The sequence below is a fragment of the Comamonas sp. UBA7840 genome (assembly GCF_002501455.1).
In the GTDB taxonomy this organism is placed as follows: domain Bacteria; phylum Pseudomonadota; class Gammaproteobacteria; order Burkholderiales; family Burkholderiaceae_C; genus Comamonas; species Comamonas jiangduensis.
In genome coordinates this window covers 22844-112481 of record NZ_DLTI01000013.1, presented here as the reverse complement: position 1 = coordinate 112481, position 89638 = coordinate 22844, and the positions used below count along the sequence as shown (strand labels likewise).

At 58.6% G+C, this 89638-nt stretch carries 100 protein-coding genes, 1 tRNA gene and 1 pseudogene; 42 read left to right on the top strand and 60 right to left on the bottom strand.

The features are described 5' to 3' along the window. The 6 genes from B3R00_RS03740 to B3R00_RS03715 all read left to right on the top strand — a co-directional run. Positions 1-1347: TolC family protein (locus tag B3R00_RS03740; RefSeq protein WP_286997521.1), on the top strand; the 1347-nt coding region annotated here is incomplete at its 5' end. Between the two features lie 2 nt (positions 1348-1349). After that, the gene (locus B3R00_RS03735) at positions 1350-2735 is read left to right on the top strand and encodes a multicopper oxidase family protein (RefSeq protein WP_286997520.1); all 1386 of its coding nucleotides are present in this window, start codon (positions 1350-1352) and stop codon (positions 2733-2735) included. Between the two features lie 14 nt (positions 2736-2749). Further along, positions 2750-3244, top strand: a complete 495-nt coding sequence (locus B3R00_RS03730) for a cupredoxin domain-containing protein (protein ID WP_286997519.1) — start codon at positions 2750-2752, stop codon at positions 3242-3244. A 32-nt stretch (positions 3245-3276) separates the two neighbouring features. After that, positions 3277-3768 carry a DUF411 domain-containing protein gene (locus B3R00_RS03725; protein ID WP_376747668.1) on the top strand — a complete coding sequence of 164 codons (492 nt, stop codon included), beginning with the start codon at positions 3277-3279 and terminating at the stop codon, positions 3766-3768. A gap of 18 nt (positions 3769-3786) precedes the next feature. After that, complete coding sequence (locus B3R00_RS03720) at positions 3787-4155, top strand: copper-binding protein (protein WP_286997517.1); 369 nt, start codon at positions 3787-3789, stop codon at positions 4153-4155. A gap of 69 nt (positions 4156-4224) precedes the next feature. After that, positions 4225-5451, top strand: coding sequence for a leucine-rich repeat-containing protein kinase family protein (locus B3R00_RS03715; RefSeq protein WP_286997516.1), 1227 nt, complete (start codon positions 4225-4227; stop codon positions 5449-5451). A gap of 141 nt (positions 5452-5592) precedes the next feature. On the opposite strand, the gene B3R00_RS03710 is transcribed toward B3R00_RS03715, so the two are convergent. After that, entirely contained in the window at positions 5593-6417 is an 825-nt protein-coding gene (locus B3R00_RS03710; RefSeq protein ID WP_286997515.1) for a MetQ/NlpA family ABC transporter substrate-binding protein, read from the bottom strand. 306 nt (positions 6418-6723) lie between these two features. Continuing rightward, a complete protein-coding gene (locus B3R00_RS03705; RefSeq protein WP_376747669.1) occupies positions 6724-7566 on the bottom strand; it encodes a MetQ/NlpA family ABC transporter substrate-binding protein in 843 nt (280 codons plus the stop codon). 201 nt (positions 7567-7767) lie between these two features. Here B3R00_RS03705 and B3R00_RS03700 point away from each other — a divergent pair, with 201 nt between their 5' ends. After that, entirely contained in the window at positions 7768-8784 is a 1017-nt protein-coding gene (locus B3R00_RS03700; RefSeq protein WP_376747670.1) for a P1 family peptidase, read from the top strand. A gap of 145 nt (positions 8785-8929) precedes the next feature. Here B3R00_RS03700 and B3R00_RS03695 read toward each other — a convergent pair whose 3' ends face one another. After that, positions 8930-9856, bottom strand: coding sequence for a Bug family tripartite tricarboxylate transporter substrate binding protein (locus tag B3R00_RS03695; RefSeq protein ID WP_286997528.1), 927 nt, complete (start codon positions 9854-9856; stop codon positions 8930-8932). Between the two features lie 303 nt (positions 9857-10159). Then, positions 10160-11821, bottom strand: a complete 1662-nt coding sequence (ettA, locus tag B3R00_RS03690) for an energy-dependent translational throttle protein EttA (RefSeq protein WP_286997512.1) — start codon at positions 11819-11821, stop codon at positions 10160-10162. A gap of 277 nt (positions 11822-12098) precedes the next feature. Here ettA and B3R00_RS03685 point away from each other — a divergent pair, with 277 nt between their 5' ends. Both B3R00_RS03685 and B3R00_RS03680 read left to right on the top strand, forming a co-directional pair. Next, positions 12099-14063: a DEAD/DEAH box helicase gene (locus B3R00_RS03685; RefSeq protein ID WP_286997510.1), complete on the top strand. Its 1965-nt coding sequence runs from the start codon at positions 12099-12101 to the stop codon at positions 14061-14063. A 179-nt stretch (positions 14064-14242) separates the two neighbouring features. Next, positions 14243-16006 carry a M14 family zinc carboxypeptidase gene (locus B3R00_RS03680; RefSeq protein WP_286997509.1) on the top strand — a complete coding sequence of 588 codons (1764 nt, stop codon included), beginning with the start codon at positions 14243-14245 and terminating at the stop codon, positions 16004-16006. Between the two features lie 437 nt (positions 16007-16443). Here B3R00_RS03680 and B3R00_RS03675 read toward each other — a convergent pair whose 3' ends face one another. Both B3R00_RS03675 and B3R00_RS16340 read right to left on the bottom strand, forming a co-directional pair. Then, positions 16444-17949: an autotransporter outer membrane beta-barrel domain-containing protein gene (locus tag B3R00_RS03675; RefSeq protein ID WP_286997507.1), complete on the bottom strand. Its 1506-nt coding sequence runs from the start codon at positions 17947-17949 to the stop codon at positions 16444-16446. A gap of 636 nt (positions 17950-18585) precedes the next feature. Continuing rightward, positions 18586-18699 (bottom strand): annotated as a pseudogene (locus B3R00_RS16340) (ESPR domain-containing protein); the annotation flags it as partial. A gap of 540 nt (positions 18700-19239) precedes the next feature. On the opposite strand from B3R00_RS16340, the gene B3R00_RS03670 reads away from it, so the two are divergent. Together B3R00_RS03670 and B3R00_RS03665 are read left to right on the top strand one after the other, a co-directional pair. Continuing rightward, positions 19240-20037, top strand: a complete 798-nt coding sequence (locus B3R00_RS03670; RefSeq protein ID WP_286997505.1) for a Rha family transcriptional regulator — start codon at positions 19240-19242, stop codon at positions 20035-20037. Between the two features lie 197 nt (positions 20038-20234). Beyond that, entirely contained in the window at positions 20235-20687 is a 453-nt protein-coding gene (locus B3R00_RS03665) for an HNH endonuclease (protein ID WP_286997504.1), read from the top strand. Positions 20688-20795: 108 nt separating this feature from the next. Here the strand turns inward: B3R00_RS03665 and B3R00_RS03660 are convergent, their stop codons facing one another. The 23 genes from B3R00_RS03660 to B3R00_RS03550 all read right to left on the bottom strand — a co-directional run bounded on the left by B3R00_RS03660 (position 20796) and on the right by B3R00_RS03550 (position 43506). Beyond that, positions 20796-21293, bottom strand: coding sequence for a hypothetical protein (locus B3R00_RS03660; RefSeq protein WP_286997502.1), 498 nt, complete (start codon positions 21291-21293; stop codon positions 20796-20798). 7 nt (positions 21294-21300) lie between these two features. Next, positions 21301-21939, bottom strand: coding sequence for a lysozyme (locus B3R00_RS03655; protein ID WP_286997500.1), 639 nt, complete (start codon positions 21937-21939; stop codon positions 21301-21303). After that, entirely contained in the window at positions 21936-22229 is a 294-nt protein-coding gene (locus B3R00_RS03650; RefSeq protein ID WP_286997499.1) for a hypothetical protein, read from the bottom strand. Before B3R00_RS03650 ends, B3R00_RS03655 begins: the two co-directional genes overlap by 4 nt. Positions 22230-22248: 19 nt before the next feature. After that, positions 22249-22485: a hypothetical protein gene (locus B3R00_RS03645; protein ID WP_286997498.1), complete on the bottom strand. Its 237-nt coding sequence runs from the start codon at positions 22483-22485 to the stop codon at positions 22249-22251. Then, a complete protein-coding gene (locus B3R00_RS03640) occupies positions 22482-24383 on the bottom strand; it encodes a hypothetical protein (RefSeq protein WP_286997496.1) in 1902 nt (633 codons plus the stop codon). The genes B3R00_RS03645 and B3R00_RS03640 overlap by 4 nt, the downstream gene beginning before the upstream one ends. Before the next feature lie 8 nt (positions 24384-24391). Further along, positions 24392-24832, bottom strand: a complete 441-nt coding sequence (locus B3R00_RS03635) for a hypothetical protein (RefSeq protein WP_286997495.1) — start codon at positions 24830-24832, stop codon at positions 24392-24394. Next, the gene (locus B3R00_RS03630) at positions 24829-25140 is read right to left on the bottom strand and encodes a hypothetical protein (RefSeq protein WP_286997493.1); all 312 of its coding nucleotides are present in this window, start codon (positions 25138-25140) and stop codon (positions 24829-24831) included. The genes B3R00_RS03635 and B3R00_RS03630 overlap by 4 nt, the downstream gene beginning before the upstream one ends. Before the next feature lie 102 nt (positions 25141-25242). After that, positions 25243-26334 carry a hypothetical protein gene (locus B3R00_RS03625; protein ID WP_286997491.1) on the bottom strand — a complete coding sequence of 364 codons (1092 nt, stop codon included), beginning with the start codon at positions 26332-26334 and terminating at the stop codon, positions 25243-25245. Between the two features lie 14 nt (positions 26335-26348). After that, entirely contained in the window at positions 26349-29882 is a 3534-nt protein-coding gene (locus tag B3R00_RS03620) for a hypothetical protein (RefSeq protein ID WP_286997489.1), read from the bottom strand. Positions 29883-29901: 19 nt separating this feature from the next. Next, complete coding sequence (locus B3R00_RS03615) at positions 29902-30285, bottom strand: hypothetical protein (protein WP_286997488.1); 384 nt, start codon at positions 30283-30285, stop codon at positions 29902-29904. Further along, positions 30285-32975, bottom strand: coding sequence for a phage tail tape measure protein (locus tag B3R00_RS03610; RefSeq protein WP_286997487.1), 2691 nt, complete (start codon positions 32973-32975; stop codon positions 30285-30287). Before B3R00_RS03610 ends, B3R00_RS03615 begins: the two co-directional genes overlap by 1 nt. A gap of 100 nt (positions 32976-33075) precedes the next feature. After that, a complete protein-coding gene (locus B3R00_RS03605) occupies positions 33076-33867 on the bottom strand; it encodes a hypothetical protein (protein WP_286997486.1) in 792 nt (263 codons plus the stop codon). Positions 33868-33889: 22 nt separating this feature from the next. Further along, positions 33890-34297: a hypothetical protein gene (locus tag B3R00_RS03600; protein WP_286997485.1), complete on the bottom strand. Its 408-nt coding sequence runs from the start codon at positions 34295-34297 to the stop codon at positions 33890-33892. After that, positions 34284-34625: a hypothetical protein gene (locus B3R00_RS03595; RefSeq protein ID WP_286997484.1), complete on the bottom strand. Its 342-nt coding sequence runs from the start codon at positions 34623-34625 to the stop codon at positions 34284-34286. Before B3R00_RS03595 ends, B3R00_RS03600 begins: the two co-directional genes overlap by 14 nt. Before the next feature lie 15 nt (positions 34626-34640). Next, a complete protein-coding gene (locus tag B3R00_RS03590) occupies positions 34641-35687 on the bottom strand; it encodes a major capsid protein (protein WP_286997483.1) in 1047 nt (348 codons plus the stop codon). 29 nt (positions 35688-35716) lie between these two features. After that, positions 35717-36097, bottom strand: coding sequence for a head decoration protein (locus tag B3R00_RS03585; RefSeq protein WP_286997481.1), 381 nt, complete (start codon positions 36095-36097; stop codon positions 35717-35719). Positions 36098-36127: 30 nt separating this feature from the next. Continuing rightward, entirely contained in the window at positions 36128-37492 is a 1365-nt protein-coding gene (locus tag B3R00_RS03580) for a S49 family peptidase (protein WP_286997479.1), read from the bottom strand. Further along, the gene (locus B3R00_RS03575; RefSeq protein WP_286997477.1) at positions 37489-39171 is read right to left on the bottom strand and encodes a phage portal protein; all 1683 of its coding nucleotides are present in this window, start codon (positions 39169-39171) and stop codon (positions 37489-37491) included. Before B3R00_RS03575 ends, B3R00_RS03580 begins: the two co-directional genes overlap by 4 nt. Further along, positions 39113-39340, bottom strand: a complete 228-nt coding sequence (locus B3R00_RS03570; protein WP_286997476.1) for a hypothetical protein — start codon at positions 39338-39340, stop codon at positions 39113-39115. Before B3R00_RS03570 ends, B3R00_RS03575 begins: the two co-directional genes overlap by 59 nt. Before the next feature lie 130 nt (positions 39341-39470). After that, positions 39471-40898, bottom strand: coding sequence for a type II restriction endonuclease (locus B3R00_RS03565; RefSeq protein ID WP_286997474.1), 1428 nt, complete (start codon positions 40896-40898; stop codon positions 39471-39473). Beyond that, positions 40879-41331, bottom strand: a complete 453-nt coding sequence (locus B3R00_RS03560) for a very short patch repair endonuclease (protein WP_286997473.1) — start codon at positions 41329-41331, stop codon at positions 40879-40881. Before B3R00_RS03560 ends, B3R00_RS03565 begins: the two co-directional genes overlap by 20 nt. A 35-nt stretch (positions 41332-41366) precedes the next feature. Then, entirely contained in the window at positions 41367-42416 is a 1050-nt protein-coding gene (dcm, locus tag B3R00_RS03555; protein ID WP_286997472.1) for a DNA (cytosine-5-)-methyltransferase, read from the bottom strand. 265 nt (positions 42417-42681) lie between these two features. Continuing rightward, positions 42682-43506 carry a Rha family transcriptional regulator gene (locus B3R00_RS03550; protein ID WP_286997471.1) on the bottom strand — a complete coding sequence of 275 codons (825 nt, stop codon included), beginning with the start codon at positions 43504-43506 and terminating at the stop codon, positions 42682-42684. A gap of 391 nt (positions 43507-43897) precedes the next feature. Here B3R00_RS03550 and B3R00_RS03545 point away from each other — a divergent pair, with 391 nt between their 5' ends. Beyond that, positions 43898-44911 (top strand): hypothetical protein, encoded by a 1014-nt coding sequence (locus B3R00_RS03545; RefSeq protein ID WP_286997470.1) that lies wholly within the window; start codon positions 43898-43900, stop codon positions 44909-44911. Next, positions 44883-45554 (top strand): hypothetical protein, encoded by a 672-nt coding sequence (locus B3R00_RS03540; RefSeq protein ID WP_286997469.1) that lies wholly within the window; start codon positions 44883-44885, stop codon positions 45552-45554. Before B3R00_RS03545 ends, B3R00_RS03540 begins: the two co-directional genes overlap by 29 nt. Positions 45555-45655: 101 nt before the next feature. Here B3R00_RS03540 and B3R00_RS03535 read toward each other — a convergent pair whose 3' ends face one another. The 8 genes from B3R00_RS03535 to B3R00_RS03500 all read right to left on the bottom strand — a co-directional run bounded on the left by B3R00_RS03535 (position 45656) and on the right by B3R00_RS03500 (position 51832). After that, complete coding sequence (locus B3R00_RS03535; RefSeq protein WP_286997467.1) at positions 45656-45967, bottom strand: Mor transcription activator family protein; 312 nt, start codon at positions 45965-45967, stop codon at positions 45656-45658. 53 nt (positions 45968-46020) lie between these two features. Beyond that, complete coding sequence (locus B3R00_RS03530) at positions 46021-48030, bottom strand: phage terminase large subunit family protein (protein WP_286997466.1); 2010 nt, start codon at positions 48028-48030, stop codon at positions 46021-46023. A 23-nt stretch (positions 48031-48053) separates the two neighbouring features. Beyond that, positions 48054-48602 carry a hypothetical protein gene (locus B3R00_RS03525; protein ID WP_286997465.1) on the bottom strand — a complete coding sequence of 183 codons (549 nt, stop codon included), beginning with the start codon at positions 48600-48602 and terminating at the stop codon, positions 48054-48056. A 115-nt stretch (positions 48603-48717) separates the two neighbouring features. Next, positions 48718-49179: a hypothetical protein gene (locus tag B3R00_RS03520; protein ID WP_286997463.1), complete on the bottom strand. Its 462-nt coding sequence runs from the start codon at positions 49177-49179 to the stop codon at positions 48718-48720. A gap of 2 nt (positions 49180-49181) precedes the next feature. Further along, the gene (locus tag B3R00_RS03515; RefSeq protein WP_286997462.1) at positions 49182-50138 is read right to left on the bottom strand and encodes a helix-turn-helix domain-containing protein; all 957 of its coding nucleotides are present in this window, start codon (positions 50136-50138) and stop codon (positions 49182-49184) included. Positions 50139-50155: 17 nt separating this feature from the next. Then, positions 50156-50491, bottom strand: coding sequence for a hypothetical protein (locus B3R00_RS03510; protein WP_286997461.1), 336 nt, complete (start codon positions 50489-50491; stop codon positions 50156-50158). A 35-nt stretch (positions 50492-50526) separates the two neighbouring features. Continuing rightward, positions 50527-51357: a hypothetical protein gene (locus B3R00_RS03505; RefSeq protein ID WP_286997460.1), complete on the bottom strand. Its 831-nt coding sequence runs from the start codon at positions 51355-51357 to the stop codon at positions 50527-50529. 1 nt (position 51358) lies between these two features. Then, positions 51359-51832: a phage regulatory CII family protein gene (locus B3R00_RS03500; protein WP_286997459.1), complete on the bottom strand. Its 474-nt coding sequence runs from the start codon at positions 51830-51832 to the stop codon at positions 51359-51361. Positions 51833-51913: 81 nt separating this feature from the next. On the opposite strand from B3R00_RS03500, the gene B3R00_RS03495 reads away from it, so the two are divergent. After that, on the top strand, positions 51914-52162 hold the full coding sequence (locus B3R00_RS03495) for a hypothetical protein (protein WP_286997458.1): 249 nt from the start codon (positions 51914-51916) through the stop codon (positions 52160-52162). A gap of 96 nt (positions 52163-52258) precedes the next feature. Continuing rightward, positions 52259-52459, top strand: a complete 201-nt coding sequence (locus B3R00_RS03490) for a hypothetical protein (protein WP_286997456.1) — start codon at positions 52259-52261, stop codon at positions 52457-52459. On the opposite strand, the gene B3R00_RS03485 is transcribed toward B3R00_RS03490, so the two are convergent. Together B3R00_RS03485 and B3R00_RS03480 are read right to left on the bottom strand one after the other, a co-directional pair. Further along, entirely contained in the window at positions 52449-52742 is a 294-nt protein-coding gene (locus B3R00_RS03485; RefSeq protein ID WP_286997454.1) for a hypothetical protein, read from the bottom strand. The genes B3R00_RS03490 and B3R00_RS03485 overlap by 11 nt on opposite strands. Further along, positions 52735-52992: a hypothetical protein gene (locus B3R00_RS03480; protein WP_286997453.1), complete on the bottom strand. Its 258-nt coding sequence runs from the start codon at positions 52990-52992 to the stop codon at positions 52735-52737. Before B3R00_RS03480 ends, B3R00_RS03485 begins: the two co-directional genes overlap by 8 nt. A gap of 67 nt (positions 52993-53059) precedes the next feature. On the opposite strand from B3R00_RS03480, the gene B3R00_RS03475 reads away from it, so the two are divergent. From B3R00_RS03475 to B3R00_RS03460, 4 genes are all read left to right on the top strand, one after another. Further along, entirely contained in the window at positions 53060-53755 is a 696-nt protein-coding gene (locus tag B3R00_RS03475; protein ID WP_286997451.1) for a LexA family transcriptional regulator, read from the top strand. A 75-nt stretch (positions 53756-53830) separates the two neighbouring features. Then, on the top strand, positions 53831-54274 hold the full coding sequence (locus tag B3R00_RS03470) for a hypothetical protein (RefSeq protein WP_286997449.1): 444 nt from the start codon (positions 53831-53833) through the stop codon (positions 54272-54274). Then, positions 54261-54827 carry a helix-turn-helix domain-containing protein gene (locus B3R00_RS03465; protein ID WP_286997448.1) on the top strand — a complete coding sequence of 189 codons (567 nt, stop codon included), beginning with the start codon at positions 54261-54263 and terminating at the stop codon, positions 54825-54827. The genes B3R00_RS03470 and B3R00_RS03465 overlap by 14 nt, the downstream gene beginning before the upstream one ends. Next, a complete protein-coding gene (locus tag B3R00_RS03460; RefSeq protein ID WP_286997447.1) occupies positions 54772-55149 on the top strand; it encodes a hypothetical protein in 378 nt (125 codons plus the stop codon). Before B3R00_RS03465 ends, B3R00_RS03460 begins: the two co-directional genes overlap by 56 nt. A 51-nt stretch (positions 55150-55200) precedes the next feature. On the opposite strand, the gene B3R00_RS03455 is transcribed toward B3R00_RS03460, so the two are convergent. Beyond that, the gene (locus B3R00_RS03455; RefSeq protein WP_286997445.1) at positions 55201-55323 is read right to left on the bottom strand and encodes a hypothetical protein; all 123 of its coding nucleotides are present in this window, start codon (positions 55321-55323) and stop codon (positions 55201-55203) included. A gap of 752 nt (positions 55324-56075) precedes the next feature. Here B3R00_RS03455 and B3R00_RS03450 point away from each other — a divergent pair. After that, entirely contained in the window at positions 56076-56402 is a 327-nt protein-coding gene (locus B3R00_RS03450; RefSeq protein WP_219164451.1) for a hypothetical protein, read from the top strand. A gap of 127 nt (positions 56403-56529) precedes the next feature. Here the strand turns inward: B3R00_RS03450 and B3R00_RS03445 are convergent, their stop codons facing one another. Then, positions 56530-56859: a cupin domain-containing protein gene (locus B3R00_RS03445; RefSeq protein ID WP_286997444.1), complete on the bottom strand. Its 330-nt coding sequence runs from the start codon at positions 56857-56859 to the stop codon at positions 56530-56532. Positions 56860-57349: 490 nt separating this feature from the next. Between B3R00_RS03445 and B3R00_RS03440 the strand changes: the two genes are divergently transcribed. From B3R00_RS03440 to B3R00_RS03410, 7 genes are all read left to right on the top strand, one after another. After that, entirely contained in the window at positions 57350-57616 is a 267-nt protein-coding gene (locus B3R00_RS03440; RefSeq protein WP_286997442.1) for a hypothetical protein, read from the top strand. Between the two features lie 34 nt (positions 57617-57650). Further along, complete coding sequence (locus B3R00_RS03435; protein ID WP_286997441.1) at positions 57651-57818, top strand: hypothetical protein; 168 nt, start codon at positions 57651-57653, stop codon at positions 57816-57818. A 164-nt stretch (positions 57819-57982) separates the two neighbouring features. Then, the gene (locus B3R00_RS03430) at positions 57983-58210 is read left to right on the top strand and encodes a hypothetical protein (protein ID WP_286997439.1); all 228 of its coding nucleotides are present in this window, start codon (positions 57983-57985) and stop codon (positions 58208-58210) included. Between the two features lie 9 nt (positions 58211-58219). Further along, positions 58220-58870, top strand: a complete 651-nt coding sequence (locus tag B3R00_RS03425) for a hypothetical protein (protein WP_286997437.1) — start codon at positions 58220-58222, stop codon at positions 58868-58870. Then, positions 58867-59130, top strand: coding sequence for a hypothetical protein (locus B3R00_RS03420; RefSeq protein ID WP_286997436.1), 264 nt, complete (start codon positions 58867-58869; stop codon positions 59128-59130). The genes B3R00_RS03425 and B3R00_RS03420 overlap by 4 nt, the downstream gene beginning before the upstream one ends. Beyond that, the gene (locus B3R00_RS03415; protein ID WP_286997435.1) at positions 59127-59330 is read left to right on the top strand and encodes a hypothetical protein; all 204 of its coding nucleotides are present in this window, start codon (positions 59127-59129) and stop codon (positions 59328-59330) included. Before B3R00_RS03420 ends, B3R00_RS03415 begins: the two co-directional genes overlap by 4 nt. A 37-nt stretch (positions 59331-59367) precedes the next feature. Further along, the gene (locus tag B3R00_RS03410) at positions 59368-59871 is read left to right on the top strand and encodes a hypothetical protein (RefSeq protein ID WP_286997434.1); all 504 of its coding nucleotides are present in this window, start codon (positions 59368-59370) and stop codon (positions 59869-59871) included. Between the two features lie 45 nt (positions 59872-59916). On the opposite strand, the gene B3R00_RS03405 is transcribed toward B3R00_RS03410, so the two are convergent. After that, a complete protein-coding gene (locus B3R00_RS03405) occupies positions 59917-60174 on the bottom strand; it encodes a hypothetical protein (RefSeq protein ID WP_286997433.1) in 258 nt (85 codons plus the stop codon). A 56-nt stretch (positions 60175-60230) separates the two neighbouring features. After that, entirely contained in the window at positions 60231-60902 is a 672-nt protein-coding gene (locus tag B3R00_RS03400; RefSeq protein WP_286997432.1) for a hypothetical protein, read from the bottom strand. A 364-nt stretch (positions 60903-61266) separates the two neighbouring features. Here B3R00_RS03400 and B3R00_RS03395 point away from each other — a divergent pair, with 364 nt between their 5' ends. Beyond that, positions 61267-62013 (top strand): BRO-N domain-containing protein, encoded by a 747-nt coding sequence (locus B3R00_RS03395; protein ID WP_286997431.1) that lies wholly within the window; start codon positions 61267-61269, stop codon positions 62011-62013. Between the two features lie 117 nt (positions 62014-62130). Here B3R00_RS03395 and B3R00_RS03390 read toward each other — a convergent pair whose 3' ends face one another. Further along, on the bottom strand, positions 62131-62283 hold the full coding sequence (locus B3R00_RS03390; protein ID WP_174864122.1) for a hypothetical protein: 153 nt from the start codon (positions 62281-62283) through the stop codon (positions 62131-62133). A gap of 189 nt (positions 62284-62472) precedes the next feature. Here B3R00_RS03390 and B3R00_RS03385 point away from each other — a divergent pair, with 189 nt between their 5' ends. From B3R00_RS03385 to B3R00_RS03375, 3 genes are all read left to right on the top strand, one after another. Continuing rightward, positions 62473-62703: a DUF4224 domain-containing protein gene (locus B3R00_RS03385; RefSeq protein WP_286997429.1), complete on the top strand. Its 231-nt coding sequence runs from the start codon at positions 62473-62475 to the stop codon at positions 62701-62703. Further along, complete coding sequence (locus tag B3R00_RS03380; protein WP_286997428.1) at positions 62696-63730, top strand: tyrosine-type recombinase/integrase; 1035 nt, start codon at positions 62696-62698, stop codon at positions 63728-63730. The genes B3R00_RS03385 and B3R00_RS03380 overlap by 8 nt, the downstream gene beginning before the upstream one ends. A gap of 126 nt (positions 63731-63856) precedes the next feature. Then, positions 63857-63933, top strand: a tRNA-Arg gene (locus B3R00_RS03375). Between the two features lie 214 nt (positions 63934-64147). Here B3R00_RS03375 and pbpG read toward each other — a convergent pair. The 6 genes from pbpG to B3R00_RS03345 all read right to left on the bottom strand — a co-directional run bounded on the left by pbpG (position 64148) and on the right by B3R00_RS03345 (position 72064). Beyond that, positions 64148-65299 carry a D-alanyl-D-alanine endopeptidase gene (gene pbpG, locus B3R00_RS03370; RefSeq protein ID WP_286997427.1) on the bottom strand — a complete coding sequence of 384 codons (1152 nt, stop codon included), beginning with the start codon at positions 65297-65299 and terminating at the stop codon, positions 64148-64150. 291 nt (positions 65300-65590) lie between these two features. Beyond that, positions 65591-67258, bottom strand: coding sequence for a 2-isopropylmalate synthase (gene leuA, locus B3R00_RS03365; protein ID WP_286997527.1), 1668 nt, complete (start codon positions 67256-67258; stop codon positions 65591-65593). Between the two features lie 230 nt (positions 67259-67488). After that, on the bottom strand, positions 67489-68325 hold the full coding sequence (pssA, locus tag B3R00_RS03360; protein WP_286997425.1) for a CDP-diacylglycerol--serine O-phosphatidyltransferase: 837 nt from the start codon (positions 68323-68325) through the stop codon (positions 67489-67491). Positions 68326-68515: 190 nt separating this feature from the next. Continuing rightward, a complete protein-coding gene (gene ilvC / locus B3R00_RS03355; RefSeq protein ID WP_174863355.1) occupies positions 68516-69532 on the bottom strand; it encodes a ketol-acid reductoisomerase in 1017 nt (338 codons plus the stop codon). 89 nt (positions 69533-69621) lie between these two features. After that, the gene (gene ilvN, locus B3R00_RS03350; protein WP_169167787.1) at positions 69622-70113 is read right to left on the bottom strand and encodes an acetolactate synthase small subunit; all 492 of its coding nucleotides are present in this window, start codon (positions 70111-70113) and stop codon (positions 69622-69624) included. 163 nt (positions 70114-70276) lie between these two features. Beyond that, positions 70277-72064, bottom strand: coding sequence for an acetolactate synthase 3 catalytic subunit (locus B3R00_RS03345; RefSeq protein WP_286997424.1), 1788 nt, complete (start codon positions 72062-72064; stop codon positions 70277-70279). Positions 72065-72362: 298 nt separating this feature from the next. Between B3R00_RS03345 and B3R00_RS03340 the strand changes: the two genes are divergently transcribed. From B3R00_RS03340 to B3R00_RS03320, 5 genes are all read left to right on the top strand, one after another. Beyond that, a complete protein-coding gene (locus tag B3R00_RS03340) occupies positions 72363-72935 on the top strand; it encodes an RNA polymerase sigma factor (protein ID WP_174863354.1) in 573 nt (190 codons plus the stop codon). Continuing rightward, complete coding sequence (locus B3R00_RS03335) at positions 72932-73405, top strand: DUF3619 family protein (protein WP_286997422.1); 474 nt, start codon at positions 72932-72934, stop codon at positions 73403-73405. The genes B3R00_RS03340 and B3R00_RS03335 overlap by 4 nt, the downstream gene beginning before the upstream one ends. Positions 73406-73566: 161 nt before the next feature. Then, positions 73567-74268: a DUF3106 domain-containing protein gene (locus B3R00_RS03330; RefSeq protein ID WP_286997420.1), complete on the top strand. Its 702-nt coding sequence runs from the start codon at positions 73567-73569 to the stop codon at positions 74266-74268. 104 nt (positions 74269-74372) lie between these two features. Then, entirely contained in the window at positions 74373-74891 is a 519-nt protein-coding gene (locus tag B3R00_RS03325; RefSeq protein WP_286997418.1) for an RDD family protein, read from the top strand. Positions 74892-74927: 36 nt separating this feature from the next. Then, on the top strand, positions 74928-75524 hold the full coding sequence (locus B3R00_RS03320) for a TIGR00730 family Rossman fold protein (protein ID WP_286997416.1): 597 nt from the start codon (positions 74928-74930) through the stop codon (positions 75522-75524). A 62-nt stretch (positions 75525-75586) separates the two neighbouring features. On the opposite strand, the gene B3R00_RS03315 is transcribed toward B3R00_RS03320, so the two are convergent. From B3R00_RS03315 to B3R00_RS03295, 5 genes are all read right to left on the bottom strand, one after another. After that, positions 75587-75925 (bottom strand): P-II family nitrogen regulator, encoded by a 339-nt coding sequence (locus B3R00_RS03315; protein WP_219164224.1) that lies wholly within the window; start codon positions 75923-75925, stop codon positions 75587-75589. A gap of 53 nt (positions 75926-75978) precedes the next feature. Beyond that, a complete protein-coding gene (locus tag B3R00_RS03310) occupies positions 75979-77625 on the bottom strand; it encodes an NAD+ synthase (protein WP_286997415.1) in 1647 nt (548 codons plus the stop codon). 179 nt (positions 77626-77804) lie between these two features. Continuing rightward, positions 77805-79559, bottom strand: coding sequence for a methyl-accepting chemotaxis protein (locus B3R00_RS03305; RefSeq protein WP_286997526.1), 1755 nt, complete (start codon positions 79557-79559; stop codon positions 77805-77807). Between the two features lie 147 nt (positions 79560-79706). Further along, positions 79707-80237 carry an inorganic diphosphatase gene (gene ppa, locus B3R00_RS03300; protein WP_219164221.1) on the bottom strand — a complete coding sequence of 177 codons (531 nt, stop codon included), beginning with the start codon at positions 80235-80237 and terminating at the stop codon, positions 79707-79709. 116 nt (positions 80238-80353) lie between these two features. Further along, on the bottom strand, positions 80354-80881 hold the full coding sequence (locus tag B3R00_RS03295; RefSeq protein WP_286997413.1) for a DUF962 domain-containing protein: 528 nt from the start codon (positions 80879-80881) through the stop codon (positions 80354-80356). Positions 80882-81155: 274 nt separating this feature from the next. Here B3R00_RS03295 and B3R00_RS03290 point away from each other — a divergent pair, with 274 nt between their 5' ends. From B3R00_RS03290 to B3R00_RS03275, 4 genes are all read left to right on the top strand, one after another. After that, complete coding sequence (locus B3R00_RS03290; RefSeq protein ID WP_286997411.1) at positions 81156-81746, top strand: DUF2889 domain-containing protein; 591 nt, start codon at positions 81156-81158, stop codon at positions 81744-81746. Between the two features lie 57 nt (positions 81747-81803). Next, positions 81804-82940, top strand: coding sequence for a GTP 3',8-cyclase MoaA (gene moaA, locus B3R00_RS03285; protein ID WP_286997410.1), 1137 nt, complete (start codon positions 81804-81806; stop codon positions 82938-82940). A 58-nt stretch (positions 82941-82998) separates the two neighbouring features. After that, positions 82999-83622, top strand: a complete 624-nt coding sequence (gene mobA / locus B3R00_RS03280) for a molybdenum cofactor guanylyltransferase MobA (RefSeq protein WP_286997409.1) — start codon at positions 82999-83001, stop codon at positions 83620-83622. 78 nt (positions 83623-83700) lie between these two features. Beyond that, the gene (locus tag B3R00_RS03275) at positions 83701-84024 is read left to right on the top strand and encodes a thioredoxin family protein (protein ID WP_174863344.1); all 324 of its coding nucleotides are present in this window, start codon (positions 83701-83703) and stop codon (positions 84022-84024) included. Positions 84025-84319: 295 nt separating this feature from the next. On the opposite strand, the gene rnhA is transcribed toward B3R00_RS03275, so the two are convergent. Both rnhA and B3R00_RS03265 read right to left on the bottom strand, forming a co-directional pair. After that, positions 84320-84769: a ribonuclease HI gene (rnhA, locus tag B3R00_RS03270; protein WP_174863340.1), complete on the bottom strand. Its 450-nt coding sequence runs from the start codon at positions 84767-84769 to the stop codon at positions 84320-84322. Then, entirely contained in the window at positions 84766-85506 is a 741-nt protein-coding gene (locus tag B3R00_RS03265) for a methyltransferase domain-containing protein (RefSeq protein WP_286997408.1), read from the bottom strand. Before B3R00_RS03265 ends, rnhA begins: the two co-directional genes overlap by 4 nt. Positions 85507-85537: 31 nt before the next feature. Between B3R00_RS03265 and gloB the strand changes: the two genes are divergently transcribed. After that, positions 85538-86311, top strand: coding sequence for a hydroxyacylglutathione hydrolase (gloB, locus tag B3R00_RS03260; protein ID WP_286997406.1), 774 nt, complete (start codon positions 85538-85540; stop codon positions 86309-86311). Then, on the top strand, positions 86311-87792 hold the full coding sequence (locus B3R00_RS03255; RefSeq protein ID WP_286997525.1) for a transglycosylase SLT domain-containing protein: 1482 nt from the start codon (positions 86311-86313) through the stop codon (positions 87790-87792). Before gloB ends, B3R00_RS03255 begins: the two co-directional genes overlap by 1 nt. An 83-nt stretch (positions 87793-87875) precedes the next feature. On the opposite strand, the gene recR is transcribed toward B3R00_RS03255, so the two are convergent. From recR to B3R00_RS03240, 3 genes are all read right to left on the bottom strand, one after another. After that, complete coding sequence (recR, locus tag B3R00_RS03250) at positions 87876-88466, bottom strand: recombination mediator RecR (RefSeq protein ID WP_174863338.1); 591 nt, start codon at positions 88464-88466, stop codon at positions 87876-87878. A gap of 73 nt (positions 88467-88539) precedes the next feature. Continuing rightward, positions 88540-88872, bottom strand: coding sequence for a YbaB/EbfC family nucleoid-associated protein (locus B3R00_RS03245; protein WP_174863337.1), 333 nt, complete (start codon positions 88870-88872; stop codon positions 88540-88542). 82 nt (positions 88873-88954) lie between these two features. After that, the coding region (locus tag B3R00_RS03240) for a DNA polymerase III subunit gamma/tau C-terminal domain-containing protein (RefSeq protein WP_286997402.1) at positions 88955-89638 on the bottom strand (684 nt) is incomplete at its 5' end.

Genomic DNA, 89638 nt, shown 5'->3' with positions numbered 1-89638 from the left:
CGCCAGGCCCAGGCCCAGGCGGGCGTCGCCCGCGCCGACCGCCTGCCCAGCCTGTCCGTGTCCGGTGGCTACACCGGCGTGCGCCTGCCCGAATCGATGGTCGGCGAGGAGCTCGGCGGCCGCTACATGGGCAGCGGCCAGGTCGCATTCGATTTCAGCTACGGGGTCGACCTGTGGGGCGGCAAGCGCGCCAGCTGGGAAGCGGCGGTGGACACGGTGCATGCCGCGGCCGTCGATGCCCAGGCCGCGCGCCTGAAGCTGGTCTCGGGCATCGTCCAGGCCTATGTCGAACTGGACCGGGCCTGGCGTGCCAACGACATCGCCGAGCAGGAACTGGAGCGTGCGCGCAAGACCGTGCAGCTGGTGCGCCAGCGCCGCGCCGCCGGCATCGACAGCGACCTGCAGGTGCGCCAGGCCGAAGCCCGCATTCCCACTGCGCAGCAGCAGCTGCAGGCCGCTGAGCGCATGCACGAAGCCGCCGCAGCCGGCGGCGAGCTGGCCCGGCGCATGGCACTGGTGGGCAACTTCAGCAAGCGCGAGCAGGCCCAGGAGCTGCGGGTGCAGCACGACGCCGCCGCCCAGCTGGCCCGCGCCCGCCTGAACGCGGCCCTGGAGCGCGAGCAACTGGCCCGCCTGATGGGCCTGTGGGGCCCGCAGGCCGACTTTGCCCTGCCGGACAGCCTGCCACCCCTGCCCAAGGCCGAGGCCCTGCACACCGGGGCCGATGCCGAGGCCACCGCCCTGCGCGAGCGCCTGGACGTGCGCGCCCTGCGCCGTGAGCTGGACACCACAGCCGATCGCCACGGCTTCGCCCGCGTGGGCGCGCTGTTTGGCGACATCGGCGCCAGCTACAGCCGCAACACCACCACCGACCGCGCCACACGCCACGACGAGGTCACGCGCGGCTGGGAGCTGGAGCTGCCCCTGCCCCTGTTCGACTGGGGCGGTGTGGCCGCAGCCGGCGCACGCGCACAGTTGCAGCACAGCAGTGCCCAGCTGCGCAACGCGGCCTTGCAGGCGCGCAGCGAGACGCGCACCAGCTGGCTGCGCTACCGCACGGCCTGGGACCTAGCCCAGCAGCAGCGCAGCGAGGTGTTGCCCCTGGCCCAGCAGATGCAGGAGGAGGCCGTGTACCGCTACAACGGCATGTTCATCAGCACCTGGCAGCTGCTGGCCCAGGCCCGCGCCACCACCCAGGCCGTGGCCACCGCCACCGAGGCCCAGCGCGACTTCTGGCTGGCCGATGTGGACCTGCAACTGGCGCTGTACAGCACCTCGCCCGGCGCAGGGGCTGCCAGCCTCTCGAGCCCGGCCACACCGTCCGACTCCCCTGCACAAGGCCACTGAGCATGAACCGCCGCAACTTCTTCACCGGCGCCGCCACCGCAATGGCCGCTGCCTCCGTCAGCCGGGTCGCCATGGCGGCCCTGCCCGAACCCGTCCTGCAAAGCAACGCCGACACGGCCGCGCCGCTGACGCCGCCCAATGGCAGGCCCTACCATCCTGTGGTCACCTTGAACGGCTGGACCACGCCCTGGCGCATGAACGCCGGCGTCAAGGAGTTCCACCTGGTGGCCGAGCCCGTGGTGCGCGAGGTCGCGCCCGGCTTTTTCGTCAACATGTGGGGCTACAACGGCCAGTCGCCAGGACCGACCATCGAGGTGGTCGAGGGCGACCAGGTGCGCATCTTCGTCACCAACCGCCTGCCCGAGGCCACCACCATCCACTGGCACGGCCAGCGCCTGCCCAATGGCATGGACGGTGTGGGCGGCCTGAACCAGCCGCACATCCCGCCGGGCAAGACCTTTGTCTACGAGTTCACGGCGCGCCGCCCCGGCACCTTCATGTACCACCCGCATTCGGACGAGATGGTGCAGATGGCCATGGGCATGATGGGCCTGTGGATCACCCACCCCAAGGGCCGCCACCCGCTGATTGCCGACGTGCAGCGCGACTACGCCTTCCTGCTGGCCGCCTATGCCGTGGAGCCCGGGGCCATGACGCCGCGCATCAACGAGATGACGGACTTCAACATCTGGACCTTCAACAGCCGGGCCTTTCCGTCCATCACGCCGCTGGTGGCCAAGCAAGGCGACAGGGTGCGCATCCGCGTGGGCAATCTGACCATGACCAACCACCCCATCCACCTGCACGGCCACGAGTTCGAGGTCACCGGCACCGACGGCGGCCCCGTGCCAAAGTCCGCCCGCTGGCCCGAGGTGACCACCGACGTGGCCGTGGGCCAGATGCGCCAGGTGGAATTCATCGCCGACGAACCCGGCGACTGGGCCCTGCACTGCCACAAGAGCCACCACACCATGGGCGCCATGGGACACAACGTGCCCACCATGATTGGCGTGGACCACCGCGGCCTGGTGGGCAAGATCCAGAAGATCGTGCCCGACTACATGCTGATGGGCGAGCGGGGCATGGGCGACATGGGGGCCATGGAAATGCCCCTGCCCGACAACACCTTCCCGATGATGACGGGCCAAGGGCCGTACGGGAACATCGAGATGGGCGGCATGTTCACCAGCTTCAAGGTGCGCAAGGGCCTGGGCGCCCACGACTACGGCGACCCCGGCTGGTTCGCGCAACCCCGGGGCACCCAAGCCTATGCCTGGCAGGGCGCCCCGCTGGAGGCGCAGGCACCGCGCCCCACCTCGCCCGGCCAGGCTCCAGGCGCCCCGAGCGTACGCAAACCCGCGGCCGGCCACGGCCCGGCCCACCATTGATGCCGGAGCTAATCATGCAAACTCTGAAATACATAGCTGCCAGCGCTTTACTGACGATCGCTCCGACTGTTTTTGCCCACAGCAATCAAATCCATGAGCCAGCAGGCCCCATGACCCAGGAGACCCAGGAGCAACAAGCCTGGGGCGTGGCAGGCGATGCCCGCAGCGCCCTGCGCACCATCACCTTGAACATGACCGACGACATGCGCTTTAGCCCCAACCACTTCAGCGTGAAGCGCGGTGAAACCGTGCGTTTGCATGTGGTCAACCAAGGGCAAATCATGCATGAGGTGGTGCTGGGCACGCAGGCCAGCCTGCATGAACATGCGCAGATGATGCTGAAGTTTCCCGGCATGCAGCATGCCGAGCCCTATATGGCTCACGTGGCCCCCGGCACCAGCGAAGACCTGGTGTGGCACTTCAACCGCGCCGGCAGTTTTGACTTTGCCTGCCTGATCGCGGGCCACTACCAGGCTGGCATGACCGGCACCTTCACCGTTACGGAATAACGAAATCACCTCCAGAGAGAAAGGAACTCCCCATGTCCACCCAGAAAACCACCCGTCGCCACGCCCTGCACCTGCTGGCGGCTGCCGCAGGCATGGCAGCCCTGCCTGCGCTGGCAGCATCGCCCGCCAAAATCCCCATGGAAGTCTGGAAAGACCCCAACTGCGGCTGCTGCAAGGACTGGATCGTGCTGATGGAGCAAGCCGGCTTCAGCGTGAAAGTGCATGACACGGGCAACACCGCCGTGCGCGCCAAGCTGGGCTTGCCCGCGCAATACGGCTCTTGCCACACCGCCCTGGTGGGCGGCTACCTGGTCGAAGGCCATGTGCCCGCCGCCGACGTGCACAAGCTGCTCAAGGACAAGCCCAAGGCGCTGGGCATTACCGTGCCCGGCATGCCGATTGGCAGCCCCGGCATGGATGGCCCCGAATACGGCGGCCGCAAAGATCCGTACGACGTGCTGCTGGTGAGCAAAAACCTGATGGGCAATAACGTCAACGCCCGTGTCTTCACCAGCTACCGCTAAACACCAGGAGTGCACACCATGACCATTGGGTTCACTTTGCGCGCTGCCACCAGCGCCAGCGCTTTGGGGCTGCTGCTGGCGACCCACCCCGCAGCCGCACAAAACCATGAGGATCACAGCAGCCATGCGGCCCCAATTGCCAGCGTTGCTGCGGACGCCGCCCTGACCGAAGGTGTCATCACCCGCGTGGATGCACGCAGCGGCAAGCTCACCATCCGCCACGGTGAAATTGCCAATCTGGGCATGCCACCCATGACCATGGTGTTCGGTCTGAAAGACCCCGCCCAGGCCCAGACACTAAAGCCCGGCACCAAGGTGGTTTTCCGTGTGGAAGACACGGGCGGCGGCAACTTGCTGATTACGCATATTGAAGCCGTAACCCAGTAAACCCCGCCAGCAACCGCCAGCACCACACTGCGGCCCCGTGCATGCAGCTGCGCCTACACTGGCGCCTGCATGCATACCCTTGACGATTTACATAACGGCGCACTGGCTGGCGCGCGCCACGTGCGGCTCACCCACCTGGGCCTCACTGAATTTCCCCGCCAACTATTCCATCTGGCCGACACGCTAGAGCTGCTGGATCTGTCCGGCAACCAGCTCACCAGCTTGCCGGACGACTTCTCGCGCTTTACGCAGTTGCGTGTGCTGTTTGCCTCCAACAATCCCTTCACCACCCTGCCTGCCGTGCTGGGCCTGTGCCCGCAATTGGAAATGGTGGGCTTCAAAGCCTGCCAGCTTGCCCACATCCCCGAAAGCAGCCTGCCCGCACGCCTGCGCTGGCTGATCCTGACCGACAACCAGCTCACCGCCCTGCCCGCCAGCCTGGGCCAGCGCCCCCGGCTGCAAAAGCTGATGCTCTCGTGCAACCAGCTCACGGCCTTGCCTGACCTGCTTGACTGCACCCAGCTGGAATTGCTGCGCCTGGCCAGCAACCAGTTCACCTGCATTCCGAGCCAGCTCTTGGAATTGCCCGCCTTGGCCTGGCCTGCAGTCGCCGGCAACCCGGCCACCCAAAAAAGTGAGCTGCAAGCGCTTTTTGCATCTGCGCAAAAGACCATTTTTTATCAAAATCTGCAAGTGCATGAACTGCTGGGCGAAGGTGCCAGCGGCCACATTTACCGCGCCCTACGTACCGACGCAGGGCAGGCCATTGCGCTCAAAGTGTTCAAAGCGGCATGGACCAGTGACGGCACACCGCAGTCTGAGCTGGCTGCCGGTATGGCCGCAGGCCAACACCCCCATCTGCTCACGCCGCTGGCACAGGTGCACGGTCACCCGCAAGGCCAGTTGGCCATGGCACTGCCGCTGCTGCCAACGGGCTACACCAACCTGGCCGGCCCGCCCAGCCTGCAAAGCTGTACGCGCGATGTGTATGCGCCGGGCACCCACTTCACCCCTGCCACCGCCCAGCGCCTACTGGCCTGCGGGCGCAGCGCGGTGGAGCATTTGCACGCACGGGGCGTGCTGCACGGTGACCTGTATGCGCACAACATTCTGTGGCAGCCCACCACGGGCGAAGCCATCTTGAGTGACCTGGGCGCCGCCGCCCTCACGCACGCGCTGCCCGCGCAGCAGGTGGCACAGCTACAAGCCATGGAATGGCGCGCTTTTGCCCATCTGCACGCCGAAGTGATGGCGCGCTGCCATGTTGAGAGGCCGCCTCAGTTTTCACGGTTTTGATAGCTGCCAGCGCTTACTCAGCAAGCGCTAGCAGCTTTTTTCCTTCAAATCCAGCCAGGACACCCTCCTGACCTCTGCCTCACAAAAAAAGGGCAGCCTCCCAGGCTGCCCCCAACGCGCTCCCTCTACACACCCACTGGTTTATTGCAAAAAATCAGGCTTGGCGTAACCCGCAAACTTGGTATCCACCACCTGCTTGAACGCGGCAGAGCGGAAAGCCGCTTCCAAGTCCTTGGCCCATGCGGCGCCCTGGTCCTTGGTTTTCACGGCCACCACGTTCAGGTAGTGCTCCGGGGTTTTCTCCAGCAACACGGCATCCGTGAGCTTCAAGCCCGAAGAGATCGCAAAGTTGCCGTTGATGATGGCGTACTGCGCGTCATCCAGAGAGCGCGGCAGGTGCGCTGCATCCAGCGGCAGCAGCTTGATCTTTTTGGGGTTGGCGGCCAAATCCAGTTCTGACACCCGCAGCGGGTTCACGCCTTCCTTGAGCTTGACCAGCCCCGCTTGCTGCAGCAACAGCAGCCCACGTGCCAGATTGCTGGGGTCGTTGGGCAACGCCACCTTGTCGCCTTCCTTCAAATCCGCCAGGCTTTTGCGCTGCTTGGAATACACGCCCATGGGCGCAATCGGCCCTTGCACCAGCGCCTTCAGATCCAGCTTGCGGTCGCCCTTAAACTGGTTGAAATACACCTCGTGCTGAAAAAAGTTGGCGTCCAGCGAACCATCGGCCAGCGCCAAATTGGGCTGCACGTAGTCGTTGAACTCCACCAGCTTGACCTTGTAGCCCTTGGCGGTCAGCAGCGGCACGATGCCGGCCTGCAACTGGTCAATGTTGGAGCCCGCTGTGCCGCCAATCACCAGCTGCTTTTTGCTGGCGTCTTGCGCCATGGCAGGGGCTGCGGCCCAGGTGGCCAGGGCCAAAGTGGTGGCCAGCAGTACGCGGCGCTGGGGTTGAAAAATAAACATGGTGTCTTGCCTCCGGTCGGTTGTGCATCGCGCGATGTGGGCGAACCTGCCGTACGCCGCGCTGATGAAGTGCAGTATCGGCAAACATCTTTCAAACCCAAACCAATAAAAAATAGATCACATATTTCAAATTTATATATAAAGAGGCATTGAATGGCTGCTTCATTGCAGGCCATGGCAGCATGGGCAGAGCTACAGCGCTTTGGGATGCGGAGTGGCATGAGGCCTTTGGATACCCCCGCGCACAAAAAAAGGCTGCCTCACGGCAGCCTTTGGGGGATGGGGCAAACGCTGAAGCGGCGCTGCTTACTGCAAGAAAGCAGGCTTCATATAGCCCACAAACTTGGTGTCCACCACCTGCTTGAAGGCGGGTGAGCGGTAAGCCTCGGCCAGGTCCTTGGCCCACTGGGTGTTCTCGTTACCGGCTTTCACGGCCACCACGTTCAGGTACTGGTCTGGCGTTTTCTCCAGCACCACGGCTTCGCTCAGCTTCAGGCCCGAAGACATGGCGAAGTTGCCGTTGACCACCACAAAGTCCGCGTCTTCCATTGCACGGGGCAGGTGGGCCGCATCCAGGGGCAGGAACTTGAGTTTGTGTTTGTTCTCGGCCAAGTCCAGCTCGGACACGCGGGCGGGGTTCACACCGTCCTTGATTTTGATCAGGCCGGCATTCTGCAGCACCAGCAGCGCACGCGCCAGGTTGCTGGGGTCGTTGGGCAGGGCCACGCGGGCGCCGGCCTTCAGCTCGTTGATGCTCTTGAACTTCTTGGAGTACACGCCCATCGGCGCCACAGGGCCCTGCACGATGGCGCTCAGCGCCAGCTTGCGGTCTTTGGTGAACTGGTCAAAATAAGCGCGGTGCTGGAAAAAGTTGGCGTCCAGCGAGCCATCGTCCAGCGCCAGATTGGGCTGCACGTAGTCGTTGAACTCAATCAGCTTGACGCTGTAGCCCTTGGCCTTGAGCTGGGGCACGATGCCTTCTTGCAACAGGTCGTAGTTGGAGCCAGCGGTGGCGCCAATGCGCAACTGCTTTTTGGCCGCGTCTTGGGCCATGGCAGGCACGGTGAAGGCACCGGCCATCGCCAGCACAGCAGCAGTCAGTACAGCGCGGCGGCCAGCGCCAGCCTTGGAAGAAAAGCGATCAGACATGGTGACTCCCTAACAATGTGTGGTGAAGCGGCCTTGGGCAAGAATGGCTGTGCACATGCCCTGCTGGCAGGGCTGGCACCGATTCCAGCGACCGTTTATCGTTCTGCCAGTATGCCCGCACCAAGGGCAAACCCTAAAGACAAAATCGCCATCTGTTTATCTAAAAATCGAATAAGCACCCACCAAAAAAGAATGTCTGCCATGCATCAACCATTGCTCGCCCACAGCGGCCACATCGCCCAAGTGCAAGGAATTCAAGTGGGGCATCACACCGACCCGCGCCGCCCCACGGGCTGCAGCGTGGTGCTGTGCCCCGCAGGGGCTGTGGGCGGAGTAGATGTGCGCGGCGCAGCGCCGGGCACCCGGGAGACCGATTTGCTGCACCCCAGCAATTTGGTGCAAGAGGTACACGGCATCGTGCTGGCGGGCGGCAGCGCCTGGGGATTGGACAGCGCCACCGGCGCCGTACGCTGGCTGGAAGCGCACGGCGCTGGCCTGCCGATTGGCGTGGGCCGCATTCCGCTGGTGCCCGCCGCCGTGCTGTTCGATGTGATGCTGGGGGATATGACGGTGCGCCCCGACGCGGCAGCCGGCTACGCCGCCTGCCAGGCCGCCAGCAGTGATCGCCCCGCCGAGGGCAGCGTGGGCGCCGGTGCCGGCGCGGTGGTGGGCAAGGTATTTGGCTGGCAGCGCGCCATGAAGGGCGGCATTGGCACGGCCAGCGTCACCGTGCATGGCGTGACCGTGGGTGCGCTGGTGGCCTGCAATGCGCTGGGTGATGTGTACAACCCATTCAACGGCGCACTGATTGCGGGCGCACGCACGGCCGATGGCACCGCACTGCTGAACACGCGCGACGCCTTGCTGCGTGGCGAAGAAGCGCAGCCTATTTTGGCGGGCAGCAACACCACCATCGGCGTGGTGGCTACCGACGCCATCCTCACCAAAGCCCAGGCCCACCGTTTAGCCGCCACCGCACACGATGGGCTGGCCCGCACCATCAACCCCGTGCACACCATGAGTGATGGCGACACCCTGTTTGCACTGGGCACCGGCCACACCGGAAAAACGCTGGGCATGATGACACTGAGCACCATGGCCGCCGAGGCCGTGGCGATTGCCACCGCGCGTGCGGTGCTGCTGGCGCAGTCGGTCAGCGTGCCGGGCCAAGCGCCCTTGCCCAGCTGGCAAGACTGGCAGCGCCACACTCCTGCCTGAGCCAGCGCCTGCCCGCATCGCTCCCGACTACAGATAAAAAAATAGCTGCCTGCGCTCGATAAACATTGGTTTCCAATAAGAAACTATCAGAAACCCTTGATACACCTGCGCTGGCAGCTATGTTTTTTAAGTTTCAAGAAACGTCTCAGTCCACCGTCGCGCCCGAGGCCTTGACCACCGGCGCCCAGGTTTGCACCTCCTGGCGGATGAAGTTGCTGAAGTCCTGCGGCGTGTTCTTTTGCGACACGGCCCCCAGCTTGGCATAGGCCTGCTGCACCTCGGGCTTGTCAAAGGCCGCGTTCATGGCCTTGTTCAGCTTGTCGACCACCTCTTTGGGAGTGCCTTTGGGCGCGATCAGGCCAAACCACGAGGTCACATCAAACGGTGCCACACCGCTTTCTTCCAGCGTGGGTACATCGGGGGCCGAGGGCGAACGCGTTTTGGTGGTCACCGCCAGGGCCTTGAGCTTGCCGGACTGCACATGCGGCCACGAGGCGGGCATGTTGTCGAACATGAACTGCACCTGCCCGCCAATCAAATCCGTCACCGCAGGCGCGCTGCCTTTGTACGGAATGTGCTGGGTTTTCAGGCCCGTGCGCACCTTGAACATTTCACCCGCCATGTGGATGGAGGTGCCACTGCCCGATGAGGCGTAGGAAATTTTGTCGTTGTTGGAGCGCGCCCAGTCAATGAATTCTTTGACGTTGTTGGCCGGCACGCTGGGGTGCACCACCAAAATATTGGGCACCTTGGCGCCCAGCGCCACCGCCTCAAAATCGCGGTTCAAATCGAACTTCACGTTGGGGTACAGGGTCTGGTTGATGGCACTGGTCACCGCCACAAACAGCAGGGTGTAGCCATCGGGGGCCGCGGCCTTGACAGCCTCGGTGGCGATGTTGCTGCCACCACCGGGGCGGTTTTCCACCACGAAGGACTGGCCCAGGGATTCAGTCAACTCCTTGGCCATGATGCGCGCCACCACGTCCGTGGTGCCGCCTGCCGAAAAGCCCACCACAATGCGCACCGGCTTGCTGGGGTAGTCACTAGCCGCCCAGCCAGTTCCCAAGGCCATGCAGGCCAGCGCCCCTACGCCCCACTGGGCATACCACCGACGAGAAGGCGAAAAAGCAAAGCGCATGCGGAAAGTCTCCTGAAGATTGGTGGAATCACGTCACCCGCCAAGGCTGCAGCCTTGACTGGCATCAAGCAGACTTTTATACAAACTCCTGGTCGGTTTGCCCGAGGGGGTTAACCCCGCTCTGACGCACACGGAATGCGATGCCCTGCTTCGCAGGCACCCCAATTTGCGAGAAAACTTGCTCAACCGACGCAAAAAAGGCTCCCGAAGGAGCCTCTTGCTGCATCAAACGCCCAATTACTTGAGAGCCTTGTAGCGGAAGCGCTTGGGGGCTGCGCCCTCTTCGCCCAGGCGCTTCTTCTTGTCGGCTTCGTACTCTTGGTAGTTGCCGTCAAAGAACACCCACTGCGAATCGCCTTCGGCGGCCAGGATGTGCGTGGCGATACGGTCGAGGAACCAGCGATCGTGCGAGATCACCATCACGGTACCCGCGTATTCCAGCAGCGCATCTTCCAGCGCACGCAGTGTTTCCACGTCCAAGTCGTTCGAGGGTTCGTCCAGCATCAACACGTTGCCGCCCTGGATCAGGGTCTTGGCCAGGTGCAGACGGCCGCGCTCACCGCCGGAGAGCATGCCGACCTTCTTTTGCTGGTCTTGGCCGTTGAAGTTAAAGCGGCCGGCATAGGCGCGCGAAGCCATCTGGAACTTGCCCACGTTGATGATGTCCAGACCGCCGGAGATGTCTTCCCACACGGTCTTTTCATCGGCCAGCGCATCACGGTGCTGGTCCACAAAGGCCATCTTCACGGTTTGACCGATCTCGACTTCACCGGAATCGGGCTGTTCCTTGCCAGCAATCAGCTTGAACAAAGTCGATTTACCGGCCCCGTTCGGGCCGATGATGCCGACGATCGCGCCTGCGGGAATGTTCATCGACAGGTTGTCGATCAGCAAACGATCTCCAAACGCCTTCGAGACATTCTTGAACTCAATGACCTTGGAGCCCAGACGTTCCGCCACAGGAATGAAGATTTCCTGGGTTTCGTTGCGGCGCTGGTATTCGTAATCGCTCAATTCCTCAAAGCGTGCAATACGCGCCTTGGACTTAGCTTGGCGACCCTTGGAGTTCTGGCGCACCCATTCCAATTCCTTCTTCAAGGCCTTGGCGCGGGCTTCCTCGCCCTTTTGCTCGGCTTCCAGGCGGTTGCCCTTCTGGATCAGCCAGTCGGAGTAGTTGCCCTTGTAGGGAATGCCGTGACCACGGTCCAGTTCCAAAATCCACTCGGCCGCGTTGTCCAGGAAGTAACGGTCGTGGGTAATCGCCACTACAGTGCCGGAGAAACGGTGCAGGAACTGCTCCAGCCAGTCCACAGACTCCGCGTCCAAGTGGTTGGTAGGTTCATCCAGCAGCAGCATGTCGGGCTTGGACAGCAGCAGCTTGCACAGCGCCACGCGGCGCTTTTCACCACCGGAGAGTTGGCCCACGATGGCATCCCAGGCGGGCAAACGCAGCGCATCGGCCGCGATTTCCAACTGGTGCTCGGAGTCAGTACCTGCGGCGGCAATGATGGCTTCCAGCTCACCTTGCTCAGCGGCCAGGGCGTCAAAGTCTGCGTCTTCTTCGGCGTACGCAGCGTATACCTCTTCCAGACGGGCCTTGGCCTTGTTCACTTCGGCCATGGCTTCTTCCACAGCCTGGCGCACGGTGTGCTCAGGGTTCAGTTGGGGTTCTTGGGGCAGGTAGCCAATCGAGAGCCCCGGCATAGGGATCGCTTCGCCTTCAAATTCCTTATCGACCCCGGCCATGATCTTCAGCAGCGAAGACTTGCCCGAGCCGTTCAGACCCAGCACACCAATCTTGGCGCCGGGGAAAAACGACAGCGAAATGTCCTTCAAGATCTGGCGCTTGGGAGGCACCGTCTTGGTCAGGTGGTTCATCGAAAAGACGTATTGAGCCATGTGTTTGTCAACAAATTCTTGTAGAAAAATAAAAATTTGGCGCACAGATCAAGGGCGCCCCAACCATTGATTATCTCCTCATGCGACAATACGTACCGTCAGGGGCTCCAGTTTCCCCTTGGCATCAGCATTCAGCTGGGGACAAAGGCTCGCCAACCCAAGCGAATCCAGCTCCCAAATCCTGTGAATCTCATCTGCCTACGACTGGCACTGCAACCTGCCTTTTGGTTGCTGCGACAGGCTGATACCCCGCGCCCGGATGGGCGTATCGACAACAATGACATTTCAAGAATTGAACTTGGCACCCGCCATCGTGAAAGCGGTGCTGGAGCAGGGCTACGAAACCCCCACTCCCATTCAGGCACAGGCGATCCCCGCCGTGCTGACAGGCAAAGACCTGCTGGCTGGCGCCCAAACCGGCACTGGCAAGACGGCCGCGTTCTCGCTGCCCATGCTGCACCGCCTGACACAAGGCGGCACGCAAGCCCCTGCGGGCGGCATCCGTGCACTGATCCTCACGCCCACCCGTGAGCTGGCTGCGCAAATTGAAGAAAACATTCGCTCCTATGCCAAATACCTGGATGTGACCACTGCGGTCATCTTCGGTGGCGTCGGCATGAAGCCCCAGATTGACCGCATCCGCAAGGGTGTGGACGTGCTGGTCGCCACGCCTGGCCGCCTGCTCGACTTGCAACAGCAAGGCTTCATGGATCTGTCCAACGTTGAAGTGCTGGTGCTGGACGAAGCCGACCGCATGCTGGACATGGGCTTTATCCACGACGTCAAAAAAATTCTGGCGCTGGTGCCTGCCAACAAGCAAAGCCTGCTGTTCTCCGCCACCTTCAGCGATGACATCCGTTCCTTGGCCAACAACCTGCTCAAAAACCCCGAGAGCATTCAGGTCACGCCCAGCAACACGACGGTGCAGCGCATCAAGCAGGTGATTCACCCTGTGGGCCGCACCAAGAAAAAAGAAGTGCTGCTGCACATCATCAATGAGAACAACTGGAGCCAGGTGCTGGTGTTCACGCGCACCAAATTTGGCGCCAACCATGTGGCCGAGTACCTGACCAAGCACGGCGTAACCGCCATGGCGCTGCATGGCAACAAGAGCCAAAGCGCACGAACGCAAGCCTTGGCGGGTTTCAAGACAGGCGAGTTGCGAGCCCTGGTGGCCACCGACATTGCAGCCCGAGGCATCGACATTGATGAGCTGCCCCACGTCGTCAACTACGAAATTCCCAACGTCCCAGAAGACTACGTGCACCGCATCGGCCGTACAGGCCGTGCGGGCCGTGAAGGCCACGCTGTCAGCTTGGTCTGCATGGACGAAGAAGGCTTCATGATGGAAATTGAACGCTTTACCAAACAGGAAATTCCCGTCGTGCCTATGCCTGAGTTTGGCCCTGAAGCCGGTGAAAAGGCAGAGCCGATTGCCATGGGGCGCCAAACCATCTGGGGCGGTGCAGGCAAACCGCCAAGCCGTGACGTCATGCAAGCGGCTGCACGTGCTGCACGCCAAGAGATGATGGAGCGCATTCGCACCACCAAGACCGGACAAGGTGAACGCGGTGGCCGCGGTCAACGTGCACCGCGTGCAGCAGCACCTGCTGGTGAGCTGGGGGAAGGTGCACCACAAGGCCAGGCCCCTCGACGTGGCCCACGCCGCAGCCCACGCCCAGGCATTGCCCCACGGGACAATGCCCCAGCCATGGAGTCGCGTGACTTTGGCCAAGGCGAAGGTGGCCAGCGTCCTGAACGTCAAGAGCGCGCAGACGCAGACAGCCAAGCCCGCCGCAGCGGCCAAGGGTTTAACCGTTCGCGCCAACGCCCTTCGCGCGATAACCCACGTGGCCCCAACGCCCCAATCAGCAGCCACGGTGAGCGTGACCAAGCACCACGTGAGCCACGCCAACCACGTGAGCCACGCGAATTGCGTGAACCCCGTCAGCAGCGTGAGCCCCGCGCACCGCGCCAGTCGTTCGACCATGACTACAACCGCTTTGACGACAGTCAGCCACGCGCCAACGCGCACTTGGGCACCCAGCTGGATCGCCCCTCTTCGCGCCCACCTCGTAGCACCAGCGGCGGTCAACCTGACCCTACACGCACCAGCATCGACCTGATGGTGGAGCGTCCACGCCGCAGCGGCGGTGGCGGCTTCCGCGGTGGCAACACTGGCGGTAGCGGCGGCGGATTTGGCGGTGGCAACCGCCGTGGCGGCGGCGGCTTCAACCGTTAAAGCCCTCCTCAGCGCACAGGTCGCAGCCTTCACAACCTTTCAGAAGGCTAGCGCCTTGCGCTGACAGCATCGAGCCGCTGCGCGACCTACCATGCGCGCACTTTGCTCGATCGCTTCCAGCGATATGCCTCTAGCGTTGCTCGGCATCATCTCCCTTGGTATCTACGGTTTACAGCACTATGACAAAGCCCATCGCCCCTGTCTTCGCGCCGTATCTGGAACGCCCAGGTCACGCTTTTTCCTCACACGCTTCGCGCTGGATGCTGCTGGCTTCTGCGCTGACTCTGGCTGCGTGCTCCAGCACACCGCTGCCTGAATGGCCCGCATCCACAGCACCACGCACGCAAGCGGCCTCCACACCCGCCTCTGCAGCTGCAAGCAGCACATCTGCACCCAGCGCAGCCAGTGTGACACCCGTGGCTCCTAACACCCGGTTGGAAGTGTTGCCTTACAGCGCCGCTATCGCCGCGCTTTTTCCAGACCCCAGCGAACGCTACAGCACACCCGGCTTATCCGAAGGCCGCCACAGTGCCACCACCAACAGCGAGTTGGCCGAGTTGCTGCGCGAGATCAGCCAGCAAAGTCTGAACCAGTCACCCCGTATTGGCCTGCTCAACAGCGGCAGCGCGCAAAGCGGCACCCCGATTTATGCACTGGTCGCCACCAAGGCACCAGCCATCTCCCCCCTGGCTTTGGATGAAAGTGGCCGCCCCACCGTCATGATCGTGGCCGGTCAGCAAGGCACGGACACTGCAGCCACCGAAGCCGTGCTGGTGCTCTCTAAGGAACTCGGCGCTGGCGGCTTGCTCGCCCCCTTGCTCGACAAAATCAACATTATTTTTGTGCCTCGCGCCAATCCCGACGGGTTTGCGCAAGGCACTGCAACCACCGCCGACGGCACAGATTTGCGGCTAGACCACCTGCTCCTCCAGACCCCTGAAGCACGCTTTTTGGCCAAACTGGCACGCGACTACCGCCCCAGCGTGTTGCTTGATGCTGGCGAGTTCAACGCAGTCCAGCCTACGCTGCAACGCTTTAACGCCGTGCGTGCCAACGACATGGGTCTGCAATACGCCGTCACCCCCAACGGCCACGAGTTTGTCACCAAAGCCGCCCGCGAATGGCTGCACCAACCCGTCAGCCAGACACTGAGCCAAGCAGGCATGCGCGTGGATTGGTCGTTTGAAGCCACAGGCCCCAGCGCCGCAACCGGCTTTGCCATGGGCACGACGGAACCCACCACCTTGCGCAACGTCTCCAGCCTGAAGAACGTGGTGAGCATGGAAGCCAGCAGCCGCGGCAGCGATTTGGGACGCACCCACCTGCAGCGGCGCGTACACAGCCACGTCAAAGCCATGACCACGGTGCTGGAGAGTGCAGCACAGCGCGCAGCAGAACTACGCCAAGTCAACTCCTTTGTGACCCGCGATGTGGCTTCTCAAGCCTGCCGCAGCAGTTTGACGGTACAGGCACAGCCCCGAATGGAGCAGCGCGACGTCACCTTGATTGATGCCGCCAGCGCCCACATCGTGCAAAAGCCTGCGGCCTGGACCAGTGGTTTGGCACTGGGCACACCACGCACCCGCAGCCATGCATGCGGCTACTGGCTGTCCGCCAATGCCGTGCAAGCAACTGAGCGCCTGGGCATGATGGGCGTCTATGTGCAGCGTGTGGCGGAGCTGTCTTCGCTGGACGTGGAAACCTACCAAAGCAGCGCAGCCGCAACAGGCAATGGCACCACCAGTATCAGCTTGGCACGCAGCCACATGGAAGCCGCACCCGGCAGTTACTACGTCAGCATGAACCAACCCCTGGCATTTTTGGCAGCGGCTGCCCTCGAGCCCGACACCCCCTACAGCTTCTACAGCCACGGCATCCTGAGTCAGTTGAACGAAACCGCGCGCGTTGTCGCCCTGCCCCAGATCGTGTTTGAAGAAGAGTAAGAATCAACAAGCCGTCAAGCCACTTCAATGCACGGTATGATTGAGGGCTTGCGCTTTTACAAAGCGAAAAGTGGTGGCGTTAGCTCAGTTGGATAGAGCAACAGCCTTCTAAGCTCATTAAAGAATCTAGGCTTCATGCGGTCTACGGCCTAGATTCTGCTCCGCTAGCATGTACATTTGCACAGTGCTTTAAGCCGCATGCCTTCGTTTTTACTCTGCACAATGCGGAGTGATAAAGGCGCATAAGAACAAGAAAAAGCCCCGGTACTTAAGTGCACCGGGGCTTTTTTATTTGGGCTTTATGGCTAGGCTTTTGGGCATGCTCTCTGCCGCCCTTCTCTGCCTCGTCGTCGGCATCTCAGACGGCGGCACCCTCTACTAAAAAACCCCTGCCAGTTTGCACCAGCAGGGGTTTGTTCTTTGCGCAGACTGCGCGCTTAGAAAGCCCAGCGCACCTTCACGCTGGCAGACTGGTCACGGCTACCGCTACCGTATTCACCGTTGTAGCCCAGCACCAAGGCCGAGTAACGGCTCAGCGCCATCTCGGCCTGCAAACCCACCAGCGCTGTGTTGCGCGCCAGTGGGGCACCAGCCACAGTAAAACTGCTGGAGCCTTCAAACGCCATGGTGCGGTTTTGGCTCAAATTGCCCCAGGCATGGCGCACGCCCAGCGATGCACGCACGCGGGTGTCTTTGCCTGCCAGCACAAAGTCACTGTGCGCACGCACACCCAGCGTTGTGCTAGCCAGCGTGTCACGGCTGGATTCGCTGCTCAGCGCTGCAAAGCCGCCACTTTCCTTGAAGCTGTTCGTGCGCTGCTCGCCCAGGGTGATGCCCACAAACGGCTCAAACCCTTGTTTGTCGTACTGGCCCATGGCGTAGCCCACTTCGGCAAACAACTGCGCCGTGTGAGCGCTGTAGTCGGCCTTGAGGTTTTGCCCCAGCGAAGCAACAGTGCGCTCCGACTCAATGCTGTGGTGCGTGTAGGCAAGGCCGCCCAGCACGTTCACGCGGTTGGCCCCGTGGGCAAAGCTCTTGCCCGTATACACGGCAGCACTGTAGCTGCTGATGTCGGCAGAGGCATCACGGCTGTTGACCTTGGCATCCGACTGTGTGTAGCCCACCGAGCCACCGACTCGCCAACCACTATTGCCCACCTCTTCGTCACCCCCCAAGAACAGACCCGAGGTGTTTTGCTTGAGACCAGGCGCATTCCCATTGCCGTTAAAGCGTTGCCAGTTGCCAACCACCTCCACCCATGCAGGCAAAGCCTTGGACGATGGCAGTGCGGATGCAGGCAACGGCCCATCCGATTGGGCAATCGGTGCACCCGCGCGCAGACCTGCGGTTAGATTGCTGCGCAGGTGGTTTTGGCTGATAGCTGGTGCTTGCGCTCCCAACATGCCCATCGCGCTGTTCACACTCGCGTGCGTGTCACCCGACAGGCTGGCAAACACTGCAGCAGGCGCTCCCACTGGCAGCGTCTGCACAAACTGGTACAGCGGGTGAGTGCTCGGCAAGCTCTCAATACCGCGGGCAGCAGCACCCTGATTGGGAGTATTGGAAAGATCTGCAAAATCTACGTTGGGCTTACGCTGCAAAGCCAGCGTAACATCTGTGGGTGTGTAGCCCAAACTCGCGTCCAAGTACGCAAAATTAGACGAAGCACCGTCAAAAGTGCCACTGATCGCGCCAGCAGTCAGAATGGTATAGGTCTTGCCCACCTGAAAGTCGGTGGCTGCATTCGACTGATTGCCCACATGCACCACACTGCCTGCCAAATTGGCGGTGCCCATAACCCTTACTAAATTGGCTTCGTTGCTGATTGGGTTCACTCTCACCTGCAACTTTGCACCGGGGTTGAACACCAGATTGCCATTAATCGTCAGCGTGCCATACGGCACATCAGCATTGCCTGCCAGCAGGGCAGAGCCTGCAGCCATATCGACACTGCCCTGAATTACTCCAACCCCCTCCAGTGATCCATTATTGGTAAACGCAGCCAAAGGACCTAGCAGGATGGAACCATTGTTGATCAACCGGCCAGTGTTGGTAAGTGTTCCGGTTCCATTTAACAGGTCGCCATTATTGATCAATGTACCGATATTGTTCAACAATCCATCATTTATCAGATTGACATTATTGACCAGCACACTTCCTGCTTGATTCACCAACAAGCCATTGGGGCCGTTAACCAGAAACAACGAATTTGTCAGTGTGCCGCCGTTGTTCTCCAGCGTACCTTGATTAAGTATGACAGCGCTGTTGTTCAGCGTTCCAGTGTTGTGGAGCGAGGCAGTCAATTCAACTCCCAACTCACCTGAATTAGTGACGTTCAATGTGCCAGCGTTGGTCAACATCGAGGTGATGCCAAAGTTCAATCGGTTTACCGCCAATGAACCGCCTTGATCAATCAATACACTGTCATAGAAAGGGAACGGATAGTCTGTTTGAGTATCTTTACTTTCCCCTGTAAGCACATGAATGCTGTTAGGGATTGCAGCGGCAGGCAAAGTCCCCCCCAACCAAACGGCAAGAGAAGCAGCCACGATTGTCATCAGGGGCGTGGAAGAACGAACTTGCGACTTATTACAGCTTGAGCCGCCAGCCTTGCTGCCTGCGCCAGCAGTTTCAGGTGCAGCAACCCATGCGCCCAGCGTTGCATTCCATAGGGTTCGGTAAATATGGTTCATGAAATTGTTTGTGTTTTGTTTGTGTTGTTGTGGCCCTGCCCCGCGTGTGCACCGCAGATACGTTGCCGCAGATGAATGAAAAATCTCGGCACAAATATTAAACAAATTTACCAAAGTTACTCAACGATAATTTTTAACAATTAGGCTCTGCCGCACGCATGATGTAGCTATAGCGCTACAAACTTTGAAATTGACTGCTCGCACATCGCAATTCTTCATAAGCGCGAGCGGATCAATCGCCGACCACAGGCAAGTACCTGCTGCGCTATACTGGCAGCGTCTCGAAAGAGATGGAGCGTAAGAACTCCTTCAAACAGCGGAAGAACCGCACCCGATAGCTTGGCGGTTTTTTTGCGTCCGGACATTGCACGCCTGCACACTTTGCAAGCGCTTGATTTATGGCCGGGAGGGCGACGGATACAACACCCGCAAGGGGAAGAAGTCCGCCTGTCTGTTTGCAGGTTCTTAACCTCCCGGCCGCCTCATTGAAGTGCGTAAGAACGCTTCGATGAGGCTTTAAGTCTCAAACAGGAGCCTGTCATGTCCCAGCCAGCTTTGGCTTTCTCTCCCACCGTCATCGTCATTGATGGCAAGCCCAGCACTACCAGCAACGAAGTTGCAGCCCATTTCGGCAAACAACATTTGCACGTGATGGAACGCATCAGAAGCCTGCTTCCAAACTTGCCTGCAGAGCACCAATCGGATTTTCGATTGGTTGAATTTACGGATGCAAAAGGAGAAAAGCGCCCCGCCTACCGCCTCACCCGCGACGGCTTCACGCTGCTGGCCATGGGCTTCACCGGCAAGAAGGCGCTGGCATTCAAGCTGGCCTACATCGACGCCTTCAACCGCATGGAGGCAGAGTTAAGTCAACCCGCCCAAGACGCGCAGCGCCTGCAACTGGCCCAAACGCTGGCCAGCCAAGCCGGCGCGCAGGTGATGCAAACGGTGTTTGATGCCGTCATGTCTGGCCGCAACGCCGACTGGCGCCGCGCCCGCTACCTGCTCAGCTTTGGCTACGACCAAAGCGGCCAGCCCAGCTTGCCTATGACCAAAGAGGTGGCAGACGGGCAAATCATTGCCAGCCTGCCTGAGCTGACCCAGCACATTGCCAAGGCCGACATCATGCCCAGCGACACGCAACTGGCCGCCCTGGCCTCTGCCTGCACCCAACGCCTGACCGAGCGGGCCCAGATCCGCGAGCGCAGAACAGAAGTGGCAGCGCCCGCCCCTGCCACTAGCACCTTGCCAGCGCACGCATCACCCCACACATCACCGCGCATCGGCCACGATGGCAAGCCCCTGCCACCCGACACTTTCCGTGCTGTGTTTGTTTGATGAATGATTAATTTGATAGCTGCTAGCGCTTTCTGCGTAAGCGCCAGCAGCACTTTTCATCAAATTTCCAACGAATCTTGCGGCCATCAGCGCGATATATGAGAATTCGCCTGTTCGGCTTGCGAAACCGACCGCATTGGAAGCATTTCCATGCATAACCGTACTACCCCAAGGGGCGGTGCCTTGTAGTCTCCCCAATGGAGCTCCTGGAACAGCACAACCAACCTGCTACGGCAGGTTCATTTGTGTTTTTTCAGATGACCAAACTACAGACCCTACGCAAATCCGCATTCAAAGCCCAAAACGGTTGCTGCTTTTACTGCAGCCTGCCTATGTGGGAAAACAGCGATAAAGCTGCTTTTGCCTCTCGATTCAATATTCCAAAGAAATTGATTCCGCTGTGTCAAAGCACTGCGGAGCATTTGCGCGCGCAGCAAGACGGCGGCAAGGACGTGCGCGAGAATATTGCCGCAGCGTGCAAATTCTGTAATGCGACGCGTCATAAAGGTCGTGCCGCCAATGCGCCAAGCCCCGAACTGTACAAGGCGCGCATTCAGCGTCGCGTTGCACAGGGCAAGTGGCACCCTGCACTGGTAGCACTTACTACCAGCGGATGGCCATCACCAATGCGCCTAACCCACCAGCGGTAATGCCCAACGCTGTCAGCACATGCGCCAAGACAAGGCGGCGGACCAAGCGGTCTGCACCTGCAGTGTCTAGCTGCTTTGCTATGTTGATTTTGGTAAACAGCATTTCGTTCAGTCCAGCAGTTGCCTGTCTGTGCGCACCTGCCCCATCAGGGCGTTGACTTGGGCGTCACGCTGCTCGACCAAATAGACAAGTTCTCCAACCACGCCCGCGCCTTGTGCAGCGTGGGCTGCGAGTTGCTGGTGTTGATCTGCGAGATCTCGGCAGGCAGCGGCGTCACTGGCAGCCTGGGCGTGCTGGGTGGCGGTGGTGCGCAGGTTGTGCTGCAGGCTTGCAATGCGGGCAGCGTCAGTAGTGCGGCCAGCTTCCAGCCGCTGGATTTCTTGGGTGTATGCATGGGTGTTGTCCTGTTGGTTGCCTGCGTGCTGCAGCAAAGTGCTTGCATCTTTTTTAATAGCTGCCTGCGCCTGCTGCGCTTGCTCTTGGCCTGCTTTTGCATGTGATGCCTCCAGCGTGGCCACATCCACCTGCAGCCCCGCCACGCGCAGCTGCTGCAGCAAGACCAAAACAGCCAGCCCCAAGGCCAGCCACAACCAAACCTTTGGCATAAAACTATCAATCAGCTTGAGCATTTCCGCCCTCCAAGCCACGGATGGCAATCACGCTGAAATGCCCGTCGCGCCCCCAGTCGCGGCACAGCTCAGCCGTGGTGGTGCGGCGGCCCACCAAGCCCGGCAGCTGCACGCTTTGGCCGTTGACGGTGCCGCGCACCCAGCGGGGCATCTGCGCACAGGCGGCCTCTAACTTGCCTGCATTGGCCAAGCCCAGCATGGTGCTGCCGCGCACGGCGCCTTCGCCCAGGTTGTAGAGCATGTCGATAAAACTGGCTTGCACCCAGACGTTGTAGGTGGCCCAGTGGTTGAACAAGCGCTTGGCTGCAAGCTCGGCCTGCAGGTACTTGGGCAGCTCCAGCCGGTAGCAGTCGTCTTTGCTGTAGTAGCGCCCTGCCACCACTTCGGGCCCGGTGACGCCGTTGCACACGGTCAGAGGCTGGCCTTTGCCCAACTTGTCAACATAGGGCACACCGATGTGCCGACCGCTGCTTTCATAGTGAGCGCCCAACTCCATGGCCAGCTGCACGGCCTGGCTGGGCTTGGCAGGTTGGTCGACCGCCACATAGGTGGTCGCGCCCACAGCAAAACCCAAGGCCAGCTGTAGCAGCTTGTTGCGCAATACGGCAGGGACTTTGCTCATCGCACACCTCGCCATGCTGCGTAAGCCGCCATCACCGACGCACCCAAGCCCACAATGGCAGCCGCTGGCTTGGCCAGCTTACCCAGCCAGTTGAGCACTTTGAATGCACCACGCATGGCCTCAAAAAACTCCAGCAAGTCAGTAAGCTGCTGCTTGAGTTCATGCAGCTCTTTGCGCGTGGCCGTCAGCTCGCGCTCAATGCCGGCCATGCGCACGCTGCCGTTGTCAAACTTCTGGTTAATCTGCTGCAGCGTGGTTGCGGGCAGCTCGTTGCCGTGATCGTCCACCATGTTCCCCCTCCTTTTTTAATCAGACTTCAATCAATACGTAGGGCAAGTCAGGCGCTGGGCCGGTGATGACCCCGCCCTGCACGTACACCCGTGCACCGCTGGGCTGTAGCAGAGGGTTGCGCACACGCAGCTGGCCTGCGCCGCCGTCTTGGGCCACCTCGGCCATGCCATCGGCATGCAGCACGGTGACAGTGCCCGTGAGCAAAGGTGCTTCGGGCATCAGTGCCTTGAGGCGTTTGTAAAGATTGGTGCTCACGCCGCCACCCTTTCAACGGTGAGTTGCTGGCGCACTTTGGGCAGTGCGGCGCTGACGTTGACGCCGCGCACCAGACCACGCCAAGTGCCATCGGTGTCGGCCACCTCCAGCAACTGGCCGGGGCGCACGATGCCGGGATTGGTGCCGCCCGTGAGCACGGGCATGCTGATGGTTTGCAGCAGCTTGTTGCCACTGGCAGCCAGGGCCCACTGGCCGCGCAGGCGGGCGGCATCGGCATGGGTAATCAGGTCATCCTGCACGGCAGGCGCCAGCTTGTCGCGGGCGCTCAGGCTGCGCACGACGTGGCCCTGCACGCCACCTACGCTGCCGCCGGTCAGATAGATGGCGTTGTAGTCGGCCCGTGGCTCCGGGCGCAGCTCATCGGTGACGATGACGGCCGCGGGCATTTGCACGTCAGGCACAGCGTCTGCCCAGTGCCACGGCAGCACGGGGTAGCGCGGCGCAATGATGAGCTGCTCTGCCGTGGGGTGACTGCGTACCACCGCGCCCACGCTTTCTGCCACGCGCAGCACGGCCTGCAGGGGCGTGCCCTGAAAACTCCATGCGCCTGCGGGCACCAGCCAATCGGCAATCTGCCAATCCAGCCCCACGCCAGTAAATTCCAGTGCCTGCACGGCCAGCTGCTGCGCTGTAGCTGCCGCGCTGCTGAGCCAGCTTTGCTGCGGCATATAAGGCGCACCCAGCATGGCAGTGACGCTGACACCCTGCACCGCTACGCGCTTGCGCTCAAAACTGCGGCTGCGGGCAGTGCTGGTGATGGCAAATACAAAAGCAATCCCGTTGATATCTACCCGCACGCGGGTAGGCAAGCCTGCCACGGGAGCGAGCTGCTCCATCAGGTGCTCCGGGCCATTGGCCGTGAGGCTCCAGCCGTAGCCATCATCGTCGGCAGACAGCGTCAGGTCGGTGAGCGGCACAGGCTCCATGCCAGGCAGCAGGTGTGCGGTGAGGTGGTGGACTTGCATATAGGCAGGCAGTAAGGGAATGACGTAGTGCGGCGTGGGCTGCGGATCTGGAGCTTTGCGCTTACAGCGAAACACCAGCGCAGCAGGCAATCCACTGGCATTGGCCTGGTCAAACACCAAGGCTGCTGGCAGGCCGGGCACGTAGCATGGCTTGGGCTGCGGATTTGGCGGCAGGGGCCACACCCACTGTCCGGGGCCTGGTTTGGCAGCCTCTTGGTAGCGGCCACCCACACCCACCCGTACAGGCAGCCCATGGGCAAAGCTGGTGAGCCAGCGGCCGCTTGCGGGCAGGGCTTGTTGCATGCTGCCTTGCAGGGCGTTGCGCAGACGCACTGCCTGCTCAAACGCCACCAACGTGGCAACACGCAGGGCCTGCGCGTCTTGCACCACATCAAGCGCAGCGCTGTAACGACGCAAGGATTGCTCAAACCCACTGCGCATGCCGTGGCGCACGGATGCTGCGTCTTGCATCACATCAACACCCGCACCTCGCAAAGGCTTGGCTTGTTGCCACAGTGCGCGCACTTGCTCTGACACATGGCGCGCGTCTTGCCAGATCTGGGTGATGGCAGTTTGTGTGCGCATTGACTGCTGCCACACACCTTGCACGGCCGCACGCAATGACTGCGCCGGCTGGGCAGCATCGGTGACCATGGCCACACTGGGGCGAGAAACATTCACATACCAGCCCACAGCAACGGGGCCGCGCAGACCAGCAGTGATACGCCCCACGGCGGTAACACGCTGCACAGCTGCCACACGCACCGCACCACGCATACCCAGCGAAAGGCGGCCAACAGCTGCCAGCATGTACTTTGGCTGGGGCGCGCCTTCATCCGCCCCCAGCACCAGTTGCACGGGGTTGCCAGCGCCCTGATGCTGCTGTTTAAAGACAAGTGGGGTAGCGGCCATGTGCTGCCCTAGCCCAGCGCCGTTGCAGCCAGCGTGATCAGGCCACCTGCATAGAACACTGGAGCATCATCGCCCTCAGGCGTTTGCCCGCCGCTGACCTTAAAGCAACCGCCGTGTGCAGCATCGGTCACATTCCCATCGGCCAGCACCGTACCATCTGCGGCCACCAACTCGCCCCAGCGCGGTGTGCCGGATTCCAGCACCATACTGCCCGCTGGGTCTGCTGGTGTGAGCTGCAGCAGGCCTGCTGCAGTTATCACGCCCGCAGGCCGTGCCAGTTGCACCTGCGCCATGGGCGTGCCGCCTTGCCCCATATCACTTGGGCGCGCTGTGCTGTAAAGACGGATGCTGGCATTCCCCTCTTGGGCATCCAACCGCGCCAGCGTGGCTTGCAGCTGGGCCAGCAGCAAGGCAGGGGCTACACGCCAGATGGGCTCTGCGGCGCTCATGCCTGCACCTCTGGCACCAAGTCATTGGCAGCCACTGCACGGTGCATGCCAGTGTGGTCAAACGCAATCACGAAGTAGGTTTCTGCCGCATCCAGGCGCTCAAAGCGGTAAGCGCCCGTGACTTTGTCACTCCACGTTTGCGCAACAAACACCCCATCACGCTGAATAAACAGGCATACGCGCCGCCATACGTGTTGCAGCAACTCGCCTTGTTGGGCTTGTACGGCGCCGTAAATCACGCCATAGGGCATGCCTAGCAGATCACGGCCACCCCGCAGATCCTGGCTGAAGATGGGCTGCCAGATCATGACCAGGGGCCTTCTACATCGATAGCACAAATCCGCCGCCATTCTGCATTGGTGCCATAGGCAGACGACCCCGCAAACAGCCAATGCAGACGCCCACCGATGTCAACTACCGCAGGTCCTGGAGTCAACACCTCCACGCCGGTATGCATCAAATGCATGATCGCTGGCATTGGCGCGCGGGTAGCTTCCAACCGCTACGCGCAAAAATTTCTGCGCGCCCACCAAATTTCCAACCCCCACCCCTGTGGCTGAACCACAGTAACCATCTTCACCGCTTGCCGCCGCATAAGGCGCAAGCAACGAAACAAACGCCCCCTGCGACATGATGGCGCCATCCAATGAGCGCGCCACCCAGATATTCTTACTCACAGCCGCCGTGCACAGTGAGGCCGCACCACTGTGCCAAGACTCACTAGCAAACGACAGGGTATCAAGCTGGACAGACACAGAGACGGCGTGCATGTCCGAAGCGTTCAACGCATCAAACCGACCAAACCAGCGCATAGGAGATGCCACACGACTCTCGGTACTAGAAACTACAGGCATCAACCCTACATACATCAATCGCTCATCAGCAACAACCAACCACCGAGCGGGCCGTGCGGTACCAGAAGCTTTTGACCATGCCGAAGTCGCCACTTGCGCAGTCGTTGGAAACATGCCAAGCCCAGTGTCCACGTCTGACATCGACTCGTAGCCCCGGACAAAGCTGTGCGTTCCCTGCGGGTCTTGCACCCTCAAACAATGCCCCGCCCACTGCGGGGTGCCCGGCATGTACACCGCCTTATTGGTTGCGGGATCTGCAAAACGCAGCAGCCATCCCGCCGGTGCCAGCTTGACCGTAATTGCCGCGCCAAGCACCGTGCCATCTGGCGCATCAATCGGAAAGCTCACGCGCAGCCCATCTGCAGAAACTTGCGTGAGCTTGTATTCGCCGTTGTAGCTGGCGTCGGTGCAGCCTGCTACATCAATGACACACATGCGCTTCCACCCAGTGGCAACAGGCACTGTGATCTGCCCCAAGCCTTGCGTCACTACAAAGCTGCTGACTTGCTGCATGCCAAAGCCGTTGACCAGACAAGCTGAGAGCACTCCAATCAAAGTGCCTGCTGCCTCGCTCAAGCTGGGCGCCCCCACCATCTCGCTGGTGAAAAACTTGACACTGGTGTCTTTAGGGCTGCGTGAAGATTGCATACTTACTTCTCCAATCAAGGCTGCGCAGCGCGATCAACGTCGCCGCGCACCGTCAGTCCAAAGGTGTAGTCAGTGCCCACCGCCTCGCTGGGCTGCACAGTGCGAATGCAGGCAAACGGCTGCATGGCGCCCACTGTGTTGATACGCAGACCGTTACCTATAGCCCAGCCCGCACCCCAGCCGCCAGCTTTAACAGTGAAATAAGGCACACCCGCGAAGCTCTCCGTCTTGGTGTTGGGGTTGATGGGCGCAATGTCAGCTGCGATGGGGAAAGTGCCCAGGTTGCCCACATGCTCACCAACAACCTCCACCGTGGTGGCGTTGGTGAACTTGAGCAACCAGCGCTCAGACAATGCCCCGGCATTGGTCACCACGATAGGGAAAGCCGTGTCGTTGTATTGCGCAGGGGCCTGATTACCCACCACGGTGTCAGACCAACTGACCGCATCAATGGTGGCTTGGTCAAACAGATGGCTCACACGTGCACGGATGGTGCCGGTGTACAGGGCACTGCTGACCACGCTGCCTGCGGGAAAGTGGTGGCTGAGCGCCTTGGTCAGCGTGAGCGTGCCGTTGATTTGCACATCAGACACTCGCGCCATTTCTTCGATGCGGTGGTGCACGCGCACGGGCTGGGCCCAGCCGGTCACGTCTGCAATGCTGACCAGACCAGCATCCAGGTCCACGCTCCAGCCGCTCTGGATTTTGTGACCATCCGCCCCTACGATCCACACCCGGCTCAAGCGTGTGCGTGCGCAGTCAATGGTCTGGCCGTTGCTTAAACTGGCTGCAGGCAACACTGCGGTGTGGCCTACCACCACGTAGTAGCCGTTGCGAAACACCGGCACACGCCCATCGCTGGGCAGGCGCACGGGGTCCATGCCAATGATGTCGGCATCCAGTGGCAGGTACACATAAGTCACGCTGTTAAAGCGCAGCGTGGTCGGGTCTACGGGCAGCGGCTTCCAGATCTTGCCCGCCTGCACAGCGCCCACATCCGCCGCGTCATACCACCACTCGGCACGCTCGGCATCAGTGAGCGTGGCGGCATCCACAAAAGCACCGAACTGGATTTCTGCCAGGCCAGCCTGGTAGTCAATACGGCCACGACTTTGCGCGGTGTTGAAGTAGCCCTCCAGATCCGGCGTTAGCGTGATGGCGTTGCCATTGGCGTCTGACAGGTTCAGGGTAATGCCTTGGACGGCCACGGGCGCAGCCGGTGTGCGAAAGAACACACTGCCTGCCGTCCAGTCCTTGCGGCTGGTCCACAGACTCTCCAGCACCAGCGGGGATGCCGTGGTCACCACATAGTCATTCAGATAGGCAATGCCTGCGGCATAGTCCATACGCCCCGCCACAGTGCCGGGGTTGCTGGAGGTGCGGTCGCGGATGATGTCTCCATCCACATCGATGTAGACATGCCCCAACCAGGTGAACTGCACGCTGCCGGGCACCACGTATTGGCTGGTGTAGGGACACAGGTCAATACTCAGCGCAGGCGGCTGCCACGACTGCACGGCAGTCAGCGGACTGGCAAAACTTTCTGCATACGTCACCTGCACCGTGCTGGCTGCCAGAATCTGCTCAGACACGGCCACGGTGCTGCTTTGCCCACCCTTTTGTGCGGCGCTGTTGCTGACACTGCCGCCGTTCATGGTGGCATTTTCAAAGGCTGTGCTGTTTTCGTAGCTGCTTTGATAGCCCTCGGTGCTGGCATCTAGGTCCACCAGTTTCACGGTCAAGCTCTTGCCCGCGTAGTTGATGGTGCCGCGCGCGCCAAAGCTGCCTGCGGCATCGTCGGTCAGCACGTGCGTCTGCAGCTCTTGCGTTTTGCTGCTGGCCACCGTGCTGGTGCTGTAGGTGGCCTGCTGGCTGACACCGTTTGGAATGCCATACTGGCGCACCAAAGGCTTAAAGCCACCACTGCCCTGTGCCAGCGCACCAATGTGCTTGCCGCTGCCTTTACCTGCAGAGGCCCCCGTGCTGCTGCCGCCACTGCTGGCGGTGACGTTGCGTGCTGTCACCCACTGCACCTGCACACTACCAGCGGCAGGCACGCTGTCTAGTGCGATGGTCGCGAAGCCTGCCGCATCGGTGCTGGCCGCCACATCCTTGGTGATGATGGTGGCGTACTGGTAGCTGATGCTGAATTCACCTTGCGCATCGATCCAGGCCGCCAGGGCGGGCTTGATCAGCAGCTCGCCGCTGGCGTAGTTGATCTCGCCAACTGCATCACCAACCAACACGCCCATAGTGTCAGTCGCGGTTTTAAGCTGACCAGCGCTTTCCCACTGAATCTGCAGCGTGCCGGGTTTGATACCCGCATGATCCAACTTCAGCATGTACTCAGGCTGGCGCACTTGCAGCAAGGTGCTGCTGCGATTAACAAAGCCTGTGGTCTCGCCCCACTGAAACAAGATGGCAGAACCCACATCAGGCAACGCAGGCAGTGTGATAGCAATAGAGCCATTGGTGTAGTTGATGGTGCCCACGGCATCCCCCACCAACTCACCCGCGCCATTGTCTTGGCAGGTGTACCAGGTACCCAGCACCATGAAGCTCACCACCACCGTGCCAGGGCTGGGGAAGGGGCGCAAGATGGCCGTCCAGCTATAACCCCGGTTTTCTTGGCCCACCTTGAAACGGTACGTATGTGGCGTGATGGGCACCGTCACCTCACGCGGCCCTGTAGCCAGCGTGATGCTGCGCATGGCAGCGGGACGCTGGTCCAGGTTGACACGTTCGGTGCGGCTGCTAGGCACCAGCTGGGTGTAGATGCTGGCCACCTTCACTTGCCGCGCCGGGTCGCCCAGGGTGTACGCTGCCGTCATGGGCGATGCACCGTAAAACTGCATGGCATCAGCCACGGTGGTGTCACGGATCATGGTGGCACCTGCAGTGCGCGTAAACATGCGGTTGGGTTCACTACCGACAAACGCCTGGTTCAGGCGACCGCCAATCTCACAGGTAGTCACAAGAGCCTGATAGTCCACCACGCTGCTACCGTTCGAGTAGGAAAAGGTGCGCTCTACCGTGTCGGTGCGGATGATGCGCACAAACTGGCGCTTTTCTGCTGGCTTGCCTTCGTCTTGCACCAGCACCAGCGTGCGGCCGATGGGCGGCGCAGCAGTGCCTATGCGATGGAAGATCTGCACATTGCCCTGCCCCTGCACGTGGTTACCCAGCAAGATGCCGTTCCACTCGGTGCCTGCAATCAGGTAGTTAGCAATGGCTGTTGCAATCTCGCTGCGTTTGGCAAACGGACCACACGCTGCAATCGTCACGCTGACATTAGGGTCGGTGGCGGGTTGGTCGATGATGATGTTGGCATCCATCAGCGGCTCCGTATTACCCGTCTGCACCGCACCGAACAGCTGGCGAATGCTGACCTGCCCACCGGCGCGGGTCACCTCGGTGACGTCATCAAACACATCGTTGCTCTGCCCCCATCCAACCACGTTGCCCGTGGGGCCGCCACCACCCTCTGGCACGTCATCCATGACTTTGGATTTGAGCAGCTTGATATCGCCGTCTTGAATGCTGGTCATTGCACGCCTGTCCTTGTTCTTAAACCGTAATCAGTCGCAGCGTGGCGACGTAGGGGTTGGTATTGGCAGGCAACTCCGGCCTGCTGATGGGTTGCGCATCGATCGCTTCTTCTGGCGCAAACATCACCGTGAACTGCTCACCTGTAGCCAACATCAGTGGGTACTGACCACCCGGCACGTCCGCGAGCGCACGCACGGCCAGCAATGTGGCGCGGCGGATCCAGCCCTGGTCTTGCGCACCTTGCAAGGTGATGGGGCGGCCTGCCACCTTGGGCACCACATCAATGATTTGTGCGCCGGTGATGCTGCGCTCAACGCTGCGCTGGGCAGCGGCCCAGGCGAACTCATCCACCCACAACATGCCGCTGGGCAAGGCAATACCGTTCAGGAAGTGCGAGGCCATCAGAAAGAAGCTCCTGTCAGTTTGGCGCTGCGCTCCAACTCGCTCATCAATTGCTGCAGCACGTTGCTGCCTGCCGCATCTGTTTGGATAGCCCCCAGCTCCCGCCCGCCAAGCGAGATTTCATGACGGTGCACCTGCGTAACCAGCTGCTGCGCGGTGTTGAGTTGCGGGGCGGATTGGGCCTGCTGGGTTGGCTGCGCGCCAGGCTGCTGGGGCTTTGCGGCATTGGACGCCTGCTGCAGCTTGATCTGCTTGCGCGCGCCTTCCATTGCAAACTGGGTGACCGCATACTGGTAATTTCCCAGCTGGCCTCGGCTTTTCACGTCAAACGGGTTTTGTTCTTTGTACTGGCGCTGCCACTCTTTCCACCAGGCATCCAACTCGGCCTCGGTTTGGATGTTGGCGGGCACCAGGTTCTGAATGGGGTTGGTGGTGCCACGTTGGGCAATGTTAGGGGAGCCAAATGGCTTGGCCCCGTCGCCTTCCTGCGACTCGGCAGCACGGCGCATGTTGTGGATGCGCTGCCCCGCGCGATCAGCAGCCCGCCCCACTTTGTCAAAATCACCCACCATGCGCCCTGCAGCACGGGCGGTGGCACGCTCGGTGCTGACCACAGCCTTGCCAGCGCGATCTAGCGCAATCTCATAGCCCTTGACGGCAGCCTCGGTCTTGAGCCAGGCTGGGGCAATTCCACCATTGGCGGCAATGGTGCGCTCGGCCATCACCTGCCAGGCCTGGGCAATCCGCTGGGGTGGCTGGGTGCCGTCTTTCTCCAGCCGCTTGAAGGCCGCAGATGCCTGGTCTGCCAGGCGCTGCAATTCCTTAGGCGTCTCCAACCCAAGGTCAGCGTAAGCCTGGTCTATCAAAGCGGCAGATTCCGCGGCTTTCTCTGCAGATCCAGCCAGCCTGCGCTGGATGCGATCAATCTCGATCAACGTCCTGGCGGCTGCCTGCATGTTGCCGCTGACCACCAGCTCTGCGTACTCAGCCCGCAGTTGCTTAACCGCCTGCGCGGCCTGCGCATCTGCCTGTGCCTTGGCCTGGGCTGCAGGCACAGCATTACTCTGCGCTTGGGCGACAGCATCCACACCCTGGGCCAGCTGTTGTAGCGCGTCGGCGGTCTGGGCTGCTGCAGGCGCGGCCTGTTCAACCGTCTCAGTCAGCCCCACCCAACCATCGCGCGCCAGCTCTGCACCTTCTGCCATGGTGTTGAAGGATTCATCAGCCTTTGCTGCCAGCGCCTGCGATGCCGCCCAGGTTGCCTCTGCCGACAAGCGCACCTCCGCCGCAGCTCGCGCATAGGCCTCAGAGATCGCGCCAAAGCTGACCTTGCTCAGCCCGTCATACAGCAGCGCCAACCCAGACTGAATATTGCTGGCCACACCCGCAAATGCCTCACCCACTTTGTAGATGACGGCCATCACCGCGCTGGTGCCTGCAGCCATCACGCCCCACGCCATGCGCACGGCGTTGCCCGCATTGGTGGCAAAGGTAGTAACGCGCTGGAAAGCCTCTCCCACCTCGCTGGCCATCACCTGTAGGCGCATGATGATTTGATCCACATTGAGCGCGCCTAAAAAGGCCTGCACACCCTTGATGCCATTGTCAAAGGCTGATGCCAGTACCGACCCCATACGGGCGACGGTGCCGTCATCCACCAGGCGGCGCAGGGATACGGTCAACTCCTCCACACCTTTGCGTAGCACGGGCAGCACCGGCGTGTTCAGGGCCACCACCACCGAATCCCACACGCTACCCAGGCCCGTCAGCGCACCCTTGAGGTTGTCAGACATGGTCTTGGCCGCATCGGCCGCACTGCCTTGGGCGTTGCGCAGGCTCTCCGTCAAACCATCCAGCGCACCCATGCCCTGGTTCAGCATGGCCCGCAAACCAGGGCCCGCCTCCATACCCACCGCGTTAATGGCCCGCTCACCCGCAGGACCGCTGGCGGCAAGCTGGCGCAGTGCCTTGTCAAAGTCAGTGGTCACAATCCCCGCAGCACCCAGCTCTTGGCGGAACTTGCTGGCTGGGTTGGCAAACTGGCTCATCACGCTGTTGAGCGCCGTACCTGCACGGCTGGCATCAATGCCCGCATCAGCCAGCTTGCCAACCATCGCCACGGTACTCTCCAGGCTCACACCCAGCGAATTGGCCACGGGTGCGGCATAGCTCAGCGCCTGCGCCAGCCCTTCCACGCTGGTGTTGGTGGCGTTGGCCCCCTTGGCCAGCACATCGGCCACGCGGGCGGCATCATCAAAGGCCAACCCCATGCCCATGACGGCCTTGGTCACATACTCGCTGGCAGTGGCCAGCTCCACATCACCGGCCTGCGCCAGTGCCAGCACGGCAGGCAGCGCCTTGATAGAGTCGCCAGCGCTCAAACCCGCCTTGGCCAGGTTTTCCAAAGCACCTGCCGCTTCGACACTGGTGTACTTGGTACTGGTGCCAGCACCTTGCGCTGCTTTGGTCAGCGCAGTCATCTCCTCAGCAGTGCCGTCGGTGGCAGCCTTCACACGGCTCATGGCGGCTTCAAACTCTGCCGCGCCCTGAATGCCGCCTGCAAATGCCTTGATGCCAAAGTAGCCCGCAACGGCAATGCCCACCGCCTTGATCTTGCCTTCAAGGCGGCCCAACACCGCAGACGCATTGTCTTTGGCGTTGATAACGATCTGAATGGGTTTAAATGCCATGGGCTTTTTGAAAGTGCGTGCTTACGGTTTGCGCTGTAGCCAGCGGAAGGCCACAGGGCAAACCGCCCCAGCGGTGTGCTGGGCGGTTTACAAGCAGGGGTTAAACAGCAACGGGGCGGCCGTTGCAGTAGATGGCTTCGGCGTTAGCAGGCTTGAGCGCCTCCAAGCCAAACTCCATGGCGACCACGTCGGTGCCTTCAGCAATCAAGGGCAGGTCACCATTGGGTGTGAGCGTGACCTTGGGCAGATACCAGTCACGATCACCGCCGGCGGCGTTGTCCGAGACAATGCGCAGCGCACCTGTCAGCTCAGCCGATGCGCCAGACTTGACCGCGTCATACGTGGCCGCCACTGGCTTGTAGCCAAACAGCACATCGGTGGCGACAGCAATGGCACCCCCAGCCAGGATTTGCACGCGACCGGTGGCCAGGTCTACGTTGTAGTCCGTACCCGCCACCAAGGCTGTGCCGCCAGACTTGAGGGCTACGGTCACATCTGTCACATTGCGCACGCCCAAGGGGTTGGCAGCAGTAGCGCCCAGCTGGTATTGGCGGCCAGGCAGCACCTTGCGCTCTTCACCAGTGACAGGCGTTGCGGCCTGGCTCTTGACTTCGTGCGTGCCAGACAGCCACAGCGCAGCGTTTTGCGGTGAAAAGTTGTCGCAGTTGAGCGTGCCGGTGCGGTCCACCTGAACCACCCAAGCACCGTCTTTTTCGCGCAGCCCACCTTGGCTGCTGAAGTGCTCTGCCTTTTCAGTGGCAATCGTGAGGGCTACGCCGGGGCAGTTGCCCAGGTCAATCTCACCAGTCAGCTGCTCGCTGGCGTCATAAGGGTCAAAGTACACACGCCCGCGGGCAATCAGGTACTGGCTTTTCTCGTGCAGGATGGGCATGGGAATGCTCCAGAAAATGGGGTTAAGACTGGCCGTCGAAAACAGCCGCTGTGGTGAAGGTGATTTCGTAGCCAACCAAGCCAGCCTCGCTGAAAGCTGCCTCAGTCACACGGGCCACCTGCAGCTCGGTCCAGCTGCGCGTGGCATCGTCGGGGCGCCAGTTGTGCAGCGCGCCGATGGTGGCCACCAGCGCAGCATCAAGTTGCTCAGCTGCTTGGTCGCTTTTTTGCACCACCAAAGTGACTGACCACTCAGGCTGCAGCGTTACAGCAGGCTTGCGCACCTGGGGCACACTGGCGCCCCCCATACGCACATCCACCGCTGGTACGCCACGGCGATCAGTGGCCACCGTGGCACCGCGAACCTGCCAGCCCGTAAAGGCAGCCAAGGCGCGCAGCCGGTCTTGGATGAGTTTTTCAAGGGCCAGCATGGGCACCCTCCGTAAGCACGACGGGAAAAGTAGCCCAGCCCGATGCATCTGGCACCACCGGGCCAGTGACCCGGCAGGGCTGGTTGTTGATGCACAAGCCTTGGCTGCCCTCTGCAATGCCTGGTGCGTTCACCACACACATGGAAACGGTGTGGGTGACTGCCGTAACTGCTTCAGGCAAGTAGCCCTCATCCAGGCCACGTTTGAAAACCACTCCAAAGGCATGCCCTGTGCCCTGCCACGTTGCCGTGGCGTTGGACAGCAGCTGGCTCACCCCCTGATTAATCAAGGCATTCACAGCAGCAAAGGGCGCAAGGTTGTGCGTCATGGTCGGCCTACTCGCTTAAGCCTTGCGCTTGCCGCGTTGCAGCATGCCGGGGCGGGTGCACATGAACAGCGGGTAGCTGTACACCTCGGGGCGGGCCCAGGCCTGGCGGTCTTTGTCCACCACCACCATGGCGTACACGTCCTGGCCGGGCGTGTTCACAAAGGGCAGAAATTCCGCTGGCGAGAAGCCCACCTTGAATGCATCCGGCGCACCCACGGGGAAGAACTGGCATTCATCGTCATTGATAGCCACGGTGCTCTTGTCGTCCGTGCCCCGGTAGTTGATGAAGTCGATGTTGCCGTAGCGGAAGCTACCAAACGCCTGGCCCACATCGTTGCGCAGCTCGCTGGCACCTTGCTGCTGCAGGTAAGTGCCACGGGTTTCTGCGTTGCTGGTCAGGTCGTCATAGAACTTGTCGCCGCACAGGGCCACGGCGCGGGTCATGCCCGGCAACCAAGCGCCATGGCTGCCGCGCATCATGGCGCGGATCACTTCGTTGCACTTCACGCGGATCTGGCCCTCTTCTGCCGTAGCCGCCGCAAAGTCAAAGTTGATGGTGGCTGGGCGGGCAATGCCAAACTGGGCAAACCAGTCATGCAGCTCATTGCCTGCGGCGTCCATCACCTTGCCCTGCACTGCGCCCAGGCGCATGTGCTCGTGCGTCAGTTCTACCGCTGCGCGCAAGCCCGTTGTGCCATTCATCATTTCGGCAATCTGGTTCTGCACGCCTTGCAGTTCGCTGGTTTCGCCAAAGGCGCGAATGTTCTGCAGCTCATGGGCATACAGCGTCTTGCCGCGCGCAATACGGTTGGTGGCGAAGTACTTGATGGTGCGCTGCTCACCCTTGCCTTCGTCCAGCGGTGCACCACGTTCGCTGACGGGAATCAGCGACAACATGCCGCCCTTCTCCTCCACCGCAATGGTGGTGGTGCGTGAACGCTCGGGGGTAAAGATGTTCATCTGCCCCAGCAGTTGCGGCACATAAGGTGCCTTTTGAATGGCCGCAGACAAAGAAGTCATGCTGAAAGCGGCGTGCGATGCCAGGAGTGCGAGGTCTGCCATGTGGTTTACCTTTGGTCTTTCCGGCGCAATCAGCGCGCCACAATGCCCACTGCGGCCAACTGGCCCAGTGCTGCGGTTTTTTGGGTGGGGGTGATGGCTGCAGGCCAGATCAAGGCGGCAGCCTCCACCTCTGCATCACGGGCCGTAATGACGGCGGGCTTGTCGCCCGCAGTGGCGTCCACAGCGGCAAACAGCACCGCTACAGCGATGTGGCTGCCGTCTGGTGTTTCACCTTCGCCCGTGCCATTGGCGGGGTCTACAGGCACGTACTTGCCTGTGGCTGCCACCTTGCCCAGCACAGTGCCGGGGTTGCGTACTACGCCTTCAGCTAGCGTGACCACATCACGCGAGCGGGTGCCGTTGGCTTCGCTCACCAGGTAGCAAGCCGTGCCGGGTTGTTGTTGATCCATGATTTGCGCTCCTTTTGAATGAGGTGTGCTTTAGTGGCTGGACACGCCAAAGGCCTTGTCCCAGCCTGCGCCGCTGGCTTGCGCTTCAGCTGCACCGCCTTGTGGGGCTGCGGCTTCTACGCCCGAGACGTTGGGGTTGCCCATAGCGGCCATCGCTGCAGCGAACTGATTGCCAGCAGCGGTAGTTGCAGAGGCAGGTGCTGCATCCAAAAAGCCCTTGGCCTGCTCAGCACTCAGGCCCGTGGCAATGCACTGCTGGGTAATGGCGGGGTTGGCTGCCGCATTGGCATGGCTGGTAATCGCCGTGACACGGGCACGCTCTGCAGCGGCGCCTTCGGCACGGGCCTTGTCCAGATCGGCCTGACTGGCGGTAGCAGGTGCTGCTGCCGTGGTGGTGGTCGTAGTTGCACCAGCGGGCGCAGCAGGAGCTGCGGCCGCTGCATTCGCGGATGCTTCAGACATGGAGGTTTCCCAAGGTTGGAGTGAAATGCCCACAGCAGTAGCCACCGTGGGGGTGCGTCGGGTTGCCAGCTCGGCCACCACCGCATCGACAGTGCCAATGCGGTCAGCCAAACGCGCAGCCACTGCGGCCACGCCCCGGTAAACGCCGGCGCGCGTGTCGCGCACGGCTTGCTCATTCATGCCGCGGTGCTTGGCCACGGCTTGAACAAACATTTGGTACAGCCCCTCAATGTCGGCCTGCAGCGCAGCGCGCACGGCATCAGGCAGGGGCTGGTAGGGGTTGCCGTCGATCTTGTGTTCGCCAGCAAAGATGTGCGATACGGTGATGCCGTCATTGGCCAGCGCCCGGCTAAAGTCCACATGCCGCATGACCACGCCAATCGAGCCCACGTACGACGTGTTGGTAAGCACCACCTCATCGGCAGCACTGGCAGCCAGGTAGGCAGCGCTGGCGGCCATGCCATCGGCCACGGCCACAATGGGCTTGCGGCCACGGGCGGCGTAAATGCGCTCGGCCAGCTCAAACGCCCCAGCCACCTCACCGCCGGGGCTGTCCATCACCAGGGCAATGGCGTGCACATCGCTTTTGCCCAGCGCGTCTTCCACGTCTGCGGCCAGGTCGTTGTAGCCAATCAGCAGGCTGCTGTCGGCTGCCAGCTTGGTGCGGTGCACCAGCCCACCCATGGCACTAATCACCGCCACACCATCCACCACGCGGTAACCGCGCTCGGTGCGCTCGCCACGGCGGGTGGTAAACATCTCCGCAGGCAAAGCGGCGCGGGCGGTCAGCTCAGCCGCATCAATCTGCAGTCCATCCACACCCAGCAGGCGGCCACCCAGCCCGGCGATGATGGCGTCCAGCTTTTGCGGGTGCAGCAGCAGCGGCGTGTTCAGCAAACGGTCTGCCAAGTGGGGATAGGTGCGGCTGCTCATGCTTGGCCCTTTGCGCTTGCACCGCTGTCGCGGCGCTCTTTGTTGTCTTGCTCGTCTTGGTCGGGCGCATCCGGTGCGCTAGGGCTCACCACCCATGCGGCTTGCGCAGGTGCTTGCAGGCCCAGCTCCGCACGGCGCTGGGCTTCAATACGCTGCTGGTGCAGCACCTCTTCCCAGTCCAGCCCCTGCTCTGCGCACTCTTGCTCCAGGGTGGAGACGCCAATCTCCAGCCGCAGCTTGGCGGCGGTGATTTCTTTCACCGGGTCTACCCAGCCCTTGCCGCCAAACACAAAGCGGCAGCGCGTGTAGGCGTAGCGGTTGGCGTAAAAGCCAGGCGCATCAATCACGCCAGCGTTCACCGCCTCTTCCAGCCACAGCTCATAAATGGGCTTGAGCCAGTTGGCTGTCAGCCAGCGGCGGCGGCCATGAAAGTAGCGCCATGCCTCAAGCAGTGCCGCACGGGCGCTGCTGTAGTTCACGCGGCTGAAGTCTTTGGCAAACAGCTCATAGGGCAGGTTCATGCCAGCGGCAATACGGCGCTCTACCGCCAGCATGAAGGCGTCAAACGCCACATTGGGGCGGCCCGGCGTAAAGCTGTTCATGCGCGCCCCCACGGGCAGCGGGATGACGGCTGCCCCCTGCAACTTGCCAATGTTTTGTGCCTGCTTGACGGATGTGCCCCACGCCGCACGCGGGTCTTGCCCAAACAGCGCACCGGCAGATTCAGGGTCTAAATCCGACTCCAAAAACGCTGCCACCAAAGAATTGGCCAAGCTGGCTTGCAACTCGTTTTGCGCGTACTTGCCCGCCATGTGAAATTCGCGCATCACCGCGCTCACAATCGGGCGGCCACGGGTTTGGCCCGTGCGCTCTTTGGCGTGCAGGTGAATCACGCGTCGGCGGCCCCAGGGCGTAAAAGCGGGCACACGCTCCCAGCGGCTCAAGTCTTGCACCTCATCACCACGCAGGTACAGCGCATCACCGGGGTGCGCGGCCTGAAAGTGGTAAGCCAGCGGCGCGCCATCGCGGTCAAACTCCACGCCACGGCGAATGCGGGCCATGCCCTCCAGGTACGGGGGCGTTTGCAGGCGGTCAGACTCAATCAAGCTCAGGCGCGTGGCCCAAGGGCTGTCTGGGCGCGGCAGCCATTTGGGAATGGCTACGGCATCGCCATTCACCATCTCGCCCCCCAGGGCCAGCACCGTGAGGCCCAGCAAATCCAGCGTGCGGGCAGCATCGCAATCCGTGGTGTCGGCCCAGCTGCGAAAGTGCGCCTCTACCTTGTTGCCCCACTCGCGGGCTTGCTCGGGCGACCAGCCCAGCAGGCGGTAATCCGGCAAGGCCGACAAGCGCAGTACCGCACCCACAATGTTGTCACGGTGGGTTTGCAGGCCACCGGCCATCAGCCCATCGTTGCGGGCCAGGTCACGGCTGCGGCTGGTCAGCGTGTCCAGCTCGGGCAGCAAATCGGCGTCAGGGCTGCCTGCAAACGGCTGCCAGTCACGCAGGGCCAAGTCAGAGTGCGATGCGCCCTGGTACGCCGTCATGCCTGCACCTGCTGTAACAGACGCAGCGGCACGCTGGCGGCGGTGGTGTTGTTTGCTGTTGCGCCCCATGTGCTTACGCCAGGTAAATGGGGCCACGGGTGACACCGCCAGAGCGGCGGGCCAACTCTTCATTCACGGCACGCAATTGCCGCTCAATGTCTGCAGGGGCTTGGCCAAACTGCACCGAGCGCCCCTCCCCACTGGCCGTGGTGGGCAGCGTCAGGCGCGCTTCCAGCGCGGCCAAATACGTGTCGCGCTTGGCTTGAAGCTGTTCGGTAGTGAGGTGGCTGTAAATACCCATGCGCCGATGGTCGGCGGGGTGCTGCGAACAAACCAGACGAACTAGTTCTCTAAATTTTGTCGCAGGCTGCTAGGGCTTATGCAGCAAAGATTCAGAAAATTAATTTAATAGCAAAAAGATGTTTTTATCACTACATCAATGACTGCCATACTGGCATCTTCTCTTTGGCAACAATGTCCTTGAAAAATTCGGCAAATGTTTTCACGTTCTCTTCTTGAGCAAAGTCCACGATCACACCTTTTTTAGGTTTTAGCGCCTCTGGAACTACGAGGTAAACGTTATGCTCTCTCATCATTTGTACTGCTGCAACCGAAACTTTTTCATCCATCGTGGCAAGGAATACCGGACAGCCACGCTTTTCCATGGTCACCTGCTTCCAGCGCTCACGCAGCGTAGTTTTGGCAGAAAGTACCAGTGCATGAGGTGAATTAGCCTGGTACAACTCCACATTCGGTAAGACAAAGTCTGGCCGTAAGGAGCTGACCACCCTCTGCTCAGCATACGGCACCTTCCCTGCGTCCAGCAATGAGCGAATATGCGTTTCAAAACCAGTGCCGACACGCGCCTTGCGCTGCTGTGAAGCATTGAGCATTTCGGAATAAAAGCCACTGAAGTCACGCACAAGGCGCGTCACCATACTGCCCACGGTTGGCACAGCGCCATCACCAAGCAGCAACTTGATCAGCCTGGCTCCCCGAGTCCGCACCTCATGCTGCCGGTACAGATCAAACTCAATTCCAGAAACGATGCTGCGAACAGCATCCCCGGGCTTGTCCAGCGTCATCGGGTTGAGCGTGCAGCGCGGATTCTGGTCCAGCCATAACTGGCGCGCCTGATTGCTCAAAGTCTCTGCAGCAGGCATCTCGGCATACTTCCGCAGAAAAAGATCGAGATGGCCTGACTGCACAGCTTCAATTGCTTCATCGATAAAGCTCTGAAGCTCATCAACCTCACGCTCAGGCAAGGCTCCATCCGCAGGCGAATCAAAAATGCCAGCCTGAAAGTCAGGTCGCAGATCAAACCGGGACTCCACCAGCCCATACACAGTGCTTGCAGAGTCGACCAAAACTGCCTGTAACTGCATTTCTGGCATTTGACTTGTACGCCCAAGCACCAGCAATGATGCAGGTCCAGCCTCAGCAAACAGATGCTTTGGCAACACTGTCAGGTGTGTTTCGGCCCCGCTACTCTTGCCCGTGAATCTTTTGTAATGAGCAGGCTTGGTATGTTTAGCTGACTGTGGCCAGGAAATGCGAATGGGCAGCTGAATATTTTTTCCATTTTCCGAAGGAGCATGCAGCTCAGTGTCTTCGGGGAAAAACAAACCATTACGCAGCTCCGCCGGTATGTAAATACCTGCTTGATGATTTACAGGTGGAGTCCATGCCCAGCCGCGGTCATTTCTGGAAAGCTTCTTGATCGCAATCTTGTCTGACGCCTGATACAGCGCATCCAGCGCCCGCAGCAGCTCCAGATCTGCCGTGCTCAGCTCGCCTGTTTCTGCGTCAACCGCTGCACCCATACCTGCAGTCAGTGCATCAAACAGATCTTCTGTCATCCCCGCCATTACCATCCTCCCCACGGATTTTTTGTACCAGCCCTGCCAGTGCGGCATGTTGGCCATTTTTTCTCAGCGTGCATTCCCAGACAACGATGACGCGCCACCCGGCCTCTTCAAGGGCCTTGATGGCGGCCAAGTCACGGGCAACGTTCTTCTCGAACTTTTCAAGCCAGAAGGCCTGTCGAGACTTGGGAGTGTAAGCAAGTGTGCAGCCGGGGTGGCGGTGCCAGAAACAGCCATGCACAAAAATGACGGTGCGCCACTTCGCCAGAACAAGGTCTGGCGAGCCTGGCAGGGAACGCACATTCAGCCGGTAGCGAAAGCCCTGTGCGTGCAGATAGCGGCGCACCAGCAACTCGGGCTTTGTGTCTCGCGACCGGATGCCTGCCATCATCCGGCTGCGTGTCTGACTGTCTACAACATCTGTCATTCAGTAATGATGACTGAAGCTTCAGAGCTGAGATGTTATTTTTTAGACTTCATGACCTTCAGCAGCTGGGGCACCATATGCCTTGCAATATCTTCAATCACAGGCACAGCCACAGAATTTCCAAACTGCTGATAGGCCTGCGTGTCGCTGACGGGAATGACATGGCTGTCGGGGTAACCCATCAGGCGTGCACATTCACGCGGCGTCAGGCGGCGTGGGCGCAGGCCCTCTCCGCGGTCAATCAGCACCTCACTGCCATCCTTGTGGTAGCGGGCAGACAGCGTGCGTGACACATCATTGGGGCCCACCAGACCAAAGCCAAAGCCATTGCCGGCCTTCTGATGCTTTTCCTTGTATGCCTGCAGATAGGCCCACAGCTTCTCTGTCAGGATGTACTTGTCTGGCACCTTGCAGGCCTGATGGTCAAAGTAACGATTGCCATCGTGTTCGAGAAACGGCTCCGTGCCATCCGTGCGGTGCAGAATTTCCTTGAGCTTCGGGCCCTTGTCCACGTCTGGCAGATCCATGGCCAGCAGGCTCCAGTCCACATCCTTGCGGAAACCGGCAATGAAAATACGCTCACGGTGCTGCGGCAGGTAGCGCTTGGCATCAATGATGCGAGGCTCCGGCACGTGATAGCCCAGTGCCTCAAGGTGCTCCATGATCACGCGGAAAGTATTACCCCGGTCGTGCGACCGGAGGTTCTTCACGTTCTCCAGCAGAAAAGCAGCCGGGCGCTTTGCCTTGATGATGCTTTCAATATTGAAGAACAGCGTGCCCTGCGTCTCATCATCAAACCCGTGAGCACGCCCCAGCGAGTTCTTCTTGGAAACCCCTGCAATCGAAAACGGCTGGCAAGGGAAGCCCGCAAGCAGCAAGTCATGATCAGGCACATCAGCAGGGTCTACCTGCGTAATATCACCTGCCAGCTCATGCCTGTCGTGAGGAAAGTTAGCCAGATACGTCTGATTGGAATATTTGTTCCACTCAGAAGTCCAGACGCACTCGCCCCCTGCAGCCTCAAAGCCACGACGTAATCCACCGATACCGGCGAACAGATCAATAAAACGGAATTTGGAAGTCATTTATCAGTTAGCAGCACTACGCCAGCAGAAGGCTTAAGTCAGAGCTGACTGATTGGTCAGGCCGGAAGTGGCCCGCCTGCCCAGTTACAGCGCCTTCAGCTGCGCAGAAGCTTAATCTTTCTAGTATAGGTTGAGTCCCCCGTCCACACTCTCGCCGGGGCATGAAATCAGAGCTTCAGAGCTGCACACGAAAATTCAGATAAAAACAGCCACCAGCGCTTACCCAGAAAGCGCCAGCAGCTATCAAAACCTGACCGCCCAACCCTCACACAAACACGGCGCGGAAAGTGTCGGGGGGCAATGGCTTGCCGTCGTGCCCGATGTGGGGTGGTATGGGCGCGGCCACGGCGCTGGAGGTGGTGGCTGGGGCGGCGCTGGCTTTGGTGGCGGCGCGCAGTTCGCGCACCTGGGCGCGTTCGGAGAGTTGGTGGGCGCAGGCGGTGACCAGTGCGGCCAGTTGCGCGTCGGAGGGGATGACGTCGTGCTTGGTGATGTGCTGGACGAGCGCGTTCAGGGAGGTGACCATCTGGTCGTCCCCCACCACCTGCGCCTGGGGAATGGTGGGTTGGCCGTCGCGGTCGTAGCCAAAGCTGAGCAGGTAGCGCACACGGCGCCAGTCGCTGTTGCGGCCGGAGGCAATGGCATCAAACACCGTCTGGGTGACTTGCGCGGCGGCCTGGGCGGCCAGGCTGTGGGCCAGCTGGATGCGTGCGGGGTCGTAGGCGGGCTTTTGCAGCTCGGCCTCCATGCGGTTGAAGGCGGCGATGAAGGCCAGCTTCCAGCGCAGCGCCTCTTTGCCGGTGAAGCCCATGGCGAGGAGCATGAAGCCTTCTCGGGTCATGCGGTAAGCAGGTGTTTTCCTTGTGCCCCCATTGCCCAAATCAACATCTGTCTGCATCAGCCCAAAATTGGGCGCATACCCTTCAGGCATTTCGGCCAACAGATTCTTAATTGCCCGCAACACATGCGTATGGCGCTTACCAAAGAAATGTGCGACTTGCAGGCTGGAGGTAGTGATGATGCCGTCGTGAACAACAAGCTCAGGGCTAGCAGAGACAGCGGGGACGGAAGAATTGATGGAGTCAGCCATGACGAGGCTCCTTTGTGACAGGTTTTGTACCCATCACCTCCCCGACCAAGAGAAGGTGGTGGACCGTGCAGGGTTGGTCGACCGGACAAAGGAACCGGCACACCCTTGCGGGTGTCCCCACACGGCCCACCGTAAACCGGAGCCGTGTGCGTGCGCAGACACGCTTAGAAAGCAAAAAGCCGCAACCAACTTGTTTGTGGCGCGGCTGCTGCGCCTTTGTTACCGGGCGACCAAGCCCAGATCACGCTTACGGGCGTGATTTGCGCATTCTAGTACAAGCGCTGCCCTAAGTCTGCTTTGCGCATCGGCGCGCCAACCTTTTGCCAAGTTTCCTTGACAGGAAGGCTCCCCGATATCAGGATCGCATCATTTTGTTACCAACAGTATTGACATGGCTGAATATAAAAAAAGGGTCGATTTTGCAAATTTTGTTTGTCATTTTGGAAATGATGAGCTTTTGACTTATTTGCATGAAATTGTGATACCTGCATTCACTGTAAATCACGTTAGGATTTATGGAGAAGAACGCATGTTTCTTCATAATGTTGAACTGTTAAATATTCAAGAAAACGGAAACAATGAACTGGTCGTTGCAGGGCAATTCGTTGTTGATACAAAATATAAAAGAACACAGATATTTTCCGAGAAGATCATTCCAAATGAGGCTTCTATGGAGGTCGCTCTTTCCTCTTTCTTCGTTTTAAGACTTAGGGATCATAAGTTAATTTATATCAAAGAAGTTTCTGGTGCACCTGGATTAGCAAAATTCAGAACAACAATTGAATCATTCTTCCGAAGAAGTAGAAATGATTATATTGGCAAGTTGTTTGAAGATTTAAAACAACAAAAAGAAATTGGTCTAATCGACAAAAGAGTGACAAAGAAATCAATTGCTGAATCTATTGGCATTCCCGTTTTGGAAATTGTTGCTTTGCCAGGTAAAGGAAGCTTATCCTCATTCATTAGTCAATTCAAGACATTAAGTGAAATTAAAGTTAGAATGGTGAAACCAAACAATGAGCTTGATAATTCCGAGCTTTTTGAAGGACTTCGCTCAGTGAATAAAAAACTTGACTCAGAAGTAACTACAATCACCTATCGAAACCCCGAGGGTCTAGCCAAAGATAATGTTGAAGAAGAACTTGAAGGTGCTTTAGATGGAAATTCAGAATTAAAATTCAAAGGCCTTCGAGAGGATGGAAGCAAGCTTAATGGTAGCAATGAGGACTTTACTGTTAGTATTCCAATTGAAAAAATACCAAAAGACAGAAAAACAGCAGCCACACTATTTAATACAATGTTTAAAACACTAGTTAGTAAAGGGACGCTTTTTGTAGCGAAACCAGTTTTAAACATAAAACATGAGGATAAGCTAAATGAGCTTGCCCAAAGTATCAGCGAATGATTTTATTGACCCTGCAGGACTCCATAATGAAAAGTCCATGTGGGATTTATATAAGTTATCATTCAAATTCCCTTCTAGCAAATTTAATACACTTGCTTTTTTGATTGCTTTTTTTAGTCTTATATTTTATTGCTATTACATCAACCCAACAACATCTGATTTATCAAAAAATATTCGTTCCACTCTTGCGTTTGGAGCTTCATTAGCACCTGCTGTCATCGGTTTTTTAGTAGCAGGATTTACTATATTTGTAACCGTAACAAAAGTTGAGCTATTCAACTTCATGGCAATAAGGAAGTACAAAAAAACCAATGAAAGCTATTTAAAATATAACATGTCAGCTTTTATGCTGTCATTTATACATTACTGCGCTTTTATTTTTACATGTGCAATCCTAACCATATTCGCTCAGCCAAATGGCCCTCTAGTATTAATAATTAAATATTTTTTCAATCTAATTCCAACCTGTGTTGGTTCAAACTTTTACGAAGATTTTCTAAAAATATTCTTTTCAATATTTGGTGCATGGTGTATTTATCTAATTATGCTTCTCAAAACTTTTGTGTTTAACATCTATCAAGTTCTTTGTACAACTGTTAGATGGTCATTAGAAAGTGGCGAAATGGCAAAGATGCGTGAATAAAAAAATACTATTCATATTATGAGTCTATGGCCTTTTAGCCCAATCATCCATGGCAGGCAATAGCTGATACGTCTCTCTTTTCCCACTCATAAGCCCCCCATTCAATCCACCAGCAACCTCTGCACCCACCGCACGCTCACCCCGTACTCCCGCGCCAGCGCGCGGGTGTTGCGGCCATTGAACTTGGCGCGCACTTCTTGCGCCAATCGTTCCCGCTCCATGACCCGGGGGTTGCGCACATAAACGGTGGTGCCACCCAGGCGCTGCACGACGCGGGTGACCAGTGCCTCGGTCAAATCTTCCACCCGCTCCACGCCGTGGCACACGGCAGCGGCGGCCAGCTCTTCACGCAGCACGGCGATGGGGTCTAGCTTGTTGCTGGAAACTGAGGGGGTGGGGGTTGCGTTACTCATAGTGCTGGTGCGGTTGTTCATTGTTTTGATAGCTGGTTGCGCAGGTGTGGTGGTCATTGCAGGCTGATTGGGGCAAATATGTCTTCGTCTGCCGTGGTGGTGGCAGGCTGCGCTGGCTGGTGCTGCGCGGGGGCGGCGGGCGGTGATGGCTGTGCGCCCTGCTCTTGGGCTGGTGGTGTGCTGAACAGGTCTTGCGGGGGCTGCACGGTTTGCTCCAGTTGCAGCCATCTGGATTCGGGCCATTTGTGGATGCCGTGGGCCATGGCGGCGTGCAGGGCGTAGTTGCGGCAGTCCAGCACTTCATTGCGCGGGCGGCGTTTGACCCATTTGTAGGTGTCTTTGCCGTTGAGTTTGGTGAGGATGCGCTGCTCTGCGGTGAGTTGTTCGTACCACTCGCGCTTGAGGTCTGTGCTGGTGTGGACGTAGCCGGGGCCAGCCTCTGTAATGGCAAGCTGGCCCAGCAGCAGGTCTTTGGCGTTGTCTACACCCACCAGCCAGAGCTTGATGCCGTGTTTAATTTTGCGGCCACGGTGGTTCACTTCCTGCAGACTGCTGGGGCCGACGATGGCACGGCTGTCGTTGTTGTCGCCCTTGATGGCGCGCAGGCCGGGGATGCGGGTTTGGGCGCTACGCACCCAGTTGTAGACGCTTTGGGTTTGGTCGGACGAGTCAATGCTGACGGCGCTGATGCCCAGACTGCCGCCGTGCCACGCCTGGGGGAAGCGCTGGAGGAGGTATTGCTCCAGCGGCTGCCAGTCGGCGTCGCTGGCGGGGTTGCCGTAGAGCACTTCGTGCGCGACGACCCAGCTTTCCAGCCCACGGGTCCAGCCCCAGACGGTGACTTCCCACCGGTCACGCTGTACGTCTACGCCTGCGGTGAGCAGCAGCGCGCCCTTGGGGACGATGCCCAGGCGGTAGTCTTCTGCCCGGGCTTGCAGGGCGTGTTCGTCGCTGCTGTCGCCCTTTACTTCCCAGGTGTCGCCCAGCGTTTCGTTGGTGAAGCCGGTCATGGGGGCCATGTCACCGGCTTGCAGGGCGCGATGGGCTTTTTCAAACTCATCAACAATGCTGGCCCAGGTGCGCTGGGGGCTGTAGGCGGCCCAGACGTGTACGCCCAGTGTGCGCGGTGGCTTGCAGGGCTGGCCCTGTGCGTTGCGCCAGACGCGGTCTGCGCCATAGCGCATGCCGGTTTTTTTGCACACCCAGGTGCCGGTGAGGGGCCAGCCGCCGGGCAGGTAGTCTGCCTGCGTGATGCTTTGGTGGCAGTGGGGGCAGATGTGGTGCACGGTGTCTGGCCTGCCCTTTTGCCATTTGAAGCCGTAGGGCAGGTGTTTGCCGCCCCACACCAGCGGGTGGTCTGCACCGCAGTGGGGGCAGTCGATGTGGTATTGCACGTAGGCGGCGGACTCTTCACACGCGCGCTCTACGTGGCACAGGCCTTTGACGCGGGGTGTGCTACCGCCCACAAACTTGGGGTACGGCGCGCCCTCCAAGCGGCCTTTGGCGAGGGTGCCGGGGTCGCCAGACTTTTCAATGGTTTGGTCAAACGCACTCCACTCATCCAAGATGGAAACGGCCACGGTAATGCGCCGGTAAGCCCGCGCTGCCTTGCCGCCCAGCAGGTGCAGCACGCTGTCGCGAAAAGGTTTGTATTTGATGGTGTCTTCCACACCCTTGCCCTGGCGGCGTGCGGCTTGCACGGCGGCTACGCCATCCAACACCGGCTCAATCTCGCTTTTGACGTAGCTGTCTCGGTCATCGTCGGTGGGCTGCCACAGGGCTTGCTTGCGGCGGCGATGGGCGATGTTGTAGGCCACGAAGGCAGTGATCATCTTGGTGTAGCCCACGCGCTTTGACTTTTTGACGGCAAGCTCTTCGATACGGTCGTCACTCATGAAATCCAGAATGCCCTGCTGGAAGGGCCAGCCCACCCAGCCGCCCTTTTGGTGGCTGGATTCACCCGCCAGGATGAAGTGTGCAGCCGCCCATTCGCTGAGGGTTTGCGGCACTTCAGCGCGCAGGCTGGACAGGCCCAGCTCTGTGGCGGACTGGATGGCGGCCATGGCTTCTGACGGGAACGATACGGTCAAGCTGCACCTTCGCTGATATCAAGTGCGTCGGCCTCATCTGCCTCTGACTGGGCCATGCGGTCTAACGAGTCGGCCACCAGCTTGGAGGTGGAGCGGATCCATTCGTTACGCGCATCGGCAATCACGCGGAGGATGACCATGCGGGCTTCTTCGGGCAGGTCTGGGCAGGCTTTGCGCAGCTGGCCTTCAAGCTGGTCCAGCCGGTCAACAATGGCGGAGCTGGCCAGGGCGAGCACGTCGGCTAGGATGCCGATGGGGGCGTACTCGCCGCGGGCGACGGCGTTTTTCAGCTCCTGCGATTCACGCTGGGCGCGGGCCAAACCGGCGCGCTCTTGCACCAGGTCCAGACCCAAGGTTTCACCCAGGCGGCCTGCGGCCTGGTCGCGCAGGTGTTCGCAATAAGCAACCATCCAGGCATGGGCACATTCACCACGGGTCAGCACGCCATCGCTCACGCGCTTGCTGATGCTGGCTTCGCTCACACCCACCATCTGCGCAAATTCTGCTTGCGAAATGTGAGCATCCAAATAAGGCAGAACCTTCACTTAACCCCCTTAGGAAACTTGCTGAACAGTCCGACATCGCGGCTCGAATTACCCGCTTCCGGACTGGCCGGGAAGGACCCGCGACCGGCGCAGCCCACGGTGCAGGCGGCGGCCATCACAGCTTGGCCTCCATGCCCAGCGCCATGCGGGCCGACATGGCGCTGTAGCGGCAGATGCTGGTGTCACCGTTCTTCAGCCGAGCCACGATGCGGCGTGCCCATTCCTTGCCGTCCTCGCGTGGGGTGATGGCCTTGCGGATCTCGGTCTGGCGCGCCAGCTGCTCTGCCACCACCGCAGGGTCTGTCTCTGGCGCAGGCAGTTGCTTGAACTGCGGCAGTGGGCAACCGTTGGCAATCGCGCGGAACTGGCTCACGTTGGGGCAACGCTCAGGCAGATGGCGCAAGGCGTAGCGCAGCGGCTCCAGGTTGTTGGCAAAGCCCACCAGCTCACTGCCCCAGTCGCTTTTGACGAGGTTCATGTCCACACCGTCCCACTGCCGCAGCCACGCTGCGCCGTAGCGCACCTGCAGCTTGCCGAAGATCAGCTCGATCACGTCGGTAAAGGTCTGCTGCTCCACGCTCAGCCTCCGATGCGGGGTTGCGAGGGCGTGACGTCGATCACGTCTGCCCCGTTCATGAAGGCCTGTGCACGCTCAAACGCACTCAGCACACCGGGCACCTTGCGGGCCACGGCGGGCGAGACCTCCTCCACCCGCAGGCGTGCTGCCCGCTGGGCAAAGGTCTCGGCGCCAGCCTGCTGTGCAACGCGCTGCTGGGCCAGCGCTTGCCCCAGATTGCGGGCATCGCGCTCCTCCCGCTCGACAATCGCCAGGGCGTAGGTGAAGGTTTTGCCTTTGTCCAACGCCTTGCGGGCGGCCTCCTCGATCTGCCCCACCGTCACGCCAGCGTTGAGCAGCGCGTTCAGCTTGGAGTTGCTCGGGTTGACCAGCCCCATGCCCATGCGCTTGAGCAGCTGGCACACCGTGCCTGCCAGCTCATGGCTGCCACCTGCTGCTGGCTTGGGCAGTTCATGGAGGTCTGGCAAATCCTCGCGCCCGCCGCCCGCGCAGATGGCGGTTCTTTGATGGTTCCTATTACGGTTCAATGATGATTTGGGTGCGCTTGGCGCACCCCTGGGGTGCGCCTCCTGCGGGGGTAGGGGTGCGCCTGGTTCACCCCCTGGTGCGCCGTGTGCGGGGGGTGCGCTATCTGCGGGGGGTGCGCCATATGCACCACCTGCCTTCAAACGACTACGGGCAGCAGGTGCTTTGCTCGGATCAAAACGGCCCGGAGTGATGGTGTAGCTGGTACTGGAGTTGGTGCGGTACTCGCGGTAAACCAGCCCCACTTTCTGCAGCCATGACAGTGCCTCTTGCACTGCACGTTCCGAGAGACAGGTGCGCCGTGCAATCGTGCCAATACCTGGCCAGCACACGCCGTCGTCACTCGCTTGGTCAGCCAGCGATATCAGAACGGCCTTTTGCGCGGCAGACATGCCCTGTAGCGGCCAGCAGGCCGACATGATGATGGTGCTCATAGCTATCGCTTTCGATATCAGTCCAGCCGCGCCTGACGCGCCTTGCAGCGCACGGGCTTGATCTCTCGCTGGCGGGTAGACAAGCTGCACATGCGCACCTCGCCCTCCTCCAACTTGCCTGCGGCCAGCAAGGCGTTGACGGTGCTGGCCACGCTGGACAGCTCCAGCCACTCGCCCGTGTGCTTGTGGTGGTAGTCGCGCAGCTCACGGCGGCTCATGTCACGCGTGCCGTACTGGTGGGCATGGCGCAGGGATTCGTACAGCCGCTCATTCAGGCGGCGGCGCCCTTCATTGCCCAAGGCGGCAAATGCTGCGGCGCTGGTGTCACGCCCCGTTACGGTGGTGTGTTGCATGGTTGATCTCCTCTTGATATCTGGGCAGGCACCGGCTACACGCCAGCGGCCTCCCGCAGGCGGAAACGAATGCGCCGGGCCAGATAGGCCTCGGCATCGGCCCGTTGGGCCACCTTGTTCATGTCCAGGCGGGGCTGGTACGTGCCGGTCTCCACAAACAGCAGCACGGGGCGCAAGTCCGCACCGCCTGTGCCACTCACGGCCCAGATACCGGGCTGCAAGTGGGCCGTGCGGTTATCTGGCTCGCCTTTTTTGGTGATGCGCGGGCCGCCACGCAACGCGCCATACGCCACAAAGTAGCGCCGCCCTGTCTGCCTCTTGGTGCCGCGGTGCACGCGCTGGTAGCCCCGGGCGCTCATGTTGGCCCGGTAGCCCTGCTCCCCAAACGCCTGGAAGTAGCTAATCAGCTGCACCAGAAATGCGCCACGCAAATTGCCTCTGCCGTCGTCACTGCCGGGGTACGGGCCGCCGCGTGCGTCGTCAGGAATGGCCGTTTGATATCCGGTGGGCAAGATGCCTGCACGGCGCAAAGCCACCTCACTGCGCTTGTCGTGGCGGCGGCCGCCCCAGGCCTGGGCGTTCAGGATCTTTTGCGGGTCAACACCCTTGCCACCCATGTAGGCGGGCTCAATCGTCACGCTCAGCTTGTCTGGCTTGGCCATGCGCACACGCGGGCTGCGGATGATGTAGCTGGTGGGGCGGTCAAACACAGCCCGCATTTCGTCCTGCATGGCACGGCGTATCTCAAACCCTGTGTCGTTCAGCGCCTTGGCATAGGCCCGCGCGGCCTGCGGCCCGGTCAGTCCGTGCAACTGCTTCAGCAGCTCGGCCTGGTTCATCACGCTGGCGCTCAGTTGGAGGTGCATATCAGGCCTCTCGCTTGGGTGAGCGGGCAGCCACGGCATTCACCAAGGCACTTACACCCGCAATCAACTCATTGGCTTGGTGTTCCACACGGCGGTGCGCATTGGCACTCACAGCACCATCACCTCGCAATGCATCAGCAGCTGCAGCCGTCAACTCACCCATGGACTGCTGCAAAAAGCGGAAAGCCTCCCAGGCATCGCCCTCCGCTACATCAGGGCGAGAGCGCAGGCAAACATGGTCAAGGGCTGCAGACATTGCATACAGCACATATGGCAAACCAGACACCGTCTGCAAAGCCACCGCCTCTTTCAGAGACAAATGGTGTGAAACGTTGTTGGGGTTCAGCTTGTGCTGCAGCGTATTGGGCGAAACACCCATCCGGTGCGCCAACGCCTGCACACCGCCCGGCGTCTCTTGGGCAATCAGAAAAGCAGCATCCAAAACATCCATACCGCGGGCAATGTCGGCATGCACATGTTTTTCGCCATAGCCCGGAAAGCAAGCTGCTGAGAAACTGAATGCCGTCACAGCAACACCCCCTGCTCAGGAGCCAACATGCCCAATGAATCGCAAGCACCAGCGCCCACAGCCGAAGAATTCGCCATCCTCCAACTGCGTGTCACCGCCTTGGAAGAGTTCTTGGCCCAAATGGCCACCATCTTGGAATGCGAGCGCAAAGGCTTCACTGCCGAGCGCATGAACGCCTGGCTGGACATGACCACAGCCAAAATGCAAATGACCAAAAGCGCCACGCTCGAAGAAGTGCAAGCCCTGCGCAGGCTGCAACGCATCGTGGTGGGGTAAGCGGCATGCGCGCCGCCCGTCACTGTCGAATGGGTGCCCGCCCCTGCCTTGGCTACGATGGAAGCTCCCACACAACCAATGCCAAGGAGGGCGAGCATGAGCCAAGAAAAATTTATGAGCGGCAAAGAATTCCGCGCACGCTTTGCACACTTTGTCGAGACCATCCAAGAAGACGACTTGGTGTACTTTGGCAACGCCGACCTCAGCGTGCTGGATGTGAAAGACCAAGGCTGCAACCAGCAAGGCCAGGCCATGGTGCAAGTCATCTTCAACGAGCTATACGAAGTCAAAGCCTGACCCCGTACAGCAAGATATCGCGCAGCTCTTGGGCCAGTTGCAGCACGCGCTGGCCAAGCAAAACCTGGTCAAACGCCGAAGAACTTGAGTCAGGCCGTCCACCACGCTCACTCGACAGACTTACCTGGCCACTCTTGTGCAGCACCACCGTGATGCTGGCCACCTGCTCGAGCCCTGCATTGCGCTCACGCACCTGTGCAAACTCTAGGGCCTGCTGCGCTTTGAGGGCCTGCGCTTTAGCCCACTTTTCAGGGCAAGCAACTTCTGGGATTGACTCAGCCATGCGCCACCTCCTGCGTTGCTTGGGGCAAGGGGGCGTCGCGCAGGTAGGCGCCGCTGCGCATCAAGCTGCGCTCCTGGGCAATCCATGGGTTATCGCGTTCGATAGCAGCGGGAATGCCGCGACTTTTCCAGTTCTGGACACGCTGGGCGCCGCCTTTTTTAGGGTCGAGACCCAAGCGCGTTGCGAACTTCACTACGCCGCCGAGCCGAGAGATGAGCTGTTCGTCTTGATGCATGCGCAAATTAAACATTCAGTTTAAACAAAAGTCAAACATAACGTTTAACAACATTTTGTTTACTAAACAGAAAATTTCACATATGCATGCTTCTACTGACAGGCTGTACCAAGCCGCCAAGCAACTTCGTGACATCTCTGGTCAATCTGCCGTGGCTCGCCTTCTCAACGAATCACCTCAGACCGTCAAGAACTGGGAAACACGTGGCGTTTCTCGCGCAGGCGCGATGACTGCTGAGACGGTGATTGGCGTTCGTGCAGCTTGGCTGCTCACTGGCGAAGGCCCTATGGTGGCTGGCACTACAGCGACAGCACTGATTCATCAACCCACAGCAGCAGTTGAGCCAGAAGATTTAGTACGGATCCCCCTACTTGCCAACTGCGGCAGCATGGGCCAGGGCAATGACGTGCTTGATGCGGACTATGTGGTGGGCGACTTAGCCTTGTCATCGCACTGGATCAACCAGCACATTCGCCCCGGCAATATTCGAGAGCTGAAGTTCATCCATGCCCACGGCGAGAGCATGGCCCCCACCTTCAGTGATGGTGATGTGCTGCTGGTGGACGTAGGCTCTCGCGACCCATCCAGCATTGAGGGTGTGTACGTACTGGAAGTGCGTGGCCAGCTCTACATCAAGCGCGTGCGCATCCGTATGGATGGCGCCATGGAAGTCAGTTCCGACAACGTCAACATCAAGACCGTGGATGTGCTCAACGGCGACCACCAACTGCGTGTACTGGGGCGTGTGGTGTGGGCATGGAATGGCAAAAAGTTGTGAACACAGCTTTCATCAAGACCACCTCCAAAGCAAGTAATCAGGTTAATTACCACTAATAAATATCGCAAAATTGATATGATGCTTTGGAAGTTCGAAGTCTTCGTGAATGCAAGAGGTCGTTGTGATGTACAAAAAACTATCGACAGCTACTTACCCGCAGACAGCATTCGCTTTGAGCGCGCTGTAGAGCACCTTGCAATTTCGCCACTTGATCAATGGAATGAGCCCTACGCAAAAAAAGTAACGCTAGGCGACAAAAAATTCAAAGCTGCTGGGTTCAAACTCCATGAAATTCGCTACACAGCAAAAAAGAGAGAAGAACGAGCTCTCGGCTACTTCCCTTCTGGAAAAAATACATTTGTCATCCTCCTTGTCTGCCACCATAAGCAAAAGATCTATGACCCAGCTGACGCCTTCGACATCGCCTTCGAGCGTTTCAAAGCGCACAAAGAAGGGACAGCATCCAGTCGCACTCTCCAAGTTGATGGAGAGGACTTTCCTCAAGATGAAGAAGAATAAGGAAGCACGTGACGCGTATGTAGAGGCAGAAATTACCACTGCGCTTGCACACCAAATCCGAGCCATGCGCCTGGATCGCAACCTAAGTCAGGCTGAGCTAGCAAAACAAATGAAGACCACCCAGACAGCGATTTCGCGTCTGGAAGACCCCAGCTATGGCCAGTTAAGCCTGCAGACTTTATTCAAGCTCAGCAGTGCTTTTGACACAGGCTTGCGCGTGGAGTTTGTCTCTACGCTCGCCATGCTTAATGCCACCTACAAGCCCAACGAGGCTGCACGGCACGTAGCTAGCTTCGAAGAAGAGGCAAAAGATGTCATTTTTTACACCGCTACCCAGCGCAGCCAAAGCCAAAGCACGCTGCCCGTGCAAGACAAGACCCTTCCGCTCAGCGCAGCTGCCTACACCTCAGTGTTTACTGCAGTGACTGCCGAGCGCGATTTGCAGAGCAGCCGTTACCTGCTCACCATCAATACAGATGATTTAAGAGACGAGCACCATGACAACTTCTACACCCAAGACCGAACTGCAAAAACCAGCTACTACACCTGCTAACCAGCCATCCCACAGGTTTACAAGTGTTCGTCATCAACCTGTTTTTTGCGAAGGTGTTTCCCAAGTGTCATTAGGCTATCCCGTCTCACGCTTGGTGTTCTCCAGCCATCCACCACAACGCTCTGCAGACGGCAACGAAATCTCCCACTTCGTGGCCACTGAAATTGTTTTACCGACAATTGGATTAGCGGAACTAGCCAAGCAGATCATTGAATCTTTGGTTCAAGGCAAAGATCAACTCGAAGCCGGAGGAGCCGGCTGGAACAAAGAGTTGATTGATCTCATCACTGAGCTGCAAACAGCACAGATTAACAAAGCGTAAAACCTCCAATACTCGCGCACTTAGCCCGCACTGCGCGGGCTTTTTTGCGCCCTAAACATTGGGCTCATCCATAGGCTCACCCGGCAGCTCAACCGGCGGGGTATCGCTGGGCGGGTCAATTGGCTCGGGCTTGGGTTCTGGCTCCTTACGCGGTTCTTTGGGGTGATGTTGCATGACAGTGTCCTCCTTCCAAAGTTGTAGCCCAGTTCTAAAGCTCCGCCTGTCAGATGAAATCAATCAAGTACAACTTACAACACCATGTTTAAACAAAACGTTTGACACCCTGATAAACGTATTGTTTAATTCGTCAATCGCAGCACCAACAGCGAAACGACCAAGGGGAAGCGATCCGCCCCGAACCGAATCGAAGCAAGAGGAAGGTCTAGTGCCCCACGGCGCGCAGCAAGGTGCACCCGCGATGGGCACCACGGCATCGACCGGGCAAGCCCCGGTCTTTCACAAGTCGCCGCCGATGTTGCTCCCCAGCCAATGTTTGGGGTTCGTCCGGCTCCATAGCGTCACCCGGCAAGGCGGGTGCTCCGCGCAGTGTCCCGCTGTATCCAGTCGCCAAAGTGCGTACACGGTCAAAGGGTGAGGCAAACCGGGTTGCCAAGAACAGCAAAGCCCACCGCGCAAGCGGCGTTGCCCTCTGCACGACAGCAGAGGGAAAACCCAAGCGCCTTTACTAAAGGGGGTTTGGGTTTAAGAAGCTACCCCTTTATGTCTGCTACCCACGGGCCACAAAATGTCTGTACTTACAGCAAAAAAGCATATTTAAGGTTAATTTTTTGCTTTTCAGACAAAAAAGCTCTGAAACGTTAAAATCCCCTGTCGCCCTATGGTTAATTTGTCAGTAAGCACTTTTCTTGCTGACCTTATTTCCACAGGTTCTCTAACCCTTGACATGTTTAAGGAGCAGAAGAAATTTGGCTAATTCCCTAACCAAAGAGCAAGGTCTGCAGATCACTACGCTCAATAACGAAGGCAAGCCCCACAGCACGATTGCGAACCAGCTGGGCATAACCATCGCCGCCGTTCGTCAGCACTGCGCTAATGCACGCAAATCACCTTCGCTGAGTGCGCTCAGCAACCGCACCAAAAGCAAGGCGAAGGCCCACATCAATGCAGTGGCCATCAAGACGCGTGACACCAAGTACACGGTGCTTGAGTTCAAGCCAGACCCCAACGGCCCATTCGTCAACGCCACCATGACGGACAGATACCTTGGCCTTGAGCTCTCTTACCGCAGATAAGGCCTGACGCGCTGCGCCTTTGAAACCCCTCCGCGCAAGCGGCGTTGCCCTCTGCACGACAGCAGAGGGAAAACCCAAATACCCTTCCGCAAGGATTGCAGGGTGTTTGGGTTTTACGCCCCAGCGCTTAATGCTTGAGGGCAATCGTGACCAGTGCGCTGGCGGCCTGCAGCGCTTTGACTGCATGCACGGTCTGGCGCGCAAGAAACAGCATTTCGCCAGCGTGAAGCGTCTTGGGTGTGCCGTCGCAAGTCACCTCCAGGCACCCTTCAAGGCATTGAATAGTGATCTCGCCCGGCATCTGGTGCGCGGGCAACTGCTGCCCAGCCGCCAAAACAAACCTTAAAACCGAAAGATCTTCGGACTTGAAAAGCGCGGTGGTTTTAGTGTCAGACAGCCCGTTGCCCAGCGGCCGTACATTGATCACTTGACCAGACGATGCGTGTGTCAGAGCCATAGCCAACCTCCTTATCGGTGATGACCAGTGTCAACTGAGCGGGCTGAAACAACAAGGCTTTTGACCCGCCCTTGGCCACCGCGCACCGCCAATTCTTGAGTTTCCAGCCGGGCTGGGGGCATCTCCTCCCTCCCTCAACCGCTTGCCCCAGCGCGCCGCAAGGCACCGGCTTTTTATGACCTGCCCACCCTCAGCTGGTGGGCTTTTTTTCGCCCCAATGTTTGACGGAGCCACCCATGTAACACCAAGCCACGCGGGCAATAAACACCGCCAACCACCTGCAGGCGCTAAACGCAGGGCCATCCAGCGAGACCGCTGACCTTGTGCGCGAAGGACGGGAGGCCTTTGCACCACAGCCCCTCCGGCAGGTTCCAGCGGGCTCACTAGATGGCTTTTCACCCACCCGAGCCAGCACACACCCTTGTGCACCAGCTCACCAAGCAAGCCACCCACTGAGGTGGTTTTTTAACGCCTGCACAGGAGACATGCCATGCAAGCCGCACCCAACCCGCCCGGGCGCTTAACGCTGCCCAGCCAGTTGCTCACTGACCGCCGCTTCGTCTACCACTGCGCTGCCAGCACTGACGTGGCCGCCACCATCCGCCGCGAGCGTGAACGCCTTGCGCGCCAAAAGCTGCAGGCCGATCTGGCCGCCACACAAGCCCAGCAAGCACTGCCCGGCATACCCGCCACGGCGCGCACCATCCGCCGCCTGCGCGCTGGCTTGCAGCAGCCGCTGGCACTGCCCCAGTTATGAACCCCCAACGCACCCCACAGCACGGAGCACCGCCATGGCCCGCCAACTTCGCACCTACCGCATCAGCCTTGTCAACAACAAAGAGCACATCCAGCTCATCACCCAGCAGCGCTCAGGGGCAGAGGCAGCCACTTACGCACTGCGCATCTACCCCTGGGCCAGCGCCGTCAGCACCAAACCCCTCAACACCCACCGCGCTTGATGGGCTGCTGGCCCTGCTGCAGCAACAAGACCGCCGCCGCAGCCAAGTGCTCAGCGCTATAGAAAACAAAGCTGCCAGCGCAAAGCAGCAGCTTGATTCACTGCAAAACCACTTTCAAACCGAGCATATGCGTGCGCAACGTGCTCATAAATTCAGGTAACGCCATGCCCACCACCAAACCCGCGCCGCGCAACCCCAAACCGCTGCTCAAGGCCACCCCATCACGCACCCGCATTGCCAGCAAAGCGCCGGCACAAATCATCTGGCCCGCGCACGTAAAGGTGCAGCACATCACCCTGCCGCCGCCAAGCGACAACACCCGCATCTGCACGGGCTCTGTGCGCGGCCACTACCGCACCGGGCAAGGGTTGTCTGGCTACCAAGCGCTTTAAGGATTCAACATGCACCCCATCGTTCTAGGCATTACCGGCCACCACAACACCGGCAAAACCACCGTCGCCCAGCTGCTGGAAACGCACGCCGACGCGCGCGCCATGGCGTTCAGTGATGGCATTTACGCCGAAGTGGCCCAAGCCTTTGGCTGCAGCATTCTGGAGTTGAGCGACCGCCTTGGCAAAACCCAGCCACAGCGCCTGCTGGCTCTGCAACACTGCACAGACAAAGCATTTGTGCAGCGCATGCAAGCCCACGCAGAGGGCGACCTGCAAACGCCCCGCAGCCCGCGCCAAATTCTGGAATGGTGGGGCAGCGAATACCGCCGCGCGCAAGACCCTGCCTATTGGGTACAGCACACCCTGCAGCGCATCAACCACTACCGCAGCCACAGCTGCCACCGCCCCATCGTGCTGGCTGATGTGTACAAGCTGAATGAGGCAGAGCTAATCCGCAGCCTGGGCGGCACCATCTGGCGCATTGAGCGCCCCGGCCACGAACAGCGCACCGCCCACGCCACCAGCACCGAGCACCTGCAGATCCAAGCCGATCTCACCCTGCACAACATGGGTGACATCAAGCACCTGCAGCACCTGGTGCTGACCAACTGGCACGAGCTGCAGCGCTACGGCCACCACCAAACCGCCGCCGCCACATGAGCAACGCAGCCGCCACCAAGCCCGACACCGCAGGGCTGCTAAACCTTGGGCAAGTTAACCATGCCATTCGGCCACTGCGCATTGACGCCAAAGGCCTTGCCGCCTACGGGTTTGAGCCCGCCGCCACCCACATGGGCGCCAAGTATTACCACCCTGAGCAGCTACCCCGCATGCGCCGCACCCTGGCGCTGGGCGCGCTGTGGCCAGAGGGTGAGGCGCTGATCAAAGCACTGGCGCAAGACTGCCCAGCAAGCCCATGAAATGCAAGTGGCGCATGACAGAACACGGCATTCAAGCCATCCCCACCAGCACACCCGTGCAGTGGGGGCCAGATGCCTACGACTTCGAATCACTCGAGCTTGCCCGCTTTGCCCGCCTGCTGGCCAAAGGCGGCAAGCCTCGCGTGACTTACCGCCCGGCCACCGCAGGGCAATACAAATCAATAGCTACTAGCGCTTGATGGATAAGCGCTAGGGGTAGTTTTTACCAAGATCACCATGCCAACACACACGCCCTACACCATTTCCAACTTTGGCCGCACGTACACCGAGTTTCACAAGATGAACGCCACGGTAGCCAATCCACAAGCCACCGCCGAAGACATGCGCAATCAATGGGAAAACCTCAAGCCACTGCTTAGCAAGATGCTCTGCCTTGCACCGGAGGGCAGCAACGAGGCTCCAGACTTAATCAGCGAAAACTACACCGGCATGCCCAGCGCGCAAACCTTGGGCCTGCCTGAATGCGTTACCACTACCTGGGAACGCATGCGCGTGTTGCAGGGCCTATTCATGCACATGCAAATGTGGCTGTTTTTTGCCGCATCGCAGGTTGCGCTGGAGCCGCGCCCGTTTGCAGCCACCTACTACAACGACAGCCTGCGCGACCTCATCAACCAACTGGCTGACCTGCTGGAGTGTTGCGACAGCCTGCCAGACAGCACCGAGGACTGGGCTTTTCAAATTATTGAGCAGTGCACGGAAGAGCCGACAGGCAAATAAAACAATAGCTGCTAGCGCTTGATGGATAAGCGCTAGAGGCAGTTTTTACCCCAGCGGCACCACCGAACCATCTACAGCCACCATCACATTGCCAGCCTCGGACACAACAATGGGAACGCCCAAGAAGTCCTCGCCCAACGCACTGCGGTTGCTGTAGTTCATGGTCGTGACCACCAGCTCACGGTTTTCCACCAGCGCCGCATGCGCGCTGGCAGTCAGCTCAAAGCGCTGAGGGTATGCGTTGTTATGAGTTTTCCAGTGCTCACGCAGGGCACCGGTCATTGATTCGTAGAGGTTGAGCATTTTTTCAGATAAAAAATATTATTACATTTTGTCTTTGCCATTAACAGCGATTAATATTAATTAATTTTTTTATCCATAACTCTAACATTATAAGATTCTAAAAAATCAATCAATCTAACAACTGCAAAATTTGAGTTACAACTGATATAAGTTATCAACTCAATTACTTTTTCATTTTTCTCAGGTGGCAAAATATAATTGTCTTTTTTATATACATCCATATAAAAGTTTAAATTATTAATTAACTGCCTAACTGATTCAGCTGCAATTGCTAAAGATTTTGCCAATTCAGGATCAGCATATATTGTTTTTTCAATGTAATCTCGTTCTGGCAATGGGGATTTGTTGATAATATATGAAATATCATCATTCAATACCTGTACATTAAGCACGGTCATTTTTTTTCTTTTTTCTAAAAGTTTATTTATCAATTCAGAAAAATCAATTAAATTAGATACTACTGCAACAGATTTTATTAAAACTTCTTGCTCCCGCAACATTGCTTCATGACCTTTTTCTTTAGAAAACAAATCATTTGCCACCCATGCACTGCCGATTATTGCGATAACAGAAAAAAATGCTTGCACCCATGAGGCCATACCTTCATTATGCTTCACCCAATTTTTAACATCAGCATCATTGATAATTATTAAAAATACAATCACGGATAAAATGAATAATAGTAAAAAGCATATTAATCCACATTTATTATTAGAATTTTTTCTCACAAATAAACCTCCAAGTAAACGAAGAAGATTACTCCAAAATCAGCATCTAAATGTCGCAAAAGTGTCGAAATAAATTCGCATAATGCGACTGTTTGGCGTACACTCCACCCCGTCACGCCAGTAAAGCGTGATCGGGATTGGCGTCCCGAAGCAACTTCCTGCGGTGATGAAAAGCCGCACTTGTTCCCGCAGTCGTGCGGCTTTTTCGTCTGTGGCCCCAGTTTTATGGTGGCTCGGAGGGGGAGCCGCAAGGCTCGCCGGTTTGCCGCAGGGTTGCCCGGTACGCCAACCTCTTCGAGTCACCGCCCTTTGGTTGGCGTCAAAGGCGGTGGTTGTAGCAAACATGCAACCTACGGAGGCCGTTATGGCTGACACCACCAGCACCCGCGCATCAGCGCTGTCTTTTCGTTCCACTACTTTCGAAATCGTTGACCAACATGGGCAGCCGTGGCTCAAAGCCAGCGACATTGCCCGCGCCTTGGGCTATGCAGAAGAAGATGCAATCAGCCGCATCTACCGCCGCAGAGCAGACGAATTCACCAGTGCGATGACCCAGACGGTCAATTTGACCGTCTCGCAAAACAACGGTCAGTTGCAGCGCGAAACCCGCATCTTCAGCCTGCGTGGCGCGCACCTGCTGGCCATGTTTGCCCGCACTTCGGTGGCCAAAGAATTCCGCACCTGGGTGCTGGATGTGCTGGAGCAGCAATCCGGTAATCACAGCCAGCCCCAAGAAACCACCAGCCGCATCGATCTAGCCCGCCAACTGGCCCACGCCGCCACGGCGCAGGTGTATCAGGCGGTGTTTGATGCCGTGCTTAAAGATGGTGAGCCGCCCCACTTCACCCGCCTGCTGCTGGGCTTTACGGGCAACAGCCACGAGCTGCGGGCCCACGTGCAGGCGCTGGAGGTTGGCTCTATCGCCATGACGCTGCCGCAGCTGGCCAAGGCCATTCGCACCGACCTGATGGTGCCCGACACCACGCTGGCCCACCTTGCCGCCGCCTGCACCACCCGCATGGCCGAGCGCGCCGAGGCGCAGGCCCGCCACGCTGCCGCGCAGTCTGCTGCCCCAGCAGGCATTACCCAAGGCAGCTTGCAATTGCGCTAGGCAATGCATTAAGTTTGATAGCTGCTAGCGCTTGCTGCATAAGCGCTAGAGCCACTTTTTAACAACAAAGCCCGCTGTATGCGGGCTTTTTGTTGGGGCAGAAAACCGCTGCGCCAATCAGCAGTTGCCTTTTTTGGCCTGACCGGGTGGGCAGAAACCACCATGACCGCCGCCATGCCCGGGGTCAACCACCACCGAGCCGCTGGGCGTGTACACCGCGCAACCTGTCAGCACTGCGGCAAGTAAAGCCAAACCGATGAGTTTTTTCATTTTCTTTGTGGGAGTTAAAAGATGACCAAGTGTAAAAGCCGCGCCTGCAACAAAGCTTATGCAAGGGTAACAAAGCAGTTCACAAACCACCCCACCTGACACCCTGCCCCGGCCACTGACCCGACAGACGCCCCCTCACCCAGCCCACCCGGTGCATACCGCGTGGGCTTTTTCCTTGGAGTCATAGCGATGGCACTGTTTCTCAGCCCTGAAGAGATCAAAGAACTAACCGGTATTCGGCAAGGCAAAAATGGGAGAACCCGCGAAGCCCTGCAAGCCGCCGCACTGCGCACAATGCATATACCTTTTTACGTAAACGCGGCAGGCCGCCCCATAGTGGCACGTGCCGTGATTGAAGGTGCAACCACCAAACAGGAGATGGCCCCAGCAGTATGGGAGCCAGCATTCGCCCATGGTTAATTCAATGCCCAACTTCCGTGCCCGCAGACAGAAGTCGGGCAAAACGTATTACTACTTTGATACCGGCGCCAAGCCCCGCAAAGAGATCCCGCTGGGCAGCGACTACCGCGAAGCAGTTAAAAAATGGCTTGAGCTTTCTGCCCTGCCCCATCAAGGCCCCCAAGAGACGTTTGCCGATTTGGCTGATAAGTACGAGGCTGAAGTACTCGCCACCAAAGCCAAGTCCACACAAAACACGCAACGCGGCGACCTCAGAAAGTTGCGTGATTTTTTCTGCAACCCAACACCAGCGCCGCTGAATGCCATCAAGCCCAAGCACATCTACCAGCTGCTGCAATGGGCCAAAGACACGCCCACCACAGCCAACCGCTTAAAGCGCACGTTCAGCCACATGTTCAACATGGCACGCGCATGGGGCTGGACTGAGGCAGAGAACCCATGCACAGGCATTGAAGGCCACGCACTTGGGAAGCGAAATGTGTACATCACTGATGAGGTGTACCGTGCCGTATACGACCAAGGGAGTGACTTGCTTAAGAACGCCATGGATTTGGCCTACTTGACCGGCCAGCGCCCAGGTGATGTGCGCACACTGACAGAGCAGCACATTCAAGATGGGCACCTGGTCATCAAACAAAGCAAGACCGGCACACCGCTGCGCTTTGTGATTGAAGGGGAACTAGCCGTCCTGCTAGAGCGCATTGCACAGCACAAAGCGCAGTGCAAGCTACACAGCGACAACCTACTGACCAACAAGCAAGGCACGGCCATCACACCCATCACCCTGCGCAGACACTTTGAAGTGGCACGCACGAAAGCAGCAGAGGCCGCAGATGCAGCAAGCAACAAGTCACTGGCTGAAGCTATCCGCACATTCTGGTTCTACGATCTGCGCGCCAAGGCCGCTGATGACGTTGCAGACAGCAGAGGGGAACAGGCAGCAGCAAATCAACTGGGCCACACCAGCGTGCAAACCACCAAACGCCATTACTTACGCCGTGGTACACGGGTCAAACCCACGAAATAGGGCTTCGTTTCCGGCATAATAACCATCAGTAATGAGAATGGCAGATTTGGCAAATGCGGAGCGCTCCGCATTTATTGCAAAGTGCGCTATCATTTACGGAGCTAGAAATCTAGCAAAAACAAAGTGGTGGCGTTAGCTCAGTTGGATAGAGCAACAGCCTTCTAAGCTGTGGGTCACTGGTTCGATTCCAGTACGCCGCGCCACACAAGATGCTTTAAAAGCCGCTTCCAGCGATGGATGCGGCTTTTTTCTTGCCTACTACGCAGCGAATTGCACATGCAATGTGACACCTGCGGTTAATAAAAAAGAGAGCGGCTAGCGCTTTTATTTCGATCGTTTCAGATACTTTTCTATCTAAAAACCTTGAAAATCCTGCGCTAGCCGCTCTCTTTTTAAAGAAAGACAGGCGGTGAAAGCTTACTTATTAGCGGCCACCATGTGCTTGTCACCCAAGTTCTCTACCCAGTGGCGCACACGCTCTGCATCGCCTTGGCGGCTGTATTTACCCATGGAATCCAAGAACACCATGATCAGCTTGCGCCCCGCCACTTCCGCTTGCATGACCAAGCAGCGGCCAGCTTCAGAGATATAGCCCGTCTTTTGCAAGCCAATATCCCAGCGGTCACTCTTGACCAAGCTGTTGGTATTGTTGAACTGCAGCATGCGATTGCCGACTGCCACTTCATGGCTCGGCGACGTCGACAGTTGGCGCAGCAAGGTATTGCCATGCGCCACATTCACCAGCGTAGCCAAGTCGTGCGCGCTGGATTGGTTTCGGCTGGACAGCCCCGTAGGCTCTACATACTGTGTTTCTGTCATACCCAGCAGCTTGGCCTTGTTGTTCATCAGCTGCACAAAATGCTGCAAACCACCGGGATAGGTGCGACCCAGCGCATGGGCGGCGCGGTTTTCGCTGGACATCAGTGCCAGATGCAGCATCTCGCCGCGCGTCAGCTGTGTACCTACGCGCAAGCGTGAGCTGCTGTGCTTTTCCGTGTCCACATCATCTTGCGTGATGGTGAGCACTTCATCCATCGGCAAATGCGCCTCGGCAATCAGCAACCCAGTCATCAGCTTGGTGATGGAGGCAATCGGCAGCACAGCATGGTCGTTCTTGCTCAGCAGCACTTCTTTGGTGTCTTGATCCAGCACCAGTGCCACACTGGACTTCAAATCCAGCGGATCTGCCACCTGGTGCAAGCCAGCCATCTGGCCGAATGAAGGTCGCGCAACCGCTACGGCTGCGGCACCCGCTGCCGCAGCGGCCACCGCACGTGTCGCCGTAGCTTTGCGAGCAACTTTGGTACTGGCTTGGGTGGTGCGGCTGGCTTGTACTTTGCGGCTAGGAGCCACCGCCAAGGATTTGGTCTTTTTTTGCGCCGCCACTTTTTTGGTGGTAACTGCTTGAGCAGTTTGCTTCTTCTTGGCAGAAGCAGAGGCAGTTGCTTGCTTTTTGGTCGGGGCCTGTTTGGCGGCGTAAGCGGCAGGTGTAGCTAGCGCACAACTCAAAGTCAAAAAAGCCAGGGCTTTGGCGATTCGATGAGACGCAAACGGGGAACGGTGGTGCATGCAAGTGCTCCGAGCAAAACAACAAGGGAGTGCCGGTTACCACGCAAAAAGTCGTGCAATTTACGTAAATACACGTTTTTTTGGAGGCAATTGGCCGAATTATAGGCCTGCACCTACCGGTTGTAGCACGTAATTACCACACATTTCCAATTATTTGAGAGCACGCAACATAAGCGGCACCAACCTCAAACCGGCAGTCAATTGGAGCCGCACTTGCAGATTTCACAATCCGGCAAGTCGGTCGCCAGACGGCACTTGCACCACCGTTGCAAATGCCGTCTGAAATACGACTTAAGCGGCCACTGTTTGCAGCGCCGCCGCCCGACGCAAACCAGACATGATGGCGCGGATAGAAGCGGAAACAATGTTGGCATCCATACCCACGCCAAACATGGTTTGGCCATCATCAACACGTACTTCCACATAAGCCACAGCCTGGGCATTCGCGCCTTCGCCCACAGCGTGTTCAGCGTAGTTCATCACGCGCACAGAACGCCCCAGCGACTGGGACAAGGCTTGAACAAACGCATCAATGGCACCATTGCCCTGCCCTTCCAGCACACGCTCTTGACCATCCCAGTTGAGCTTGGCATTCATCGTGACCACGCCATTTTCTTCGGCCATGCGGTACTGCGGCACTTGAGAGATGTCCATGCTGAACTCCTTGCGGAAAATTCTCCACAAGTCTGCTGCCGTGAACTCGGTGCCCAGCGTATCCATTTCGTGCTGCACCACTTGCGAAAACTCAATTTGCAAACGGCGGGGCAATTGCAAACCGTACTCGGCCTCGAGCAGGTACGAAATACCGCCCTTGCCCGACTGACTGTTGACGCGAATCACCGCTTCATAGCTGCGCCCCAAATCCTTGGGGTCAATCGGCAGGTAAGGCATGTCCCAGATATCGCCGTCCTTGCGTGCAGCGAACGCTTTTTTGATGGCGTCTTGGTGCGAACCAGAGAACGAGGTGTACACCAGCTCGCCCACATATGGATGGCGCGGGTGCACAGGCAACTGGTTGCAGTACTCGACCGTGGCGCGAATGCCATCAATGTCCGAGAAGTCCAGGCCAGGGTTGATGCCTTGGATGTACATGTTCAACGCCACGTTGACGATGTCCAAATTGCCGGTGCGCTCGCCATTGCCAAACAAGCAGCCCTCCAGGCGGTCAGCGCCTGCCAGCAAGGCCATTTCCGCGGTCGCAGTGCCGGTGCCACGGTCATTGTGCGGGTGCACCGAAAGCACGATGGAATCGCGGCGCTGCAAGTTGCGGTGCGTCCACTCCACCATGTCAGCAAAGATGTTCGGACTGGAATGCTCCACGGTGGTGGGCAAGTTGATGATGCACTTCTTCTGGGGGGTGGGCTGCCAGACATCGGTCACGGCATCGATCACGCGCTTGGAGAATTCCACCTCGGTGTCAGAGTACATCTCGGGAGAGTATTCAAACGTCCAGTCGGTATTGGGGTGCTCCGCCGCAATCTCCTTGAACAGCTGGGCATTCGTGCGTGCCAACTCCACAATTTCGTCCTCGCTCATACCCAGCACGACGCGGCGCATCACTGGCGCAGTCGCGTTGTACAAGTGAACAATGGCACGGGGCACACCTTCCAACGCCTCAAACGTACGGCGAATGAGGTGTTCGCGCGCCTGCGTCAGCACCTGCACCGTCACATCATCAGGAATGCGCTTTTCCTCGATGAGCTTGCGCATGAAGTCGAATTCAATCTGCGAAGCCGAGGGAAAACCCACTTCAATTTCCTTGAAGCCGATTTTGACGAGCTGCTCAAACATGCGAATTTTGCGTTCGATGTCCATCGGCTCAATCAACGCCTGGTTACCGTCGCGCAAGTCAACGCTGCACCAGACAGGAGGCCTGGACACCACAGCGTCGGGCCATGTGCGATCCGTCAAGCGCACAGGAACAAAAGGCTGGTATTTGCTAGCGGGGTTCTGCAACATCGACATAGGAGCTCTCTTTCGTGATTCAAGAAAATTCGACCTGGTTCCAGCAACCCCAAAAAACAAAACGGCCCGTCGCTGGAAGCTACGGGCCGTGGAAGTAGGGTGTTGTACGCGCGCGCTACTAGATCTGCCCGTTGGACATGATGGTTAGTAGTAGGGCTAGCGACAGGTTTTGCATGCGAATAACTCTAGCACACTTTTTTGAATGGGTGTTTCCGCATTTTTGCTTAGTGGTGCAAGCCGCGTTCTTCCGGCTCGTCCTTGGACGTGCTGATCACACTGGTTTGCTGGCCCTTGGTCTTGCGCACCACATAGACGGCGTAACCGCTAAAGCCATAGATGGCAAAAACAGCAAACAACACGGTAGGCGTATGAATATTGATGATGGCAATCGCCAAAACAATCAAGATGATGGCGGCGAACGGCACGCTGCGCTTCATGTTCAAATCTTTGAAGCTGTAGAAAGGCACGTTGGTCACCATCGTCAGGCCTGAGTACAGGGTCAGGAAGAACATGATCCACATCATCTGCCCCCAAGTCAGCAAGCCATCTTCACCGCGCACCACGCCGTAGTCGTTCAGCACCCACATAAAGCCCACCACCAGTGCCGCAGCCGCTGGAGAAGGCAAGCCCTGGAACCAACGCTTGTCCACCACGCCGGTGTTCACGTTAAAACGCGCCAAGCGCAGCGCTGCACACGAGCAATACACAAATGCCGCAATCCAGCCCCAGCGGCCCAGACCTTTAAGCGCCCATTCATAGGCCACCAGTGCAGGCGCCACACCAAAAGACACCATGTCGCACAGCGAATCCATTTGTTCGCCAAACGCGCTCTGGGTATTGGTCATGCGGGCCACGCGACCATCCAAAGCATCCAGCACCATGGCACAGAAAACGCCGATAGCAGCCAGGTCAAAGCGACCATTCATGGCCATCACGATGGCATAAAAGCCCCCAAACAATGCGGCCAGCGTGAACAAGTTCGGCAGGATGTAAATCCCTTTACGGCGTTTCCGAATCACTACGCCGTTATCGCCAACTTGGGCGTCGTTGCTGTCATGCATGAAGCACCTCCAGTGCACTGCCTCTCCAAAGCGGAGGCAGCTATTAAAACCATAGTATTTTACGCAGACTGCTTTCGCGCCTGATCTGACAACAGTGTATCGCCGTCATCACAGCAGCCGCCAAAGAAAAAGGCCACTGCACGGGCAGTGGCCTTGGTCTAAGGAGAACAAGCTCCTGTCAATCAGCGCATTAGTTGCGCGTCTGATCCACCAGCTTGTTCTTGGCGATCCAAGGCATCATGGAACGCAGCTGACCACCCACCTGCTCAATGGCGTGCTCGGCGTTTTGGCGACGGCGTGCAGTCATCGAGGGGTAGTTCAGGCGACCTTCGCTGATGAACATCTTGGCGTATTCACCGCTCTGGATACGCTTGAGCGCATTGCGCATGGCCTTGCGCGATTCTTCATTGATGACTTCAGGGCCGGTCACGTACTCACCGTACTCCGCGTTGTTGGAGATGGAGTAGTTCATGTTGGCGATACCGCCTTCGTACATCAGGTCCACGATCAGCTTCAACTCGTGCAGGCACTCGAAGTAAGCCATTTCGGGGGCGTAGCCAGCTTCGGTCAGGGTCTCGAAGCCCATCTTCACCAGCTCCACGGCGCCGCCGCACAGCACGGCCTGCTCGCCGAACAGGTCGGTTTCGGTCTCTTCCTTGAAGTTGGTCTCGATGATGCCGCCCTTGCCTCCGCCGTTGGCCGATGCATACGACAAAGCGATGTCACGTGCCTTGCCGGACTTGTCTTGGTACACGGCGATCAAGGAAGGCACGCCGCCGCCCTTCAGGTATTCGGAGCGCACGGTGTGGCCAGGGCCCTTGGGGGCGACCATGATCACGTCGACGTCAGCGCGGGGCACCACTTGGTTGTAGTGCACGTTGAAGCCGTGGGCAAATGCCAGCACTGCACCAGCCTTGATGTTGGGGGCCACGTTCTTGTTGTAAACATCAGGGATGTTTTCATCGGGCAACAGCATCATGACGACGTCGGCGGCCTTCACGGCTTCGTCCACTTCCATCACGGTCAGCCCAGCTTTGCCAACCTTGTCCCACGAAGCGCCACCCTTGCGCAGGCCAACAACGACCTTCACGCCGCTGTCGTTCAGGTTTTGCGCATGGGCGTGGCCTTGGCTGCCGTAGCCGATGATGGCTACGGTTTTGCCCTTGATCAGGCTCAGGTCACAGTCTTTGTCGTAGAAAACTTTCATGCTTGGCTCCAGTTGTTCCCAGTGTTTTTATGGGGTGTGTAAAAGTTGGTTCAAAAATCAGTGTACGTGGCAATGGGGCTGCGCCGCCTTCACACACGCAAAATGCGCTCACCGCGACCAATGCCCGAGGCGCCAGTGCGCACGGTTTCCAAAATAGCCGTGCGATCCAGCGCTTGCAGAAAGGCATCGTTCTTGGATTGATCGCCGGTCAGCTCCACGGTGTAGCTTTTCTCGGTCACGTCAATGATGCGGCCACGGAAGATGTCCGCCATGCGCTTCATCTCTTCGCGCTCTTTGCCCACCGCACGCACCTTGACCATCATGAGTTCACGCTCGGTGTAAGCACCTTCGGTCAAATCCACCACCTTTACCACCTCAATCAGGCGATTCAGGTGCTTGGTGATTTGTTCAATCACGTCGTCCGAACCAGTGGTTTGGATGGTCATGCGCGACAGGGACGGATCTTCCGTGGGGGCTACGGTCAGCGACTCGATGTTATAGCCACGGGCCGAAAACAGGCCCACCACGCGTGACAGGGCTCCGGGCTCGTTTTCGAGCAGTACGGCAATGATGTGTTTCATGTCCAGATTCCTCTTTTCGCTGCCCTCCCCGATCACCGGTAAGTGACCAGCTTGGCAGACAATAGATTCGTCAAAATGAGAGCGCTTAGCGCAGATTTAATCTGCATTTGCGCACGAAAAGACTTTGAAATCAGCCACCAGCAAACGCTGGCAGCTTCTTTTTTTATAAGTCGTCAGGCCCCAGCAGCATTTCAGTAATGCCTTTGCCAGCCTGAACCATGGGGAACACGTTCTCCGTCGGGTCGGTGCGGAAGTCCAGGAACACGCACTTATTCTCTTCGCGGGCAATACGGCGCGCTTCCTTCAAAGCTGCTTCAACCTGCGAAGGGTCTTCGATCAGGATGCCGGCGTGACCATAGGCCTCGGCCAGCTTCACAAAGTCGGGCAGGGAGTCCATATAGCTGCTGGAGTAACGGCCCGAGTACTCAATCTGCTGCCACTGACGCACCATGCCGAGGTAACGGTTATTGAGCGCACAGATGATGACAGGGGTGTTGTACTGGCGGCAGGTGGCCAGCTCCTGGATGTTCATCTGGATCGAGCCTTCGCCCGTGATACAGAAAACTTCTGCCTGCGGCTTGGCCAGCTTGATGCCCATGGCATAAGGCAAACCCACACCCATGGTGCCCAGCCCGCCGGAGTTGATCCAGCGGCGTGGCTCGTCAAAGCGGTAGTACTGCGCGGCCCACATCTGGTGCTGCCCCACGTCGGACGTGACATACACGTCTTCGCCCTTGGTCATGTTGAACAGCGTATCGACCACGTACTGGGGCTTGATCACTTCTTTGTTGTGGCGATCAAACTGCAGGCAGTCACGGCTGCGCCACGCTTCAATCTGCGTCCACCACTGCGCCAGGGCCCCTTCATCAGGCTGGGCGGTGGTTTCCTTGATCATGGCGATCAACTCGGTCAGCACGTCTTTCACGTCGCCAACGATAGGCACATCCACCTTCACACGCTTGGAGATGGAAGAAGGGTCAATGTCAATATGGATGATCTTGCGCTCCACCGACATAAAGTGCTTGGGGTTGCCAACCACCCGGTCATCAAAACGCGCACCCACGGCCAGCAACACATCGCAGTTTTGCATGGCGTTGTTGGCTTCAATCGTGCCGTGCATGCCCAGCATGCCCAAGTATTTCTTATCGCTGGCGGGGTAAGCCCCCAACCCCATCAAGGTATGGGTAACGGGATAGCCCAGCATGTCCACCAAGGTGCGCAACTCTTGGCAGGCATTGGCCAGCAGTACGCCGCCACCGGTGTAGATATAAGGGCGCTTGGCACTCAACAACAGCTGCAGGGCTTTGCGGATTTGGCCTGAGTGCCCCTTTTTCACAGGGTTGTAGGAGCGCATTTCCACGGTCTGTGGATAGCCGCTGTACGTCGCCTTTTTAAAAGACACATCCTTAGGAATGTCGACCACCACCGGGCCGGGGCGACCTGTGCGGGCCACATGAAACGCTTTTTTCATGGTGGCAGCCAGATCACGCACATCTTTGACCAAGAAATTGTGCTTGACGATGGGGCGTGTAATACCCACGGTGTCACACTCTTGGAAGGCATCGGTGCCGATCGCCGCCACCGAAGTCTGGCCGCTGATCACCACCAAAGGAATAGAGTCTGTGTAAGCAGTAGCGATGCCTGTTACTGCATTGGTCAGGCCGGGGCCGGATGTCACCAGCGCCACGCCTACTTCACCCGTTGCACGGGCAAAGCCATCGGCTGCATGCACGGCCGCCTGCTCATGGCGCACCAACACATGCTCGATACTGTCTTGTTTGTAGAGTGCGTCGTAGATATAGAGCACTGCACCGCCAGGGTAGCCCCACAGGTGTTTCACACCTTCTGCTTGAAGCGCCTTGACGAGAATTTCAGCACCCATCAAATCTTGAGGTGCTATTTGTGTAGAAGCAGCCGCTGCACTGGCTTGCTCTGCTTTGGAGATTTCCATGATCAACCTTTGTGAATTTCTCTAACGAAAAACCTTGGGTGCCCCTCGCTCAAGTCCTTGTGGGACCGGTTCAGGACTTAAGGCCAAAGGACATGAGCGAAATGGTGTACGCCGGACCTTGACCCGTTTGCCTTGTTTAATTGCAAGCGATGATTATGGCACTGCAACATACGGTTTGGCTAACGCTTTTTAGGCGGCTTGCCAACGCGATGCGATAATGGATATCTTTGCTGCGCACTGCTTTTACTAATTAGGGTAAGCAGATTCGTTAGATTCCGACTTACTGAGCACCCCTGTCTTGGCCACCGAACAAGAGCTATCCGACTTCCTCAAAGGCGTGGAAAAACGTGCGTTTAAGCGCTCGGTTTACCACGTCCGCGACGAAGAGGCCGCGCTAGATATTGTTCAAGACAGCATGCTTAAACTGGCCCAGCACTACGGCGACAAGCCCGCAGCAGAGCTGCCCATGCTGTTTCACCGCATCTTGTCCAACTGCACTCTGGACTGGTTTCGTCGCCAAAAAACGCGCAATGCCGTCTTTACCACCATGAGCGACATCGCACATGGAGATGACAACGAAGACGGCGATTTTGATTGGATGCAAACTTATGCAGCCGATGACACCCATGAAACTGCGCAGAGCGCGGAAACCCTAACGCAACGCTCTCAACTGCTGCAAAGTATTGAAAAAGAAATTCAATCTTTGCCAGCGCGTCAACGCGAAGCTTTCTTGCTGCGTTACTGGGAAGACATGGATGTTGCAGAGACCGCTGCTGCCATGGGTTGCTCCGAAGGCAGTGTCAAAACACACTGCTTCAGAGCCATCCAATCGCTGAGCAAAGCGCTCAAAGCCAAAGGAATTGAGTTATGACCACACCTTCGCACCACAATGAACTTGCGGCCGAGCAATTTGCCCGAAAGCTGACTGCGCGCTTGTCCATGACGAGTGCGGAGTTGCCGTACGTGGTCACCGAGCGCCTGCGCGCCGCACGCATGCAAGCCTTGTCCGCACGCAAGCGCAGCAGTACCCCTTTACGTGCGCACCAAGCAGAAACGGCCAGTTCTTTGTTTGGTGGCAACAATGCCGAAGGCACACTATCGCTGGGCGGTCCTGGCCATGAAGACACCACGCCGGTGTGGGTGCGCCGCCTGCTCACAGCACTCCCTCTGGTTGCCCTGGCCGCAGGCCTGGCATTCATTGGCGTTGAGCAAGACAGCCGCGCCACCTTGGACGTTGCCGAGGTGGATGCAGCCCTTCTGACCAGTGAACTGCCACCCGCAGCCTATACAGACCCCGGCTTTCAACAGTACCTTCAGACCACTGTTTCCGATACCCCCTAAACTCCTGCGCACGTTTTCCTTTTCAAGGTTGCGTGCAGATTTACACTTGGCAATACATGCCCTTGACAGCTGATACACCAACAAAACCGCATTCGCCTATCTTCGCCCTGTGCGTGGCGAGCGTTTTGTTGCTGTGTCTTGTCGCTGGTGGCCTCTGGAGCATGAACCAAGTCGCCATGGTTCCAAGTGCGGTTCCTGCCTATATGGCGGTTGAAGGTGGCAGCGAACATGCATCGCTGAGCAGCAGCACACACGCACCCCAACTGCGCATCAGTTCTTCTGGCCCCATCTGGCGCGAGATTACCGAAGCACAACGCCAGGTTTTGATGCCGCTGCGCGACCGGTGGGACAGCATGGGGGCCCTCACCAAGCGCCGCTGGCTGGTGCTGGCAGACCGCTACCCAAAAATGGATGAATCTGAGCGCAACAAGCTCGTCAGCCGTATGAACACTTGGGCCAGCCTGAGCGCCCAACAGCGCAACCAAGCACGCATCAATTTTGAGAGCGCAAAGCGCTTGTCAGCCAAAGAATTACAAGAAAAATGGGACGAATATCAGGCCTTGAGTGAGGCGGAGCGAAAGCGCCTTGCGGAACAAGCGCGCAAAGCCAAAGCAGCAAAAAAAGCAAAGCGCAGACTCGCCGTACCTGCACCCAAAGTCGAAGCCCCGAAAAAGGAGAGCGCGCCCACTCCTCCCGCTCCAGCAGTGGTTGAAACACTGCCTGTGGAAACGCCCCAAGCAGCACCAACAGTGCATCTGTCTCCGATGCAGCCTCTGCCTGCCGCATCCAGCCAGCCTATTTCCGTTCCGCAGTCCATGCCGCGTGTTGATCTACCTCCACTTCCTGCAGCGCCACAGCACTAAACTGCCCGCGAAAAGCACCTACGTTCGCGGCACCCTGTGCACACGCAGGCACAATCAACCACCTCCTCCCGCGCGCTGGCACCTCGCTTACTTCACTCGTTGGCATGCAACCGTCTACCCTCCTCTCCCCATCTTTGTCTGCCCCAAGCCTGCGCCGCCGGATGGCCTGCTGGCTTTATGAAAGCCTGCTGTTATTTGGCGTGGTGTTTGTGGGCGGGATTGTCTTAGGCGCTGCAGGCGTATTGTTTGGCGCCCCTCTCTCTCCGCGAACCCTGCAAGCCATGCTTTTTGTGGTGCTGGGCATGTATTTCGCGTGGTTTTGGAGCAAGGGGCAAACCCTTGCGATGAAAACTTGGCACATTCAAGTGGTCGACACATACGGGCGCCCTTTAACTCGCATTCGCGCACTTGCCCGCTATGCCTTGGCTTGGCTATGGCTGCTACCACCGCTGGCTATGGTGGCACCTTTCCACCTGCCCGTCGCCGAAGTTGCTGTACTGACTTTCGGCTGGGTGGCGGTGTGGGCACTGCTGAGCCGCTTCCATCCACAGCGCCAGTTTTTTCATGATGTCTTAGCAGGCACACGTCTTATCGATACTGCCCAGGAAAAGCAGGGCGCTTAACGCGCCTGCAGCCTCCTCCACCTCAAAAACAACCTTATGTCTTCCACACCTAGCTTCTCTATCTGCGTGTACTGTGGCTCGCGCCCAGGCGAACTCCCAGTCTATGCACAGGCAGCTCGTGCAGTAGGCGCATGGATCGGCCAACGAGGCGGTCAGTTGGTGTATGGCGGCGGACGTACGGGCTTGATGGGCATCGTTGCGGAAGCCACCAAAGCTGCAGGCGGGCGCGTTGTCGGCGTGATCCCCCAAGCCCTGGTCGATAAAGAGGTGGCCAACCAAGCCTGTGATGAGCTCCATATTGTGGGCAATATGCACGAGCGCAAAGCCATGATGGCAGAGCGTAGCAACGCCTTCTTGGCGCTGCCTGGCGGGATTGGCACCTTTGAGGAACTTTTTGAGGTCTGGACCTGGCGCCAGCTGGGCTATCACGACAAACCGATTGGCTTGCTGAATATTGAGCACTACTACAGCCAGCTGCTTGGCTTTTTAGAGTCCACGGTATCCAACGGTTTTATGGGTGCTTGGCAGATGGATTTAATTCGCTCCAGCAACCACATTCCTGACTTGTTGGAGTTCCTGGTCGAAGCTGCTGGCACTTCGCCCCAAAGCAAGAATTTGCGCGAAGTACTCTGACCCCCATGCTTCACCCATAAAAAAAGCGATCTTAAAGATCGCTTTTTTTATGGTCTGCAGCCTCACACGGCCGCATTGTCCAAGTCACCTGTACGAATACGGACAACTTTTTCGACAGGCGTCACAAAAATCTTGCCGTCACCAATCTTGCCAGTGCGAGCTGCAGTCACGATCGCGTCGACGCAGCGGTCTGCATCCTCGGTGGCCACCACCACTTCGATCTTTACTTTGGGCAAAAAGTCCACCACATACTCTGCCCCCCGGTACAGCTCCGTATGTCCTTTTTGCCGGCCAAACCCCTTTACCTCCGTCACTGTTAAGCCCGTTACGCCACATTCCGCCAAGGCTTCACGCACCTCCTCTAATTTGAAGGGCTTGATGATGGCAGTGATCATTTTCATGGTGAGGGCTCCAATGGAATTTAAAACTTGGTCAATTGCGACTGAGTCAGGGCTTAGCGTCTAAAGCCGTTTGTGATGGGGCTACGCCAATCCTTGCCAAAGCTACGCGTGGAGAGGCGGGGCCCCACAGGGGCTTGTCTGCGCTTGTATTCATTGATTCGGATCAGGCGAACCACGCGCTCTACATTGTCGCGGTCATGACCTGCGGCCACGATGGTTTCAATAGGTTCATCATTTTCCACATATCGGCGAATCATGTCGTCCAGTACGGAGTAAGGCGGCAAACTGTCCTCGTCTTTTTGATCGGGACGCAATTCCGCACTGGGTGGCCGCGTGATGATGCGCTCAGGAATGGGATTCAAGCCCGTACCAAACGGGTCGTTGGCATTGCGCCAGCGTGCCAAATCAAACACCCGTGTTTTCAGCACATCTTTGATCACCGCAAACCCGCCCGCCATATCACCATACAAAGTGCAGTAGCCCGTCGCCAATTCACTCTTGTTGCCGGTGGTCAGCACAATCGCGCCAAACTTGTTAGACAAGGCCATTAGCAAGGTTCCGCGTATACGCGCCTGCAAATTCTCCTCGGTGGTATCTTCTTTCAAACCGTGGAAATGGCTGGCCAGCGCTGCCTTAAACGCTTCAAATTGTGGAGCAATGTCAATCACATCATGGTGCACCCCTACGCGGCTCGCCATCTCTTCAGCATCTTTCCAGCTGATGTCTGCCGTGTAGGGTGAAGGCATCATTACGGTGCGCACCTTGTCTTGGCCCAAGGCATCTACGGCGATTGCCAGTACCAATGCGGAATCAATCCCGCCGGACAAGCCCAGCAAGGCACCCGGAAAACCATTCTTGGTAACGTAATCACGCACCGCCAGCACCAAAGCACGCCAGAGATAAGCATTGTCCTCTTGCACAGGCTCTACCAGCCCAGACAGTTGTACTTGGCCCGACGCCTGCTGCACTGCCACAGTGACCAGCGCCGCCTCAAAGGATGGCGCGCGTGCAACTACAGAGCCATCTGCATGCAAGGCAAAGCTGCTGCCATCAAACACCAACTCATCTTGCCCGCCCACCATGTGCGCATAGACCACGGGCAACCCGGTCTCCAAAGCGCGCTGCGCCAAAACCGCTTCACGCTCGGCCTGCTTGCCCAGGTGGTACGGCGATGCATTCAGCACAATCAGCATCTGCGCGCCGGCCTGCTTTGCAGCCCAAGCAGGTGCTGGCAGCCAAGCATCTTCGCAAATCAATACCCCGGCACGAATGCCATTCACATCCACCAAGCAAGGCTGGGACTGTGGCGTGAAATAACGTAATTCATCAAACACACCATAGTTCGGCAGCGCCTGTTTGACATAACTGGACACGATGCGGCCATTGGCAATCAAGCTTGCTGTGTTGTGACGGTGCAAAGTACCCGACACCGCCTGCGTATGCCCCAGCAGCAGTGCCAAGCCTGGCAAATCCGCGGTTGCAGCAATGATGCTCTGCAACGCCTCATCACTGGCTTGCTGAAACGAAGGGCGCAGCAGCAAGTCCTCAGCGGCATAGCCACACAAGGCCAGCTCCGGCGTCACCAGCAGCGATGCACCTTGTGTATGCGCTTGCTTAGCAGCCTCAATGATCTTTTGGGCATTACCGCTGAAATCACCAACGACAAAGTTGAGTTGAGCGATGCAGATAGAAGTGGTCATGAAAAAGGAGGCAACAGGCCTAAACGCTGACAGCCGCTCCTGTATGAGTCCGTCCACACAGCAAGCGCAAAGGAGCAATTATCACTCCCTCTGCTTCCCGCCACCCGTATGGGTTTGAATGAACAAAGCCGTATTGCTGAGCCATACGGCGCAAACAGCGCTCACACGCTCACCGACCGTTAAAAACGCTCCCACTCTTCCTTTGCGGCGGCGCCTTCATGCGTGGCTGCAGACACTTGCGTTGTGCGCAAGGCCGGTGCGGGGTAGCCCCCATCCTTGGTGGCCATGCCAGGAGCATGCGCAACAGATAAAGAAGCTGCTGCCACCGTCTTCTTGCGCTCTACAGACGCAGCGGTCAAGGAAGGCTCGCCCGAAAGCTTGACCTTAAAGCTCGATACGGCCTGCACCAGATCCTTGGCTTGGCGCTGCAGGCCTTCTGCGGCGGCTGCGCTTTGCTCGACCAAAGCGGCATTTTGCTGGGTGGCCTGATCCATTTGCGCAATCGCTTCACTGACCTGGCCGACGCCTTGGCTTTGCTCTTTGCTGGCGGCGCTGATCTCCCCCACCAAGTCAGACACATGACGAATGGCCGTAACAACCTCTTCCATCGTAGTCCCCGCCTGGGCGACCAAATGGCTTCCCTGCTCCACGCGCTCCACGCTTTCACCAATCAGTTGCTTGATTTCTTTCGCAGCTTCCGCACTGCGGCCGGCCAAGGCCCTCACCTCGCTGGCCACCACCGCAAACCCCCGGCCTTGCTCACCAGCACGTGCCGCTTCCACCGCAGCATTCAGCGCCAAGATGTTGGTCTGAAACGCAATGCCATCAATGACCCCAATGATGTCGGCAATTTTTTGGCTGCTGGTGTCGATGTCTTTCATGGTGGTCACCACCTGCCCCACCACCTCGCCCCCGCGCACCGCAACCTGCGAGGCGTTGATTGCCAACTGATTCGCTTGCGCCGCGCTGTCTGCGTTGTGGCGCACCGTAGCAGCCATCTGCTCCATGGAAGCAGCTGTTTGCTGCAGCGCGCTGGCTTGCTCTTCCGTGCGGCTCGACAGGTCTGCGTTGCCCATGGCAATTTGTTCACTCGACGTGGACACACCATCGGCATTGCTACGCACATGGCTGACCACCCCCTCCAAGTTGTTGCGCATGGCGGCGAGTTCTTGCAACAGCTTGCCCATTTCGTCGCCTCCGCTGGCGGGAATGTGCTGCGTCAGATCACCTTGCGAAATACTGCGTGCTGCACGCACGGCCTGCCCCACCGGCACGGTCACAGACCGGGTAATTAACCAGCCCAAAACTGCGGCGCTGAGTGCACTCAGCGCCATGCCAGCCAGCACCCAGATCGTCGCAAACTGGAAACTGTGCGCAGCATCTTTTTCAGCGGCCTCGGCGTATTCGCGGATCAAGGTATCCAAACGCACCAAGACATCCAGCAGCTGCACAAACACCGGCTCTGCGGAGCCCACATAGAAGTTCGTCACCGCATCGCCCAGCAGCAAATCGCCTTCTGGCTCGGCATAGTCTTTTTCACGGGCCAGCTGGAGGAAGTTTTGCTGCCCTTGCAGAAATTGCTTGCGCAACTCCCCATAGCGCGCCATCAGCTCTTTTTCGGCTGCTGTGCGCTCACGCGATTCAAAGCTGCGTTCATGCGCTTGAATTTGCTCCAAGACTTTGGTGATTTGTGTGACGTAGCCTTCCACCTCTGCCACGCTGTTCACATTCAAGACACCGGCTTCTGCGCGGCGCAGACTATTCCATAGCGAGCGCATGCTACCCACGTCCACCACACTGGGCATCGCGTGCTGTGTCACCGCCTGTGTGCTTGCGTTCATCTGACGCATCTGCCACAAAGAAATACTGCCCAAGGCCAACGTAAGAAAGCTAACCAGCGCAAATCCCAAGCCCAACTTTGCAGCCATGCGCATATTCGCCAAAACCATTTCGTCTCCAAGAAAGTCTGGCGGGGCCGGGCAAAAAAATGTGCAGACCCCGCACTGGAGTCCGCACATTAACAAAAATTTACAGTATTTGAGGTAAAAGTCTCAAGAAATGCAGGCTTGCCTGCACGCCTCTTAGGCTTTGTTGTAGTTGGCAATGCCGTCCGTGATTTCCTTTTTGGCTTCGTCCACGCCCTTCCAGCCTTGGATCTTCACCCACTTGCCCTTTTCCAGATCCTTGTAGTGCTCGAAGAAGTGCTGGATCTGGTTCAGCGTCAGCTCGTGCACATCGGCCAAGGTTTCGATCTTGTCGTAAGCAGGCAAGATCTTCTTGGTCGGCACTGCCAGCACCTTGCCGTCCACGCCACCGTCGTCTTCCATCAGCAAAATACCAATCGCGCGGCAAGGCACCACCACACCGCTAGGCAGCGGGAAGGGGGTCATGACCAACACGTCCACGGGGTCGCCGTCACCTGCCAGCGTTTGGGGCACATAGCCGTAGTTCACGGGGTAGTGCATGGCGGTGCCCATGAAACGGTCCACAAACACGCAGCCTGTTTCCTTATCCACTTCGTACTTGACGGGATCGGAATTGGCAGCAATTTCGATCACTACATTGAACGTTTCAGGGGCATTCTTGCCGGGAGTCAGTTTTTCGAAGGACATGATGCTTGGTCAGGTTATGAAACAAAACTTCCCCAAGTCGGGGAAAACTTGCTGATTTTAGATGCATGCCCTTGCTTGCTTCTTTCAAAACCCTCGAATATCCGCGCAGCAGACAACTACAGCGCGGCCTGCTGGGTGCGGCCCACAGGCCCCGAGCGCAATTCAATCGCGTGCTGCACCTCTTTGCGCCAACCCAGCGCAAACCCCATTTCCGCCAGCACAAACAACGGGCCAATCAGCAAGCCCACGATGTCATCCATGAACGCGGGTTTGCGCCCTTCCCAGTAATGGCCAACAAACTGAATGATCCAGCCCACCACAAACAGGCCGATGCCTGTGCCCAGCCAGAGCGACAGCGTCTGCTGTGCCAGCCAGGCGCCGGCTGCCAGCATCAGCGCCAGCACCACGGCCAAGCTGATGCCATAGCGCGTATCCAGCAGCACGTAGTACACCGAGGCCGCCAACGCGGCCAGCACTGCGGGGCTGAGCACCCAACCACTGCCCTCCAGCACCCACGCCGGGCGCGACAGCAAAATCACCACAGCCCACAAAATCATGGGCACACCCACAAAGTGGGTGAGGATGTTGCGCCCATCGCGGTGATAGTCCGCGTATTGCGAGAGTTGATCCACCAAGGTTTTCATGACGGTCTCCGAACCACGGTCCAAACCCTGCCATGGTCAACGCCGCACCCGCCCCTGTCCAGAGGGCAAATACCATCAATATTTGATAGCTACCAGCGCTTATCAGGTCTACATAAAACACGTATTTCATGCAAATTTACGTAGCTTGGGTGACTGACATGGCACTTGACCGCCATCAGAATGCCGTTATTTCAAGCCTTGAGCTTGTATGCACAGTCAAATTGACATCTAACGCTTGATAGACAAGCGCTAGCAGCTATACAAATTACAGAAAATGCCTCTTTCTACCCCCACGGTGGCACGCACCCCCCAGCACATCCGACAGGTCAATTTCCGCAGCTATGAACGTGCAGATGGCTTGTGGGACATTGAGGGCGAATTGCTGGACACCAAAGCCATTGACCTGCCCCGCCCCAACGGCGAAGGCATTCGCAAGGCGGGCGACCCCATCCACCACATGCACATCCGCGTCACTGTCAACACCCAGCTGGTGGTGCAAGCCATCGAGGCGGCGATGGAAGCCCACCCGGTACAAGGCTGCCCCGCCGCCCTGGACGCCATGCAGCGCATGGTGGGCTGCAGCATGGCGCGTGGCTGGCGCAAATCCATCGATGCCAACCTGGCAGGCGTGGCGGGGTGCACCCATATGCGGGAGTTGCTGCAAAACATGGCCACCGCAGCCTTTCAAAGCATTGTGTCGGCCTTTCACACCGCACCCGACCAGCCTCCGGCCTACCTGGGGCGCTGTACAGGCTGGAGCTTCAACGGCCCTGCAGTCGCCCAATACCACCCGCAATTTGTAGGCTGGATTTTTCCCGAAGGCAAAAGCGCTGCACAGCCGCCCGCGCAGGCAGAAAAAGTCTAGCCTGCGCAAACCCTGTGGCCAACACGACTGACAGCCTTGCGGCACAATCTCCAGCCTATGGTTGATCGCGTGATTCCTTTGGTTGAGCAAAGGTATGGACTTCTCCAAGCCCCTTTGAATGCCCCGCACATTGCCCCCTCCGGGCAATTGCTGGATCAGCGCGCGCGCCCGCTGCGCGATCTGCGCATCAGCGTGACCGACCGCTGCAACTTCCGCTGTGCCTACTGCATGCCCAAGGACGTCTTCGACAAAGACTATCCCTATCTGCCGCACAAGGCGCTGCTGACCTTTGAAGAAATCACGCGCCTGGCACGCATCTTCACCGCACATGGCGTGCGCAAATTCCGCCTGACCGGCGGCGAGCCGCTGCTGCGCAAAGGGCTGGAGCAGTTGATTGCCCAGTTGTCTGCGCTGCGCACCCCCGAAGGCGATGCGCTGGACATCACGCTGACCACCAACGGCTCTTTGCTGCGCCGCAAGGCCCAGTTACTCAAAGACGCAGGTCTCAAACGTGTGACCGTGAGCCTGGATGGCTTGGATGACGCCACCTTCCGCAGCATGAACGATGTGGACTTCCCCGTCGCCGATGTGCTGGATGGGATTGAAGCCGCCCGCGAAGCCGGGCTGCAAGACATCAAGGTCAACATGGTGGTCAAGCGCAGCACCAACGTGTCGCAGATTCTGCCCATGGCGCGCCACTTCCGTGGCACCGGCGTAACGCTGCGCTTTATTGAATACATGGACGTGGGCGCTACCAACGGCTGGTGCATGGACGAGGTACTGCCTTCCGCAGACGTTGTAAACCTGATCAACGCCGACATGCCCTTGGTACAGCTGGACCCCACTGCACCCGGCGAAACCGCCAAGCGCTGGGGCTATGCAGATGCCCACGGCCAGCACGATCCCCAACTGGGCGAAATTGGCGTCATCAGCAGCGTGACCCAGGCTTTTTGCGGAGACTGCAACCGCGCCCGCCTGTCCACCGAAGGCCGCATGTACCTGTGCCTGTTTGCCGATAAAGGCTGGGATTTGCGTGAGTTGCTGCGCGGCGATGCCGACGACGCCACCATCAGCAATGCGCTGGGCCATATCTGGGGCCAGCGCAATGACCGCTACTCCGAGCTGCGCGCCCAACTGCCGCCGGAAGCCGCCCAAGGCCGCAAACGTGTAGAAATGAGCTACATCGGCGGCTAAGTCTTGGCTATTGGCGCCATACTTTGGCTTTTTTACAAGCAACGTGGCACACAATCGCATGATTTCTTCGCAAGACATCACCGGCCTCATCCTGGCCGGTGGACGCGGCAGCCGCATGGGCGGTGTCGACAAAGGCCTGCAACCTTTCAAAGGCCAGCCTCTGGCTTTGCACGCGCTACAGCGCTTGCAACCGCAAGTGGGCCACTGCATGCTCAACGCCAACCGCAGCTTAGACACCTACCAAGGCTTTGGTGCGCCAGTGCACCCTGATGTGCTGCCTGACTATGCCGGCCCACTGGCAGGCTTTCTCACCGGGCTGAGCCACTGCACCACGGAATGGCTGCTGACCGTGCCGTGCGACAGCCCCTGTTTTCCGCTGGATCTGGCCCAGCGCATGACCGCTGCAGCCCAGCAAGCCAGCGCCACCATCGTGCTGGCAGCAGGCCCTGAAGTTGGCCGCGATGGCACGCTGCAAGTCCGCCCCCAGCCCGTGTTTGCCTTGCTGCACCGCAGCGTGCTACCCAGCCTGCAAGCCTTTGTAGCCGCAGGTGGGCGCAAGATTGATGCGTGGACGGCCCAACACCCCCAAGCGCTGTGCACCTTTGATGCCCCCGGCGACAACGTGCAGGCCTTTGCCAATGCCAATACCCTGCAAGAGTTGATGGCGCTACAGAATGCCTAACACTGCGGATTGACGCTATGGCCCCATCCGCAGACCATGCACCGCCCGGCTACCCACTACAACCCACAAGGAGACTCCATGGCTTTTGCAACTGCTTTTACCGACCCAGCACCATCACCCGAAGACTTGGCCGATCTGCCCGGCACCGTGGCTGTGGAGTTCGGCGTGGACTGGTGCCCCCACTGCCAAGGCGCACAGCCTTTCTTGCGCGAAGCCTTGCAAGAGCGCCGCGACATTACGCACATCAAAATCGAAGACGGCCCCGGCCGCAAACTTGGCCGCCACTTCAAAGTCAAGCTCTGGCCCACGCTGGTGGTGCTGCGCAATGGCCAAGAAATTGGCCGCACCACGCGCCCCCTGTCCACGCAGGACGTCGAAGAGCAGTTGCCCGTTGCGATCTAAGCGCCGCTCAAACGCGTCAGTCCATCAACAAAATGTGCGACTGCGACGAGGCCTGAAACCATAGGCAGCACAGATGAGCGACACGGCGAAACAGCGTCGCACCAAGGCAGCATCACTTGGCAGCTTGCCAGCCCAGGGCTGGCCACTACGCTGCAGTTGCCACGGGCACCTGCACCGTGGCAGAAAGCTGCATAAATCAGAGCTTGCAGCGCTTAAAAACAAAGGACTTCAGATACAAAACCATCTGAAGTCCTTTGCATATAAGTGCTAAAAGCTACTATTTTTTTAAGCTGCTTTAGATTCTTCCCAAAGCTTTCTCCACGCCCTTGTTGGCCAGCTCATCGGCCTTTTCATTGCCCGGGTCACCTGCATGGCCCTTGACCCAGCGCCACTCAATACGGTGCCCTGCGGTGGCCACCAACGCATCCAGCTCCTGCCACAGCTCGACATTTTTTACCGGTTGTTTGGATGCAGTCTTCCAGCCTTTGGCTTTCCAGCCATGAATCCACTCCGTAATGCCTTTACGCACGTACTCACTGTCCAGAAACAGCTGGACATCACAAGGGCGCTTGAGCGCGCGCAGCGCCTCAATCACGGCCTGCAACTCCATGCGGTTATTGGTGGTGCCCAACTCACCACCAAACAGTTCTTTGGTGTGGGGGCCCGCCTGTAGCAACACCCCCCAGCCACCGGGGCCGGGGTTGCCTTTGCAGGCACCGTCCGTATAAATCACAACCTGGTTCAAATTTCTTTCCTTTGCGGTGCTTGCTGGCACGCTGCCGCCGTGGCCGCTGACGCTGTCGCTTTGCGAGAGCGCCATGCAGGCTCCATCAGCCGCATGCCGTGCACCTTTTTCACAGCCAGCACGCAGTATGCACCGCCCAGCACGGGCCACGCCTTGTTGCCCAGCTTGTCCATCCAACGCCAGCGCTGCAGCCAAGCCTCACTGTCCACAGCCGGGGCGTGACAGCCAAAATCCGCAGCAACCACATCCATCGCTAGCACTTGCAGCCAGTCACGCACGCGCCAATAAGGCAGTCCTTTGCAGGCATTCAAGCTGGGCGCCTGTGTGCGCTCCAGGCCGTGCTGAAGTCCCCACAAGCTAAAGGGGTTGAGCCCGAACAGCAAAAGACGCCCCTCTGGCACCAGCACCCGCACCGCCTCGCGCAAGGCTGCATGCGGGTCCTGGCACAGCTCCAGGGTGTGCGGCAGCACCAGCAGATCAATGCTGGCTTCGGCAAAAGGCAAAGCCTCAGGGGCACAAAATAGCTGAACTTGCTCGGGGTCTTGGCAAGCTGGTCGATCAAGGTTTAAATCGAGACTCGGCGCTGCCACCCATCGGTGGGGCATGCGGTTATGACGCAGAGCGTGCAACATGGGCAAGCCCAGTTGCACGCTGTGATAGCCGAAAATATCAGCCACCGCCTCATCGCAGCGCTGCTGCTCCCAGTCGAGCAAGTAGCGCCCAAAAGCTTTTGCCATCCACGGATGACTTTTTTCACTTGCCTCGTTCATGAACCTTTTGCCGTTGCCCGCGTTTTCTGACAATTACATCTGGCTGCTGCACAACAGCAAGCAAGCCCTGGTGGTCGACCCCGGTGACGCCGCGCCCGTTCAAGCTGCGCTGCAAGCACTCCAGCTGCAACTCCAAGCCATTCTAGTGACCCACCACCATGCTGACCATGTGGGTGGCGTTAACGCCTTGCGCGACGCCACAGGCGCCTTGGTATACGGCCCCGCGTTTGAAGTGCTGCCTGAGCCCGTGGTGCGCGTGGACGCCGCCACCCAGTTGCATCTCTTGGGCATGCCGTGGCGTGTGCTGGAGGTTCCCGGTCATACCGCTGGTCATATTGCGTGGTATTGCGAGCCTGCCGATCAAGCGCCGATTTTGTTCTGTGGCGACACCCTATTTTCTGGTGGCTGTGGTCGCCTGTTTGAAGGCACTGCAGAGCAAATGCATGCATCGCTACAGCAACTGGCCCAGTTGCCACAGAACACCCGTGTGGCTTGTGCACATGAATACACTGTCAGCAATCTGAAATTTGCATGCGAGGTGGAACCAAGCAACACCGCTTTGCTCCAATACCGCGCGCATTGTGAAGCACTGCGCCAGCAGCAGCGCCCTACGCTGCCTTCCACGCTGGCGCAAGAGCTTGCGATCAACCCTTTTTTGCGTTGCGACGTTAAGCAGGTAGTGCAAAGTGCACTGCGCTTTCGTCCCGACACCCAAACCGAACAACCCGCAAGCGTGCTGGCCACGCTGCGTGAATGGAAAAACGCATTCTGATGAACCTGCGCCATCTTTTTATTGCCTTCAGCGTCGTATGGCTTGCTGGCTGCGCGACATCACCCACCTCTTACGACGCACCGCTCAAGCCTATCACGCGCGCGCATACCGGCACTTCCAAAGTCGCATCACTGGAGTCGAACAACGACCTGTGGGAGCGTATTCGCAAGGGCTTTGCGATTCCAGATCTGGAGCACGATCTGGTCGACGCCCAAGAGCAGTGGTATGGCAGCCGCCCCGATTACATCGACCGCATGACCACGCGTTCAAGCAAATACCTCTACCACATCGTAGAAGAGCTGGAGCAGCGCAACATGCCCACCGAGCTGGCATTGCTGCCCTACATTGAAAGCGCGTTCAACCCTCAAGCCGTCTCCAGCGCCAAGGCTGCGGGCATGTGGCAATTCATGCCCGCTACAGGTTCTTACTTTGATCTGACCCAAAATGCCTTTCGCGACGACCGCCGTGATGTGCTTGCATCCACCAGGGCCGCGCTGGACTACCTTGAAAAACTGCACCGCATGTTTGGTGACTGGCATTTGGCACTGGCCGCATATAACTGGGGCGAAGGCAGCGTAGGTCGCGCTATCAAACGCAATGAGAAACAGGGGCAAGGCACCAGCTATGTCGAGCTGAGCATGCCCAACGAAACCCGCAATTACGTACCCAAACTGCAGGCGGTCAAAAACATCATTGCTGACCCCGAGAAGTTCAATATTGAGCTGCCCAATATTGAAAACCACCCCTACTTCCAAGCCGTCGACATCAAGCGCGATATGGACGTAGAGCTGGTTGCGCGCCTGGCTGACGTGCGCTTGGAAGACTTCAAGGCACTGAACCCCTCTTTTCACCGCCCCACCATTTTTGCCGGCGGCACAACGCAAATCCTGCTGCCTTGGGACAACGCCAAAGTCTTTCAGCGCAACTTTGCTGCCTACAACGACGGCCAATATGCCAGCTGGACCGTATGGGTTGCCCCCAGCACCATGACCGTAGCCAACGCCGCGCAACGCGTAGGCATGAGCGAAGCCGACTTACGCAGCGTCAACCGCATTCCTCCGCGCATGATGATCAAGTCAGGCTCAGCGCTGATGGTGCCGCGCACGTCACAGCACCTGAGCGATGTGTCCTCGCACATTGCAGACCACGGCACACTGGCCTTTGCTCCAGAAATCACCGAAGTCACGCGCCGCACTCCCGTCAAGGTTCGCAAGGGCGACACCATGGCCAAAGTGGCCAGCCGCAACGGCGTGACTGTGGCCAACTTGGCGCGCTGGAATGACATCAAAACCACCGCCAAGCTCTCAGCAGGCCAGTCACTCGATATCTACAAAACCGTGAAAATTCAGGCTGCAGGCGCTAACAACAAAAAGTCAGCCCCAACCAAACAGGTGCGCTCCACAGTTGTCACCAAGAAAGCAGCTAACACCAAGGTGGCACAAAAAAGCAAAGGCGGCACGCCTACCAAGAAAAAACGCTAAGCACTGCACCGCCGCTTAGTGGCGCGTCACCATCCAAAAAGCCCTGCAGTGCAGGGCTTTTTGGTACGCATGAAGGCCGCTCTTTAGCGCCGCTCCACCAAGGCATGCGCAATCGTGCCCAGATCCACGTACTCCAGTTCACTGCCCACGGGGACACCACGCGCCAAACGCGTCACATGAATATTGCGCCCCTGCATCAACTCCGTCACGGCATGCGCCGTCGCTTCGCCCTCCGTGGTAAAGCTCGTAGCCAAAATAACCTCTTGTACAGCACCATCCACGACCCGCTGCAACAGCTGTGGCAAGCCAATGTCCTTGGCACCCACACCATCCATGGGCGATATGCGCCCCATCAGCACAAAGTAGTAACCACTGTAGGCGCCCGTGCGCTCCATCGCTGCCAGATCGGCTGGCGTCTCCACCACACACAAACGCGCAGCATCACGCCCTGCATCCTGGCAAATAGGGCACACCACATCGTGCGTAAAGGTGTTGCAGCGCGTGCAGTGCTGCACAGAGTCCACCGCTTCCATCAAGGCACGCGAGAGCACGCGCGCACCCTCTTGGTCACGCTGCATCAAGTGAAAGGCCATGCGCTGCGCAGACTTCACCCCAACTCCGGGTAAGCGACGCAAGGCCTGAATGAGTGGATCGAGTGGCTGCAGATCTGACATGACTAACACCTAAACACCAAGAAAAAAGGGAAAGCGCAGACGCTTTCCCTTGCATCAACTGGTCCCCTGTGATTTAGAAGGGGAACTTCATCCCACCTGGCAGACCAGGCATGCCAGCAGTCAGCTTGGACATTTTTTCGTTGGAAGTTTCTTCTGCCTTGCGCACAGCTGCGTTGAAAGCAGCAGCGACCAAGTCTTCCAGCATGTCCTTGTCTTCGCCCAGCAGGCTCGGGTCAATGGTCACGCGCTTGACGTCGTGCTTGCAAGTCATCACCACCTTCACCAAGCCTGCGCCCGACTCGCCTTCTACTTCGACGTTGCCCAGTTCATCTTGCGCCTTCTTCAGGTTGTCCTGCATGGCTTGCGCTTGCTTCATCAAACCGGCGAGTTGTCCTTTGTTGAACATGGTTGGTTTCCTTTGTTTGTCACTTAAAAATCAGATGGTGCCAATAGTGCCACGACTTGGCACACCCCGAACGTTGTTTCACTTATACCGGGCGAATGCTACCGGGCACGATGGTGGCACCCAAACTTTGCTGCAGGTGCTGCACGCTGGGGTCGTTCATCACAATCGCTTCCGCTTGTTTTTGCCGTGCTTCAGCGCGCGCCTTGTTGCGCAACGCAGGCGTATCGGAGACCTTGCCATTTTCCACATGCAAGCTGGTGCAATCTGTGATGTGCGCCAAAGCCTTGAGCAAACGTTCACGTGGCATCGCCTGGTTGAGCGAAGTGCGCTGCACGCGCAATGTCCACACATGGCCTTCTTGCGCGATCAGCTGAGACTGCATCGCCAGCTCACGCACCAGCGCAACAATCGCCTGTGACTCATCCAGTTGCGTGACGATGGCATGCCATGTATCCCCCAGGGGAGTTGGCTCCAGCGCTTGAATTGCATCCTGCGCCACGCCCTTTACTGGCACTTGCACGGCTTCGCTTTCTGCCGAAAGCGAAGCTTCTAGGGGAACATCGTCCCATACCGGGGGCTGTTCAGCGAGGTAGCCGGGCACGGTATCCATCGCCTCTGGGGGCAGCTCCTCCCATGGCGGCGGCATCTCCTGCGCGGATCGGTCTTGCTCCAACACCGCGGTGTTCAAAGCCTCGTGCTCTTGCACAGCAACCGGAATCTGCGCTGGCACCACTTTCACAGACTGTGGCTGCTGTGGCTGCTGTGG

Coding starts and splice junctions, on each gene's coding strand:
- B3R00_RS03245 (WP_174863337.1), bottom strand. CDS start 88,872: ATGTTCAACAAAGGACAACTCGCCGGTTTGATGAAGCAAGCGCAAGCC.
- B3R00_RS03710 (WP_286997515.1), bottom strand. CDS start 6,417: ATGTTTATTTTTCAACCCCAGCGCCGCGTACTGCTGGCCACCACTTTG.
- B3R00_RS03315 (WP_219164224.1), bottom strand. CDS start 75,925: ATGAAAATGATCACTGCCATCATCAAGCCCTTCAAATTAGAGGAGGTG.
- B3R00_RS03305 (WP_286997526.1), bottom strand. CDS start 79,559: ATGCGCATGGCTGCAAAGTTGGGCTTGGGATTTGCGCTGGTTAGCTTT.
- B3R00_RS03435 (WP_286997441.1), top strand. CDS start 57,651: ATGGCCCGCCAACTTCGCACCTACCGCATCAGCCTTGTCAACAACAAA.
- B3R00_RS03345 (WP_286997424.1), bottom strand. CDS start 72,064: ATGGAAATCTCCAAAGCAGAGCAAGCCAGTGCAGCGGCTGCTTCTACA.
- B3R00_RS03715 (WP_286997516.1), top strand. CDS start 4,225: ATGCATACCCTTGACGATTTACATAACGGCGCACTGGCTGGCGCGCGC.
- B3R00_RS03600 (WP_286997485.1), bottom strand. CDS start 34,297: ATGCTGGCCCTTGAAAAACTCATCCAAGACCGGCTGCGCGCCTTGGCT.
- B3R00_RS03540 (WP_286997469.1), top strand. CDS start 44,883: ATGAGCTTGCCCAAAGTATCAGCGAATGATTTTATTGACCCTGCAGGA.
- B3R00_RS03700 (WP_376747670.1), top strand. CDS start 7,768: ATGCATCAACCATTGCTCGCCCACAGCGGCCACATCGCCCAAGTGCAA.
- B3R00_RS03410 (WP_286997434.1), top strand. CDS start 59,368: ATGCCAACACACACGCCCTACACCATTTCCAACTTTGGCCGCACGTAC.
- B3R00_RS03325 (WP_286997418.1), top strand. CDS start 74,373: ATGCAACCGTCTACCCTCCTCTCCCCATCTTTGTCTGCCCCAAGCCTG.
- B3R00_RS03290 (WP_286997411.1), top strand. CDS start 81,156: ATGCCTCTTTCTACCCCCACGGTGGCACGCACCCCCCAGCACATCCGA.
- B3R00_RS03735 (WP_286997520.1), top strand. CDS start 1,350: ATGAACCGCCGCAACTTCTTCACCGGCGCCGCCACCGCAATGGCCGCT.
- B3R00_RS03430 (WP_286997439.1), top strand. CDS start 57,983: ATGCCCACCACCAAACCCGCGCCGCGCAACCCCAAACCGCTGCTCAAG.
- B3R00_RS03625 (WP_286997491.1), bottom strand. CDS start 26,334: ATGCAATCTTCACGCAGCCCTAAAGACACCAGTGTCAAGTTTTTCACC.
- B3R00_RS03490 (WP_286997456.1), top strand. CDS start 52,259: ATGAGCCAAGAAAAATTTATGAGCGGCAAAGAATTCCGCGCACGCTTT.
- B3R00_RS03495 (WP_286997458.1), top strand. CDS start 51,914: ATGCCCAATGAATCGCAAGCACCAGCGCCCACAGCCGAAGAATTCGCC.
- B3R00_RS03640 (WP_286997496.1), bottom strand. CDS start 24,383: ATGGCCGCTACCCCACTTGTCTTTAAACAGCAGCATCAGGGCGCTGGC.
- B3R00_RS03615 (WP_286997488.1), bottom strand. CDS start 30,285: ATGGCCTCGCACTTCCTGAACGGTATTGCCTTGCCCAGCGGCATGTTG.
- B3R00_RS03380 (WP_286997428.1), top strand. CDS start 62,696: ATGGTTAATTCAATGCCCAACTTCCGTGCCCGCAGACAGAAGTCGGGC.
- B3R00_RS03275 (WP_174863344.1), top strand. CDS start 83,701: ATGGCTTTTGCAACTGCTTTTACCGACCCAGCACCATCACCCGAAGAC.
- B3R00_RS03465 (WP_286997448.1), top strand. CDS start 54,261: ATGAAGAAGAATAAGGAAGCACGTGACGCGTATGTAGAGGCAGAAATT.
- B3R00_RS03675 (WP_286997507.1), bottom strand. CDS start 17,949: ATGGCTGCAGGCTCTGCCCTGCTGGCAGGCAATGCTGATGTGCCGTAT.
- leuA (WP_286997527.1), bottom strand. CDS start 67,258: ATGTTGCAGAACCCCGCTAGCAAATACCAGCCTTTTGTTCCTGTGCGC.
- B3R00_RS03620 (WP_286997489.1), bottom strand. CDS start 29,882: ATGACCAGCATTCAAGACGGCGATATCAAGCTGCTCAAATCCAAAGTC.
- B3R00_RS03580 (WP_286997479.1), bottom strand. CDS start 37,492: ATGAGCAGCCGCACCTATCCCCACTTGGCAGACCGTTTGCTGAACACG.
- B3R00_RS03395 (WP_286997431.1), top strand. CDS start 61,267: ATGGCTGACACCACCAGCACCCGCGCATCAGCGCTGTCTTTTCGTTCC.
- B3R00_RS03550 (WP_286997471.1), bottom strand. CDS start 43,506: ATGGCTGACTCCATCAATTCTTCCGTCCCCGCTGTCTCTGCTAGCCCT.
- B3R00_RS03660 (WP_286997502.1), bottom strand. CDS start 21,293: ATGCCAAAGGTTTGGTTGTGGCTGGCCTTGGGGCTGGCTGTTTTGGTC.
- B3R00_RS03425 (WP_286997437.1), top strand. CDS start 58,220: ATGCACCCCATCGTTCTAGGCATTACCGGCCACCACAACACCGGCAAA.
- B3R00_RS03485 (WP_286997454.1), bottom strand. CDS start 52,742: ATGGCTGAGTCAATCCCAGAAGTTGCTTGCCCTGAAAAGTGGGCTAAA.
- gloB (WP_286997406.1), top strand. CDS start 85,538: ATGAACCTTTTGCCGTTGCCCGCGTTTTCTGACAATTACATCTGGCTG.
- B3R00_RS03610 (WP_286997487.1), bottom strand. CDS start 32,975: ATGGCATTTAAACCCATTCAGATCGTTATCAACGCCAAAGACAATGCG.
- B3R00_RS03545 (WP_286997470.1), top strand. CDS start 43,898: ATGGCTGAATATAAAAAAAGGGTCGATTTTGCAAATTTTGTTTGTCAT.
- B3R00_RS03665 (WP_286997504.1), top strand. CDS start 20,235: ATGGAGCTCCTGGAACAGCACAACCAACCTGCTACGGCAGGTTCATTT.
- B3R00_RS03570 (WP_286997476.1), bottom strand. CDS start 39,340: ATGGGTATTTACAGCCACCTCACTACCGAACAGCTTCAAGCCAAGCGC.
- B3R00_RS03730 (WP_286997519.1), top strand. CDS start 2,750: ATGCAAACTCTGAAATACATAGCTGCCAGCGCTTTACTGACGATCGCT.
- B3R00_RS03480 (WP_286997453.1), bottom strand. CDS start 52,992: ATGTTTAATTTGCGCATGCATCAAGACGAACAGCTCATCTCTCGGCTC.
- B3R00_RS03385 (WP_286997429.1), top strand. CDS start 62,473: ATGGCACTGTTTCTCAGCCCTGAAGAGATCAAAGAACTAACCGGTATT.
- B3R00_RS03390 (WP_174864122.1), bottom strand. CDS start 62,283: ATGAAAAAACTCATCGGTTTGGCTTTACTTGCCGCAGTGCTGACAGGT.
- ettA (WP_286997512.1), bottom strand. CDS start 11,821: ATGGCTCAATACGTCTTTTCGATGAACCACCTGACCAAGACGGTGCCT.
- B3R00_RS03330 (WP_286997420.1), top strand. CDS start 73,567: ATGAACCAAGTCGCCATGGTTCCAAGTGCGGTTCCTGCCTATATGGCG.
- B3R00_RS03670 (WP_286997505.1), top strand. CDS start 19,240: ATGTCCCAGCCAGCTTTGGCTTTCTCTCCCACCGTCATCGTCATTGAT.
- B3R00_RS03415 (WP_286997435.1), top strand. CDS start 59,127: ATGAAATGCAAGTGGCGCATGACAGAACACGGCATTCAAGCCATCCCC.
- B3R00_RS03505 (WP_286997460.1), bottom strand. CDS start 51,357: ATGCACCTCCAACTGAGCGCCAGCGTGATGAACCAGGCCGAGCTGCTG.
- B3R00_RS03680 (WP_286997509.1), top strand. CDS start 14,243: ATGACAAAGCCCATCGCCCCTGTCTTCGCGCCGTATCTGGAACGCCCA.
- B3R00_RS03575 (WP_286997477.1), bottom strand. CDS start 39,171: ATGAAGAGTTGGCCCGCCGCTCTGGCGGTGTCACCCGTGGCCCCATTT.
- B3R00_RS03515 (WP_286997462.1), bottom strand. CDS start 50,138: ATGAGCACCATCATCATGTCGGCCTGCTGGCCGCTACAGGGCATGTCT.
- B3R00_RS03655 (WP_286997500.1), bottom strand. CDS start 21,939: ATGAGCAAAGTCCCTGCCGTATTGCGCAACAAGCTGCTACAGCTGGCC.
- B3R00_RS03510 (WP_286997461.1), bottom strand. CDS start 50,491: ATGCAACACACCACCGTAACGGGGCGTGACACCAGCGCCGCAGCATTT.
- B3R00_RS03255 (WP_286997525.1), top strand. CDS start 86,311: ATGAACCTGCGCCATCTTTTTATTGCCTTCAGCGTCGTATGGCTTGCT.
- B3R00_RS03265 (WP_286997408.1), bottom strand. CDS start 85,506: ATGGCAAAAGCTTTTGGGCGCTACTTGCTCGACTGGGAGCAGCAGCGC.
- B3R00_RS03440 (WP_286997442.1), top strand. CDS start 57,350: ATGCAAGCCGCACCCAACCCGCCCGGGCGCTTAACGCTGCCCAGCCAG.
- moaA (WP_286997410.1), top strand. CDS start 81,804: ATGGTTGATCGCGTGATTCCTTTGGTTGAGCAAAGGTATGGACTTCTC.
- B3R00_RS03295 (WP_286997413.1), bottom strand. CDS start 80,881: ATGAAAACCTTGGTGGATCAACTCTCGCAATACGCGGACTATCACCGC.
- B3R00_RS03695 (WP_286997528.1), bottom strand. CDS start 9,856: ATGGCCTTGGGAACTGGCTGGGCGGCTAGTGACTACCCCAGCAAGCCG.
- B3R00_RS03530 (WP_286997466.1), bottom strand. CDS start 48,030: ATGGCCGCCATCCAGTCCGCCACAGAGCTGGGCCTGTCCAGCCTGCGC.
- mobA (WP_286997409.1), top strand. CDS start 82,999: ATGATTTCTTCGCAAGACATCACCGGCCTCATCCTGGCCGGTGGACGC.
- B3R00_RS03310 (WP_286997415.1), bottom strand. CDS start 77,625: ATGACCACTTCTATCTGCATCGCTCAACTCAACTTTGTCGTTGGTGAT.
- B3R00_RS03595 (WP_286997484.1), bottom strand. CDS start 34,625: ATGACGCACAACCTTGCGCCCTTTGCTGCTGTGAATGCCTTGATTAAT.
- pssA (WP_286997425.1), bottom strand. CDS start 68,325: ATGCATGACAGCAACGACGCCCAAGTTGGCGATAACGGCGTAGTGATT.
- B3R00_RS03470 (WP_286997449.1), top strand. CDS start 53,831: ATGATGCTTTGGAAGTTCGAAGTCTTCGTGAATGCAAGAGGTCGTTGT.
- B3R00_RS03460 (WP_286997447.1), top strand. CDS start 54,772: ATGACAACTTCTACACCCAAGACCGAACTGCAAAAACCAGCTACTACA.
- ilvC (WP_174863355.1), bottom strand. CDS start 69,532: ATGAAAGTTTTCTACGACAAAGACTGTGACCTGAGCCTGATCAAGGGC.
- B3R00_RS03475 (WP_286997451.1), top strand. CDS start 53,060: ATGCATGCTTCTACTGACAGGCTGTACCAAGCCGCCAAGCAACTTCGT.
- B3R00_RS03535 (WP_286997467.1), bottom strand. CDS start 45,967: ATGAGTAACGCAACCCCCACCCCCTCAGTTTCCAGCAACAAGCTAGAC.
- B3R00_RS03630 (WP_286997493.1), bottom strand. CDS start 25,140: ATGATCTGGCAGCCCATCTTCAGCCAGGATCTGCGGGGTGGCCGTGAT.
- B3R00_RS03605 (WP_286997486.1), bottom strand. CDS start 33,867: ATGCCCATCCTGCACGAGAAAAGCCAGTACCTGATTGCCCGCGGGCGT.
- B3R00_RS03565 (WP_286997474.1), bottom strand. CDS start 40,898: ATGACAGAAGATCTGTTTGATGCACTGACTGCAGGTATGGGTGCAGCG.
- B3R00_RS03590 (WP_286997483.1), bottom strand. CDS start 35,687: ATGGCAGACCTCGCACTCCTGGCATCGCACGCCGCTTTCAGCATGACT.
- B3R00_RS03445 (WP_286997444.1), bottom strand. CDS start 56,859: ATGGCTCTGACACACGCATCGTCTGGTCAAGTGATCAATGTACGGCCG.
- B3R00_RS03405 (WP_286997433.1), bottom strand. CDS start 60,174: ATGCTCAACCTCTACGAATCAATGACCGGTGCCCTGCGTGAGCACTGG.
- B3R00_RS03560 (WP_286997473.1), bottom strand. CDS start 41,331: ATGACAGATGTTGTAGACAGTCAGACACGCAGCCGGATGATGGCAGGC.
- B3R00_RS03720 (WP_286997517.1), top strand. CDS start 3,787: ATGACCATTGGGTTCACTTTGCGCGCTGCCACCAGCGCCAGCGCTTTG.
- pbpG (WP_286997427.1), bottom strand. CDS start 65,299: ATGCACCACCGTTCCCCGTTTGCGTCTCATCGAATCGCCAAAGCCCTG.
- dcm (WP_286997472.1), bottom strand. CDS start 42,416: ATGACTTCCAAATTCCGTTTTATTGATCTGTTCGCCGGTATCGGTGGA.
- recR (WP_174863338.1), bottom strand. CDS start 88,466: ATGTCAGATCTGCAGCCACTCGATCCACTCATTCAGGCCTTGCGTCGC.
- B3R00_RS03455 (WP_286997445.1), bottom strand. CDS start 55,323: ATGCAACATCACCCCAAAGAACCGCGTAAGGAGCCAGAACCCAAGCCC.
- ilvN (WP_169167787.1), bottom strand. CDS start 70,113: ATGAAACACATCATTGCCGTACTGCTCGAAAACGAGCCCGGAGCCCTG.
- B3R00_RS03420 (WP_286997436.1), top strand. CDS start 58,867: ATGAGCAACGCAGCCGCCACCAAGCCCGACACCGCAGGGCTGCTAAAC.
- B3R00_RS03335 (WP_286997422.1), top strand. CDS start 72,932: ATGACCACACCTTCGCACCACAATGAACTTGCGGCCGAGCAATTTGCC.
- B3R00_RS03320 (WP_286997416.1), top strand. CDS start 74,928: ATGTCTTCCACACCTAGCTTCTCTATCTGCGTGTACTGTGGCTCGCGC.
- B3R00_RS03635 (WP_286997495.1), bottom strand. CDS start 24,832: ATGAGCGCCGCAGAGCCCATCTGGCGTGTAGCCCCTGCCTTGCTGCTG.
- B3R00_RS03585 (WP_286997481.1), bottom strand. CDS start 36,097: ATGGATCAACAACAACCCGGCACGGCTTGCTACCTGGTGAGCGAAGCC.
- B3R00_RS03705 (WP_376747669.1), bottom strand. CDS start 7,566: ATGTCTGATCGCTTTTCTTCCAAGGCTGGCGCTGGCCGCCGCGCTGTA.
- B3R00_RS03650 (WP_286997499.1), bottom strand. CDS start 22,229: ATGGTGGACGATCACGGCAACGAGCTGCCCGCAACCACGCTGCAGCAG.
- B3R00_RS03725 (WP_376747668.1), top strand. CDS start 3,277: ATGTCCACCCAGAAAACCACCCGTCGCCACGCCCTGCACCTGCTGGCG.
- B3R00_RS03685 (WP_286997510.1), top strand. CDS start 12,099: ATGACATTTCAAGAATTGAACTTGGCACCCGCCATCGTGAAAGCGGTG.
- ppa (WP_219164221.1), bottom strand. CDS start 80,237: ATGTCCTTCGAAAAACTGACTCCCGGCAAGAATGCCCCTGAAACGTTC.